General features: G+C 52.1%; 93 protein-coding genes, 2 pseudogenes, 1 CRISPR repeat array and 1 riboswitch (2 of these 97 only partly in view). Of the genes and pseudogenes, 78 read left to right on the top strand and 17 right to left on the bottom strand.

What is annotated here, in order from left to right; translation table 11 throughout:
* The 3 genes from B9T62_RS29755 to B9T62_RS29745 all read left to right on the top strand — a co-directional run.
* Window positions 1-698, top strand: the final stretch of a protein-coding gene (locus B9T62_RS29755) for an ABC transporter ATP-binding protein (protein WP_087918563.1). Its footprint begins 1,063 nt before the window's first position; 698 of the gene's 1,761 nt are visible here — the last part of the coding sequence; its start codon lies beyond the left edge, outside the window; it ends in the stop codon at window positions 696-698.
* Complete coding sequence (locus B9T62_RS29750) at window positions 695-2,590, top strand: ABC transporter ATP-binding protein (RefSeq protein WP_087918562.1); 1,896 nt, start codon at window positions 695-697, stop codon at window positions 2,588-2,590. The genes B9T62_RS29755 and B9T62_RS29750 overlap by 4 nt, the downstream gene beginning before the upstream one ends.
* Before the next feature lie 218 nt (window positions 2,591-2,808).
* A complete protein-coding gene (locus B9T62_RS29745; protein ID WP_087918561.1) occupies window positions 2,809-5,028 on the top strand; it encodes an MMPL family transporter in 2,220 nt (739 codons plus the stop codon).
* Window positions 5,029-5,914: 886 nt separating this feature from the next.
* On the opposite strand, the gene B9T62_RS29740 is transcribed toward B9T62_RS29745, so the two are convergent.
* Both B9T62_RS29740 and B9T62_RS29735 read right to left on the bottom strand, forming a co-directional pair.
* Window positions 5,915-6,634 (bottom strand): 3-ketoacyl-ACP reductase, encoded by a 720-nt coding sequence (locus tag B9T62_RS29740; RefSeq protein ID WP_087918560.1) that lies wholly within the window; start codon window positions 6,632-6,634, stop codon window positions 5,915-5,917.
* 37 nt (window positions 6,635-6,671) lie between these two features.
* Window positions 6,672-8,213, bottom strand: coding sequence for an FAD-dependent oxidoreductase (locus B9T62_RS29735; protein ID WP_087918559.1), 1,542 nt, complete (start codon window positions 8,211-8,213; stop codon window positions 6,672-6,674).
* Between the two features lie 156 nt (window positions 8,214-8,369).
* Here B9T62_RS29735 and B9T62_RS29730 point away from each other — a divergent pair, with 156 nt between their 5' ends.
* The 15 genes from B9T62_RS29730 to B9T62_RS29650 all read left to right on the top strand — a co-directional run bounded on the left by B9T62_RS29730 (window position 8,370) and on the right by B9T62_RS29650 (window position 25,268).
* Window positions 8,370-8,639 carry a Ger(x)C family spore germination C-terminal domain-containing protein gene (locus B9T62_RS29730; protein ID WP_157794059.1) on the top strand — a complete coding sequence of 90 codons (270 nt, stop codon included), beginning with the start codon at window positions 8,370-8,372 and terminating at the stop codon, window positions 8,637-8,639.
* A 160-nt stretch (window positions 8,640-8,799) separates the two neighbouring features.
* Entirely contained in the window at window positions 8,800-9,195 is a 396-nt protein-coding gene (locus B9T62_RS29725) for a Fur family transcriptional regulator (protein ID WP_087920477.1), read from the top strand.
* 246 nt (window positions 9,196-9,441) lie between these two features.
* Window positions 9,442-9,576: a hypothetical protein gene (locus B9T62_RS41365; protein ID WP_281257652.1), complete on the top strand. Its 135-nt coding sequence runs from the start codon at window positions 9,442-9,444 to the stop codon at window positions 9,574-9,576.
* A gap of 94 nt (window positions 9,577-9,670) precedes the next feature.
* Window positions 9,671-10,492, top strand: coding sequence for a uroporphyrinogen-III synthase (locus tag B9T62_RS29720; RefSeq protein WP_087918557.1), 822 nt, complete (start codon window positions 9,671-9,673; stop codon window positions 10,490-10,492).
* Window positions 10,493-10,915: 423 nt separating this feature from the next.
* Entirely contained in the window at window positions 10,916-11,548 is a 633-nt protein-coding gene (locus tag B9T62_RS29710) for a ThuA domain-containing protein (RefSeq protein ID WP_087918555.1), read from the top strand.
* A gap of 118 nt (window positions 11,549-11,666) precedes the next feature.
* Window positions 11,667-12,014, top strand: coding sequence for a phasin family protein (locus B9T62_RS29705; RefSeq protein WP_087918554.1), 348 nt, complete (start codon window positions 11,667-11,669; stop codon window positions 12,012-12,014).
* Complete coding sequence (locus tag B9T62_RS29700) at window positions 12,015-13,685, top strand: ABC1 kinase family protein (protein WP_087918553.1); 1,671 nt, start codon at window positions 12,015-12,017, stop codon at window positions 13,683-13,685. It abuts the gene before it with no gap.
* Between the two features lie 439 nt (window positions 13,686-14,124).
* On the top strand, window positions 14,125-15,894 hold the full coding sequence (locus B9T62_RS29695; protein WP_245864127.1) for a DEAD/DEAH box helicase: 1,770 nt from the start codon (window positions 14,125-14,127) through the stop codon (window positions 15,892-15,894).
* 120 nt (window positions 15,895-16,014) lie between these two features.
* Complete coding sequence (locus B9T62_RS29690; RefSeq protein WP_087918551.1) at window positions 16,015-16,887, top strand: M15 family metallopeptidase; 873 nt, start codon at window positions 16,015-16,017, stop codon at window positions 16,885-16,887.
* 278 nt (window positions 16,888-17,165) lie between these two features.
* Complete coding sequence (locus B9T62_RS29685; protein ID WP_087918550.1) at window positions 17,166-18,188, top strand: LLM class flavin-dependent oxidoreductase; 1,023 nt, start codon at window positions 17,166-17,168, stop codon at window positions 18,186-18,188.
* A 100-nt stretch (window positions 18,189-18,288) separates the two neighbouring features.
* Window positions 18,289-18,765, top strand: a complete 477-nt coding sequence (locus tag B9T62_RS29680; RefSeq protein WP_087918549.1) for a glutathione peroxidase — start codon at window positions 18,289-18,291, stop codon at window positions 18,763-18,765.
* Between the two features lie 189 nt (window positions 18,766-18,954).
* Window positions 18,955-20,589, top strand: coding sequence for a formate--tetrahydrofolate ligase (locus B9T62_RS29675; RefSeq protein ID WP_087918548.1), 1,635 nt, complete (start codon window positions 18,955-18,957; stop codon window positions 20,587-20,589).
* Between the two features lie 1,216 nt (window positions 20,590-21,805).
* Complete coding sequence (locus B9T62_RS29665) at window positions 21,806-23,170, top strand: FAD-dependent oxidoreductase (RefSeq protein ID WP_087918546.1); 1,365 nt, start codon at window positions 21,806-21,808, stop codon at window positions 23,168-23,170.
* Between the two features lie 322 nt (window positions 23,171-23,492).
* Window positions 23,493-23,990, top strand: coding sequence for an RNA polymerase sigma factor (locus B9T62_RS29660; RefSeq protein ID WP_087918545.1), 498 nt, complete (start codon window positions 23,493-23,495; stop codon window positions 23,988-23,990).
* A gap of 450 nt (window positions 23,991-24,440) precedes the next feature.
* Entirely contained in the window at window positions 24,441-25,268 is an 828-nt protein-coding gene (locus tag B9T62_RS29650) for a formate/nitrite transporter family protein (RefSeq protein ID WP_087918544.1), read from the top strand.
* A 1,342-nt stretch (window positions 25,269-26,610) separates the two neighbouring features.
* Window positions 26,611-27,370: a CRISPR direct-repeat array (repeat unit 32 nt; unit sequence GTCACTCCCCGTGCGGGAGTGTGGATTGAAAT).
* Between the two features lie 77 nt (window positions 27,371-27,447).
* On the opposite strand, the pseudogene B9T62_RS29645 reads toward B9T62_RS29650, so the two are convergent.
* Window positions 27,448-27,925 (bottom strand): annotated as a pseudogene (locus B9T62_RS29645) (IS66 family transposase); the annotation flags it as partial.
* Complete coding sequence (locus B9T62_RS29640; protein ID WP_087918543.1) at window positions 27,924-28,289, bottom strand: VOC family protein; 366 nt, start codon at window positions 28,287-28,289, stop codon at window positions 27,924-27,926. The gene B9T62_RS29640 and the pseudogene B9T62_RS29645, both read right to left, overlap by 2 nt.
* Window positions 28,290-28,518: 229 nt before the next feature.
* Between B9T62_RS29640 and B9T62_RS29635 the strand changes: the two are divergent.
* The 4 genes and pseudogenes from B9T62_RS29635 to B9T62_RS29620 form a co-directional block, all read left to right on the top strand.
* A pseudogene (locus B9T62_RS29635) lies at window positions 28,519-28,662 on the top strand (tyrosine-type recombinase/integrase); the annotation flags it as partial.
* Between the two features lie 766 nt (window positions 28,663-29,428).
* Window positions 29,429-30,652 carry an MFS transporter gene (locus B9T62_RS29630; RefSeq protein ID WP_087918542.1) on the top strand — a complete coding sequence of 408 codons (1,224 nt, stop codon included), beginning with the start codon at window positions 29,429-29,431 and terminating at the stop codon, window positions 30,650-30,652.
* Between the two features lie 29 nt (window positions 30,653-30,681).
* Complete coding sequence (locus tag B9T62_RS29625) at window positions 30,682-31,212, top strand: GNAT family N-acetyltransferase (protein ID WP_087918541.1); 531 nt, start codon at window positions 30,682-30,684, stop codon at window positions 31,210-31,212.
* Window positions 31,193-31,831 carry an MOSC domain-containing protein gene (locus tag B9T62_RS29620; RefSeq protein WP_087918540.1) on the top strand — a complete coding sequence of 213 codons (639 nt, stop codon included), beginning with the start codon at window positions 31,193-31,195 and terminating at the stop codon, window positions 31,829-31,831. Before B9T62_RS29625 ends, B9T62_RS29620 begins: the two co-directional genes overlap by 20 nt.
* A gap of 48 nt (window positions 31,832-31,879) precedes the next feature.
* On the opposite strand, the gene B9T62_RS29615 is transcribed toward B9T62_RS29620, so the two are convergent.
* Complete coding sequence (locus B9T62_RS29615; RefSeq protein ID WP_087918539.1) at window positions 31,880-32,428, bottom strand: GNAT family N-acetyltransferase; 549 nt, start codon at window positions 32,426-32,428, stop codon at window positions 31,880-31,882.
* 36 nt (window positions 32,429-32,464) lie between these two features.
* The gene (locus B9T62_RS29610) at window positions 32,465-32,713 is read right to left on the bottom strand and encodes a DUF2164 domain-containing protein (RefSeq protein ID WP_087918538.1); all 249 of its coding nucleotides are present in this window, start codon (window positions 32,711-32,713) and stop codon (window positions 32,465-32,467) included.
* Window positions 32,714-32,938: 225 nt separating this feature from the next.
* Between B9T62_RS29610 and B9T62_RS29605 the strand changes: the two genes are divergently transcribed.
* Window positions 32,939-34,636 (top strand): glutamine--tRNA ligase/YqeY domain fusion protein, encoded by a 1,698-nt coding sequence (locus tag B9T62_RS29605; RefSeq protein WP_087920476.1) that lies wholly within the window; start codon window positions 32,939-32,941, stop codon window positions 34,634-34,636.
* A gap of 117 nt (window positions 34,637-34,753) precedes the next feature.
* Here the strand turns inward: B9T62_RS29605 and B9T62_RS29600 are convergent, their stop codons facing one another.
* The gene (locus B9T62_RS29600; protein WP_425436611.1) at window positions 34,754-35,986 is read right to left on the bottom strand and encodes an MFS transporter; all 1,233 of its coding nucleotides are present in this window, start codon (window positions 35,984-35,986) and stop codon (window positions 34,754-34,756) included.
* A gap of 267 nt (window positions 35,987-36,253) precedes the next feature.
* Between B9T62_RS29600 and B9T62_RS29595 the strand changes: the two genes are divergently transcribed.
* From B9T62_RS29595 to B9T62_RS29585, 3 genes are read left to right on the top strand one after another with little or no spacing between them, the layout of a single operon-like run.
* On the top strand, window positions 36,254-38,131 hold the full coding sequence (locus B9T62_RS29595; RefSeq protein WP_087918536.1) for an ABC transporter ATP-binding protein: 1,878 nt from the start codon (window positions 36,254-36,256) through the stop codon (window positions 38,129-38,131).
* Window positions 38,061-38,738 (top strand): response regulator transcription factor, encoded by a 678-nt coding sequence (locus B9T62_RS29590; RefSeq protein ID WP_087918535.1) that lies wholly within the window; start codon window positions 38,061-38,063, stop codon window positions 38,736-38,738. The genes B9T62_RS29595 and B9T62_RS29590 overlap by 71 nt, the downstream gene beginning before the upstream one ends.
* Window positions 38,735-39,787, top strand: coding sequence for a sensor histidine kinase (locus B9T62_RS29585; RefSeq protein WP_087918534.1), 1,053 nt, complete (start codon window positions 38,735-38,737; stop codon window positions 39,785-39,787). Before B9T62_RS29590 ends, B9T62_RS29585 begins: the two co-directional genes overlap by 4 nt.
* Here B9T62_RS29585 and B9T62_RS29580 read toward each other — a convergent pair.
* Both B9T62_RS29580 and B9T62_RS29575 read right to left on the bottom strand, forming a co-directional pair.
* Complete coding sequence (locus tag B9T62_RS29580) at window positions 39,774-40,397, bottom strand: TetR/AcrR family transcriptional regulator (protein ID WP_087918533.1); 624 nt, start codon at window positions 40,395-40,397, stop codon at window positions 39,774-39,776. The two genes, B9T62_RS29585 and B9T62_RS29580, sit on opposite strands and share 14 nt — an antisense overlap.
* Window positions 40,398-40,454: 57 nt before the next feature.
* Window positions 40,455-41,894 carry an aminotransferase-like domain-containing protein gene (locus B9T62_RS29575; protein ID WP_087918532.1) on the bottom strand — a complete coding sequence of 480 codons (1,440 nt, stop codon included), beginning with the start codon at window positions 41,892-41,894 and terminating at the stop codon, window positions 40,455-40,457.
* 486 nt (window positions 41,895-42,380) lie between these two features.
* Between B9T62_RS29575 and B9T62_RS29570 the strand changes: the two genes are divergently transcribed.
* Entirely contained in the window at window positions 42,381-42,992 is a 612-nt protein-coding gene (locus B9T62_RS29570; RefSeq protein ID WP_087918531.1) for a LysE/ArgO family amino acid transporter, read from the top strand.
* 101 nt (window positions 42,993-43,093) lie between these two features.
* Here the strand turns inward: B9T62_RS29570 and moaA are convergent, their stop codons facing one another.
* Window positions 43,094-44,095 (bottom strand): GTP 3',8-cyclase MoaA, encoded by a 1,002-nt coding sequence (gene moaA / locus B9T62_RS29565; protein WP_087918530.1) that lies wholly within the window; start codon window positions 44,093-44,095, stop codon window positions 43,094-43,096.
* A gap of 286 nt (window positions 44,096-44,381) precedes the next feature.
* Between moaA and B9T62_RS29560 the strand changes: the two genes are divergently transcribed.
* Window positions 44,382-45,077, top strand: a complete 696-nt coding sequence (locus B9T62_RS29560; RefSeq protein WP_087918529.1) for a TorD/DmsD family molecular chaperone — start codon at window positions 44,382-44,384, stop codon at window positions 45,075-45,077.
* Window positions 45,078-45,242: 165 nt separating this feature from the next.
* Here the strand turns inward: B9T62_RS29560 and B9T62_RS29555 are convergent, their stop codons facing one another.
* The 3 genes from B9T62_RS29555 to B9T62_RS29545 all read right to left on the bottom strand — a co-directional run bounded on the left by B9T62_RS29555 (window position 45,243) and on the right by B9T62_RS29545 (window position 50,644).
* Window positions 45,243-46,292, bottom strand: a complete 1,050-nt coding sequence (locus B9T62_RS29555) for a DUF7309 domain-containing protein (protein WP_087918528.1) — start codon at window positions 46,290-46,292, stop codon at window positions 45,243-45,245.
* 132 nt (window positions 46,293-46,424) lie between these two features.
* Window positions 46,425-49,604 carry an efflux RND transporter permease subunit gene (locus B9T62_RS29550; protein ID WP_087918527.1) on the bottom strand — a complete coding sequence of 1,060 codons (3,180 nt, stop codon included), beginning with the start codon at window positions 49,602-49,604 and terminating at the stop codon, window positions 46,425-46,427.
* A gap of 125 nt (window positions 49,605-49,729) precedes the next feature.
* A complete protein-coding gene (locus B9T62_RS29545; protein WP_087918526.1) occupies window positions 49,730-50,644 on the bottom strand; it encodes a TetR/AcrR family transcriptional regulator in 915 nt (304 codons plus the stop codon).
* A gap of 225 nt (window positions 50,645-50,869) precedes the next feature.
* Between B9T62_RS29545 and cls the strand changes: the two genes are divergently transcribed.
* A complete protein-coding gene (cls, locus tag B9T62_RS29540; protein WP_087918525.1) occupies window positions 50,870-52,378 on the top strand; it encodes a cardiolipin synthase in 1,509 nt (502 codons plus the stop codon).
* A gap of 118 nt (window positions 52,379-52,496) precedes the next feature.
* On the opposite strand, the gene B9T62_RS29535 is transcribed toward cls, so the two are convergent.
* Both B9T62_RS29535 and B9T62_RS29530 read right to left on the bottom strand, forming a co-directional pair.
* Window positions 52,497-52,883 (bottom strand): hypothetical protein, encoded by a 387-nt coding sequence (locus tag B9T62_RS29535; protein WP_157794058.1) that lies wholly within the window; start codon window positions 52,881-52,883, stop codon window positions 52,497-52,499.
* Window positions 52,884-53,077: 194 nt separating this feature from the next.
* The gene (locus B9T62_RS29530) at window positions 53,078-54,607 is read right to left on the bottom strand and encodes a phospholipase D family protein (protein WP_087918523.1); all 1,530 of its coding nucleotides are present in this window, start codon (window positions 54,605-54,607) and stop codon (window positions 53,078-53,080) included.
* 377 nt (window positions 54,608-54,984) lie between these two features.
* On the opposite strand from B9T62_RS29530, the gene fni reads away from it, so the two are divergent.
* The 9 genes from fni to B9T62_RS29480 all read left to right on the top strand — a co-directional run bounded on the left by fni (window position 54,985) and on the right by B9T62_RS29480 (window position 67,237).
* Window positions 54,985-56,094, top strand: coding sequence for a type 2 isopentenyl-diphosphate Delta-isomerase (gene fni / locus B9T62_RS29520; protein ID WP_087918521.1), 1,110 nt, complete (start codon window positions 54,985-54,987; stop codon window positions 56,092-56,094).
* A gap of 42 nt (window positions 56,095-56,136) precedes the next feature.
* On the top strand, window positions 56,137-56,610 hold the full coding sequence (locus tag B9T62_RS29515; RefSeq protein WP_245864125.1) for a GNAT family N-acetyltransferase: 474 nt from the start codon (window positions 56,137-56,139) through the stop codon (window positions 56,608-56,610).
* 1,173 nt (window positions 56,611-57,783) lie between these two features.
* The gene (ychF, locus tag B9T62_RS29510; protein WP_087918520.1) at window positions 57,784-58,884 is read left to right on the top strand and encodes a redox-regulated ATPase YchF; all 1,101 of its coding nucleotides are present in this window, start codon (window positions 57,784-57,786) and stop codon (window positions 58,882-58,884) included.
* A 266-nt stretch (window positions 58,885-59,150) separates the two neighbouring features.
* Window positions 59,151-60,218, top strand: a complete 1,068-nt coding sequence (gene prfA, locus B9T62_RS29505; protein WP_087918519.1) for a peptide chain release factor 1 — start codon at window positions 59,151-59,153, stop codon at window positions 60,216-60,218.
* A gap of 25 nt (window positions 60,219-60,243) precedes the next feature.
* Window positions 60,244-61,281 carry a N5-glutamine methyltransferase family protein gene (locus B9T62_RS29500; protein WP_169834532.1) on the top strand — a complete coding sequence of 346 codons (1,038 nt, stop codon included), beginning with the start codon at window positions 60,244-60,246 and terminating at the stop codon, window positions 61,279-61,281.
* A gap of 113 nt (window positions 61,282-61,394) precedes the next feature.
* On the top strand, window positions 61,395-62,582 hold the full coding sequence (locus tag B9T62_RS29495; protein WP_087918517.1) for an FtsW/RodA/SpoVE family cell cycle protein: 1,188 nt from the start codon (window positions 61,395-61,397) through the stop codon (window positions 62,580-62,582).
* A 344-nt stretch (window positions 62,583-62,926) separates the two neighbouring features.
* Complete coding sequence (locus B9T62_RS29490; RefSeq protein WP_087918516.1) at window positions 62,927-64,114, top strand: FtsW/RodA/SpoVE family cell cycle protein; 1,188 nt, start codon at window positions 62,927-62,929, stop codon at window positions 64,112-64,114.
* Window positions 64,115-64,237: 123 nt separating this feature from the next.
* Window positions 64,238-65,026: a stage II sporulation protein R gene (gene spoIIR, locus B9T62_RS29485; RefSeq protein ID WP_245864122.1), complete on the top strand. Its 789-nt coding sequence runs from the start codon at window positions 64,238-64,240 to the stop codon at window positions 65,024-65,026.
* A 942-nt stretch (window positions 65,027-65,968) separates the two neighbouring features.
* Window positions 65,969-67,237, top strand: coding sequence for an L-threonylcarbamoyladenylate synthase (locus B9T62_RS29480; protein WP_087918514.1), 1,269 nt, complete (start codon window positions 65,969-65,971; stop codon window positions 67,235-67,237).
* On the opposite strand, the gene B9T62_RS29475 is transcribed toward B9T62_RS29480, so the two are convergent.
* The gene (locus B9T62_RS29475; protein WP_087918513.1) at window positions 67,234-67,419 is read right to left on the bottom strand and encodes a hypothetical protein; all 186 of its coding nucleotides are present in this window, start codon (window positions 67,417-67,419) and stop codon (window positions 67,234-67,236) included. The genes B9T62_RS29480 and B9T62_RS29475 overlap by 4 nt on opposite strands.
* A 51-nt stretch (window positions 67,420-67,470) precedes the next feature.
* Between B9T62_RS29475 and B9T62_RS29470 the strand changes: the two genes are divergently transcribed.
* From B9T62_RS29470 to B9T62_RS29280, 39 genes are all read left to right on the top strand, one after another.
* Window positions 67,471-68,040, top strand: coding sequence for a manganese efflux pump MntP (locus tag B9T62_RS29470; protein WP_087918512.1), 570 nt, complete (start codon window positions 67,471-67,473; stop codon window positions 68,038-68,040).
* A gap of 48 nt (window positions 68,041-68,088) precedes the next feature.
* Window positions 68,089-68,676: a low molecular weight protein arginine phosphatase gene (locus tag B9T62_RS29465; protein WP_087918511.1), complete on the top strand. Its 588-nt coding sequence runs from the start codon at window positions 68,089-68,091 to the stop codon at window positions 68,674-68,676.
* A 47-nt stretch (window positions 68,677-68,723) separates the two neighbouring features.
* Window positions 68,724-68,806, top strand: a riboswitch (ZMP/ZTP riboswitch).
* Window positions 68,807-68,881: 75 nt separating this feature from the next.
* Window positions 68,882-69,475, top strand: a complete 594-nt coding sequence (locus tag B9T62_RS29460) for a TIGR01440 family protein (RefSeq protein ID WP_087918510.1) — start codon at window positions 68,882-68,884, stop codon at window positions 69,473-69,475.
* A 56-nt stretch (window positions 69,476-69,531) separates the two neighbouring features.
* On the top strand, window positions 69,532-70,779 hold the full coding sequence (locus B9T62_RS29455; protein ID WP_087918509.1) for a serine hydroxymethyltransferase: 1,248 nt from the start codon (window positions 69,532-69,534) through the stop codon (window positions 70,777-70,779).
* Between the two features lie 392 nt (window positions 70,780-71,171).
* Window positions 71,172-71,801, top strand: coding sequence for a uracil phosphoribosyltransferase (gene upp / locus B9T62_RS29450; RefSeq protein ID WP_087918508.1), 630 nt, complete (start codon window positions 71,172-71,174; stop codon window positions 71,799-71,801).
* Window positions 71,802-71,861: 60 nt separating this feature from the next.
* Window positions 71,862-73,031: a non-hydrolyzing UDP-N-acetylglucosamine 2-epimerase gene (wecB, locus tag B9T62_RS29445; RefSeq protein ID WP_087918507.1), complete on the top strand. Its 1,170-nt coding sequence runs from the start codon at window positions 71,862-71,864 to the stop codon at window positions 73,029-73,031.
* A 169-nt stretch (window positions 73,032-73,200) separates the two neighbouring features.
* The gene (locus tag B9T62_RS29440; RefSeq protein ID WP_087918506.1) at window positions 73,201-73,434 is read left to right on the top strand and encodes an ATPase F0F1; all 234 of its coding nucleotides are present in this window, start codon (window positions 73,201-73,203) and stop codon (window positions 73,432-73,434) included.
* Window positions 73,427-73,804 (top strand): ATP synthase subunit I, encoded by a 378-nt coding sequence (locus B9T62_RS29435; protein ID WP_087918505.1) that lies wholly within the window; start codon window positions 73,427-73,429, stop codon window positions 73,802-73,804. Before B9T62_RS29440 ends, B9T62_RS29435 begins: the two co-directional genes overlap by 8 nt.
* 30 nt (window positions 73,805-73,834) lie before the next feature.
* Window positions 73,835-74,602 carry a F0F1 ATP synthase subunit A gene (atpB, locus tag B9T62_RS29430; RefSeq protein ID WP_087918504.1) on the top strand — a complete coding sequence of 256 codons (768 nt, stop codon included), beginning with the start codon at window positions 73,835-73,837 and terminating at the stop codon, window positions 74,600-74,602.
* 105 nt (window positions 74,603-74,707) lie between these two features.
* A complete protein-coding gene (gene atpE / locus B9T62_RS29425; RefSeq protein ID WP_087918503.1) occupies window positions 74,708-74,920 on the top strand; it encodes a F0F1 ATP synthase subunit C in 213 nt (70 codons plus the stop codon).
* 94 nt (window positions 74,921-75,014) lie between these two features.
* On the top strand, window positions 75,015-75,503 hold the full coding sequence (gene atpF, locus B9T62_RS29420) for a F0F1 ATP synthase subunit B (RefSeq protein WP_087918502.1): 489 nt from the start codon (window positions 75,015-75,017) through the stop codon (window positions 75,501-75,503).
* Window positions 75,500-76,051, top strand: a complete 552-nt coding sequence (locus tag B9T62_RS29415; protein WP_087918501.1) for a F0F1 ATP synthase subunit delta — start codon at window positions 75,500-75,502, stop codon at window positions 76,049-76,051. Before atpF ends, B9T62_RS29415 begins: the two co-directional genes overlap by 4 nt.
* An 11-nt stretch (window positions 76,052-76,062) precedes the next feature.
* Entirely contained in the window at window positions 76,063-77,574 is a 1,512-nt protein-coding gene (gene atpA / locus B9T62_RS29410) for a F0F1 ATP synthase subunit alpha (RefSeq protein WP_087918500.1), read from the top strand.
* A gap of 150 nt (window positions 77,575-77,724) precedes the next feature.
* Entirely contained in the window at window positions 77,725-78,594 is an 870-nt protein-coding gene (gene atpG, locus B9T62_RS29405) for an ATP synthase F1 subunit gamma (RefSeq protein ID WP_087918499.1), read from the top strand.
* Window positions 78,595-78,718: 124 nt separating this feature from the next.
* A complete protein-coding gene (gene atpD / locus B9T62_RS29400) occupies window positions 78,719-80,119 on the top strand; it encodes a F0F1 ATP synthase subunit beta (RefSeq protein ID WP_087918498.1) in 1,401 nt (466 codons plus the stop codon).
* A gap of 65 nt (window positions 80,120-80,184) precedes the next feature.
* Complete coding sequence (locus tag B9T62_RS29395) at window positions 80,185-80,601, top strand: F0F1 ATP synthase subunit epsilon (RefSeq protein WP_087920474.1); 417 nt, start codon at window positions 80,185-80,187, stop codon at window positions 80,599-80,601.
* Between the two features lie 233 nt (window positions 80,602-80,834).
* Complete coding sequence (locus B9T62_RS29390) at window positions 80,835-81,092, top strand: DUF1146 family protein (protein WP_087918497.1); 258 nt, start codon at window positions 80,835-80,837, stop codon at window positions 81,090-81,092.
* Between the two features lie 198 nt (window positions 81,093-81,290).
* A complete protein-coding gene (murA, locus tag B9T62_RS29385) occupies window positions 81,291-82,667 on the top strand; it encodes a UDP-N-acetylglucosamine 1-carboxyvinyltransferase (protein ID WP_087918496.1) in 1,377 nt (458 codons plus the stop codon).
* A gap of 638 nt (window positions 82,668-83,305) precedes the next feature.
* The gene (gene spoIID / locus B9T62_RS29380) at window positions 83,306-84,460 is read left to right on the top strand and encodes a stage II sporulation protein D (RefSeq protein ID WP_087918495.1); all 1,155 of its coding nucleotides are present in this window, start codon (window positions 83,306-83,308) and stop codon (window positions 84,458-84,460) included.
* Window positions 84,461-84,520: 60 nt separating this feature from the next.
* On the top strand, window positions 84,521-85,261 hold the full coding sequence (locus B9T62_RS29375) for a M23 family metallopeptidase (protein WP_087918494.1): 741 nt from the start codon (window positions 84,521-84,523) through the stop codon (window positions 85,259-85,261).
* A 293-nt stretch (window positions 85,262-85,554) separates the two neighbouring features.
* Window positions 85,555-85,842 carry a sporulation transcriptional regulator SpoIIID gene (gene spoIIID / locus B9T62_RS29370; protein ID WP_087918493.1) on the top strand — a complete coding sequence of 96 codons (288 nt, stop codon included), beginning with the start codon at window positions 85,555-85,557 and terminating at the stop codon, window positions 85,840-85,842.
* Between the two features lie 126 nt (window positions 85,843-85,968).
* Window positions 85,969-86,967 (top strand): rod shape-determining protein, encoded by a 999-nt coding sequence (mreB, locus tag B9T62_RS29365; RefSeq protein WP_087918492.1) that lies wholly within the window; start codon window positions 85,969-85,971, stop codon window positions 86,965-86,967.
* A 53-nt stretch (window positions 86,968-87,020) separates the two neighbouring features.
* On the top strand, window positions 87,021-87,896 hold the full coding sequence (locus B9T62_RS29360; protein ID WP_087918491.1) for a flagellar hook-basal body protein: 876 nt from the start codon (window positions 87,021-87,023) through the stop codon (window positions 87,894-87,896).
* 52 nt (window positions 87,897-87,948) lie between these two features.
* Window positions 87,949-88,761 (top strand): flagellar hook-basal body protein, encoded by an 813-nt coding sequence (locus tag B9T62_RS29355; RefSeq protein WP_087918490.1) that lies wholly within the window; start codon window positions 87,949-87,951, stop codon window positions 88,759-88,761.
* A gap of 8 nt (window positions 88,762-88,769) precedes the next feature.
* Entirely contained in the window at window positions 88,770-88,997 is a 228-nt protein-coding gene (locus B9T62_RS29350) for a DNA-directed RNA polymerase subunit beta (protein WP_087918489.1), read from the top strand.
* A gap of 288 nt (window positions 88,998-89,285) precedes the next feature.
* On the top strand, window positions 89,286-89,708 hold the full coding sequence (gene fabZ, locus B9T62_RS29345) for a 3-hydroxyacyl-ACP dehydratase FabZ (protein WP_087918488.1): 423 nt from the start codon (window positions 89,286-89,288) through the stop codon (window positions 89,706-89,708).
* A gap of 42 nt (window positions 89,709-89,750) precedes the next feature.
* The gene (locus B9T62_RS29340) at window positions 89,751-91,469 is read left to right on the top strand and encodes a phospho-sugar mutase (RefSeq protein ID WP_087918487.1); all 1,719 of its coding nucleotides are present in this window, start codon (window positions 89,751-89,753) and stop codon (window positions 91,467-91,469) included.
* A 54-nt stretch (window positions 91,470-91,523) separates the two neighbouring features.
* Window positions 91,524-93,578: a DUF5693 family protein gene (locus B9T62_RS29335; RefSeq protein WP_087918486.1), complete on the top strand. Its 2,055-nt coding sequence runs from the start codon at window positions 91,524-91,526 to the stop codon at window positions 93,576-93,578.
* Complete coding sequence (gene csaB, locus B9T62_RS29330) at window positions 93,554-94,705, top strand: polysaccharide pyruvyl transferase CsaB (protein WP_087918485.1); 1,152 nt, start codon at window positions 93,554-93,556, stop codon at window positions 94,703-94,705. The genes B9T62_RS29335 and csaB overlap by 25 nt, the downstream gene beginning before the upstream one ends.
* A gap of 5 nt (window positions 94,706-94,710) precedes the next feature.
* Window positions 94,711-95,469 carry a WecB/TagA/CpsF family glycosyltransferase gene (locus tag B9T62_RS29325; protein ID WP_245864115.1) on the top strand — a complete coding sequence of 253 codons (759 nt, stop codon included), beginning with the start codon at window positions 94,711-94,713 and terminating at the stop codon, window positions 95,467-95,469.
* Window positions 95,470-95,581: 112 nt separating this feature from the next.
* On the top strand, window positions 95,582-96,706 hold the full coding sequence (locus tag B9T62_RS29320; protein ID WP_087918484.1) for a glycosyltransferase family 4 protein: 1,125 nt from the start codon (window positions 95,582-95,584) through the stop codon (window positions 96,704-96,706).
* A 166-nt stretch (window positions 96,707-96,872) separates the two neighbouring features.
* The gene (locus B9T62_RS29315) at window positions 96,873-100,724 is read left to right on the top strand and encodes an S-layer homology domain-containing protein (protein ID WP_087918483.1); all 3,852 of its coding nucleotides are present in this window, start codon (window positions 96,873-96,875) and stop codon (window positions 100,722-100,724) included.
* A 166-nt stretch (window positions 100,725-100,890) separates the two neighbouring features.
* On the top strand, window positions 100,891-101,232 hold the full coding sequence (locus tag B9T62_RS29310; protein ID WP_087918482.1) for a hypothetical protein: 342 nt from the start codon (window positions 100,891-100,893) through the stop codon (window positions 101,230-101,232).
* Window positions 101,233-101,735: 503 nt separating this feature from the next.
* Complete coding sequence (locus B9T62_RS29305; protein ID WP_087918481.1) at window positions 101,736-104,597, top strand: Ig-like domain-containing domain; 2,862 nt, start codon at window positions 101,736-101,738, stop codon at window positions 104,595-104,597.
* A gap of 86 nt (window positions 104,598-104,683) precedes the next feature.
* Window positions 104,684-105,232 (top strand): hypothetical protein, encoded by a 549-nt coding sequence (locus tag B9T62_RS29300; protein WP_087918480.1) that lies wholly within the window; start codon window positions 104,684-104,686, stop codon window positions 105,230-105,232.
* Window positions 105,233-105,394: 162 nt separating this feature from the next.
* Window positions 105,395-105,658: an alpha/beta-type small acid-soluble spore protein gene (locus B9T62_RS29295; protein WP_087918479.1), complete on the top strand. Its 264-nt coding sequence runs from the start codon at window positions 105,395-105,397 to the stop codon at window positions 105,656-105,658.
* 270 nt (window positions 105,659-105,928) lie between these two features.
* Window positions 105,929-107,131 carry a methionine adenosyltransferase gene (metK, locus tag B9T62_RS29290; protein ID WP_087918478.1) on the top strand — a complete coding sequence of 401 codons (1,203 nt, stop codon included), beginning with the start codon at window positions 105,929-105,931 and terminating at the stop codon, window positions 107,129-107,131.
* 251 nt (window positions 107,132-107,382) lie between these two features.
* Entirely contained in the window at window positions 107,383-111,435 is a 4,053-nt protein-coding gene (locus B9T62_RS29285; protein WP_087918477.1) for an Ig-like domain-containing protein, read from the top strand.
* 60 nt (window positions 111,436-111,495) lie between these two features.
* On the top strand, window positions 111,496-111,975 hold the full coding sequence (locus B9T62_RS29280; RefSeq protein WP_087918476.1) for a hypothetical protein: 480 nt from the start codon (window positions 111,496-111,498) through the stop codon (window positions 111,973-111,975).
* A gap of 114 nt (window positions 111,976-112,089) precedes the next feature.
* Here the strand turns inward: B9T62_RS29280 and B9T62_RS29275 are convergent, their stop codons facing one another.
* The gene (locus tag B9T62_RS29275; RefSeq protein WP_087918475.1) at window positions 112,090-112,308 is read right to left on the bottom strand and encodes a hypothetical protein; all 219 of its coding nucleotides are present in this window, start codon (window positions 112,306-112,308) and stop codon (window positions 112,090-112,092) included.
* Window positions 112,309-112,625: 317 nt separating this feature from the next.
* Here B9T62_RS29275 and B9T62_RS29270 point away from each other — a divergent pair, with 317 nt between their 5' ends.
* A protein-coding gene (locus B9T62_RS29270) for a stalk domain-containing protein (RefSeq protein WP_087918474.1) crosses the window boundary here: on the top strand, window positions 112,626-115,343 show its 5' portion. Its footprint extends 12 nt past the window's final position; 2,718 of the gene's 2,730 nt are visible here — the first part of the coding sequence; its start codon is at window positions 112,626-112,628; its stop codon lies off the right edge, out of view.

The following is a 115,343-nucleotide window of genomic DNA, read 5'->3' as shown; positions in this document are numbered from 1 at the left end:
CCGAGCAGCCTGCGCTCTCCGGGATCAGCTTCAGTGCCCGGCCAGGTGAGATTACGGCGATCATCGGTGGTACCGGTTCAGGCAAGTCTACGCTGCTCAGCCTGATTCCAAGATTCTACGATGTCATTGAAGGTGCAGTGCGCGTGGATGGTGTGGATGTGCGTGAGATGACCCAGGAGCAGCTGCGCGCCAAGATTGGCTATATTCCGCAAAAAGCGGTGCTGTTCACCGGCACAATAAGCGAGAACATCCGCTACGGCAAAGAGGATGCTACAGATGAAGAAGTCATCCATGCCGCTACAGTTGCCCAGGCCTACGATTTCATTTCCGCCATGAAGGAGGGCTTCAACTCCGAAATTGCCCAAGGCGGGAACAACGTCTCAGGCGGACAGAAGCAGCGGTTGTCGATCGCCCGTGCGCTGGTCCGCAAGCCTGAGGTGTATCTATTTGACGATAGCTTCTCGGCGCTGGATTTCAAGACAGATGCCAACCTGCGTGCCGCACTCAAAGGGGAAACGACGGAATCTACAGTTCTGATTGTTGCCCAGCGTGTCAGTACCGTTATGGATGCCGACCGGATCATTGTCATGGATGAAGGTGTAATTGCCGGTATGGGCACACACCGCGAGCTGCTGGAGAACAATGAAGTGTACCGCGAGATCGTATCCTCGCAGCTGTCAGAGGAGGAAATAGCATGAGTGAACAGAACAAAGCAAGCAAATCCGCACCGCGGGGACACAAAGGCCCAGGCCCGGGCGGACCTCCGGGAATGATCATGCCTGCGGAGAAAGCCAAGGATTTCAAAGGTACGCTGCGGCGTCTGATCCATTATTTGCGCCCGCGGCAGTTTCAGCTGATTATTGTCTTTATTATGGCTATCGCCAGTACCGTGTTCAGTATATTCAGTCCCAGAATTATGGGTAAAGCGACTAACGAGCTATTCGTGGGGGCCTACGGGAAGTTGACCGGCGTTCCTGGAGCGGCGATTAATTTCGGAGCAATTAATGATATTCTGATCCAACTGGCCGCGCTCTACCTGTTAGCCTCATTGTTCAGCTATATTCAGGCCTACGTAATGTCTGGGGTAGCCCAGAAGGTTGTATATGATATGCGTGAGCAGATCAACAGCAAGCTGGAGCGTCTGCCGCTGAAATATTTCGATTCCCGCACTCATGGGGAAATCCTCAGCCGTGCCACCAATGATGTGGATAATATCAGCACCACCCTGCAGCAGAGCTTGACCCAGATGATTACCTCCATCGTGACCATCATTGGGGTCATTGTGATGATGCTCACCATCAGCCCATGGCTGACGCTGATTACCATCCTGACCCTGCCGCTGAGCTTCGTGGTCATTCTGGGCATTTCCAAGCGTTCACAGAAGTATTTCATCGGCCAGCAGAAATCACTTGGCGAGCTGAACGGACATGTGGAGGAGATGTATACCGGTCATCGGGTCATCAAGGCTTTTGGCCGCGAGAAGAACTCGCTGGAGCATTTCGACGGCATCAACCACACCCTGTACGATACCGGCTGGAGAGCACAGTTCCTCTCCGGGATGATTATGCCGCTGATGATGTTTATCGGGAACCTTGGATATGTGCTGATCTGTGTGGTCGGAGGTATTTTTGTAACCCGCAATATGATTAATGTCGGGGATATCCAGGCCTTTATCCAGTATACCCGCCAATTTACGATGCCGATTACGCAGGCGGCCAATATCGCCAACATCATCCAGTCCACTATTGCCTCCGCAGAACGTGTCTTTGAACTGCTGGATGAAGAAGAGGAAGTCAAGGAAGTTTCGACGTCCCTAGTGAAGCAGGATGAGGAAACGGTTGGAGGCGCTGTAGAATTCCGCCATGTGAAATTTGGCTATAAAGCAGACGAGATTCTGATTCAGGATATGAATATTGAGGTCAGTCCCGGCCAGACCATCGCTATTGTCGGACCTACCGGAGCCGGCAAAACTACGCTCATCAACCTGCTGATGCGCTTCTATGAGCTGGACGACGGAGAGATTATCATTGATGGTGTAGGCATCACCGATATGAAACGCAGTGAGCTGCGCAGCAGATTCGGCATGGTGCTGCAGGATACCTGGCTCTTCAACGGCACGATCCGCGACAACATTGCCTATGGGCGTGAAGGAGCCACGGAAGCCGACGTGGTGCGGGCCGCTAAGGCTGCACATGCTGACCATTTCATCCGTACGTTGCCGCTGGGCTACAATACTATTCTAAATGAAGAAGCCTCCAATATTTCACAAGGGCAGAAGCAGTTGCTTACGATCGCCCGGGCCATCCTGGCCGATCCTTCGATCCTGATTCTGGATGAAGCTACAAGCAGTGTCGATACACGTACAGAGGTTTTGATCCAGAAAGCAATGAATAACCTGATGGATAACCGGACCAGCTTTGTTATCGCCCATCGCTTGTCCACCATTCGGGATGCCGATCTGATCCTGGTGATGAACCAGGGGACGGTCATTGAGCAAGGCAACCATGAGGAGCTGCTGGCAGCAGGCGGATTCTATGCTGACCTGTACAACAGCCAATTCTCGGGGGATGACCTGCCGGATGCAGGATAAAAGTACATTAATACTGACATAACACCCAAACGCCCCGCCTTCACAGACGCGCTGATCAGCCTGCTGTGGATGGCGGGGCGTTTTGAGGTTTCAGGCATGGAAAAGAGGTGAGAAATAAATATGATTTGATAAAAATTTGATGGGTATATATGATAAGGGTAAAAAATGACCCGTGGCTCATTTTGTGGCTGCCGGGTACATAAGAGAGGGTGAAGGGAATGTCAGGCTACGGAAAATGGGTGGCGGGAAGTAAGACTAAATGGATTACTCTTCTCGTATGGATCATTGTAGTAGGCGCGCTTACCGTGTTATGGCCTGCAGTTAACTCGCAGGTTGTCAACAATGCGCCCAATCTGCCGGAGGATTCACAATCGGTGCGGGCGGCAGCCCTGGCCGAGAAGGAGTTCCCCGGCGGCAGCGGAGTTCCGGCATTGCTGGTCTGGCACAGGGAAGGCGGACTTTCCAGCGAAGATTTAGTACATATAACGGCTACCTACAGCAAGCTGGAGCAGGAGCCGCTGCCGCACCAGAACTTCGTTCCGCCGCTGGGCCAGCTGCCGCCGCAGGCGCTGCAGGCTTCCTTATCTGAGGATCAGAGCACATTGGTCACTCCAGTATTGTTCGACAAGACAGCTGACAGTGAGCAGCTTGGCGAAGCGGTAACGGAGCTGAAGGAACGGATTGCTGCCGAGACGGGTGCTGATCCTTCAGCAGCCAAGACAGAGAGCGATGAGCTGAGTCTTAGGGTCACCGGACCCGTAGGAATCACCATCGATGCTACCGGATTATTCGAGAACGCTGACGTCTCTCTGTTGATTGCAACGGTGATTCTGGTGCTGGTGTTCCTGCTGGTGATCTACCGCTCACCGATTCTTGCGCTTATTCCGCTGGTTGCCGTCGGGTTCGCTTATGGCGCAACCAGTCCTGTGCTGGGCTTCATGGCACAGAAGGGCTGGATTACCGTAGATTCACAGGCCATCTCTATTATGACCGTGCTGCTGTTCGGCGCAGGAACCGATTATTGTCTGTTCCTGATCTCGCGCTTCCGCCAGCTCCTGAAGGTCGAGCGGAGCAAGAGCCGTGCGCTCCTGCGCTCCATCACCGAAGCTTCCGGGGCGATTGCGATGAGCGGCTTCACGGTAGTGCTCGCACTGTTCGCGCTGCTGCTGGCGAAATACGGGGCGTATCACCGCTTTGCTGTTCCGTTCAGCGTCTCCATCTTCATTATGGGGATAGCCAGCCTGACGCTGGTGCCCGCGCTGCTGGCCATCTTCGGAAGAACCTCGTTCTTCCCGTTTATTCCCCGCACGCCTGAAATGGAGGCGGAACGTGCCGCAGCCGCCGGGAAACCGGCTCCACAGCCGAAGGTATCCCGCAAGAAGGGAATCGGTGGACTGGTGGTTTCCCGCCCTTGGGCGGTCGTGGGCGTAACGATCATCGGACTGGGCATTCTGGCTTCGTTCTCCAGCGGGATCAAGTTCACCTACGATATTCTGTCTTCGTTTCCGAAGACTATGGAATCGCGGGAAGGCTTTGATCTGATCGGCAACCAGTTCTCGCCGGGAGAGCTAGCACCGGCCAAGCTGATCGTTGATACGCAGGGTGTAGCCAATCCCACCGATCTCCAAGTTGTGCTGGAGAGCATCTCATATGTGGACACGGTCTCTGATCCGCAGCCGGGTGCCGTAAGTCCCAACATAACTGGCTATGATCTTGAATTCAAGACGAACCCGTATTCACTCGAAGCGATGGACTACATTCCTGCATTGCTGGCAACGGCAGAGCAGGCGCTGGATGATGCGGGGATTGACAATCCTCAGGATAAGGTGTGGGTCAGTGGGCAAACCGCCACGCAGCATGACACTCAGGTGATTGGCGACCGTGATACAGACCTGATCATCCCTGTTGTAATCGGATTAATAACATTGCTGCTGCTGTTGTACCTGCGTTCGGTCGTTGCGACGATTTATCTGGTGGCTACGGTCATCCTGTCCTTCTTCTCGGCGCTGGGTCTGGGCTGGCTGATCATTCATTATCTGCTAGGCGCAGACGCGATCCAAGGAGCCATTCCGCTGTATTCGTTCGTGTTCCTGGTGGCACTGGGCGAGGATTATAACATCTTTATGATCTCGAACATTTGGAAAAAGCGTAAGGTCATGCCGCTGAAGCAGGCGATTGCCGAAGGGGTCAATGAGACCAGCTCGGTAATCACCTCCGCTGGCCTTATCCTGGCCGGCACCTTCGCGGTGCTTGCCAGTCTGCCGATTCAAGTGCTGGTGCAGTTCGGCATCATCACAGCCCTCGGCGTGCTGCTGGACACCTTTATTGTCCGCCCGCTGCTTGTTCCAGCCCTTACGATGCTGTTTGGCCGCCGGGCCTTCTGGCCGGGCACACATGTGGAGGTAGAGAAGCCACTGCCGGCAGGCGGCAGGGAATAGGGCTGCCCTTATTATGGGAGCCTCCCGCACCAGTTAAACAGCATCTGGCGAGATCTACTAGTTCTTATTGTGGTTACTACTTAGAGCCAGTAAGGAATTATAGGGAAATTCTACCACTAGTTGATCTCAGTAAGGCGATTCGATAAGGGGATGGGGAATTTTTACCACTAAATTAAGTCCGATCCGCATAGAAAAGCCCTCAACGGAGCATTTAGTGGTCACTTTCCCTATAACCCATGGGAATCGAACAATTCCGCAAATTAACGGTAGTTTTTCCCTATAGCCACCTACGCGTTACTCCTTGGAACACCTTTCCTGAAGGTTGATGCAGAGTATAACATTTGCTCTATACATAGGAAAAGTAACATTCAATGAGGGTTACTGCTTAGGTCTCAATGAGGGTTTAGAATGTTACTCCGGAACGTTCAACGCAATTAGATGCGAAACTGCAACTAATTTCAGCTGGAACCTCTGTCAGGAGGCGATTAAGTGCAATAATGCAACTAATTTCGGGTAAATCAAGTCTTGAACGCTCAAACACCGGAATTAGGTGCTTTTTTGCAACTATTTGCTCCAACATGGTAAAAATCAGCTAATTAGATGCACTTTTGCAACTAATTTGATGGCTCTTAGGAAACCACTCCAGCTGTTTATGGAAAAAATGAAAAAATACTGTCCTGCCGCGTGAATCAATTTAGAAAAATTACCTTCCATGTAAGCCGGTTAGCTGATGTACCGATGTTGGGAACGATATGGATGAATATGTAACCATGATGCGAGAAGCAGGGGGCTAGCTGCCCCCTGCTTCTCTGTTACCATATAAAGCAATAACCTCCACACCAGAACTGCCATTCGCGCATGAAGCGGGATGTCTGGTGTGCCTTGCTTATTGTGGGTTAGTCGTCCAGATCCCGGCCGTCTTGAGGAAGACACGGTCAGGCAGCTTCAATGCTGCCAGCGCCAGCTCGGCAATATCCTCCGGCTGCATCATCCGGTCTTCATCGCCGATCGGCAGCCCGGCGCTCGAAGCGAGCGCGGTGTTGACGGTGCTTGGCGTCAAAGCGACAACACGGATGTTGTGCTTGCGCACCTCCTGCGCCAGCGCTTCGGTCATGCCCATCAGGGCAAACTTGGAAGCGCAGTAGGCAGAGCCGGTAGCGAAGCCGCGTTCGCCCGCCGTGGAGGAGATGTTGATGATATTGCCGCTGCTGCGCTCAATCATTGCCGGCAGGGCTGCCCGGGTTACATAATAGGTGCCGAACAGGTTAACCTGCATATGCTGCTCCCAGTCCGCAGGGTCCATTTCCAGGAAGGTCCCGAACCGGGCGATCCCGGCATTGTTGATCAGGGCATCGAAGCTACCCAGACTCTCTTGCAGCGAGACTACCGCCCGTTCCGCCTCCTCGCGCACGGAGATGTCGGCCACCGCAATGCTCACCTTCACATCGTAGACTTCAGTTAAGGCTGATTTCAGGGCCTCCAGATCAGCTGACGTTCTGGAGATCAGACCCAGGTTCGCTCTTTCTTTGGCCAAAGCCAGGGCCAGAGCCTTGCCGATCCCTTTGCCTGCACCGGTAATCACTACGCTTTTTCCTCTTATTTCCATAACCTGTAATCATCTCCCTTGGACTATTTCTACCCTATTATAACAGCTTCGTCAGCGGGACCGTAGCCGGTCCCTCCAGCACCTCGCCGCTGTAGGAGTAACGGGAGCCGTGGCAAGGGCAGTCCCAGGAACGTTCGGCGTCATTCCATTCACATTCGCAGCCCATATGGGTGCAGGTTCGGTCCACCAGATGAAGAGCGCCCTCGGGATCTCTGTATGCGCCGACCCGTTTGCCGTCATGTTTCACGACAGCCCCTTCATCCGGCTGCAATTCTTGCTTCTTCTTATCTGCCGGCTCCAGTTTGCCGGAGACCAGCTCCTTGGCGACATTAAGATTCTGCACGATGAAATTCTTGATTCCCGGATTGGCCTTTAAGCGGGAAGGATCGTACAGCTCGGAGCAAGAATGCTCCTTGCCCTGAATCTGATCGCAGATCATCTGCGCGGCCAGCGTACCGTTCGTCATGCCCCATTTTCTAAATCCGGTCGCGATGTAAATTTCCTCCTCGCCGGAAATCTTGCCGATATAGGGCACTCTGTCCAGAGTAATCAGATCCTGGGTAGACCAGCGGTAAGGTATGGACTTGATGCCAAGCAGCTCGCCCGCGAACTTCTCCAGATTCTCATAATGCCCGAAGGTGCAGATGCCCTGGCCCGTCTTGTGGTTGTCGCCGCCGACAATAATCAGCTCCCGGCCTTCCCATTCAACCGCCCGCAGGGAGCGTGTAGTTTGGCCTGCGCTGAGATACATCCCGCCCTCGAATGGGGTCTCCGGCTCAATTGCCAGGCAATAGGAACGCTCTGCGTGCAGCCTTGAGAAATATAGCGCTCCACCGTCATAGAAAGGAAAATGCGAGGCCGATACCGCATGGCGGCAATGGATCTTCAGCTCATCCTGCTCTGTGAACAGCGTCAACAGATCCTTCTGCTGGACCTTCTCCCCAATCATCGTATGCTCGTAGACAACCCCGCCCTTGTCCAAAAAGGCCTGCAGCAGGCCCTTCAGATACTGCAGCGGATGAAAGCGCGCCTGGTCTGCGACCTTGATCGCCCCGCCTGCCATCAAGGGAATGGATATATTGTCCTGCCACTCCCCCGCCAGTCCCAGCTGCTGATAAGCTTCGTATTCCTTCTCGAGCTGCTTCAGGGTTTTGTCATCGCCGGCATCGGCATAGAGATAAGCCGGCTCGCGTTTGATCCCGCAGGACAGCTTAAGCTCTTCGGCGGTTCGGATCACCCATTCCATCGCTTCGTGATTGCTGCGGTGATACATCCTTGCCTGCTCCTCGCCGAAATGCTGCAGCAGGTCATGGTAGATGAGGCCGTGCTGCGTGGTGAGCTTGGCGCTGGTGAAGCCGGTGGTGCCTGCCAGCAGCTCCCCCGCCTCCAGCAGCACCACCTGATAACCGGCGTTCACCAGCAGGTAAGCTGCGGTAATGCCGGTAATTCCCCCGCCCACAACGGCCACATCTGTTGTAATGTCCTCAGTCAGCGGACTGAAAGAGGGCAAATCGACTGTATCCCGCCACAGTGATTTCGGAAATTGCGGAAGGCTCGCTGTTGTTTGCTTGATATCCATTATGATCTCATCCTTTCATCCAGAACTCATCCTCTCATTTATTACCACTGTTGCGCCAAAAGAAACTAGCAGCGTGGGCAGAATGCATGAAATCGCAAGCGGTGTGCCAATATAAGGAATGGCAACATTGCAAATCGATAATTCTTGGCGAGGGGCTTGAGAGCTCAAGTGCTGCCTACGGTCTGTTCACACCGGAGAAGGGTCCCCCCGCGAATCCGCTATACGATTAAGATCAAGGGTATTCTGGAGGAGAATAGCACACAGGAGGTTGTGACGCATAAGCTGCTGAAAAAGATCTCGGCGGCAGGCGAAGCGGATTTGAGCAATAAAGTGAAGGCCATGCTCACCAGGATTCAGGCCAGTGGAATGGACCCTTTTGGCTGGGGGCTGCATTACGGGGCGCGGCACTTCAATAATGCCACATAAATGAAGGAGTGGGAGGGACTATACCCGGAGCTTGAATTCGAGGTGAAGGTGAAGGTGGATATTAAGCATTCAGGAATGATCAGGTAAATTAGGGGTTAAATTGACGCCTGCCCGCTAGAGATTTATACTTGATCTAAAAATAAGTGAAGGGATGATCACCATACGAAACCTGAATCTGACCTCCCAACGCCAAGCTGTATATGATATTATCCGCAATTCGCCAGACCACCCCACCGCTGCGGAAGTCATGATCCGGCTGGTGGAGCATGGACATAACCTGGCTTATGGCACAGTCTATAACTCTTTGCGCTATCTGTCCGATAAACAGCTGATCCGCGAGCTTAAGCTTGGGGAAGCTGCCAGCCGCTACGATGCCCGGATGGACGACCATCAGCATATTATCTGTGAAGTATGCGGAGCGGTAGATGAAGTGATGAGCCAGGTGCCGGAGGAGTGGGTTCGTACAGTCTCGGCGGAGACAGGATATTCGATCTCACATGCACATGTGGTATTCGGAGGCGTGTGTTCGGATTGCCGGAGCAAGAGCTTGAACTAGCTTCCCCGCAGCCGCAGCCCAAGTTGAATATATAAGAAAAGACCGCTTTCAAAAGAGCGGTCTTTTTGTATCATTTTTGTGGAGGAATGCTGAATGTCAGGAGAATATTGAAGAAAAAGAGTAAAAAGAGGGGTTCCCGGTCCGGATATATAATTATATAGTTAGGCTGCGGAATATATCATACTTAAGTCCCAGAGGAAAGCGAGTGAGACGATCTCGGCCGCTGCGCAGGAGCAGCTGGCATCCATGGAGGAGATCACCGCCGCCGCCGATCTTGGCCGGCTTTCCCGTGAGCTGCAGGGCCTCGCCGCCGCTTCCGTCTGCCTGCCGCAGGAGGCTGACAGCGGAAGCAGCAGATGCGGTCCTGTTCGCTTTTTATGAGGCAGTTTTCAATAATCGGCCTTTTCTTTTTCTTTGCTTTGCAATTATACTGATAAACAAATAACGCAGAGTTCCTTTATGAAGGAGAGATAATATGGCAGAGCAATTACAAGGCATGACCATCGCCCTCGCCGGCCCCCGCAAATCAGAGGAGATGGCTAAGCTGGTGCACAATATGGGCGGAACCGCCCTGCTCCGGCCTGCACAGGGAACAGTGTTTCTGGATGACGAGCTGCTGGAGGCCGGTCTCTCCTCATGGATCAGCCATCCGCCGTATCTGGCGATCCTCACCACGGGAATGGGCCTGACAGCTCTGATAGGCAAAGCCGAGAGTATGGGAACGACGGCGCAATTCCGCGCGGTGCTCTCCGGTTCCCTGATTGCCGCCAGAGGCTACAAGACAGTCAATGCCCTGAAGAAGCTGGACATTGAACCGGATGTCCGCGACGATGACGGCAGTACGACCGGACTGATCCGCGGAATGCAGCACCTGGAGCTGAACGGCAAGGAGGTCGTGCTTCAGCTGCATGGTGAATCTGCGCCTCAGCTCGTTCAGTGGCTGGAAGAGGCGGGCGCAGTAGTCCGCCAGCTGATGCCTTATCGGCACACATTGCCTGAACCTGGCTCGCTGGCAAGGCTGCTGGCTGAAATTATGGAAGGTACGCTGGACGCTGTAGCCTTCACAAGCGCACCGCAGTTCCGCTTCCTGTGGGAGTTCGCCGGGGAGCAGGGCAAGCAGGATGAGCTGCGCCGGGCCTTGAATGAGCAGGTGCTTGCCGTATCCGTAGGCCGCATTACCTCGGCGGCGCTGAAGGATGAAGGCGTACAGCGGATTGTAATGCCTGAGCATGAGCGGATGGGCAGCATGCTGGTGGAGCTTGGCCGTTATGTTGCTGCACAGCGGAACAGCCGATAACTAGATGGCAAGAGTATATGGTGTATGTTTAAGCCCCATAACTTCCCTATCTTGGTCTGGACGCTCCAGATTCAGTTCCATGATCGTCTCCTAGGAGCGGTCCACATGTGGTCGACCACCGTCATGCAACGCGACGCCGCGCGCGGTAAGGTCCGGTCCGCCGAATTAGTTGCGAAACTACATCTATTTAGCCGTTTTTTTCTGTTTTGGAGGAAATAAGTGCGAAAGCGCACCTAATTTAGGATTTTTAGCGTAATAAGCTTGCTTTACTCGAATTTAGTTGCGGATATGCACTTATTTTCCTGATGATGGGCGTTTCAGCTGAAATTAGTTGCATTTTCGCATCTATTTACTCCGAACGTCCTAGAGTAACATTCTAAATCGCACCAAACTTCAATCGCACCAAACTTCAAGGAGGACCTTATGGATAAGAGAAAATGTTTATTGCTTGGCGATTATACCCATCCCCGGTTTCACCCCCTGCAGGGAGTGGACAAGCAGATCAGCGAGATTCTGAATGAACTGCTGACTGTACAGTGCTCGGAGAACAAGAAGCTGATGCTCGGCGAGCATCTGGCAGGTTATGATCTCTGCATCGCCTATAACGAGCTGTGGAACGAGACCGTTTCGCCTCAGCAAACCGCGGGACTTCTCAGCTATGTCAGCGGCGGCGGCGGTCTGATTGTACTGCACACGGGCGTGTCGCTGGCGAAGCGCTACGAGCTGGCCCATCTGATCGGCGGCCGCTTCACCGGCCATCCGCCGTTTGCCCCGCTTAATTTCAGAGTGCTGGAGCATGACATCACGGAAGGCATAGCAGACTTCCAGCTGGATGAGGAGCCTTATCGCTTTGAGTTCGATCCGTTCACGGAGAAGACCATTCTGCTCCAGTATGAAGCGGAAGGGGAATGGCTGCCTGCGGCTTGGTGCCACAGCTACGGCCAGGGCCGGGTGGTCTATCTGATGCCTGGTCACCATGAGCCGTCCTTCCGCCATCCGGAAGTGCGGAAATTTATTCTGCAGGCTGCGACCTGGGCTGCCCGCATCCACAGATAAATTTCGGGAAATCCGGAACGCCTTGCTGGACTGTTTTGTGAATAATGGCCAGGATAGGGTATACTTTAACCATAACTTCCGTTTGTTCGCACAGCGGAATCTTTGGGAGGAAAGTACCATGAGTGATTTGTTCAAAAAAGCGATCTCTTTAGGAGTGGGCCTCACCATTGTCAGCAAGGAAAAAGTGGAGAAGGTAGTGGAAGAACTCGTGAAACGCGGGGAACTGGCTCCCTCGGAATCCAAAGCACTCGTTGACCGGCTGGTAGAACGCGGCGAAGAAGAGCGCGGAATACTTAAGACGGCAGTGCAGGAGCAGGTTCAGCGAGTTCTTAAAGAGTTGAAGGTGCCCCAGCACAGCGAAATCGCTGCACTTGAAGCGAAGGTTGCTGAACTCGAGGCCCGTGTGGCCGAGCTTGAGGGCATTTCCCATCTTGAGGGAACCTTGCCGGAAACGCGTACGGAATAAATGGCGGTCCGCATCAGGCATGCCGGACGTTACCGCTCCATTGCCATGGCGCTTATGCGCCATGGCTTCGGCTATATGGTGGAGGAGCTGGGACTCTATCATCTGCTCTCGCTGCCGCGCCGTCTGGTGACGCAGGAGGCTCATCTAAGTCTTACACTCGGGGAACGGGTCCGCCTTGTTCTGGAGGAGCTGGGGCCAACTTTTGTCAAGCTGGGCCAGCTGGCCAGTACACGCTCCGACCTGCTTCCCGATTCGATCATACAGGAGCTGGTGAAGCTGCAGGATCATGTGCCGCCGTTCTCTGCGGACGGCGCGCGGCAGATCGTCGAGCAGGAAATGGACCAGCATATCGACGAAATCTTTGAATCCTTTGACAATACCCCGCTGGCAGCGGCCTCAATCGGCCAGGTGCACCGGGCTGTGCTGCACGGCGGTCAAGTTGTAGCCGTCAAGATCCAGCGTCCGGGCGTGCTGCGGACGATGAGCCGTGATCTGGAGATTCTGCGTGATCTTAGCGTGCTTGCCGAGCGCCGGCTGGATTGGGCCAAGCAATACGGCTTGTCCCGCATGACAGAGGAGTTCACGAAATCGCTGCTCGCGGAGCTGGATTACAGCCAGGAGGGCCGCAATGCGGAGAAGATCTCCCTTCAGCTGACCAGCCAGGACAAGACATACATCCCTGATATCCACTGGGATTATACTTCCACAAGGGTGCTGACCATGGATTATGTGGAGGGAATTACGCTTAACCGCACCGAAGAACTCGTCAGCCGGGGTTTCGAGCTGAAGGCCGTTGCCCAGCAGCTTGTGGAGATGATGCTGAAACAGATCTTCATCCATGGTTTCTTCCATGCCGATCCCCATCCAGGGAATGTCATGGTGCTGGCAGACGGACGGCTGGCGCTGATTGACTTCGGTATGGTCGGCCGGCTGAGCGAGGAGATGAAGGATCATCTCTCTGCACTGATTATTGCGCTGATGCGGAAGAATACCGATTCTATGGTGCGGGCAATACTGAGGTTAGGCGTAATCGGCGAGGATGCTGACCGGAGCGCACTTCATGAGGACATGGACCGGCTTCGGGAGGAATATTACGATGTTCCCTTTAACAAGGTGAGCATCGGCAAAGCGCTGAACGACCTGTTCGGCATCGCCCGTAAGCACCAGCTGGTCATTCCGCCCGATCTGGCGATGCTGGGCAAAACCATGCTGACGCTGGAGGGGGTCGTGGGAAACATGGACCCCGCGTTCAGCATTGTGCAGATGGCGGAGCCTTTTGGCCGCCAACTGGTGAAGCAGCGCTTTAGCAGCGGCAGGCTGCAGCGCAAGCTCTGGGGAGGCGTGGCCGATCTGGCGGAGAGTCTGGTCGAGCTGCCCGCCCAGGCCAGGCAGCTGTCGGCGCTGATCGGCAAGGGCAAGCTGAAGGTGGAGGTCGGGCTGCCAGAGCTGCAGGGACTCGAACGCAAGCTGGTCCGGGTAGGGAACCGCCTGTCCTTCAGCATTGTACTGCTGGCCTTCAGCATTATCATGGTCGGCCTGATTGTCGGTTCCGCCCTGCGGGGCACACCGTCGCTGCTGTGGGACTTCCCGGCAGTGGAAATCGGCGGAGTGGTGGCGCTGCTGCTGTTCCTATGGCTGCTGTTCTCCATTATTAAGTCAGGCCGCTTCTAGATGTCCTGTAATTGGGGAATCCTATGCCTGTGCGGCTGGGTTGCCTGAATAATAAATGTTGTGTATTTACACACAAAAGGGATTGTATCTAGTACAATGTAAAAGATTACTTTCTAAACTGTGCGGCAGGTCGGCGCGCGCAGGGAGATACTTAACCCAGACATTGCCTTCATTGCTCTGTAGAGCTATATGGTTATAAATAAAGAGATGGTCAAGATTCAATGGGACGGAAGGACTCCGGTGGGGTTCTTCCGCTTTTGTTTGTTGCAGGTGAAGCCTGATCCGATACTTAGAAAGAATCACTAAGCTGTACAAGATGAACTTAAGAATGAAAGGGCTCCGAATAGAACATTCTTAAGTTCACGTTCTATAACCAAATTTGAAGAATATAAGTGAGGTGGAGAATTTGCCGGGTTTTAAAGAATTAGGAATATCAGAATTGTTGAGCACGTTGCTTCAAGGGCAGGGCATAGTGAAGCCTACCCCTGTACAGCAGGAAGCGATTCCGCCATTGGTGCAAGGGCTTGATGTTATCGCCAGAGCCAAGACAGGAACCGGGAAGACGCTGGCGTTCCTGCTGCCGATTATGGACAAGATTTATACCGAGAAGGCTTATCCGCAGGCGCTGATTCTGGCTCCTACACGTGAGCTGGCCCTGCAGATTACAGAGGAGGCCCGCAAGCTGGCGCGTCATACAGACGTTAAGATTCTCGCAGTATACGGCGGCCAGGATGTGGACAAGCAGCTGCGCAAGCTGGAAGGCGGCAGACATCTGATTATCGGAACACCGGGCCGGCTGCTGGATCATATGCGCCGCGGCACCCTGGATCTGGACGGCGTGAAGATGCTGGTGCTGGATGAGGCTGACCAGATGCTGCATATGGGTTTCCTGGAGGATGTGGAGACGATCATTACGGCCGTTCCTTACCGCCGCCAGACGATGCTGTTCTCGGCAACGATGCCTGATCCGGTGAAACGGCTGGCTGCGAACTACATGAAAGAGCCGCTGGACATCATCATCAAGAGCGGTTCGCCGATTCCGCTGGACAATATCCAGCAGCAGGTAATTGAATGCTCTGACCGCAATAAGGAAGAAGCGCTTAAAGGTCTGATCGAACGCGACCGGCCTTACCTTGCGATTGTGTTCTGCCGCACCAAACGGCGGGTATCCAAGCTGAATGAAGCGCTGCGTGAAGCGGGTTACGATTGCGATGAGCTGCATGGCGACTTGTCCCAGGGCAAACGCGAAGCCGTCATGAAAAGATTCCGCGATGCCAAACTGCAGCTGCTCGTAGCTACGGACGTAGCCGCACGTGGTCTGGATGTGGAAGGTATCACCCACATCTTCAACTATGATCTGCCGCTGGATGCGGACAGCTACATCCACCGGATCGGCCGTACCGGCCGTGCCGGAGGCAAGGGCCTGGCGATCACCTTCGTGTCCCCGCGCGAGCAGGGCAACCTGGATCTGATCGAGCATGGCATCTCGCAGCGGCTGGACCGCCGCCGTTATGAGAAAGATGAATTCGGGGTTGGCGAATTCAGCGGCATCCTCGTTGGCGGCGGCCGTCATGGAGGCCGCCAGAACGCAGCGCCCGAGTCGGCGCGTGCCGGACGCGGGCCGAAGACCGCCAGCCGCGGCGCAGGCCGCAGCGGCGGAGCACCGCGCGAAGGTGGCGGCGCTCGCCAGGGCGGCCGCGGACGCGGCAAGGACGCAGGCGGCTGGGCCGCGCCTGCGGAAGGACGCCGCAGCCGTGGTGACGCGGCCAGCGGCGGCAAGCGCAGCGACTACAGCGCCGCGCCGCCGAAGGGCGGCACGGGCGCAGCCAAGGCTGCCGGCGTGCCGAGAGTCGGCGGCGGCTACGGCGCTTTCGCCTCCAGAGGCGAAAGCCCAGCCGCTCCGGCGGCAGTCTCCGGCGCGGGCGCGCAGCGCGGCGTAGGCAAGGGCCGTCCGAGCACTGGCTACAGCGAGAATGTAGCCAGAGGCGCAGACGGCGGAGCCTACACCGGCGGCAAGCCGCGGGGCGGGCCAGGCAGCGGCTATGGCAGCGCCAAAGGCAAGGGCAAGAGCGGCGGTAAAGCCGGCTTCGGCGGCAAGGGCGGACGCGGCACCGGCGGTGGCACTGGAAGCAGTGGCGGGTCTTCGCGCGGCGGCCGGAGCGGTGGCTCCGGTGGCTTCAAGAGCGGCGGACGCGGCACATCCAGATAAAGGTGCTGGATACCTGTAAATAGAACCTGTTACCATAGGATGTTGGCGTTAGGCCAATAACCTATGGTAACATTTGTTTTTAGGCCCTCCCTGTAGAGGAGGTGGAGAGGAGACGTACAGATGTCTAGAGGAACGAAAATATTGCTCTTGTTAGTTCTTGTACTTGCGGCCGGTTGGGCGATAGGGAGATATACGTCGCCTGCACCTGCCGCCACGGACAATAGCGGAACGGATATATCGGGTAACGGCGGCCTTCAGGGCAAGCCTCCCGGTACAGGCGGAGGAGAAGTGGCGGGAGAAGATCCCGGCGCTGCTGCGACACCCAGACCGGGGCTTAAGCCGGAGGATATTTATATAGAGACCGATGAGCCGGGTAGCGGTGAGGAAGGTGTGGTGATGGTTGCCGCGCAGCCTGACAATATTGCGGTATTGGTCAACAAGCAAATTAAGCTGCCGGAGGACTACGAGCCTACGGATCTGGTCTATCCCGATGTGCGTTTTATCTTCAAGGAAAAAATCGAGAAACGGATGATGCGCAGCGAAGCGGCCGCCGCCCTGAAGGAAATGTTTGCAGGTGCGGAAGCGGACGGCATCTATCTGGCCGGAGTGTCTGCTTACCGCTCGGAGAACACCCAGAGAGGCCTCTTCAACCTTTATGTGGAGCGAGACGGCGAGGAGAAGGCCCGCACCTATAGCGCGGTTCCCGGCTATAGTGAGCATCAGACCGGCCTGTCGATCGACATCTCCGGCAGTGACGGCAAATGTGCCGCCGAGAGCTGTTTCGGAGGCACGCCGGAAGCGGAGTGGCTGGCCGCGCATGCAGCGGAATACGGCTACATTATCCGTTATCTGGAAGGCAAACAAGCGATTACAGGGTATATGTACGAGCCTTGGCATGTGCGTTATGTCGGCAAGGACATTGCCGAACGGGTTGAAGCTTCCGGACTGACGCTGGAAGAATATTATGACGTAATTCCGGTGTCTGCTCAATAAATGGACGTTGGGCTGTACTTATCAGCCCGCAGGCCCACAACTGTATAGCTGCAGCGCAGGCTCCTTCTCCGATTAACCGGGGGAGGAGCCTGCTGTGTTTACGTGATATACTGGAAAAAAAGATAAAATGTTACTACTTAGGCCTCTTGTCCTTTCGCATAAAGCTTATCCAATCGCCTTACTGAGATCCAATAGTGGTAGAATTTCCCCATAGTACCTTGCTGGACTTAAGCAGTAAAGATAAAATGTTCTATTCTTCTCAAAAGGAGAGTGGCGAAATGATCAGATTAAGTGTGCTTGACCAGTCTCCGGTATCGGAGGGCAGCTCGCCGGCCGAAGCGCTGGCGCAGACCTCTCTGCTTGCGCGGGAGGCTGAACAGCTCGGCTATCACCGCTTCTGGGTGTCGGAGCATCATGCGGCCAGCGGGCTGGCAGGCTCAAGTCCGGAGGTGCTGATGGCGCATCTGGGAGCGGTAACTACCAAGCTGCGGATCGGCTCGGGAGGGGTGCTGCTTCCGCATTACAGCGCCTATAAGGTAGCGGAGAATTTCCGGGTGTTGGAGGGGTTGTACCCCGGAAGGATTGATCTGGGGGCAGGGAGAGCGCCGGGCGGAGGAGGCCTGGCTACCCGGGCGCTGCAGGAGAACCACCAGGGCCGCGAGTTGGACCGCTACGAGCAGCAGCTTCAGGATCTGCAGGGCTACCTGCAGGACGAGACCGGCCCGGACCACCGGTTTGCCGGACTGCTGGCCTCTCCTGCCGTGGATACGGCTCCCGAGCTCTGGCTGCTTGGCTCCAGCAAGGACAGCGCGGCACTGGCTGCGAAGCAGGGAATGGGGTTTGTTTTTGCCCAATTCATCAATGGGGACGGAGGCGCTGAAGCTGTGAAGGCGTATGTGCAGAGCTTTCGTCCTTCCGTTGCAGACAGCAAGCCGCGGGCTATGGTGGCTGTTTTTGCCGTCTGTGCCGAAACGGCCGGGGAAGCGGACCGCTTAGCCTCCAGTATCGATCTGGCGCTTGTGCTGCTTGAGAAAGGACATGCTTCCACCCGTACGCCTTCGCCTGAGATTGCCCAAAGTTATAAATACGCTCCCTTTGACTTATTCCGCATTCAGGAGAACCGCAGACGGATGGTAGTCGGGACACCCGCAGAAGTCAAAAGCCAGCTTGAAGTCCTTGCCGAGAGCTACCAATGTGAAGAGATCATGGTTGCCAGCCTGATTCACAGCTTCCCCGACAAGCTGAAGTCCTTGCAGCTGATTGCCTCTGCCTGTGGCCTGCAGGGAGTGAGGCAGGGCTGAGCGTCCCAGAAGAGCCAGAACTGCAAAGTTTGCTTTCGGCTGCAGATAAGTTTAAATTTGAATGGAATCAAATCCCCTTAGCGAAAGGTTGGGAACAGAAATGTCGATCTACAGCTTTGCAGCCCTTACTCCTTCAGGCCAAGAAGTCTCTTTAAAGGACTATGAAGGCAAGGTGCTGCTAATTGCCAACACGGCCAGCAAATGCGGACTCACTCCACAGTATGGCGACCTCCAGAAGCTGAATGAGGAATATGGAGCACAGGGACTTGCTGTGCTGGGCTTTCCCTGCAACCAGTTCGCCGGCCAGGAGCCAGGCACCAGCGAGGAAGCGGAAGAGTTCTGCCAGATTAACTATGGAGTCACCTTCCCGGTATTCGCCAAAATGGATGTGAACGGACCCGAGGCCAGCCCGCTGTTCCAATACCTCAAAGGCCAACAGCCCGGCACCGGCGACACCAGCGATATCCAGTGGAACTTCACCAAGTTCCTGGTGGACCGCAGCGGCAATGTTGTGGCCCGGGTAGAGCCGAAGGAATCACCAGAAACGATGAAAGAGACCATTGAGTCTTTGCTGTAGTTTCAGACCGCCAAGCCGTTTGTGCTTACTGTGTCTGCCAGCACATGTGAACTTTTCTGAAAGATAATGCTTGACGCTCTCTCCAGACAGGGTATCCTTTGTATAGAATGCACCCAACATACATACGGCTGACTCGCATAGGGTGCGCGAAGATTCAGGATAATAACGGCAGGAGGGTTTCTTAAGAGCATGAGGTTAATTACAGAGGTAGCAGCAGAAGCAGGCATTGATGGACAGCATTTGGAATTGTACGGCAAATACAAAAGCAAGCTCTCTCCGTCGCTGTGGGAAGAGCTTAAGAACAAGCCAAACGGCAAGCTGGTGCTGGTCACTGCGGTAAATCCCACGCCTGCGGGCGAAGGAAAGACGCTGACCACCATCGGGCTGGCCCAAGCGATGAATGCGGCAGGAGTCAAGACGGTGGCTGCACTGCGCGAGCCTTCCCTCGGCCCCTGCCTAGGCATGAAGGGTGGAGCGACCGGGGGCGGCAAAGCGCAAATTGTGCCTGCGGATGAGATCAATCTGCATTTCACGGGCGACATCCATGCGGTTACGACCGCACATAATCTGTTGTCGGCAATGATCGACAATCATATATTTCATGGCAATGCGCTTGATCTGGATCCGCAGCGCATTATGTGGAAAAGAGTCATGGACATGAACGACCGCAGTCTGCGCAGCATTGTGACTGGACTCGGAGACGGGAACGGTGCTGTGCGCGAGAGCGGCTTCCAGATTACTACGGCCTCCGAGATTATGGCCGTGCTGTGCCTGTGCGACAACCTGGCTGATCTGCAGAAACGGCTTAGCCGTATGCTGGTCGGATACAACCGTCAGGGCGAACCGGTAACCGCCAAGGAGATTGGCGCGGTGGAAGCGATGACGGCGCTGCTAAAAGAAGCGGTGAAGCCGAACCTGGTGCAGACGCTGGAGGGAACGCCGGTTATTGTACACGGCGGACCGTTCGCCAATATTGCTCATGGCTGCAGCAGTGTTATCGGCACCCGTTATGCTCTGAAGCTGGCTGAAGTGGTAGTAACAGAAGCGGGCTTCGGCGCTGATCTGGGTGCGGAGAAGTTCATGGATATCAAATGCCGCCAGGCCGGGCTTGCTCCTGCGGCAGCGGTCTTGGTAGTAACGGCCAAGTCGCTGAAATACAACGGCGGAGTGCGCAAAGATGAGCTGTATGCAGCCAACCGCGCGGCCTTGCTCGCTGGGCTGTCCAACATGGAGCGTCATATTGAGAATCTGGGCAAATTTGGCGTGCCTGTGCTGGTGGCCATCAATCATTTTGAAGGTGATTCGGCAGCTGAGATCGATGAGATCCGCGAGGCCTGCCGCCGCCTCGGTGTCCCTGCCGCCGTATCCAAAGTATGGGCACAGGGCAGTGCCGGCGGACTGGAGCTGGCTGAGGCGCTGCAGAAGCTGCTGGAACAGGAAGACACAGGCGGCTTCGCCCCATTGTATGAGGACAACGCGGATATTCCGGCCAAGATTCATACCCTTGTGCGCGAGATTTATCGCGGTGCCGAGGTAGCCTTCTCCCAAGCTGCGAAACGCAGCCTGGCGGTGATTGAGCGGCTTGGGCTGAACGGGCTGCAGGTCTGTATGGCGAAGACGCCGTATTCCTTCTCGGACCAGCCCCGGCTGTTGGGCGCTCCCCAAGGCTTCACCCTAGGAGTACGGGACATCACGCTTTCCTTGGGTGCTGGATTTGCCGTAGTGATTACCGGCAATATTGTCACGATGCCGGGCCTTCCGGCCCGGCCGGCTGCGGAAGGGCTGCATCTGGATGAGGACGGCGAGCTGCAGGGCTTGCTGTAGTCCGACTCCTCCCTTATAGAACTACATGGACTGGCACTGCCGTTTATCTAACGGCAGTGCTATTTTTGTTGCCGCGAATGTTACTACTTAGGCCCCTTTCCCCATTAGCTGCTCGCCGGCCTCTATTCAACACCGCGGAACAAGGATGCCAAAGCTTAAGGATGAAGGGTCAGAATGCTCACCCAGAGAGAAATTCCTGTAAAAGTACAGGAATTTCCTCTCCGCTTTCACTTGTTCGCTGAATTCCTGCAAAAGTACAGGTTTTCCGGCGGTTGGGTCTGCGAACCAGCGCTGGGGCGTAAATGCCTGCACTTTTGCAGGCATTGGGTTCCGAAGACCGTTTTTGCACGAAAAACCTGTATGATTGCAGGCATTTTGTGCAAAATATAAGAATTTATATGTTCACGCCATAATTTATCCTTCTATTTCTCACAGAAACGGATGCGCCTCTTGCAGAGGACGGCGATGCCGTTTCTTCTTGGTAGGTGGCTGTATATGACCTGCTGAGCTTGAAGGCAGAAGAATATCACTGTTCTCACGTCCACATCGACCTTCTACATCCTCGTAGGGAGCGAAGCAGTAGCCCGCAAATTCGTTTAAGGGCAGGCTTAACAGCCTCTTCCAGAGCTTCCTGAACATAATAGTCGCAGGATGTGGAGAAGCTAAAGCTACCGGGAAAGCCCGATTGCGGATTTATATTTAAGGTCTTGCGCATTCCGAAGGAACAGCCTGCACTTGCCCTAAGGGTCTTGCGCATTCCGAAGGAACAGCCTGCACTTGACCTTAGCCCACGGCCGTGCATCCTGTCAGGGATCGCCGGCCAACCCCTGCGACGTCCAAGCGGTCCCGCAGGGATAAGCGTTCCTACCTCCCAGCCTCTTAAACACAGTACCGCCAGACTCATTCGCCAAACTTGCGGGAGTCCAGAGGGTGCAGCCCTCTGGGGCCCTCCCTTGGAAGGGAGGGTTTGGGAGGGATCGATTCTGGTTTGGGAGGGATCGATTCTGGTTTGGGAGGGATCGATTCTGGTGAGCAATCGAAGATGTGAACATTATGGGAAGATCGGCTAAAAGGCTTGTAATGTGATATAAATCACAATATAATCAGGTTATAAAGTGAAATAAATCACAACTGACCGCCGCAATGTAGTCCTTATCGTATGATCACCAGCAAGCCATTATATAAAGAGCTTCACCAATTGGAGGAGGAAGAAATTATGAAAGTTGTTGTCATTGGATGTACCCATGCCGGAACCGCCGCTATTGTGAATACCGCTCAGCTGTACCCGGATGCAGAGATCACAGTGTATGAGCGCAATGATAATATTTCCTTTCTGTCCTGTGGGATTGCCTTGTACGTAGGCGGAGTAGTCAAAGACCCGCAAGGATTGTTCTACTCCTCGCCGGAGCAACTGGCCGCTCTGGGCGTGAAGACCAATATGCGCCATGAAATTATTGCAGTGGATACGAAGTTGAAGACGGTGCGTGCCCGCAATCTGGAGAATGGACAGGAATTTGACGATACGTATGACAAGCTGATTATGACTACCGGCTCATGGCCGATTATTCCGAAGCTGGACGGTATAGAGCTGGACGGCATCCTGCTCTCCAAAAACTACAATCACTCCAACACCATTATTGAGCGCGCTCAGCAGGTGAAGAGAATCACTGTGGTCGGAGCCGGATATATCGGCGTTGAGTTAGTTGAAGCTTTTCAGATGAATGGCAAGCAGGTGACGCTGATCGACGGCGAAGAACGTATCCTGAGCAAATATCTCGATGAGGAATTTACGGCCCCTATCCAGCAATCGCTGGAGGATCACGGAATCAAGCTTGCATTGGGTGAGAAGGTCAGCTCTTTTGCTGGTGAGAATGGAAAAGTAACCAAGGTCATTACCAGCAAAGGCGAGCATGAGACGGATCTGGTGATTCTGTGCATCGGCTTCCGCCCGAACACCGAGCTGCTGAAAGGCCAAGTAGATATGCTGCCTAACGGCGCGATTATGGTCAATGATTACATGCAGACCAGCATTCCCGATGTGTTCGCGGCCGGTGACAGCTGTGCGATTCATTATAATCCGACCGGCAAACATGCCTACATCCCGCTGGCAACCAACGCCGTACGGATGGGTACGCTGGTCGCCCGCAATCTGGTGGCTGAGACCATTCCATATATGGGTACGCAGGGAACTTCCGGTATTAAGATTTATGAAGACAATATCGCTGGCACTGGTCTTACGGAGGATGCAGCCAAGGCTGAAGGGATGGATGTGGAATCCGTTATGATTCAGGATAACTACCGTCCGGAGTTTATGCCAACCTTTGAACAGGTTCAGCTTAAGGTGGTTTATGACCGTGCTACCCGCCGCGTGCTGGGTGCGCAGATTATGTCCAAGATGGATCTGACGCAATCGGTCAATACGGTTTCGGTCTGCATCCAGAATAAAATGACGGTCGACCAACTGGCCTTCATCGACTTCTTCTTCCAGCCGCATTACAACAAGCCATGGAACTTCCTGAATACAGCCGGACTTGCCGCACTGCCGAAGACAATAGAGCGCAAAGTGCCTGTAACAGTATAATCCAACACGCAAGCAGTCAAGCCCCAAGCCGGAGCCATCTTTGATGGACTCCCGGGTTGGTGTTCAAGGCAAATATTAGAGTAACCCCAATAAAACAGCGACAGCCATGGACGAGAAAGTAAAGTCCTGGACTGCCGCTGTTTTATTTCGAAATATAAGAATTTATAGGTTTCACGCCATCAATTATCCTTCTATTTCTCGCTGAAACGTCGTCGTCCTTTTAAAAGGACGACGACGTTTCCACTTGTTTCCCGTAAAAATGAACGATTATATGCCAGTATTAGTCTTATAGATGAGAACAGCAAAAAGGGGGTGCAGCAGCATGACTGACCGTGAAATATTCGAACGCTATAAAGAACAAGTATATTATTTTTGTTACTATTTGATGAAAAATCAGGCGGATGCAGAGGATACTTGCCAAGAGGTATTTGTCAAAGTTATCTTGGCTGATCGATCAAAAGTAAGGAACCTGAAATCGTGGATTCTGCGAATTGCTTCGAATGAGTGTAACAGTGTTCTTAAAAGGCGTAAAGCAGGACTGATGAAAGAAGTAAGCAATTATTTACTATCCAGGGCTCAGGATTCCAATCCTGTAGAAGAACGTTTAAATCGGCGGGAAACTAAAAAAGAACTGCAAGGATTATACAGTAAGCTCCCCGACAAAATCAGAATGGTAGTGGTCCTTCGTTTTATAAACGATTTGACTGTACCCGAGATCTCAAAAGTGATGAACATACCCGAAGGAACTGCAAACTTTAGATCAGCTGGTGGTTACTCCTTTGGATATCCAAATTCTAATAGACGAACAAGATTCGCTTAAAAAAGGAATTGTCCATTATAATACTGCACAGTTGGTTATAGGTGATCAAACAATCACTGGGGGTTGGAATTTGAAAGGAGATCCCGAAAGTTATCAGCATTTATTTCAATTTGAATCTCCGGAGTGGTATAAGAACTGAACCCTGAAATCTATAAATACAGCGATCCCAGCCGGAATGAAGAAGTTAAACTCTAATACATGAAGGTAGTCTTTAATCTTTTGACCCGCCCCTTTTAGTCAGTCCTAAGGGCGGGTTTTTTTCGAGTAGAATCATTGTAGGTATCCTGCCCGATTAGCTTAATGCCGGGATATCAGTAAATTTGACATGTCAGTGAAAACTTTCACTTAGGTTTTATGAGAGTGATATTTATCACGTAAATGTGCTATTTGACGCGCTACAATGGCATAAAGGAACAAATTTGAAGTAAATAGATGAAGGGGATAGGAACCATGGCTTATAACAAACCGCAACAGATTGCCGAAGTGACGGTGGAGAATGGGATTAAGAAGGCCCATAATCCGCTCAGCGCCGTACTGATTCTGGGCTTTCTGGGAGGAGCATTTATCGCGCTCGGATTTCTGCTGGATATCCGTGTTATTGCCGGAGCACCTGCAGAATGGGGGTCTATCTCCAACTTTATCGGGGCAGCCTTATTCCCGGTAGGTCTGATTCTGGTGCTGCTGGCCGGAGGCGAATTGCTGACAGGCAATATGATGGCGGTGCCGCTTGCTTTTATCGCGAAGAAGATTACATTTCTGGAGGTTATCAAGAATCTAGTGCTGATCACAATCAGCAATCTGGCAGGGGCTTTATTCGTAGCTTATTTCTTCGGGCATGTTGTGGGCCTGACCGCAGAGGGTGTATATCTGGAGAAGCTGGTCGACATGGCGGGGCACAAGATTGAAGCGGATTTCCTTCAGTCCTTTGTATCGGGTATCGGCTGTAACTGGCTGGTCGCGCTGGCTGTATGGCTGTCATACGGGGCAGATAACTTCAGCGGCAAAATTCTCGGTATCTGGTTTCCAACCATGGCTTTCGTAGCCATCGGCTTTCAGCACGTTGTAGCCAACATGTTCCTGATTCCGGCAGCAATTTTTGAGGGATATTTCACTTGGGGGCAATATTTCGAAAACTTCGTTCCGGTCTGGCTGGGCAATCTGACAGGCGGAGCCATATTCGTAGCCGCGGCTTATTGGGTAGCCTATCTGCGGAATGCTCCGGCTGCGATTCAATCGGTTGATACTATAAGCAACCAAGGTGTGAAGAAACACGCGTAAACGGTCATAGAGCAGCACCCTGCGACTCCAAGTTGTACCGATGGAGATACAGCAGGGTGCTGTTTTCTTCTTGAAATATAAGAAAGTATAAGTTTCACCTGATGCTTTATCCTTTTATTTCTCGCAGAAACGGACACCGCCTCTTGCAGAGGACGGCGAGGCCGTTTCTACTTGAAATATAAGAAAGTATAAGTTTCACCTGATGCTTTATCCTTCTATTTCTCGCAGAAACGGACACCGTCTCTTACAGAGGACGGTGAAGCCGTTTCTACTTGAAATATAAGAAAGTATGAGTTTCACCTGATGCTTTATCCTTCTATTTCTCGCAGAAACGGATGCCGCCTCTTGCAGAGGACGGCGAAGCCGTTTCTACTTGTTGAGTATTTATTTTATGATTTTTGGTTGACGCGCGAGATAGCGTCCTCCCGACTTAAAGGCAGTAAAAGTAACAAGTTGCACAAAGGTTTGCGCGAGTGGAGCAGCGGTGAGCTGAGCTGCGAATAGAGGCAATTCTGTACCTTAGTTTTGCGAAATCCACTCGTTATATGGAATTAGAGGCATTATTACTGCTTAGGACCCCGTAGGATAGGAGTATCAAAGACTAAGCGTCTGATTGCCACATCAGTCCAATCCACCGAATTAGTTGCGAATCTGCATCTAATTAGCCGTTTTTTTCCGTTTTAGAGCAAATAAGTGCGAAAACGCATACCAGAAGATGAGGAGGAAGTATACAAAGAACCTGAAGCAGAGCTTGAGATTTTTGGCTGCAATTGACCCTATACACCAACATCTGGTGAAAGTATGGACAAACATCTTATACCCGGAGATAGCTTTCCTATAGAAAGCTATCAGGCCATCGTCATCGCGCCTACAGTTCCCTAATTCCCCTCCATTTATCCTCTACCTCAACCTTTGCTAAATTATTTTTTTCCCAGAAAGTAGTCCTTAATAAATTTTCAACAAATCCAGAAATGAAGTAAGGGGAAATAAAAGATATATGGTAAAATAAAAATGACTTAGTAGATTATGAATCGAGTTGAATGTTGAAGTGCGAATGTATAGCTCACATGATTTCCCCGGGTCCTTCGCACCATGTTTTTAACATTATTTGTATGTATTAATTAAGTTTATAGCGTTTTTAGTTTTTGATTAGAGAATAAAGGCATATTTTTAATATGGAAATAGGGTTTAATCCCTTTTTTTAGTTGAAAATCGCTGTCACTCCCCGTGCGGGAGTGTGGCGGTATGGAACTGAGTTAAGCTAAAGAGTACGACAGGAGGAAAGTCACTCCCCGTGCGGGAGTGTGGCGGTATGGATGGACATGGAGACGGATTACCTTGGGTCACTCCCCGTGCGGGAGTGTGGATTGAAATTAATCGAGCGTGCCAGAATGAAGAAATATAGTGAGTCACTCCCCGTGCGGGAGTGTGGATTGAAATTCCACGTCCGGTACTATAAATCAATGGATTTCTCGTCACTCCCCGTGCGGGAGTGTGGATTGAAATAATACCTGGGCGCTAGAGCAGGCGACCCATGTAACGTCACTCCCCGTGCGGGAGTGTGGATTGAAATAGGATGCCAGGGCGGGCGTACCGTACAATACAATGTCACTCCCCGTGCGGGAGTGTGGATTGAAATCGGTATCTGTGTTTATTAACGGGACCCCAGCCAGCGTCACTCCCCGTGCGGGAGTGTGGATTGAAATAAAGTTATTACTGCGAATAACGAAAGTACAACTTTGTCACTCCCCGTGCGGGAGTGTGGATTGAAATTGCCAGTATCGAAATCGGCCGGCGCTTGGTTGAAGTCACTCCCCGTGCGGGAGTGTGGATTGAAATAAACGGATTACAAGGGCGAGATTAAGCTTGCTCGTCACTCCCCGTGCGGGAGTGTGGATTGAAATTGAAAGAATACAGAGGCTGATGGATGAGAGTAATGTCACTCCCCGTGCGGGAGTGTGGATTGAAATCTGATGGAAAAAAATGGGCAGGCCCTTCGGTAGTCACTCCCCATGCGGGAGTGTGGATTGAAATTTGGAAAGAGACTCAAGAGCTGGGAACTGTTCGACTGTCACTCCCCGTGCGGGATTGTGGATTTGAAATCCATGTTGGTCGCGTTCTATAGGTAAGCGTCAAACCAGGCCACCTGTTCAACAGATGAGGGTCGCGACAGACTGAATTAAGGTCTAGCTACCCGACAAATGAGCGGGAGTGCAGGTGACCATGGCATTAGCTTGTCCAAGGCTTCCGTATCGTTCGGATCGGGGAGTTGCGGAAGCTGTTCGAACAGAAATTTCAAGTACTGGAACGGATTCAGTCCGTTCTCTTTCGCCGTCTCTATCACGCTGTAAATCACGGCGCTGGCCTGGGCCACGGGACGTATTCGCAAACAGCCAGTTCTTTCGCCCAATGACAAACGGTTTAATCGAACGCTCGCTGCGGTTGTTGTTGATCTCCAGCCGTCCATCCTTTAAAAAGTCCGTCAACTTTTCGCACTGATTCAGGCTGTAGGTGATCGCCTCCCCCAGAGCGCTCTTGGGGAGGACGCCGGACTTTTGCTGATGCAGTCACACGGAAAAAGCCGCCCGAATGGGGCCGCTGCGCTCCATTCGGGCGGCCTTTCGTTCTTCCGGGTCCACGTCCTTCAGCGCTTCGTCAAATTTGCGCCCAGTGATCGAACGATTCAGCGATTTCATGCACGTTACCAAACGGATCAACGAAAGCAGCATATCGCCCTTGAGTAGGTTTATCATGCAAAAATTGAATACCCTTTTCCTTCATTTCCTTATAAGTTTGCTCAACAGATACGACCTCAAACACCAAAACTGTTCTAGCCTCGTTTGAATAATCTCCAATTTCTTTGGTCTTTTCACACTTGAAAGCTATAAGCTGACAGCCGTCAAGGGCGAATACAAGCTTATTTTCTTGCTCTAACAGTGTTTGCAAACCCAGCAATTCAGAATAAAACCATCTCGCCTTTGTCATGTCATTGACAAAAATCATTATATGTCCTAGTTTCATAAGGCTATGCTGCCCCTTCACTTTTTTGAGGATACCATTTTTTATGGTTCATGCAGAATCTTTGCTAATGATTATTTGAAGTATTCGCGAATTGATTAACATATCCTGCCTGTTAGCTTAATGCCGCATCGATAGTCTAATACTTTATTTTTTCAGTCTATAACTTGACTATTATTAACAGTGGATACTATGTTCAATTTATGAGCATATATCCACTGTTTTTATATATGTTTCAAAAGAACAAGTGCAGGAAGTGCTAAATGCAACGACAAACATCAGAGATCAGTTTCTCATCCAAGTGTTATTTGAAACAGGCTTGCGGATTGGAGAAGTACTCTCTCTATACTTGGAAGATTTTAAGTTTGATCACAGAGATGAGGGGGGAACCACCGTTCTGTAATCGCCGACTGGAGTGCGGTACGTTTCAGTGGCCCGTGCAGGTAGTGGTCCGCTTACCGTTTCTTCCCGTGAACTTCGCTGGCTCCTGGAGGGGCTGGAGCTCCGTCAACGTCATACTCATCCATGAGTACTCGCGAAAGCGGTCATTTAAGCGGGATTTTTTCGCTTTTGAAGCGTGAAACCGCAGGAATATGGGCACGTGTTGGCGAAACTTCTACCTATGGATAAACGAGCGAATCTCTCACCTACAGCTGAAGAATACACCGCAAAAATTTCGCAATAGAAAAACACCCTCATTATTTCATAATGAGGGTGTGTTCTATTGAAAATATAAGAATTTATAAGTTTTACGCTATAAATCAGTCTTAAGTTTCACCCCGGACATAACAAAATTCGCCGTGCATATCCGACTCGGGGGAACGAAATCGGGCTCACGGCGAATCATAAATAGGGAGTGTTTCATATGCTCTATTACCCGCACCACAACCTATCGAATCAATGATCCTAAACATGTTTTCTTTACGGCAGCTTGGGGCATATAAAATAGACAATTATGGGCTTCTCGGCTACCGTGGAAGTGCAGCTGCTTAGGTAAAGGAATAAGATGCTTATGGAGCAGCCTATGTGACATATGTGCGATAACGCGGCAAAGCTTTATAGCGTATGCTTGCCGGTTCCCTGTTTTCAGACAATACTGGATGAATTAAAGATACATAGATAACAGGGGATGTACACTACTGATGAAGCTGCTAGCTGCCTATCCAAAAGAAATCAAAGTGTTTCTGATTGCCAGTCTGATTAGTTCAACCGGCGGATCGCTGATGTGGCCGCTGGTTACAATGTTTGTATTCGACGAACTTGGCCGCAGCATGACCGATGCGGCACTTGTCATCCAGATTCTGTCGCTTGGCGGAATTGCTGGCCAATTGCTGGGCGGCTCCTTGTATCACAAGCTGGGGGTTAACCGCCTGATTGTCGGCGCTTTGGCCTTGAACGCGCTGGCTTTGTTTGCGTTGCCTTCAACCAGCAGCCATTGGCCGCTGTTTTTATGCAATATGGCTTTGGTCGGGCTGTTCAACTCGATGTCGCTACCGGCGATACAGGGCTTTATCGGCTTTCGCTTCAAAGCGCAGCGAGCAGAATTGTTTAATGTCATTTATGTGGCAAGCAATATCGGAGTAGCGCTGGGTACCGCATTAAGCGGTTTTTTGGCTGATATCTCCTATATGCTAAGCTTTGTGCTGAACGGAGTCACCTCGGCTGTATTTGCAGGCTTTTTCCTGTTCTATCTGCGGAAGGTCGGCACAGCGCCGGAGCTGGCTCCGGATCTGGATCTGGTGAGACAGAGAACGGAAGCAGCGGGCACGCCGTCCGGCTGGAAGTTACTCGGACATACACGCATCTATCTCTACATGTCGATTGCATCACTATTCCTGCTTGTCGGCAATTCTGTCTGGAATATAGGTGTGTCGCCATTTATTATTTCGGAGGGCTGGCCGAAGAAATTTTATGGTTTCCTCTGGACCTTGAACGGCATCTTGATCTTCGTGGCACAGCCGCTTGTCAGTATGCTCAAGCGCTGGTTCGCCCAGACTTCAACTGCACAGATGACACTCAGTGCGGTGTTCTATCTGGCAGGTTATGCCGTTATTCTGGGCATGCCAAGCTATCCGGGGCTGGTGCTGGGCATGGTGCTCATCACCCTTGGAGAAATGCTGATCTCTCCGGCGATTCCTTCGTTCATCTCGGATCATGCCGATCGGAGCGCCCCCTTCTACCTGGGGCTTAGCGGCGGGATCGGCGCGGCTGGCCGGGTGATTGGCCCTTTTTTCATGGGCAGCCTGTATGACCGTGGAGGCTTGGCACCCACGGCCTGGCTGGCCTGTGGCGTAGCCGTGCTGTCTGTGTTGTTCTTTATGCTTCATTCTTACATGAACCGCAACTCCCGCAGACTGGCACGGTGATTTCATAGAAGAAAGGTAAGGGGAAGCTTATGCAGCCTATTCATACTGGGACACTAACCATTCGCCTGTCGGAAATGAAGGATGCTCGCGAGCTGATTACGCTCGACAATATGATCTGGACGGAGGAAACGTCACCTGGTCCTCTCATGTGGCGCTCGCGTGAGGACTATCTGCTGCATGCTCCGCCCGGCTCCCAGCTTGTTGCCCTCCGGGAGGGACAGCTGTGCGGGTATGTTGGTTTCGGCTCTCCTACGGGAGCGGACAGCAACCGGCATGTCTGTGAGGTGAATATTGCAGTGCATCCGAATGATCAGCGGCTTGGCATCGGCCGCCAACTGATGGAAGCTATTAGGCGCCATGCGGGCGATCATGGTATCCGCAAGCTGCGGCTGCGAGTGCTGTCATCCAATCTGACGGCCATTGCCTTCTACAAGGCTTGTGGATTCGAGGAGGAGGGCCGTTTACGTGAGGAATTCTATCTGGGCGGCCGGTATGTCGATCAGATCTTTATGAGCTGTTGGCTGAAAGGGGAAATGAAGAATGGAAATCATCTCACTTAATGTAGGACGACCGGTTACGGTGGACTATAAGGGCAAACCGCTGGAGACAGGTATCTACAAACATGCTGTGGAAGGTCCGTGCAGGCTCGGCAGCGGGGGCTTTGAGGGAGATGGACAAGCGGATCTGGTCCATCATGGCGGACCCGATAAAGCGGTTTGTGTATATCCGTATGAGCATTATCTTTATTGGGAGCGGGTGCTTGGGAAGAAGCTGGAATTCTCTGCGTTCGGGGAGAATATGACGACAAGCGGGCTGATGGAGACTGAAGTCCATATCGGGGATGTATTCGAGATTGGAACCGCGCTGCTGCAGGTAAGCCAGCCGCGTTATCCTTGCTACAAGCTCTCGCAGAAGCACGGTCCTGCCGATCTGCCGGCCCGGGTGCTGGAGACCGGCTTCAGCGGCTTCTATCTGCGCGTCCTCCGTGAAGGAGCAGTCGCTGCGGGAGACCAGATAATTAGACGGGAGGAAGGCGCGGGCCGGATGACGGTGTCCCACGTGCTGCAGGTTATGAAGACAGGACGCACGGACAAGTCTGGTCTGGCTGAGCTGATCGCGCTGGACACCTTGTCCGCAAGCACCCGGGCCGACTTTCGCAAATGGCTGGAAACGCCATAAGAGTATCGAACGAAATAAGGTGTAGGCCGGGAAATGGCTGCAGGCGTATCAGCCTAGCAGCTTCCATTCACTGCGCAGCAGCCCGTACACTGCATGGTTGACGTACCCGTCCGGCAGCTTCTCGGCCTGCCGGATGACACCCTCCAGCACGAAGCCAAGCCGTTCCGGAATAGACCGGCTGGAGGTGTTGCCGGTGGCGCAGCGGATCTCGACGCGCTCCAGCGCAAGCTCAAGCAGCGCATAATCCACGAACACACGGCAGGCGCTGGTCATGTAGCCTTTTCCCTCATATCCTTCTCCCAGCCAGTAGCCAATGCCAACGCTGCGGTTATGCCAGTCAATGGCATGATAGCCAATCACCCCGGCCATAACGCCGTCGATCCACAGTCCAGCGGTGAACCCGCCATTGTCGCTGCTCTGGCTGGCTGCATTGCGGATGAAGCTGATAATATGCGACTGCTCCGTAACGCCGTCGACCCACGGCAGCCAGCGACGAAGACGGCTGCGTGAATGCTCCACTAAGGCGAACATCTCCCTGGCATGCTCTGTGCTCAGCGGCTTAAGCACCAGGTCCTCATCAATGACATAGTTAAACAAGCGGATGCCTCCTCTAGCGGTACTGAGCCGGATGTTCTACTTGCGCTGCTGCCATTCCAGCGAATACATATCCTCTTCCATGGACAACATGCGTTGCCCCACCAGGGTGCGGCAATCGCCGAGGGCCTGGTTATACACGGACGGTCCCAGCTTTTGAATGAAGAAGTCAAGCAGATTGCCTGCAGCCAGCTCCCCTAGCGTCTCTCCGTGTTCAACGTCGAAATAGTCGCGGATGTCCGCTATCAGGCTATCCCGCTGCTCCTTGGGCAGCTTAATCACTTTCATGGATGAAGTATCCCCTCTCGTCAATCATTACAGCAGCAAGGCTGTTTGTCTTCATGCTACCTCACGGCTGGCAGAGAAGTCAAAAGAACAAAGCGGATTTCAGCAGGCTGTCCGCCGCGGCCGAAGTCCAATTGGATTGATCAATCCCCCCGTTACGGGTATATTAATAAGTAATATGTTTATACAAGAGAAACTTAGAAATTACAGAAGGAAAGGTTGATTATTGTGGAGAACCCTAGCACGCCCTCCAATTTCATTAAGAACGTTATCACCGAAGACCTCCGTTCAGGCAAAGTCAAGGAAGTCGTTACACGCTTTCCTCCGGAGCCTAATGGTTATTTACATATCGGACATGCCAAGGCGATCTGGATTAACTTCGCATTGGCCGATGAATTCGGCGGCAGAACCCATCTGAGATTCGACGACACCAATCCGCTCAAAGAGGATACGGAATACGTCAATTCCATCCAGGAGGATGTGAAGTGGCTGGGGTATGAGTGGGAAGAGCTGCGGTTTGCTTCCGATTATTTCGACGAAATGTACAGCCGGGCCGAGCTGCTGATCACCAAGGGCAAAGCCTATGTGGATGATCTCAGTCCCGACCAGATCCGCGAGCTGCGCGGAACACTTACGGAGCCGGGGCAGAACAGCCCTTACCGTGAGCGCGGTATAGAGGAGAATCTGGACCTGTTCCGCCGGATGCGGGCGGGCGAGTTCAAGGATGGCGAGAAGGTGCTTCGTGCCAAAATCGACATGTCCTCTCCTAACATTAATCTGCGCGACCCTGTGATCTACCGGATTTCCCATACCCATCACCATAATACGGGTGACAAATGGTGTATCTATCCGATGTACACCTATGCGCATCCCCTGGAGGATGCCATCGAGGGCATCACTCACTCGCTCTGCTCGCTGGAGTTTGAAGATCAGCGCCCCTTCTATGACTGGGTAGTGGCGGAATGCGAGATGCCCGCAGTGCCGCATCAGTATGAATTCGGCCGCCTGAATCTGGCCCAGACGATGACCAGCAAGCGCAAGCTGAAACAGCTGGTGGATGAAGGGCATGTGGATGGCTGGGATGACCCGCGGATGCCAACCATCTCCGGACTGCGCCGCCGGGGTTATACACCGGAAGCGATTCGTGCTTTTGTCTATGAAGCGGGAATTTCCAAGAGCCAGGGTCTGGTAGACCTGCAGATGCTGGAGCATTTCATCCGTGAGGATCTGAAGCTGACCGTGCCGCGCACGATGGGCGTGCTGCGCCCGCTAAAGGTGGTTATCACCAACTATCCTGAAGGCCAGACCGAGCTGTTCGAGGTGGAGAACAATATTGAGAATGAAGCGATGGGTACACGCCAGGTGCTGTTCTCCCGTGAAATTTACATTGAACGCGATGACTTCATGGAAGTGCCGCCGAACAAGTATTTCCGTCTGTTTCCGGGCAATGAAGTCCGCCTGAAGAATGCCTACTTCATTAAATGCAATGAATTTATCAAGAATGAACAGGGTGAAGTGGTTGAACTGCACTGTACCTATGACCCTGAAACACGCAGCGGCAGCGGATTCACCGGCCGCAAGGTTAAGGGTACGCTGCATTGGGTGGAAGCCAGCCAGGCCGTTCCGGCCGAGTTCCGCCTGTACGAGCCGCTGATCTCGGCAGAAGAGCCGGATCAGGAGGCAGAGATTGAAGGGATGGACGCTGTTGATAAGCCGGCAGCCAGCTTCCTCGACCAGTTGAATCCGAATTCGATCAAAATTATTCAGGGGTTCGTCGAGCCGGCGCTGAAGGATAGTGTTTCCCAGGATAAATTCCAGTTCTTCCGTCATGGCTACTTCAATGTAGACAGCCGCTATACGGTGCCGGGACATCTGGTATTCAACCTGATTGTATCGCTCAAAAGCTCGTTTAAGCCTGCAAAATAAGGCCAAGCTAATTACTTAGCTTGGGTATCATCAGGCTCAATATGCACAAAAGCTGCTCCGCAAGTAGAGGAATCTACAGGCGGGGCAGCTTTTGTATGAAGGGGGCATCCGGTCTCTTTAGACCTCGATCTCGAATAGATCTTCACTCTCCTCAGAGAGTGGGCGATAGCCGCCGCGGATCACGAACAGCCACATGAAGCCGAAGCCAACCGCACCGACCAGCGCCAGGAATACACTGGACTGATACATGCTCTGTGCTCCGAGATTCTGATACAGCCAGCCTCCAAGGATACCGCCGAGAATACCTGACAGTCCGCTCCAGGTCAACGCATAAAGCGCTTGTCCGGAAGAGCGGTACGGACGGGGAATCAGCAGCATAGTCAGCTGGGTTCCGACGTAGAAGAAACCGCCGAAGGTAATGCAGTGCAGGACCTGGATGAGGGCCACCTGCAGCGGCGTAGTGGCAGCGGCCATCAGCCACCAGCGCAGGACGAACAGGGCGCTGACGACAGCCAGCCAGCCGAGCAGCATGGGAATCCGCCGCTTCAGCAGACGGTCGCAGAGCAGGAACACCGCCACCTCCAGAATCGAGGAGAGAAACACGGCGAAGCCGATCATGCTTTTGCTGCCGCCCAGCTCTGTAATATAAAGCGACATAAATGTAGTATTCATTGTATTGGGAATAGATACCATAATGCCGAAGAACAGAAAACACAGGAAAAAAGGATGAAGCAGAATCGTACGCAAGCCGTAGAACGGCATGGGCGCCATACCGATGTTGCTTCTCAGCCTTGGCAGCAAGAGTAGACAGACCATGGACGCGAACAGCAGAACTGCGAACAGGTAGGACAATACAGAGACATCCGTCCATTCCAGAATGGGTCCGGCAATAATCGCTGTAAATGCCCAGCCCAGTGAACCCCAGAGCCGAAAGGTGCGAAAACGTTGGTCCGTGCCTTCGATATAGCTGAGGATCATCGTATTGCTCTGTGCAAACAGCGGTCCTTGAAAGAAATAGAACAAGGCAAGGCAGATAAAGATCATCTCATATGTATTCGCCTGAAAAACCAGCTGTGTCAATATCAGCGTTCCCGTCAGCATGATCATGACGATCCGCCGTATATTCTGATACCGGTCACTCCAGATTCCCCAGAAAGGGTTGGCAACAATGGAAACCAGCGCGCCCATGGACATCACGGCACCAATCTCCAGCTTGTTCATGCCCACATCCTGAAGGTATAGTTGAAAGAAACTGGTGAAGAGCACCATCGTTCCATATACGAAAAAGTTGAAGCCTTTTAAAGAAGTGTAGGAAGCTTGCTTACCCGGATTCTCCCGCAAATTGGGCACTCCTTTCCCGCTTGGATGCCTTGCCTGCAAACTATCGGTCGAATATCGGCCTTTGCTATCACTGTAACACGTGTTGAAAAGGGATACAAACCAACTTTTGAGCAGATATTCAAATCTCTGGAAAAGGAGTGGACAAATAAAGATGGAGATCACCGGGAGTGATCTTCGTTTAACTTCAGTTTATAAACCGCAGGTATGGTTGGGAAGCGGCAGGAAAAAAGGCTGTGTGCCTGCTGCGTCAGATTGAAATAGCAAAGGAGAATAACCATGAACAACCCTACAACTTCAAGACCGCAAGGAGCGGGGACGAAACCTTTCCTGACTCTATTGAAAGAAACCAAACCATCCTACGGCCTGTTGGCCATTGCCATTGGACTTAGCATGATCTCGACACTGGTGGGCCTTGTTATTCCGCTGTTCACCAAGAATCTGGTCGACGGCTTCTCGCTGGCTTCGGTCAGCAAGCTGCAGATTGCCGGAATAGCCGGGGCCTTTATCGCGCAGACGATAGCTGCAGGGGTATCCATCTATCTGCTGAATTATGTGGGGCAGAAGGTTGTATCCGGCCTGCGGGACCGGCTGTGGCGCAAGTTTCTGGTGCTGCCGGTAAGCTACTACAACGATAACCGTACAGGCGAAAGTGTCAGCCGGATGACCAATGATACCGGCATTATCAAGACGCTGGTTTCCGAGCATCTGTCAACGCTGTTTACCGGCGCGGTTTCGATCATTGGTTCGGTTTCTGTACTACTCTACCTCAACTGGAAGATGACACTGGTGCTGTTCACCGTCATTCCGTTATCTGCGCTGATTCTGGTACCGCTAGGGCGGCAGATGTACAAGATATCGAAGGGAATGCAGGATGAGACAGCCTCCTTCACAGCGACGCTCAGCGGGGTGTTGTCCGAGATCCGGCTCGTTAAGGCCTCCGGGGCGGAGACCAGAGAGTATGAAGCAGGCCGGAAAGGCATCATGAACCTGCTGTCCTTCGGCATCCGTGAGGGCAAGATCAACGCCATGATCAGCCCGCTGGTCTCCTTCGTGTTCATGATGCTGCTGGTGGTCATTATCGGTTACGGGGGGATGCAGGTATCCGCAGGTGTGCTTACGGCGGGGGAACTGGTTGCTTTTATCCTCTATCTGATCCAGATTATTATGCCGCTGACCCAGCTGACGACGTTCTTCACGCAGATTCAGAAGGCCAAGGGAGCCTCGGAGCGGATTATCGAGACCCTTGCTGCTGAAGAGGAACAGTATGCGGGCAGCAGAGAGGCGAACGGGGCAGAAGGCCCAATTATTCTGGACAATGTCAGCTTTGGCTACAAGAGCGGTGAGCTGGTACTGAAGCAGCTCAGCTTTCGGATGCTACCGGGACAGGTGACAGCCATAGTCGGACCGAGCGGGGGCGGCAAAACGACGCTGTTCTCGCTGCTGGAGCGTTTCTATCAGCCTGTGGGCGGCCGGATTATGCTGGGAGAAACCCCTGTTTCTGAATTCTCGCTGCGTTCCTGGCGCAGCCTGATCGGTTATGTGTCCCAGGACAGCCCGCTGCTGGCCGGAACCATTAAGGAGAATCTCGGTTATGGGCTGGAGCGCGACATCAGCGAAGAGGAGATGCGGCAAGCCGCCGCGATGGCCTATGCCGATGGCTTCATCGATGAGCTGCCGGAAGGGTATAACACGGATGTAGGAGAACGCGGAGTCAAGCTGTCCGGCGGACAGCGGCAACGGATTGCCATTGCCCGTGCGCTGCTGCGCAATCCGAAGATATTGATGCTGGATGAGGCAACCTCCAGTCTGGACAGCCAATCGGAGGCGGTGGTGCAGAAGGCCCTGTCCAATCTAATGGCCGGGCGGACGACGATTGTGATTGCCCACCGTCTCGCTACAGTCGTGAATGCGGACCAGATTGTTTTTATGGAGAAAGGCCGGATTACCGGTTCGGGAAGACATGAGGAGCTGCTGGAGGACCATGCGCTGTACCGGGAATTTGCTACCCAGCAGCTGCAGATGAATATTCCCGGAATAGAAGCAGAGGGGCAGACCCGCGGCATAGAGGAGGTTACGGTTGCAAATGGCCAAGATACTGGTAGTGGACGACGACCCGCATATCCGCGAATTGGTGGAAGTATTCCTGAGAGCTGAGGGTTTCGAGGAGGTCTACGGGGCTTCTGATGGTGTAGAAGCGCTGCTCTTCTTGGAGAACAAGAGCGTGGATATGGTGATCCTGGATGTGATGATGCCGAATATGGACGGCTGGGAGCTATGCCGGCGTCTGCGCAAGACGTACGATTGTCCCATTCTGATGTTGACGGCCAAAGGTGAGACCTCGCAGATTGTGAAAGGGTTCGAGCTGGGCAGTGATGATTATCTGGTGAAGCCGTTTGAGCCGGCCGTGCTGATCGCCAGGGTAAAAGCGCTGCTGAAACGGTATCAGATTTCCGCTGCCCAGAGTGTGACCATCGGCCACCTGCGGATGAACCGCAGAACGTATGAAGCCACCTCGGAATACGGCGAGGCCGTGCTGCCGCTGAAGGAGTATGAGCTGCTGTTCAAGCTGGGCAGCTATCCGGGGCAGACGCTGACGCGTGACCGGCTGATTGAAGAAATCTGGGGCTATGACTATGAAGGCAATGAGCGGACGCTGGATGTGCATATCAACAGACTACGGGAACGGTTCCCCCGTGAGAAATACGGCTTCTCCATCCGCACCATCCGTGGACTTGGCTACCGTCTGGAGGGCGAGACATGAGTTTATTTAAGAAAATAGTCCGCCAGCTGCTGTTTCATCTCGCCTTCTTCAGCGCGGTTGCCGTCAGCTGGACGGCAGCGTATTATCTGATGAATCTGGTGGTCTACAGCAGATTCGGGCGTCCCCATTATGCCTATGTGGACCAACTGATCGTTACACTGATTGGGATCGTATTTCTGCTGTTGCTGGGGATGGCGTTATCCTCGCTAATCCGCGGCTGGGAGCGTGTCTTCTACCGGTCGGTCATTGAAGCCATCGGCAGGATCGCCAAGGGTGATTTCAATGTAGTGCTGGAGAGAAACAAGAACTACGGCGATTTCGGCGAAATTGTGGAGAGTATTAACGATATGGCCAGTGAGCTGGGACGGATGGAGACGATGCGCCAGGATTTCATCTCCAATGTTTCGCATGAAATCCAGTCGCCGCTGACTTCAATCCGCGGGTTTACCCGTGCGTTGCAAAGAGAGACGTTGGACGCGGAGAGCAGAAAACATTATCTGGAGATTATTGAAGCGGAGAGCACCCGCCTGTCAGGACTAAGTGATAATCTGCTCAAGCTGTCGGTGTTGGAGGCCGGCAGCTTTCCCTTTGAGCGGAAATCCTATCCGCTGGATAAGCAGCTGCGGGAGATCATTGTCGTTGCCGAGCCGCAGTGGCTGGAGAAACAGATTGAGGTGGAGGCGGAGCTGGATGAGGTCACTATTCATGCGTCCCAGGATCTGCTGAGCCAGATCTGGACCAATCTGCTGCATAACAGCATCAAATTCACGCCGCCGGGAGGGCGGATCCATATTAGTCTGAGGCAGACAGCGAGCCGGGTTGAAGTAGAGGTCAGGGACAGCGGTATCGGCATCGCCGCCGAGGATCTGTCCCACATCTTCGAACGGTTCTACAAGGCAGACAAGGCCCGCAGCGCCAGTGGCGGCGGCAGTGGGCTGGGGCTGTCCTTGGTCAGGAAGATTGCCGAGGTTCATCAAGGTACGGCCACGGCGGCAAGTGTTCCCGGCGAAGGCACCTCAATTGTAGTAAGCCTGCCTAATCTGCCTTGAAATGTGCTTGCGGAGAGACGAGTCCCCGCTCCAGCAGGCTCCACAGCTGCAGGAACTCCCCGCGGGTTGCCGGTGATTTCCACTCGTAGGCATGGCCCGGATGATGAAAGCGGGAGGTGGCGTGGATAATGCAGCGGGCCGTCACCTCGGAATCCTCGTCTACGGCAAGGACTCCGGCGGCACGGCCTTGTTCGACAAGACGGCCCAGCTGGCTGACTATACGCTGCAGGTGGGTTTCGATCAGTTCGGTAGCCTGACCCGTAACTGCAGCATACATGGAGAACAACTCCGGGTCCTGCGCTTCACTGCGTTGCTTCAGCTCAATCAGCTTCTCCACGTATGCGCGCAGATTCTGCAGGGGGCTGCCTGCGGCCTGCTCCACAAGCTCCGCAAGCGGAATAATGATCTGCTCCTCCAGCCAGCGCTCTGTGACAGCCTCTCTTAAGGCGGCTTTGCTGGGATAATGCCGATACAGCGTACCGTGGCTGACACCGAGCAGCTTGGCCACATCCGTAACCGATGTTTTGTCCGGGCCGAATCTGCGGAAGGTTTGGTCAGCCGCATTCAGAATATCTGTTTTGCTTAGAAAATTGTTTGTTCTGCTCTTCATTCCCTTCACCTCTTGCTCTCAAGCTTATCATAAGCGCAAACAGAGTGACAAATTTGTTTACTTGTCATTTGACCAATGGCGGATGATATTCGCCAGAGCGACAATGCCGGCCTTCAGCTCCGGCAATGAGGCATAGGCATAGGAGAGCCGCAGATGCCGGCCGTCACTGCGGTCGTAGAGATCCCCGGTATTCAGCAGCACCCCGGCCTGCAATGCGGCCTTGAACAGCCGGTGCGGCGGCAGCGGGGTATGCAGGGACAGCCAGACATAGAAGCCCCCTGCAGGTATATTCCAGGCAGCAAGTCCGGCGAAGTGAACCTGCAGCAGCTCCAGCAGAGCTGCCCTCCGGCTGCGCAGCTCGCCGCGCAGCTTGGTGAGATGGGCTTCGTGGTAGCCGCCCTCCAGCCAGCGGGCGGCTACCAGCTGCGAGAGCGTGCTGGAGCCGTAGTCGCTCTGCATCTTGATGTCAGCCAGCCGGTCGATGACCGGCGCAGGCCCGACTACCCAGCCCAGCCGCAGGCCGGGGCTAACCGATTTCGAGAGGGTGCCGAGGTGAAGCACCCGTCCTTCCTGGTCCAGCGCCTTGAGCGGAGGCAGAGGCGGCGAGTCCAGCCATAACTCCTGATAGGCCCCGTCCTCCAGAATAGGCAGATCCAATGCAGCCGTGGTCTCCATCACCTCCAGCCTGCGCTGAGCGCTCATCAGCACGCCGGTAGGATTATGGAAGCCGGGGATGCTGTAGAGCATAGCTGCCCGGGTCCGCGCGGCTTCTGCAGAGATGGCGGAGATGAGCATTCCCTCCTCATCCATGGGCAGTCCGCAGAACTTCACCCCGGCGGACTGGAAGGAATGAATGGAGTAGAGATAGGAAGGCTTCTCCAGCAGAATGGTGGACCCGCGCGGCAGCAGGCCGACAGCGATCAGCTGGAGTCCTTGAAGTGCCCCCGACGTAATCAGAATCGATGACGGGTCGGCTTGAATTCCGCTGGAGGCGAGCTGGCTGCTGAGCGCCTTGCGCAGCCGGAGGCTGCCAAGCGGCTCCTCGTAGGACAGCGGCAGCTGCGGCTGGCAGGACAGCTCGCCGAGGATCTGCATCATGGTCTGCTCCGGCAGCAGCCCCGGGGCCAGCTCGCCGGTGCCGAGGCGGATCAGCCCCGGCTCGAATTCCAGCCGGTTGATCGCCTGGACCGCAGGCAGATTGGGATAATGGCTGCCCTCTTCAAGATAGCTGTGCCAGCCGCCGGATTGCCCGGCTGCGGCAGGGCTGACCCTGGTTCCCCCGCCGCGTCTGCCTTCAATCAGTCCCAGCGCCGACAGCTGCCCCAGAGCGGTAACCACCGTGCTTCGGTTCACGCCAAACAGCCTGCACAGCTCCCGCTGTGGGGCTATTTGTGTTCCTGGCGGCCAATCACCGCTGGAGATCCGCTCCAGCATATAGGCCGAGATTTGACGATGCAGCGGAACAGGCGAATTAAGATTGGGTTTCCAACGGTGCATATGGACCCCTCCTTCATGCCTGAATTATACCATGGGGCCAACCAGTTTAAATCTTGGTTGGGTCCCAGTATGGAACTTGGATGGTTACGTCGCCGGATAGGCGCGGTATGATCGGTCAAGCGGCGGCTGACTGCCACGCTCACTGATGCAAGCCACTGGTTACTACGTTACATCCTAGTGAGGATTTAGAAGGTTACCCTGGAACGTTCAATGCAATTAGATGCGAAAGTGCAACTAAATTCAACCAAAACTCCTATCAGCGATCGAATAAATGCAAATATGCAACTAATCAAGAGTAAATCGGACTTATTTCGCTCAGAAGACCAAATTAGATGCCTTTTTGCATCTATTTCCTCCAAAACGCAAGAAATTCGCCAATTAGATGCACTTTCGCAACTAAATCAATGGGGCTGTGGAGGATGCCTTTCGGAGCCCCCTTTTTCCCTCCGGACGTCTGAATGAATAATCAGAAGAGAAGGTGCGATAATGACTGAAGCCATTCTACATGGAGTGATACTAGCGTTTGGCCTTATTTTGCCGCTGGGTGTGCAGAATATATTTGTTTTCAACCAGGGAGCTTTGCAGCCGAGGTTTGCCAGAGCACTTCCGGTCGTTCTCACCGCCGCATTATGTGATACCCTGCTGATCGCCGCCGCTGTGGGCGGAGTGTCGCTGGTTGTATTCTCTATCGGATGGGTGACTCCGGTGGTATATGGGGCTGGCATTGCGTTTCTGGGCTTTATGGGCTGGAAAATCTGGCGGGAGGCTCCGGCGTCGGGAGACAGCAGACTGTTGTCACTGAAGGAGCAGGTGGGGTACGCACTGTCGGTCTCCTTGCTGAACCCGCATGCCTTAATGGACACGGTTGGCGTTATTGGAACCAATGCCCTGCAGTACGCCGGGCTGGAGCGCTGGACCTTTGCCGCCACTACAGCAGCAGTGTCCTGGGTCTGGTTCTTAGCCTTGGCCGCAGCAGGCCGGCAGCTGGGCCGGGCCGCAGCATCCGGCAGTCTGCTCCGGCTGCTGAACAAAAGCTCTGCGCTGCTAATTTGGGGAGTAGCACTGTACATGTGTCTGCAGCTGTGGCAACTGCTCTGATCCGCTTCAGTCCGCTCTGCAACCCAAAGCGTGCCGAGCTTCACCCTGAACAGAGTGGAAAGCGTCAGCACTGGGTTGCAGCGGGAGGATGAGATACGCGGCTAGCCGCCGATTTGCGACATCCGCCGTGCGGTTGGCGTATGGCTCTGGGCTTTCTGCTCCAGTGCCAAGGCCATTTCATGATTATGCGGCTTGTTGCCGAGTGCCTGGCGGAACTGGCTGCGTATGGCCTCGGGATCGCCAATCAGCGGGCGTACAGGGTATTCGTCTGCCCAGTAGAGGCAGGCCTTGATGTGCCCGTCTGCTGTCAGCCGCAGCCGGTTGCAGTTGTCGCAGAAATGATCGCTGACCGGATGGATCAGCCCGAAAGTGCCCTTGGCACCGACAATCCGGCGGTTCTGGGAAGGACCATTGCCGGAGGGCATATCCGCCTCCTCGGTCTCCCAGCCCGCCTCGGCGCAGGCTTCAAGCACCGTCTCCAGCGGCAGATACGTTTGCCGCCAGGAATCGCTGGCGCTGCCGATTGGCATATATTCAATAAACCGCACATTCAGCGGACGGTTCAGGGTCAGCGAGATAAAGTCCTTAATCTCATCGTCGTTAATCCCTTTCATCAAGACTACGTTCAGCTTGATCGGAGACAGCCCGGCTGCCTGGGCGGCTTCAATGCCCTTCAGCACCCGGCTGACCTCACCTCCGCGGGTAATCATGGAGAAGCGGTCCTGGCGCAAGGAATCCAGGCTGATGTTCACCCGCGACAGCCCGGCTTCCTTCAGCAGTTCTGCCTTCGCAGGGAGCATCATACCATTGGTGGTGAGTGAGATATCCTCAATGCCCGGTATGGCGGACAGCATAGCTACCAGCTTCTCCAGATCCTTGCGCACCAGCGGTTCTCCCCCGGTCAGCCGGACCTTGCGCAGCCCTGCCGGGGCCAGCGACTCCACAACGGCGGCGATTTCCTCATAGCTCAGAATCTCGTCCTGCGGCTGGAATTCCATCCCTTCTGCAGGCATACAATAAATGCAGCGCAGGTTGCAGCGGTCGGTAACCGAAATTCGCATATAATCATGCAATCGTCCAAAAGGATCGGTAAGCGGCTCCATGGCGTAGCTCCTCTCTGTGTTGTTTAAATTTTAAAGACCGTTTGGACGCACGTCAATGTGTGGGCGGGTAAATCAGCTTGGATAAGGTTAGGCTTAAATTTGACAGAACTGCGACATTTGCCGGCAATGGTCATAGAATGCTCACCGAAAGCGCTTTAAATATTCGATATACTTTAAGTAAGGATGAATAATTTCATTTTTGCGAAAACAGCTAGGATACCGGACGAATATAGCCGCCTATGTTGCGCTTTATTCTCTGGCAAACTATTAGAGGGGGATTTGCAAAATGACCATACAAACCGTACCATCACTTGTTGTGCCGGAGGCTTTCAGCCTTTGGCTGGACAGCCGGGGATTAATATATCAGCTGCTGGTAGATTTCCTGGGCAGAGCGCCATCGCTCTCCCGGATCGCAGAGTGGAGCCGTAACCGCCAGATGGGTGTAGCCGCAGAGATGACTGAAGGCGGACGTGAATTGAAGCGGTATCTCTGCAGTCAGGAGCCTGCCAGCCTGCCGCAGATCTGTGAGAAGGAGCAGCAGGAGTACAAGCGTCTGATGAACAACAAAGCGGCTAGACCCTTTATTCCCCGCGAAGCCGCACAGCTGGGACGTGCAGAAGAATTCTGCAACGTTATTGCCGATGTATATGCATCTGCGGGTATCGTGTTTAAGAAATGCAGCGGAGAAGCTGATGATCATATTGCCATGGAGCTGGAATTCATGGCGGTCATGCATGAGCGGATGCTCTATAACAGCTTCTCGGTGCGCAGCGCCATGGAGCTGCTGGAGATCCAGGAAAGATTCCTGGAGGACCATCTGCTGAGATGGACACCGATATTCTGCGAACGGCTGAACGCGGCTACGGGCAGCCCGCTGTACCTCGGACTGAGCCACATGCTGGAGGAATTTCTGCCTCAGGATCTGCAAATGCTGCGGGCATGGAAATCCTCACTGGAGAGCAGTTCGGCTGCGATGGTCTAGGAACTCCTTACGCCCATAATGAAGAGAACCGGTCTGGATATCCAGGCCGGTTTCTTTGGTGCAAATATTAGAATTTATATGTTTCACGCTATACATTATCCTTCTATTTCTCGCTGAAACACCCTGTCCTTTAAAAGGACGGCGTAGCCGTTTCCACTTGAGCGTTCAGAAGAAGCTATCCTCAAGCGCCATTCTGGCGTGCAGCAAGGCCTCAGGCCTCGGATGAAGCTGAAGCGGGATACCCAGAATAGCTGCGCTGCTCTGCAGAGCAAGGAGTGCTTTGGGGGAGGCTACAGTCAGCTGTGCGGGCTTCTGCCCGCTTTTCTCCAACAGGGCGATCAGCGATGATACATATTCCTGGCGGCAATCGGCTATTTCTACAATGTCGGCAGCTAGAATCCGGCTGTTCTGTGGATCTACCCACAGGCAGAGCCGGGGATACACAGGTCGCTCGTGTTCGCCTACGGCAACTGGCAGGAAGGAGTAATCCGATTCCCAGACCTCAGTGGAAGAGGCAAGGCGTTTCTTGAGCTGATACAGCTGCAGCTCGTTGGGATAGATGTAAGGCTCCAGATAATCTCCCGGCAAGAACCAGGGCAGCCACTCCGTATGCCATTCCACCCCTTCTGTCGTCACCGTGGGCACACGATGGGGGCGATTCTTGCCGGGATTGGCCGGTGCTTTATCCTGTTCACTGAACAGCATGATATTATCGCGCAGTTCTCCGGCAACATAAACGGCCTGTTCTACAGCGGCCGTAAGGCAGCGGACCTGTTGGCCGTCTAGCGTCCAGGGCATCATTCCCGGTTCATAGCTCTGGAAACGGGGCCAGGCCTTGGCGCCGCGGAATGTATAGCCCAGCCCTTTAATCAGCACATAATCTGCCTTCTCCAGATCCAGCCTGTCCTGGAAATTCACAGTTATTCCCTTCATATTGAATGCAAGCTCTGCCAGATCACCCTCCACAGGCGATTCATAGATGGAGGACAGCTCCTGCAGATACAGGCCGGCTTTAGGTCCAAGGTACAGATTGAATCCGAACTCCTGCCCGCCGGCGCCAAGCACCACACCATAACCAGTTTCACCTGTCTCGGGATCGGTTATGGCCAGGTAGTCCTCATTGCCCATCCATTTCCAGGGGCTAAGCTGCTTGAATTGAATGACAGTATCGAACAAACGCCGCCATTCGGCAACGGTAGCCTTTGAGTTGTTCATTCTACGCATCCTCCTTTATTAGTAGCATTTTCTTGATTATGCAGCATGCCTGCGCCGAAAACAAACGGAAAGGCACTCCCCGGTAAGGGAAGTACCTTCGGTCAAACCGTAGTTGGCGTGGGTTTGCTTCAGCTATTCAATTACTTTTTTGCTGCGAAACTTCATCAGGAACTCATACACAACCGGTACGACAACCAATGTCAGCAGTGTGGAACTGACAAGGCCGCCGATTACGGTCACGCCAAGTCCCTTGGAAATAATGCCCGCACTGTTCTCCAATCCGGTAACCAGCGGCAGGAGCGCGCCGATCGTTGCCAGAGCTGTCATCAGAATTGGACGCAAGCGCGTGCCTCCAGCCTCCAGCAAGGCTTGGCGGGTAGTCAGGCCTTCCTTCTCCTTGTGAATGACGCGGTCAATCAATACAATGGCGTTCGTAACCACGATTCCGATCAGCATCAGCGCTCCCATCAACGCAGAGACGTTCAGTGTCTCTCCGGAGAGCAGAAGGGCCACAAGTGCCCCGATAACGGTGAACGGAAGCGAGAACAGTATCGCGAATGGGGCCAGACCGCCGCCGAAGGTCACCACCAGCACGAAGTATACGATGGCAACTGCGGCTGCCATGGCTATGCCGAGCTGTCCGAAGGTCTCATTGATCTGCTCGGTTACGCCGCCGAATGTAACCGTCACGCCATCCGGCAGATCGAGGTCTTCAATTTTGTTCTTGACGCTGTTGGAGGCGCTGTTGACATCCTCTGCGATAATTTCCGCAGTTACATCAACCTTCATCTTACCGTCCATGCGTGTGATAGAGTCAGGCGAGGTTCCGTTCTCAATGGAGGCAACCTCCCCAATTGGCACGGTCATGCCCAGCGGAGAAGTCAAGGTGGCAGCCTCCATCTCCTCTATGCTGGAATACGTAGCCTTGTCAGTCTCGATGTAGACATTGTAGTTCTTTCCGTCAAGTTCAATCTCTGTCAGCACCGGACGGACACCGGCAGGGCTGAGCTTCATGGCAATCTGTCCTGCAGTCAGGCCCAGCGCGCTGAGCTTCTCCTGATCGGCCACAATGGTATATTGATCATAGGATTCTGTGAGGCTGGTCTCTCCATCCTTGAAGCTTGTGCTGTCCGCCTGGACAATTCCGGCGATCTGATCAGCAACCGGCTTCAGCTGCTCCAGCGTGTCGCCGAAGATATTGACGGTCAGCGTGCTGCCGCCCAGACCGCCGCCGACCATGCCGGACATATCTCCCCATTCGCCATCAGGGACTTCCTTAGTCAGGCCTTCAATTAATTTCTCCTTCACCGTATCGAAATCAGCAGTGTCGCTGTCATAGGCGACATAGAAGAGTCCCGAGTTGGCTGAACCGAAGCCTAAGGGATTGCTGCCTCCGATGGAGTATTGCATTTTATCCACATTCTTCTGAGCCAGAATGTATTTCTCGGCCTTCAGTGCCTGTTGCTCCACATCCTCCAGCCGTTGACCGGCCTTCGGGGAATAGGTCAGAGTAACATTCTTCTCTTCCTGCGAAGGCAGGAAGCTGACACCGATGGGTTTGATCAAGAACAGGCTGCCGGCAAGCAGCAGTACAGCCACGCCAAATGTAATCAGTTTGTGGGAGAGGCACCAGTTCAGGATCTTCTGGTAACCGGAAGCCAGTCGGCCCGGCTCCTCACTGTGGGTCTTCTTGCTCTCTTTCAGGCCGTTCCTGAACAAGGAATGAGCCAGGGCGGGAACGAGAGTAATCGCAACTACAAGCGATGCCAGCAGAGCGAAGACCATCGTCAGTGCAAACGGCAGGAACAGCTCACCGACCATGCCGCTGACGAAGGCAAGTGGCAGGAATACGGCAATCGTTACGATGGTGGAGGACAAAATCGGCACGAACATCTCGCGGGTGGAGGCGCTGATCAGCTCGCGGCCGCGCAGCTTCTCACCCTTAAGCGACAACCGCCGGTAGATGTTCTCAATAACAACGATGGAGTCATCCACTACCCGCCCGATGGCAACCGTCATTGCTCCGAGCGTCATCATGTTCAGTGTGATGTCCATCTGACGCAGACAGAGCACGGCGATAAGCAGGGATAACGGAATCGAGATAATCGAGATAATGGTCGAGCGGATATTCCGCAGGAAGACCAGGATAATAATGACTGCAAAAAGCGCTCCGAAAGCAGCCTTGGACAACATCGTGCTTACGGAGTCTTCAATCGGCTTGCCCTGGTCGAGCAGTACGGTAAGATCAAGGTCTTTATATTGGGCCTTCAATTTCTCGGTTTCGTCCTTGACGCTGTTGACCACCCCAACGGTGTTGGCATCATTGGCCTTCACGATCTGAATCCCGATCGACTCCTTGCCGTTGGTGCGTGAGATCGATTCCGAGTTGCCTACGACCTCAATGCTGGCCAGTGCGGACAGCTTCACCGTCGGCAAGCCCATATTGCCTGCCGCAGGATTCTGTCCAGGATCGGCTTCATTGGCTCCGGCGGCCGGAGCCTGAGTTCCTGTGCCTGTGGCATCTGCCGCACCTGGATTGCCGCCGCCGGCACCTGCAGCCCCGCTTGGCATGATAGGAATGGTTACATTCTTAAGGTCTTCCACCGTGGTGATGTTTCCATCCACGACAACGGCCTTCTGCGATTGCTCCATTTCGAACAAGCCCAGCGGCACGCGGAGCGAAGAGCCTTGCACAATGCCTTTTACCGTGTCTTCAGTCAGTCCGTATTCCGCAAGCTTGGCCTGGTTGAACTTCAGGGAGACCTCCTTGACATATTGCCCGGCGATCTGTACGGAAGCTACACCTTCCAGATCCTCCAGGGCAGGACGGATATCATTCTCAGCAATCCGGGTCAATTCCTCCAGATCCTGGGATTTATCGTCGGACAGACTCAGTGAGAGGACGGGCAGGGAGCTGAGGCTGAAGCGCGAGATGGATGGCTTCTGCACATCATCCGGCAACACCACTTCATTCAGGGATTCGCGCACGGCTGCCGTCGCGTTATCGAGGTTCGTGCCATAATCGAATTCAATAAAGATGCTGGAGGCATTCTCCAGCGAGGTGGAGGTCAGCGTCTTCACGCCGTCCACATTGCGCAGCTTCTGCTCCAGCGGTTTACTGACGTCGTTAACCACGCCTTCCGGAGCCGCCCCCGGATAAATGGTAGTAATGCTCAGATAGGGGATACTGATGTTGGGCAGCGTCTCCTGCTTCATGGTCAGTCCGCTGTACAGCCCGGCAAATACAATAATGATCGTCAGAAGCCATACGGCGAATTTATTTCTGAGCGAGAAATTGATTAAGCTTTTCATAAGATACGTTTCTGCTCCTCTCGGACCTTATACGGTTACCCGCAAGACCTCTAGATATTAATGTGGTTATACTCACTATCCCATACGGTCCTCTCTCAATTTAAAGCAAAGATACAGCTGTGAGGCTAATGAAAGCTGCAAGAATGGTTCAGGTAAGGCAAGGCCAGTGCACTCAATTCCTCGACCTCGCCTGCCAGCTGCGGGGCAGCCTGCAGATTGGACAACATCCCTTGAATAATGGCTCTGCGGGGATGGGGGACAAGCAGCTCGCTCTCCAGGATTGTCAACGATTCCTGCAGATTGTTTTTCTCCTGAGCATCCATGGTGTCAGCTTGCCCCAGCGTGTTCTTCATCTCCTTGATCATCTGCAGCGGGTTGCGCCGGGTGTTACCTTCACGCTCCTCCATCCAGCCAGCAACGATTGCGGGCGAGATCAGCGGAGTCAGCTGGCCCCCCAGCAACCCGGCAACGATGATATCCATTAGATCCACGACATAGTCCGCCATCCGGGCGATTGACACAGGAGTATCCTGCTGGAAGATCACCCGGATATAGGAGCTGATCATGCCATGTGCGACCAGGCATAAATCTCCGGTGTATGGCAGGACTTCCGGGCCATACACCTGTTCAAGCTTATTCTGGAACCAGATCAGAACGTCGACATTGCTCTTGCGCAGCCATTCTGGCACATCGGCAATGCCCCTTCCGGCGATCTCCTGCACCTGCCGCTGCAGAAATTCCCGCAGCTCGTACACATGGGTAAGCAGAATCTCCACCTGGTTGCGCAGTTTCTCCTGCGGGGTCCTCCGTTCCTCCTGCTCCTCGCGGAGCAGGGGGTCCCGGATCATGCGGAAGCAATATATATAAAGGCTGCGTTCCAGCTCTTCCTTTGATTTGAATACCAGATACAGGCTGCCCTTGGACATTCCACAGGCGGAGGCGATTTCCTGCATGGAGGTGGACGAAGAACCCTTCAGCGCAAACAGCTGCATGGCGGTCTTGATTATCAATTCTTCTTTGTCTGCGGATTTGTCAGCCACTGCACAGCATACTCCCTTCTGACTTTCGGGTTCTGGAAATGACTCTTAAGTCAAGGAGATTATAGTACAGATACAGAAGCAATACAAATCTTAGTGCAGAGAAGTTACAATTTTGTCGCAATTGATATTTCACCGTCGATTCTAGTAGGAAGTAAGAGGTTCTTCATGTAATATATATTTGTGACATTTTCGTGAGAATTGCCAGGATGAGAAGGTAGGTTAGATATGAGAAGAGGACTGCAGGCTATAGTCATCATTGGGGCTTTGTTAGCATTTTATTACTTTGGGTTTGGTGTTTTCGGCAGTACCGGAGGAACCATTATCAGTATTTTCTCCACACTTACAGTAATTTCGATCGGACTGGCTATCTTCATGGAGAACCGGAATCCTTCGACGACGATGTCGTGGATTCTGCTGCTTGCTTTGATTCCTGTGTTGGGATTGGTTTTCTATTTCCTGTTTGGACAGAATGTGTTCAAGCGTCGTAAATATGATAAAAAAGCGCAGCGCGATCAGATGGCCTATGAAATGATCGAGAATGACGCGCTGCGCATGCACCAGGACTGGTCGATCTTCACTCCTTCACGTCAGAAGCTGCTGGGTCTGTCCCATCGTCTGGCGCGCACGCCGGTATCCTTCTCATCGGAATCACGGATTCTGACCAATGGCGAGGAAACCTTCGGCACGTTGCTGCTGGAGCTGCGCCAGGCCAAACATCATATTCATATGGAATATTATATTTTTCGGGCGGACCATATCGGTACACGTATTCAGCAGATTCTGATCGACAAGGCACGTGCGGGGGTGGCTGTGCGGTTTATGTATGACGCAGTCGGCAGCATGCAGCTATCCAGGGCGTTCCTGAAGGAGATGGTGGATGCGGGCATTCAGGTGGCGGCTTACGGCAACTCGACCTCCTTTTTCTCCAGTCGGGTGAATTACCGCAATCACCGCAAGATTGTGGTAATCGACGGCGACGTTGGGTTTATGGGTGGACTGAATGTAGGTGACGAATATTTAAGCCGCAGCAAGACCTACGGCTTCTGGCGGGATACGCATATGCTAATCCGCGGAGAGGCCGTGCGCACCATGCAGATCATCTTCCTGCAGGACTGGATGCACACCACTGGCGAGAAGATTCTCGAGCAGGACTATCTCTCGCCCCAGCTGCGCTTTATGGCCGGGGATGGAGCTGTGCAGATTATCGCCAGCGGGCCGGATAATGAACGCCGGGCATTGAAGAATATTTTCTTCTCGATGATTACTTCTGCAGAGAAGTCGGTCTGGATTGCCAGCCCGTACTTCATTCCCGATGAGGACATCCTGACAGCGATCCGTGTAGCGGCGATGTCGGGGCTGGATGTGCGGCTGCTGTTCCCGGCCAAGCCGGACAAATGGCTGCCGTTCCTGGCTTCCCATTCCTATTTCCCTTCGATGCTGGAGGCCGGAGTGAAGATATATGAATACGAGAAAGGCTTCATCCACTCCAAGCTGCTGATTGTAGACGGGGAAATTGCCACAATCGGTACGGCCAACATGGACATGCGCAGCTTCCATCTGAACTTTGAGGTTAATGCGCTGCTGCTTCAGACAGAGAGTGTTGCCCGTGTCGTGGCCGATTTCGAGCGCGATCTGTTGTCCACCAGCCTGATCGTGCATGAGGAATTTATGAACAAGCGGCTGCTTGAGCGACTGCTTGAATCGGCAGCGAGACTGATGTCGCCGCTGCTCTAGGACATTTACCCTAGCACAAACCACCGGAGGCAGCTGTGCCTTCGGTGGTTTTTTTAGTGGTTTGCTCATCATATGCCGTGCCCCTTGCCCATTCCGCAGGAATAGCCCGCTTTTGATTTTAAGGGTCTTGCGCATTCCGCAGGAACAGCCCGCTTTTGACCTTAAGGTCTTGCGCATTCCGCAGGAACAGTCTGCTTTTGTCCTTAAGGTCTTGCGCATTCCGCAGGAACAGCCCGCTTTTGATCTTAAGGTCTTGCGCATTCCGCAGGAACAGCCCGCTTTTGATCTTAAGGTCTTGCGCATTCCGCAGGAACAGCCCGCTTTTGACCTTAAGGTCTTGCGCATTCCGCAGGAACAGCCCGCTTTTGACCTTAAGGTCTTGCGCATTCCGCAGGAACAGCCCGCTTTTGACCTTAAGGTCTTGCGCATTCCGCAGGAACAGCCCGCTTTTGATCTTAAGGTCTTGCGCATTCCGCAGGAACAGCCCGCTTTTGCCCTTAGCCACAGGCTTGCATCCCGCCAGGGATAGCGGGCCCGTCCAGACGGCGTCCAAGCGGTCCCGCAGGGATAAGCGCTCCTACACCCCAGCCTCCTAATCACAGTACCGCCAGGCTCATTCGCCAAACTTGCAGGTGTCCAGAGGGTGCAACCCTTTGGGGCCCTCCCTTGGAAGGGAGGGTTTGGGTGGGATCGATATCATTAAAAGGTAGTAAACCCCAACCAAGTCTGCAGGCGGAAGATCAAATATTTGAACTTGGTAATATCGCCCTGATAGTCCTCAAACGGCAGACTGTATTCTGCCCCTTCGTTATTCCACAGACGGGTGAAATAGTTTGTCATCTCCTGATGGAGCGGCTGACCCTGCTTCAGCGATACCCATAGATTGTTCTCCAGGTTGTAATCATCCAGATTGCGCAACGTGAAGTTGGTGGAGCCACCGAGAATGGTGGAGCTGCCGCCGGGCTTGGAGACAAACAGCAGCTTGGGATGAAATTGCTCCATGGTTGTATTGTACCAGCGGATGGAGATAGCCCCGTCAGAGCGTTGGTTCAGATTCATCGCCACCGGACGATTGGGGATGCCGATCTTGTCGCGACCAAAAGCGTTCTGGTTAGGGTCCAGCAGCAGCTTGACCTCGGCGCCGCGTGCCGAGGCGTCGACCAGTGCGTCAAGAATACGCTCATCGGCCAGATAGAACATGCCCATCCAGACTGTATCGCCTTGATCTGCGGAAGCGAGTGCCTCCAGCGCGTATTTATATATCTTGCCTTCGGTAAGATACCGTACCTCCAACGGTTCCGAAGGCACGGCTGCGCTCTCCGTAAACACTGGCTCCTTACTGAGCAGCGGCCCGGCTCCGGACAGATCGGCCGCCGCCTGCTCGGTCTTCAGGATGTCGCCGATGATCGGCCCGCTGACCTCCAGTGCGATATTGGAATGATAGGCGCTGGCATCATGTACATTGCCTGATGAGACCAAGGCCGAATTCTCACTGGCAATGACCTTGCGGTGGTTGGCTTTGACATTAAGCAGCTTCATATAAGAGCGGGCGGTAATATCCGGTCCGCCGCTGGCCATAAGATTGGGAATCCATCCATTACCTGATTGACCGAACCACTGGATGAATGTGCGCCATACGGCTGAATAGGCGGGGGTGGAATCCCGCAGCGCATCCACGTCGGTCAACACGACCTTGATGCCCGCTGTCTGCAGTTCCTCCAGCAGCGCATTCGGTGCAGAACCATAGTTGGTGTTAACCTCATCTGTGATAAAAGCAATATCCATATCCGGGTAGGCCGTCTTATGGGCAATCAGCTTGTCCGCAAGCTGGCGGCTGACCGCCGGGAACTGCTGGTCTGTGTGGGTATAGTCATTGAACAGAAACAGATCGATGACCAGAAATTGCCGTGATTCGTCGATGATCTGCAGAATCCTCGGCAGAATCTCGCTCTCCTGCGCTCCTGTCGGACTTCCGTCCGCATGGGTCACGTCGTGCCAGAAGGCTACGTCATTCACCTTATACACAGGACTCTCATAAGAAATGCCGGGCGGCAGCGCCTTATGTGTCTGATAGATCATTACGGCGATCAGCCAGAGCACCAGCAGCAGTGCGGCTGGTACAAGCCGACGGCGTAGCGCAGGGCGCTTTTGGTTCAATCTGTCGATTTCTTTAGGTGTAAGAAACTGCGGACCTGGGGAAGAACGGGGACGGCTGCTGCTTAGGTTCATGGGAGTTCCTCCTGAAAGTTGCGAAGCGGATGTGAATCACCAAATCTGGCACGCTCCGGCATGTATCAACCTATTAACGCCCATTTGCATGAACTGAAGCAGCAAGGGAATATCTGCTTGCTGTGTTCTTCTATTGTCCTGAAATCAGAAACTTCCTATTCTGGCGGGGGCACCCCGGTCGTCCTTATCGGACGTCTTGTCGGTGAACATATCGCGGCTCAGGCTGAGTCCCGCAGAGGCAGAGCTCTTATTATTGTCAAGTATGCGGCAGGGATGTGTTATAATGAAACGTATTGTGTACAAGAATGGTATGCAGACGGAGCCAACGACTCTGGCAGTTGCCTATAATAAAGGGTAAAGAACGGGGTGAAGAGATCATGAACCATACGCCGCAGGATGGCCCGGGCTCCGGCAGAGGTTCGCAGCCAGCCGAAGGTAAGGATCCCAGGTCTCTGTTGCCTTCGTCCAAGACTGGAGAACGCAAGATAGAGCATGTTCGTCTCTGCCTGAATGAAGAAGTCGGCGCGAATGGAGTCACCACCGGTTTCGAGCAGTACCGGTTTCGCCATAATGCGCTGCCAGAGCTGGATTTTGCCGATATTTCGCTGGATACGGTCTTTCTGGAGCGTCGGCTGCGGACCCCGCTGCTGATCAGCTCCATGACCGGCGGCAGTACGGCAACCGGCGCGATTAACAGCCGTCTGGCAGAAGCGGCGGAGCGCCGCGGCTGGGCGCTTGGCGTAGGCTCGGTAAGAGCTGCCGTTGAACGCGCCGAGCTGGCGGCAACCTTTCATGTGCGGGATGTAGCACCAGGTATTCCCGTAATCGCCAATGTGGGCGCGGTGCAGCTCTCCTATGGGTTCGGCGTGGATGAATGCCGCCGTGCGGTGGAGATTGCTGGAGCAGACTGGCTGGTGCTGCATCTGAACGGGCTGCAGGAGGTGTTCCAGCCGGAGGGCGACACAAACTTCGCCTCTTTGTTAGGCCGGATCGAGCAGGTCTGCCGAACGCTCGGCGTTCCGGTTGGCGTGAAGGAGGTCGGCTGGGGCATTGACGGGGAGACAGCGCTGCGTCTGTATAATGCTGGTGCCGCTTTTGTGGATGTGGCCGGTGCGGGCGGCACCTCCTGGAGTCAGGTAGAGAAGTTCCGCAGCACCGATCCGGTGCGCCGCGCGGCTGCGGAAGCTTTTGCCGACTGGGGCATCCCGACTGCCGAATGTATAACCGAAGTGCGGGCGGCTTCGCCTCAGGGTGCTTTGATTGGCAGCGGCGGGCTGAGGAACGGAGTGGACGCAGCCAAAGCCTTGGCGCTGGGCGCCGATCTGGCCGGCTTCGGGCGCAATCTGCTTGGTCCGGCGGTGGAATCAGAAGAGGCGCTCGATGCTGCGCTGGGACAAGTGGAGCTGGAGCTGAAGACGGCGATGTTTGGCATCGGCGCGGCCGATTTGACGGCACTGCGCGGTACCAAACGCCTGCAGCGGCGTTAAGAAGCTGCCAGGATGAATACGGAACGATAGGAAGGGTTAACCATGATGATTAAGCTGGTCCAGATGGACGAATCAACATTCCAGTTTTTCCTCGGTCAATCAACCCGCGATTATGCGGCGGACAAAGTGAAGTCCGGGGCCTGGGATGCAGTCAATGCACTGAAGCAATCGAAGGAAGAAATGACCAAGTTTCTGCCTAAGGGTCTGCATACCGAAGGCGCATATTTATATTCTATAGTAGAGATTGAGAGCGAGACGCAGGCCGGGTACATCTGGTTCAACGTAAACGAAGGCCGCAGCGGGCTGGAAGCCTTTATCTATGATTTCTATGTCTTCGAAGCGTTTCAGGGAAAAGGGTACGGCAAGCAAGCCATGCTGGCGCTCGACGAGGAAGCGCGGGGCATGGGCGTCAAGAAGATCGGCTTGCATGTCTTCGGCCAGAACGACCGGGCCTTGGGATTGTATAAGAAAATGGGTTATGCGGTAACGGACATCACAATGTCCAAAGAACTGTAGAATTACCACACATAGTCTGCAGTATCGACCTCGGGAGAGGTCTTTTTGCCGTTTAAATTCTTTTTACGTTACTACTTAGGTTCCAGCGAGGATTTAGAAAGTTACCCTGCAACCTTCGGAATAATTAGATGCGAAAGTGGTTACTGCTTAGGACTCCGTATGTAAGAACAACAGAGACTCAGCTCCATAATTAGGGAGGCGAATAATTAGTTGCGAAAACGCATCTATTTAGCCGTTTTTTTTCGTTTTGGAGGAAATAAGTGCGAATACGCATCTATTTTGGACGTTTGAGCGTTTCAGGAGTGATTTGCTCGAAATTAGTTGCAGATTTGCACTTATTCGCCTGCTAATCGATGTTTCAGCTGAAATTAGTTGCAGTTTCGCATCTATTTGCTCCGAAGGTTCCAGGGCAACACTCTAAATCCTGGCTGGAACGTAAGTAGTAACCGAAAGTGCAACTAAATTCAGATGAAACTCCTATCAGGAGGTCAATAAGTGCGAATCTGCAACTAATCTCGAGTAATTCAGGCCTCTTACGCTCAAACGCCCAAATTAGATGCATTTTCGGTTACTACTTAGGACCCTGCGAGACTCCAAGCCCTTGAACTAGGTAACCTGCATTCTAGCGGACCGTATAGCCCCTAAGTCGTCAAAACAGGCTCTAAAGCGAGTGTTTTCTGTGGTATAGAGGCTCCTGGGTCCGTTAATCCTGCAAAACGGCCTATTTACAGCAAATAGAGGCTCCTGAGTCCGCAACCGTCTGAAATCGAAGCGAGGGTTACGAGCGAAGAGGGCTAGGGGACCTAAGTAGTAACCATTTTCGCAACTAAATCGGGTAGAAGCTTCAGTGTGAGCGATGTCTTTGTTGTGACAGATGAAAAAGAATATTATGTAAGCACAAGCCCATTAGCCGAACCGTTGCAAAGAGTCATTAAACATCCGGTGTTGCTGGACCCTATGTTCTAATATATAATGGTTTAGATCGTGTGGTTGCGGTAATGATCAATTAGCCAAGTAGAAACGGCTTCGCCGCCCTCTACAAAAGCGTATGCTTCCGAAGCAGCGATACTACGTATCGCTTTCAGGTATCTGTTTCGGCGAGAAATAGAAGGATAAGTTATAGCGTGAAACATTTAAATTTTTTATATTTTGAAAATAGGAGTTGTCATATAAATGGCTTTAAAAGCGGGAATTGTTGGACTTCCGAACGTAGGGAAATCCACTTTGTTTAATGCGATTACGCAGGCGGGAGCCGAATCGGCGAACTATCCGTTCTGCACCATCGACCCCAACGTGGGTGTTGTTGAAGTACCGGATGAGCGTCTGGATAAACTGACCGAGCTGGTTGTACCCAAGAAGACAGTGCCGACCGCTTTTGAATTCGTTGACATTGCCGGTCTGGTGCGCGGTGCGAGCAAAGGTGAAGGACTAGGCAACAAGTTTCTGGCCCATATCCGCGAAGTAGATGCGATCGTACATGTGGTGCGCTGCTTTGAGGATGAGAACGTTACCCATGTCGACGGCAAGGTGAACCCGCTGAGCGATATTCAGACCATCAACCTGGAGCTGATCCTGGCTGATCTGGAGAGCATTGACAAGCGGATCGACCGTTCCCGCAAAAACATCAAGGGCGGCGACAAGAAATATGCCCAGGAGGTTGAGCTGCTGGAGCGTCTGAAGGTCTCCCTGTATGACGACAAACCTGCACGCAGCGTGGAGTTGTCCGAAGACGAGCGCCTGATTCTGCGCGACCTTCATCTGCTCACGCTGAAGCCGGTGCTCTATGCCGCGAATGTCAGCGAAGAGGAAGTAGCGACGGCCGACAGCAATCCTTATGTGCAGCAGGTACGTGATTTCGCCGCCTCGGAGAATGCAGAGGTTGTAGCGATCAGTGCGAAGGTGGAAGCGGAGATTGCCGAGCTGGAAGGCGAAGACAAAGCGATGTTCCTGGAAGAGCTGGGACTCGAAGAATCCGGCCTGAACCGTCTGATCAAAGCAGCTTACAGACTGCTGGGTCTGTACACGTATTTCACCGCAGGTGTGCAGGAAGTCCGTGCCTGGACGATTCAACGTGGTACCAAGGCTCCGGGAGCAGCGGGCGTGATCCACAGTGACTTCGAGCGTGGTTTCATCCGTGCCGAAGTGGTGGCCTATGACGATCTGGTGGCTGCCGGTTCGATGAACGGGGCGAAGGAACGCGGGCAGCTGCGTCTGGAAGGCAAGGAATATGTGGTCCAGGACGGCGACGTTATGCATTTCCGTTTCAACGTATAAGTCACCGGTTTACCGGTAGAATAAGCAATCTAGGGGACTGTTCCGGGGGTAATCTGCTTCCTATGGGGCATGTCCCTTTTTTTTAATATAAGAATGAGAGGGCGTCGAAGCCGTTTCTACTTGCTATAAAATAAATCCTGGCTTGCCTGCTCACAGCTCTGCCGAGGTGTAGCCAATCAAGCGTATTGGTGATATAATATAAAGTCGTATATCTATAATTGTTATGCAAACTAAAAATGAAATTGACACAGGAGAGGTGAATTCCCTTGTTGGACCGATTGCAATCCCTGGCGGGCCGCTATGAGAAACTCAGTGAACTGCTTTGTGACCCGGATGTTGCAAGCGACAGTAAGAAACTGAGGGACTATTCCAAAGAACAATCAGACCTGCAGCCCGCTTATGAGGCTTATACTGAATATAAGAATGTGATGGAAGAGCTCGACGCTGCGAAGCTGATGCAGAGCGAGAAGCTGGATGAAGACATGAAAGAAATGGTCAAGATGGAGATCGACGAGCTCTCCGCGCGCCAGGTGGAGCTGGAAGATAAGATCCATCTCCTTTTGCTGCCGAAGGACCCGAACGATGACAAGAATGTGATCGTGGAAATCCGCGGTGCAGCCGGTGGAGACGAAGCGGCGTTGTTCGCCTCCGATCTGTACCGGATGTACACTCGTTATGCCGATACCCAGGGCTGGCGTGTGGAGCTGATGGATGCCAACACCAATGACCTGGGCGGATTCAAGGAAGTGATCTTCCTGATTAACGGCCGTGGGGCTTACAGCAAGATGAAATATGAGAGCGGTGCACACCGCGTGCAGCGCATTCCGACAACGGAATCAGGCGGACGGATTCATACCTCGACCTCCACCGTGGCGGTTATGCCTGAAGCGGAGGATTTCGAGATCGAAATTCATGATAAGGATATCCGCGTCGATACCTTCTGCTCCAGCGGAGCAGGCGGGCAGTCGGTTAACACCACCAAATCGGCCGTACGTGTAACGCATGTGCCTACCGGCATCGTGGCGACCTGCCAGGACGGCAAATCGCAGAACTCCAACAAGGAGAAGGCACTGCAGGTGCTGCGTGCTCGTATCTCCGACCTTAAGCGCCAGGAAGAAGAGGCCAAATATTCCGGCGAACGCAAGAGCAAGGTGGGAACGGGAGACCGCAGCGAACGTATTCGCACATATAACTTCCCGCAGAGCCGGGTTACCGATCATCGTATCGGTCTTACGCTGCACCGGCTGGAGCAGGTCATGAACGGCGATATTACCGAGATCATCTCCGCGCTTTCGATTGCCGAGCAGGCGGACTTGATGGAAAAAGGGGAATAATGCTTTGAATAATGATGCTTTTGTCATGTCGGAGGTGCGAAGCATCCGGGAAGCCTTTGCGGAGGCTTCTTCTTTTTTGGGCGGCTGCGGCGTAGCGGAGCCGCAGCGCAGTGCGCAACTGCTGCTGGAGCAGGTGCTGGGTCTGAGCGGCGCCGCCTATTATATGGCGCTCGCTGATCCGTTCCCGCAAGCGGCCAAGGGTGCTTGGGAGACGATGGTCGCGCGGCGGGCCACAGGGGAGCCGGTGCAGTACATCACGGGGGAGCAGGAATTCTACGGGCGTCCCTTTGAGGTGACGCCGGATGTGCTCATTCCCCGGCCGGAGACGGAGCTGCTCGTCGAGGCGATTCTCCGCTACAGCGCGGAGCTGTGGCCGGACGGGCTGGCGCCGGGCGGAGCGGCGGCTGGCGCTGCGGGTGAAACGCAGCGGGGTGAAGGCACTGCGGCTGGAGCGCAGTGGGGCGAAGCTGCTGCAGGTGAAACGCAGCGGGGTGAAGGTGCTGCGGGTGAAACGCAGCTGCCGGGAAGCGGCGCGGGCCATGCGCGCGCCGCACGTCCGCTGACCGCCGTCGATATCGGCGCCGGCAGCGGAGCGATCTCGGTCACGCTGGCGGCCGAAGCGCCGGCGTGGCGGGTCTGCGCCGGCGACATCTCGCCGGCGGCCCTGGCCGTAGCCGGGCGCAACGCGCTGCGCCACGGCACGGCCGTGGACATCCGGCTCGGCGACCTGCTCGAGCCGTTCGCCGGGCTGGAGACGGATATCCTCGTCTCCAACCCGCCTTACATTCCCGGCGGCGATATCGCCGGGCTGCAGCGCGAGGTGCGCGACCATGAGCCGCGCACGGCGCTGGACGGCGGAGCGGACGGGCTGGACCCGTACCGCCGCATGATGGAGCAGCTGCCGCTGCTCCCGGCACCCCCGCGCCTGGTCGGCTTTGAGCTCGGCCAGGGCCAGGCCGAGCAGGTGGCTGCGCTGCTGCAGGCAGCCGGACACTGGAACGAGATCGTTACCATTAGCGATCTCGCCGGTATTCCGCGCCATGTGCTGGGTCTGGCGCGCTAGCTTTGCAAAGAGAAATTTGTATTTATGCTGCCCCTTCCTTTACAATAGAAACGCAGCGGGGCTTTTTGCGTATTTGCGCAATATAAACCCGTAATCAAGCAAGGAGGCAAGGCATGCTTCAGAAAATTAAAAAAATTGACGGCGCCATTATCGTTATTCTTGTGCTGCTGATGGCTGTCAGCATTTTTGCCATATATAGTGTCACCCATGGACGGGATACGCTGAACGGGCATCATATCCGCATGCTGAAATATTACGGGATTGGGTTCGTGGCTTTTATAGGCTTGACCTTCATGGATTACAGGCTGCTGGTCAAGAACGCGCTCTATATCTATCTTTTCGGCATAGGCATGCTGGTGCTGGTCAGCTTCCTCGGAGAAACGAAGAATAACGCCCAGGGCTGGCTGTCTCTCCCTGGTGGCCTCAGCCTGCAGCCTGCAGAGCTGTTCAAGCTGGTATTGATTCTTTTCCTCTCCGCCGTCCTGGTCCGCAAGAAGAAGAACAAACTGCAGTTCTGGCGTGATGTGGTGCCGTTGTGTCTGATGACGCTGCTGCCCTTCCTGATCGTGATCTCGCAGAATGACCTCGGGAACGCGCTCTCTTACATTATTATTCTGCTGGGACTGCTGTGGATCGGAAATATCAAGTATACGCATGCTTTAATAGGGCTTGTGGTAATTACTAGCACAGCGGTTGCCGGAATTATGAGCTATATCCATTTTCATGACCAGATCAAAACCTTTCTGACCGATATCAACCGCTCACACTGGATCGAACGATTCGATCCCTGGCTGGTTCCGGATAAAGCAACCGCCAAAGCGGTCTATCATACCAAAAATGCCAAGCTGGCCATCGCCTCCGGCGGAATGGGCGGGGAAGGATATATGCAGGGGACTTCTGTACAGACCGACCGTGTGCCTTACACCTACTCCGACTCGATCTTTGTGCAGATTGCGGAGGAGTTTGGATTTGTGGGTTCTGCCGCTGTGCTGCTGCTGTACTTCATCCTGATCCACCGGATGGTATTGATTGCACTGGAGAGCAGGGACCGGGCGGGACCTTTCCTGATTATCGGGATTGTGGCGATGCTGCTGTATCAGATTTTTGAGAACATCGGCGCCTTTATCGGACTGATGCCGCTTACGGGAATTACGCTGCCGTTTATCAGTTTTGGCGGCACCTCACTGCTGATCAATATGGCCAGCATTGGCCTGGTGATGAGCGTGCGCCTGCATGGCCGGGAAGTTGAAGATGATCTGCCGAAGCATGGTCAGCAGCAGGTGACCGCCAAGCAGAGGTAGCCCTGCATCTGTCGAGTCTGTCAGAAACTATACGAACCGCCATTCCTGTCAGCTATGAGAGGGTGGCGGTTTTTTTGAAATATAAGAATGTATATGTTTCACGTCATCCATTATCCTTCTATTTCTCGCAGAAACGGATGCCTGAAAGCGATACGTAGTATCGCTGCTTCGGAAGCATACGCTTTTCAGAGGATGGCAAGCCGTTTCTTCTTGTGAAGCACTAAGAGGGATATTATGGGGTGAATCTATAAAAATTGTATTTCTTCAGCGGCTTGCCTTACAATAGAATAGGCTGTCCTCTTAAGGGGGATATGCTGATCCCCCGCAGAGCAAGGAGTTGTACCATGCTGCAGAAGCTGAAGAAAATTGATATCACGATCGTGATCGTGCTGGCTATGCTGATGTGTATCAGTATTTTTTCGATTTATAGTGTGACGCAAGGCAGGGAAGGGCTGAACGGCTACCACACGAAGATGGTGCAGTTCTATATTCTTGGGTTTATTGTGTTTTTTCTGCTGTCCTTTGTGGATTACCGGTTATTTATCAAATACGCGCTGTACATCTATATCGCCGGAGTGGGGTTGCTTGTATACGTCAGCTTTTTCGGCAAGGTGATCAACGGGGCGCAGGGCTGGCTGTACATCGGGAATAACAGCGTGCAGCCTGCAGAGCTGTTCAAGCTGGCACTGATCCTGTTTCTGTCTTCCTTTCTGGTCCGCAAAAAAGGAGTTACGCTCGCCTTCTGGAAGGACGTTGTGCCCATGGGCCTGTTCACACTGCTGCCGTTTCTAATCGTCATCTCGCAGAAGGATATCGGCAACGCGCTGAGTTATATCGTTATTCTGTTTGGCCTCCTGTGGATTGGCAACCTTAAGCTTTCGCATACCTTGATCGGACTGGGCATCGTTGGCGGTATCGCTGTGGCTGGCATCTTTAGTTATATCCATTATCATGACCAGGCGGTTCATTTCATTAAGGATACCATTGGCTTTGGTCATTTAATCTCGCGGTTTGATCCGTGGCTTGTGCCTGAGCTGGCCTCCAATGATCATAAATTCCAGACCGAAAATGCCAAGATTGCCATCGCGTCCGGCGGACTAAGCGGGGAAGGGTATATGCAGGGGAACTCGGTACAGAACAATATCGTGCCTTATACATATTCGGATTCGATTTTTATCCAGATTGCCGAGGAGTTTGGATTTGTGGGCTCCGCCCTGCTGCTGCTGCTGTTTTTTATCCTGATTCACAGACTGATTCTGATCGCGCTGGAATGCCGCAATCCGGGTGGCCCGTTTATCATTGTCGGCATGGTAGCCATGCTGCTATACCAAATCTTTGAGAATATCGGCGCCTTTATCGGACTGATGCCGCTGACCGGAATTACGCTGCCTTTCATCAGTCATGGCGGCACCTCGCTGCTGCTGAATATGGCCTGTATGGGCATTGCGATGAGCGTACTGCTCTATGGCCGTGAAGAGGAGGATACGCTGGCGCTGCCGGCCGATTATGCGATCCAGTCCAAGACACTCTGAGCCTCCGGCTGCTGATCTGAATCTCAGAAGTAGAAGAAGTTTTATAGATTGCTAGGTTTGCAGACTCTCTTCCCTGGACATACTGGATACCAGGAGCACAGGAGAAGAGAGGGGCGGATTTAGATGAATAACAGAAACATGGGGCTGGAAGATTCCCTGCGTGTAACCTTTAAGTATACTGCCATTTTAGTTTGTTTTTTTATGATCATTGTAATGGCCTGGGAAGGGCAGCGAAGTGATGCTGCCGTAGCATCCTCCTCTATTCCACGGGAGTCGATCCGGCTGCGTATTCTGGCGAATTCGGATGGTGCGCAGGACCAGCTGGTCAAACGGCAGATCCGCGACAGCATTGTGGAGCAGATGAACCAGTGGGTAGGCGGTCTTGAGGACCCGCAGAGTCTGGAACAAGCGCGGTCGCTGATCCGCAGTCATCTGCCGGAGCTGAACCAGCTGGTGGCCAGTGAACTGGCGGCGCGCGGGATTGATTATGATTACACAGTAGAGCTGGGCGTTGTGCCGTTCCCTACCAAAATGTATGGTGGAACAGTGTATCCGGCGGGTGAATACGAGGCGGTCCGCGTTACGCTTGGCGAAGGCAAAGGCCAGAACTGGTGGTGCGTGCTGTTCCCGCCGCTCTGCTTCATCGATGCGGGGTCAGGCGATGCGGCGGCAGCGCCTGCTGCGGACAAGAAGGTTGAACAGTCCAATTCCAAAGAGTCCAAGGGCACTGGGACAGCGAAGAAGCTGTCAGCTTCCGCAGTCGATGGAGCCAAGGTGAAAGCGGCCAACGGGCAGGCTGTAGATACTGTTTCTGATGCAGGTACCGGCGAGGGTAAGGAACCGGAAGTGCGTTTCTTCGTCTGGGAGCTGCTGCAGAACATCTGGAACTGGATCTGCGGGCTGTGGTCTTAAACGCTTGTGAAGCTAAGCTAGGGAAGTGCAATGCAGTCTACAATTTGGAGTGCGGATATGTTACTCTTTTATCAGCAGCTTGTACTTGGCCGCGGCCCCTTTTGAGGGGCCGTTTTTAAACGTTGCGGGAGTTTCCTAAGTTCGAATTATTAATTTAGTTGCGAAACTGGTTACTACTTAGGTCCAACGAAGAATTATAGGGAAAATGTACCGCTAGTTGGTCTCAGAATGGGGATTCGATGGGGTTATAGGGAGTTTCTACCGTTAATTACGTGCTATCCGCTTCATAATGCCCTCGAAAGACAATTTAGTGGTAACTTTTCCCCATAGCCACCTACGTGTTTGGATTTAGAACGCTCAAATCTATATGGAAAAACCCGGGTCCTAAGTAGTAACCGAATATGCATCTAAATTAGACTATTCTTCCTTTATTTGGAATAAATAGATGCGAAAAGGCATCTAATTTGCGCGTTTGAGTGTTACAGGCCCGGTTTACTCGAGGTTAGTTACAGATTTGCACTTATTCGCCTCCAGATAGGAATTTCAGCTGAATTTAGTTGCAGTTTCGGTTTCGGTTACTACTTAGGACCCCGCGAGACTCCAAGCCCTTGAACTAGGTAACCTGCATTCTAGCGGACCGTATAGCCCCTATTTCCTCCTATCTGCGATCTTTTGACGTCTTACGGACCGTATAGCCCCTAAGTCGTCAAAACAGGCTCAAAAGCGAGGGTTTTCTGTGATATAGAGGCTCCTGGGTCCGTTAATCCTGCAAAACGGCCTATGTACAGCAAATAGAGGCTCCTGAGTCCGCAACCGTCTGAAATCGAAGCAAGGGTTACGAGCGAAGAGGGCTAGGGAACCTAAGTAGTAACCAGTTTCGCATCTAATTCCTCCGGACGATGATCCGGCACATCAATATATTGCAGAAAGACTGTGACTAAGATGGAAAATAGACCGAATTCCCTATTCGCTGTCCAGCGAAAAAGTGGGAACAGCAAAGATACGTTACTCTGGAAATTACACTCTTCAGCGGTGCAGGGGGAGGAGCTGTCCGCTCGGCAGCGGGCAGAAGATACTGCTGCCATAGCGGAAGCTGCGGCACTGCTGCGTGCAGGCGGAACTGTAGCCTTCCCTACGGAGACAGTGTATGGGCTTGGCGCGGATGCGCGGAATACGGCTGCGGTGGAAATGGTGTTTGCCGCCAAGGGGCGTCCCTCGGACAATCCGCTGATTGTGCATGTGGCCGGGGTGGCCGCGCTGGATGATCTGGTCAGTGAAGTGCATGAAACGGCGGCGGCGTTAATGGCTGCGTATTGGCCCGGCCCGCTTACTCTGGTGCTTCCTGCCCGGCCCGGCGTGCTGTCGCCGCGCGTAACCGCTGGGCTGGACACCGTAGGCGTCCGCATGCCTGATCATCCGGTGGCGCTGGCGCTGCTGAAGGCGGCAGGCTGTCCGGTAGCCGCGCCGAGCGCGAACCGCTCTGGCCGGCCCAGCCCGACACTGGCGTCCCATGTCCAGGACGATCTGGCCGGATACATCGGCGGCGTTCTGGATGGCGGTGCCGCCGGGGTGGGGCTGGAATCGACCGTGGTGCAGGTTCAGCCTGACGGCACGGTCGCTGTGCTGCGCCCCGGCGGCATCACTGCGGAGCAGCTTGCCGCTGTTGCAGGGGTTGCTGCCGTAGACCTGTCGCCGGCAGCTGCACTTGAATTCGCTTCGCCAAGCTCCGCCGGCGAAGCACTGCCCGGCCCTGCCGCCGGCGGAGCCATCGCGGCTGAGGCCGGTTCCCCCGGCGCTGCGCGCGCCGCCGGGGACGGCAGCCCGGCGCCGCGCGCGCCGGGCATGAAGTACACGCACTATGCCCCGCGCGGCTGGCTGGGCGTAGTGCGCGGCGCTTCCGCGCAGCGCGTCGCGGAAGCTGCCGCGGAGCGGCTGCAGGCGGCGCAGCAGCGCGGCGAGAGTACAGGCCTGCTCCTCTTTGAGGAGCATAGGGGCCTGTACCCTGCCGGCACAGCCGCCTGTGTCGTGTCTCTCGGCTCGCTTGGCGCGCCGGAGGAGGCGGCCCGCTCCCTGTATGCCGCGCTGAGGCGCTTTGACGATGCGGGAGCGACCTACATTCTGGCCGAGGCCTGCCCGGTTACCGGCCTCGGCGCCGCCATCATGAACCGGCTGATGAAGGCAGCCGGCGGTTCTGTGATCGACGCCGATTAGTCAGGCGGCGCAACTCTCCCGGTCTTGCAGCGCAGTTCTCCCGGTCTTGCGGCGCAGCTCTCCCGGTCTTGCAGCGGCAACTCTCCCGGCCCTGCAGCGGCAACTCTCCCGGTCTTGCGGCTGCACTTCTCCCGGCCCTGCTGCGCAGCTCCAATCTCTCCCTGCTTGTCATGATTGTCCACTTGTCCGCATATCGTTGTGATACATGATATTTGGACTTGGGGGGCTTGAGGATGGGCATAGGAGAGGTATATACCGGTTGGGGGCAGACCGTTACGGTAGCCATTATGGCGGTAGCGTTGGGAATGGATGCCTTCTCTCTTGGTGTAGGAATCGGCATGAAGGGGATTCGTCTGCTGCATGTGCTGCAAATGAGTCTGCTGATTGCTTTTTTTCATGTGCTGATGCCTCTCATGGGGCTGCTTACCGGAAATTATGTTGGCCATTTGCTGGGGCAGGTGACTACTTATGTCGGGGGTGGTCTTCTGGTGCTGCTTGGAGGACATATGTTATATAATTCCTTTTGGCCTGGAGTAAGCAGACGGGCGTTTGATCACCACACGCTCTGGGGGATGCTGCTGATCTCGCTGAGTGTCAGCGTGGATTCCTTCTCGGTCGGCGTATCCCTGGGGATGTTTGTGAACAGTGTGCTGCTGACTATTCTGGCCTTTGGTGTCTGCGGGGGATTGATGGCGATTACAGGCCTCCTGCTGGGGCGCAAGGTCAGCCGCGGGCTTGGAGAATACGGTGAGGCCTTGGGCGGGGCGATCCTGCTGGGGTTTGGCTTGCTGTTCATCTTCTGATACAATAACGGCAAACGATTTTTATTTTGATTCATGGGGGTGCAAAGCATGCTGCATATTTTATTCGTCTGCACCGGAAATACGTGCCGCAGTCCTATGGCCGAAGGGCTTCTGCGGAAACTTGCGAAGGAGCGCGGAATCGAGCTGGAAGTGCGGTCTGCCGGAGTATCTGCCATTTCCGGAAATACAATATCCAGGCACGCCGCAGCCATCCTGCGGGATGAAGGGGTACATGAAGACTTTCAATCCTCACAGCTGTCCGCTCCGGATGTGAGTTGGGCACATCTGGTGCTTACCTTGACCGGTGGCCATAAGAGACATCTGCTGCAATATTTCCCTGACGCCGTTTCCAAAACCTATACGTTAAAGGAATATGTTCAGGATGAAGCGGCGGTTCAGCAGGATATTCAGGAACTGGACAGCCTGTATGCAGGTGCGGAGCTGAGTCTGGCGTTGGGCAAAGAGCCCGAGGCGGCAGATCTCCAGCGGATCATCGAGATCCGCCAGCGAATCCCAAGCTTCGATATTTCCGACCCTTTCGGCGGCTCGCGGGATGATTATGAGCTGGCTGCAGCAGAGATCCGTACAGCGCTGTTTGGGCTTCTGGATAAGCTGGAAAGCTTGAAACGTTTGTAAAGATGGTTGATTTTCAGCGGCTCATGCTTTAAGATAAGAACAAATAACGGTTCCGGTGTAACTGGCGACAACTGTGGATGAAACCACGATGGAGCACTGGAATAAACGGCCGGTCGCCTGGGCACAAGAGCAAATCCGCAGCTACCTGCGGACTGCTCTTTTTTGTTTAAATCAGCCGTGTTTGCGGCTTGAGGGAGGTAAGGCGATGGATGATAACTTGCAAGAGGAACAACTGTCTCTGACGGCTGCAACTGCAGCAGTGCTGCGGGAGTTGGCTGTTACCGGCAAGCTGGGGCCAGGCAAAATTCTGGTTGTAGGTGTCAGCACCAGCGAAGTGGCCGGTGTGAGGATTGGCACAGGCGGGGCGCTGGAGGTTGCGCAGCAGCTGCTTGCCGGTGTACAGGAGGTTGCTGCCGAATATCACTTTAACGCGGTGTATCAGTGCTGCGAACATCTGAACCGTGCGCTTGTTATGGAACGGTCCTTACTTGAGGCTCTGGGCCTTGGTGAAGTATCCGCTGTGCCTGTTCCGGGGGCCGGAGGCTCGATGGCTGCCGCTGCCTACCGCTCGATGGCAGACCCGGTGCTGGCCGCTTCGGTACAAGCCCATGCCGGTCTGGATATCGGGGAGACGCTGATTGGTATGCATCTGCGTACAGTCGCTGTCCCTTTCCGCCCGACTCTGCGATATATTGGCGCTGCCCGGGTGAGCGCGGCCTGGTGCCGTCCGCCGCTGATCGGCGGCGAACGTGCGGTATACCGCGCTGCAGAGACGAGCGGCGCGCAGCTGTGTGACTAGCAGGATTGACTGGTTTACCACATAAAGAAACATATACTAGGGAGGAAACAAAAGACATGGAGCAATTGCGTAAGAGTGACCCGGCAGTATTGGAAGCAATGGGATTGGAACTGAAACGCCAGCGTGCGAATATCGAATTGATTGCTTCGGAGAACATTGTCAGCGAAGCGGTAATTGAGGCTATGGGCTCTGTACTGACGAACAAATATGCAGAAGGTTATCCAGGCAAACGTTACTACGGGGGCTGCGAGGATGTTGATATCGTCGAGAACCTGGCCCGTGACCGTGCGAAGCAGCTGTTTGGTGCAGATCATGTAAATGTGCAGCCGCACTCCGGCGCGCAGGCCAACATGGCGGTTTATCTGGCTGCCTTGAACCCGGGAGATACCGTGCTGGGCATGAATCTGGCGCACGGCGGCCATCTCACTCATGGCAGTCCTGTCAATGCCTCCGGCCTACTCTACAACTTTGTGGCCTATGGTGTGCAGGAAGACACCTTCCTGATTGACTATGATGAAGTGCGCAAGCTGGCCTTCAAACACCGTCCTAAGCTGATTGTGGCCGGAGCAAGTGCGTACCCGCGCACCATCGATTTTGCCGCGCTGGGTGCGATTGCGAATGATGTCGGTGCTTTGTTTATGGTCGATATGGCTCATATTGCCGGTCTGGTTGCTGCAGGCCTGCACCCAAGTCCGGTGCCGCATGCTCATTTCGTAACCACCACTACCCACAAAACCCTGCGCGGTCCACGCGGAGGCATGATTATGTGCAGACAGCCATGGGCTGCCGCCATCGACAAAGCCGTATTCCCCGGCTCTCAAGGCGGACCGTTGATGCACGTGATTGCTTCCAAGGCGGTATCCTTCGGTGAAGCGCTGCAGCCTTCCTTCAAGACCTACGCGGAGAATGTGATCAAGAATGCCAAGGTGCTGGCTGAGACGCTGATTGCAGAGGGCATTAACATTGTATCGGGCGGAACGGATAATCACCTGATGCTGCTGGATACCCGGAATTTGAACATCACCGGCAAGGATGCGGAGAAGGTGCTGGATTCTATCGGAATTACGGTCAACAAGAATGCCATTCCATTCGATCCGACCAGTCCTTTTGTTACCAGCGGCATCCGTATCGGAACTCCGGCGGTTACCTCGCGCGGGATGGATGAGCAGGCGATGGAAGAAATCGGCCGTATTATTGCCAATGTGCTTAAGAACCCTAAAGACGAAGCCAATCTTACAGAGGCTGGCCGCCAGGTAGCTGCACTCACAGGCCGTTTCCCGCTTTATCCTGAACTGAACTACTAAATTCGGGCTTCGCTTGATCGGTTTAATCTTCCGCTCTGTCCATATGTGGCCAGGGCGGATTTTTATATAAAGGCTAAATTAATGCTACATAATGTTCACAAATTTAGCAGCTGATCTAATGAAATTCGAATGAAATAATCATGAAAGTTCATGGATTTTTCATAAAATGTAGTGAAAAAAGTGTGAATAGTATCAAAAGCCGCAATGTGCACAAACTAATCCCTGTTTTAGGTCTAACGCTCCATTCGTCTAATTGGAGAACGGATTTGTGTAATAGGTGAAATGAGTCGCCCGGGATGATATAATAGACAGGATTTAGCCACTGAGCAGAGACAAAAGCGCTTTTACGCGGCTATAACCAAGACTGACAATTACCGGAGGGACAAGTTAAAATGGGAAAATTGGTGATTTGTGATCATCCTTTGATTCAGCACAAACTAACATTTATTCGCGATGTGCGGACCAACACGAAGGAATTCAGGGAGCATGTTGACGAAGTTGCTACTTTGATGGCTTATGAGATCACAAGAGATATTCCGCTGGAAACGATTACGGTACAGACACCTGTTGCCGAAACCGAAAGCAAAGTGATTTCTGGCAGAATGCTGGGTCTGATTCCGATTCTTCGCGCCGGATTGGGCATGCTTGAAGGTGTACTTAAGCTTCTGCCTGCCGCCAAGGTGGGACATGTGGGTCTGTTCCGTGACCCGGACACGCTGCAGCCTGTGGAATATTATATTAAGCTTCCTACCGATGTGCAGGAGCGTGAGCTGATTGTAATTGACCCGATGCTGGCAACCGGAGGCTCGGCCATTGCGGCGATTACTTCGCTGAAGAACCGTGGCTGCACCCAGATCAAGATGATGAACCTGATTGCTGCGCCTGAAGGTGTTGCTGCCGTACAGGCTGCTCACCCTGATGTGGATATCTATGTGGCTGCGCTGGACGATCATCTGAACGAGCATGGATACATTGTGCCTGGACTGGGTGACGCGGGCGACCGTTTGTACGGAACCAAATAATAACAGCTATATAATGGAAGCAAGAGGTATTTGGAACTATTTTCAGAGAGGGTAGGGGTTATGTCCAAAATTAAGGTAATGACGATCTTCGGAGTGCGCCCTGAGGCGATTAAGATGGCTCCCCTGGTTCTTGAGCTGAATAAGCATCCAGAACATATTGAATCCGTTGTGTGCGTAACAGCCCAGCACCGCGAGCTGCTGGATCAAGTGCTGGAAGTGTTCAAAATTACCCCGGACTACGATCTGGATGTGATGAAGGACCGCCAGACACTGAATGAAATTACGATTCGTGTGCTTGCAGGTCTGGAACCAGTGCTTCAAGAAGCGAAACCGGATATTGTGCTCGTCCATGGCGACACCTTGACCACATTCCTGGCCAGCTATGCTTCCTTCCTGCAGCAGATTCAGGTTGGGCATGTAGAAGCAGGTCTTCGGACCTGGAATAAATTATCCCCGTATCCAGAGGAGATGAACCGCCAGCTGACTGGTGTATTGGCTGATATTCATTTTGCTCCAACCGATTTGTCGGCAGGAAATCTGAGGCACGAGAACAAAAAAGAATCAAGTATTTATATCACAGGCAATACCGTAACCGATGTGTTTCAATATACCGTAAAGCCGGACTATCGGCATCCCGTTTTGGATTTTGCTTCAGGAAAAAGACTTATTTTGATGACGGCGCACCGCAGGGAATCACAAGGCGAACCGCACCGTCATATTTTCCGTGCTGTCAAAAGAATCGCTGATGAATTTGAAGATGTAGCCATAGTTTATCCTGTGCATCCGAGTCCGGCAGTAAAGGAACCGGCACATGAGATACTCGGCGGACACCCGAGAATCAAGTTGATTGAACCGCTGGATGTCGTGGACCTGCACAATTTTTATCCGCATACCCACCTGATTCTGACCGATTCCGGCGGCCTGCAGGAGGAAGCTCCCACTTTTGGGGTTCCTGTGCTTGTGCTGCGTGATACGACCGAGCGCCCGGAAGGAATAGAGGCCGGAACGCTGGAACTGGTAGGGACGGACGAGGAGAAGGTGTATCAACGGACACATGCTCTGCTGACAGATCAGGAACTCTATCAGTCCATGAGCCGGGCCGCCAACCCGTACGGAGATGGCAAAGCCTCTGAGAGGATTGTCAATGCGATTCTGCACCATTTTGGAGTGAATGAACAACGTCCGGAAGGGTTTCACACAATGTTCACACAAAATATTTTAAATGATTGAAACTGATATTCTGAATGGTTTGAAATCAACATACAGTGAAACTGTACGGTTTATATGGTTTTGCAAGGTTATGCTGTGATTATTTTCATCCTTTCAGAGGTTTTTGGGCAAAGTTCAATGAATTGACAAAGAGTCCGGAAATTCAGTAAAATTAGTTGGGATTGTAGCCATGAAGGATCAAAAAAACAAGGATAGCCTGGGAAGTACGGCGCTGGTCATTGGAGGTGCCGGAACCTTGCTTGCCGCTTACATAATTATGGGTTTTTTTGCGGCAAGATGGATGATGAACCGGCTGGACGGACCTACGTACTGGCTTGCCATCGGAACGATCAGCGGACTGGTTCTCGGCATAGTCAACGTGGCTTTTCTAATCAAAAAATTTTTGGGGGAGCAGAATGGATAATATGACTCCCATGATCACTGCTGTTACCAGATGGACCCTCGTTATTATAGCAGGGTTGATCATGGGCTGGGCACTCCATCATGAGACCCGAGCAGTTACTCTGGGTATGTCCTTGGGTATGGTGGCAGGATTGGCAAATTTCCGTTTTCTGGCCTTTAAGGTGCGGAAAGTAACAGAGGTAATAGCTAGCAACGAAGGAAGGGCCTTCAGCCTCGGTTTTGCCACAAGGATTAGTTTTGCGATTTTGGTTACCATGTTTTCAGTCAAGATCGAGCATTTTTCGCTGGCGGCAACCCTTACAGGCCTGTTCCTTCCACAGCTTCTCGCCATTCCTGCGGGAATATATCTGAGCATTAAGAACAAACTCTAGTCAGATTAACGTGAAAGGGGGGAGAAATTTATGCATGACATGCCGAAGATTATGCTCGGCGGAATACCGATTGATTTATCGGCGGTAATAATGCTCTTAATCAGTTGTACTGTGGTATTTGTTCTAGTTATGCTGCTGGTTCGCAATCTTTCGGTAGAGAATCCTTCCAAGCTGCAGAACTTTATGGAATGGGTTGTGGAATTTGTGCAGGGTCTTATTACCAGCACAATGACTCTTAAGCAAGGCAAGCCTTATCTGTCGCTTGGTATCACACTGATCCTGTTTATCTTTGTATCCAACCTTCTTGGGTTACCGTTCGCGGTGATTACAAAGGCGCATCATGAGGTAACCATATTTGGCCACGTAATTGAAGCAACGAGAAATATGATGCCGGGCGATCATGTTGAACTGTTATGGTACAAATCGCCAACAGCCGATATTAACGTTACAGCCGGACTGGCCATTGTCGTATTTATCCTGATGAACTATCTCGGGATCAAGAATAATACCAAACATTACTTCAAGCACTATATCGAGCCGTTTCCGATCTTTCTGCCGCTGAACATTATTGAGAACCTGTCGAAGCCGATAGCACTGGCCATTCGTTTGTTCGCCAATATTTTTGCGGGAGAAGTGCTGATTACCGTAATTCTGAAGCTAGGCGTGGCAAGTATACCGTTCCTGATGATCTGGCAGGGCTTTAGTATCTTTGTCGGAGCACTTCAAGCCTTTATTTTCACCATTCTGACGATGGTTTATATCGCGCAGATGACGATTCATGAAGAAGAAGCACATTAATGAACTTTCGTGAAGAGGGGTGGAGTACACCGGTAATCTTTTTGCGGGAGATATTGTATATCATTAAACATTAAATGAACCGAAATTAAAGGAGGATATTTACAAATGGAGTTTTTAGCAGCAGCAATCGCGGTAGGAATGGGCGCACTTGGCGCAGGTCTTGGTAATGGTATGATCGTTAGTAGAACGGTGGAATCCATCGCTCGACAACCGGAAGCCAAAAATGCTTTGCAGACCACAATGTTTATCGGTGTAGGTATCGTAGAGGTTGTTCCTTTGGCTGCAACAGTAATCGCCTTCCTGATCTTGTTTACTTAATAATAACTTGCGGTTTGGCGGGGACGGCCGATGCCATCCGCGCCTTACTTTTGTATACGTCCGCACGCCGCGGTAACGGAAGGGAGTGACCTCAGTGGAGATTATTTGGACAAACATGCTTTTTACAATTGTAGCCTTCGTGATTCTATATTTCCTGCTCAGCAAATTTGCATTCAGCAAATTGTTTGCCGTAATGGAGAAGCGCCGTGAGCTGGTCATGCAGCAGATGGATGAAGCTGCCAAGACCAGAGAGCAGGCGGTCGCTTACGTGGAAGAGCAGAAGCAGGCGCTGAACGATGCGCGCCAAGAAGCTCAGAAGATTATTCAACAGTCCCAGATCACCAGCAACCAGCAGATGGAGCGGACTCTGGAACAGGCTAGCCTGGAAGCCAAACGCGTGAAAGAGGAAGCCGTACGGGATATCAAGAACGAGAAGAACAAAGCCGTGGAAGAGCTGCGCAGCGAAATTGGCACAGCCTCTGTGCGTATTGCGTCCAAGCTGCTGAAGAAAGAAATCAGTGTGAGCGGTGAGCAGGAGCAGCTGGTGAACCAATACCTTAAAGAGGTAGGAGGCCGCTCATGAGCCGCGATACGGTAGTTGCCAAGCGTTACGCCAAAGCATTGTACAGTGCGGCAGTGGAGAAGGGCATTACCCTTGAAGTGGAAGAGCAGCTGAAGATGGTGGTCGAGGTGATTCATTCCGACCCTGAGGTGAAACGGTTCATTCTTGCGCCGCGCATTTCGGAATCCGACAAGCTGAACGTGCTCCGCACGGCGCTTCAGGATAAGCTGTCGCCGATCCTGATGAACATTGTGGAATTGCTGGTAGAGCGGGGCAGAACCGATATTTTTCCTGAGCTGCTGGATACGTATATCAAAATTGAAGGAGACGCTCTCGGCTTTGGCGATGCGAAAGTGTATTCCGTTTATCCTTTGAATGAAGAAGAGAAAGCTGCAGTAGCCGCAGAGTTCAGCCAGCTCGTGAACCGCAAGATTCGAGTGACGAATGAAGTGGACCCAAGCCTGCTGGGAGGATTGAAGGTGTACATCGGTGATACGCTGTACGACGGCAGTCTGGCAAGCAAGCTTGAACGTCTCGAGAAATCCTTTAATGATAAGCATAGAAGATAGGGGTGAGGGTATTGGGCATCAGACCTGAAGAGATCAGCACTTTGATCAAAAGTCAAATTGAGCAATATAAAACCGATATCGAAGTTGCCGAAGTCGGCACCGTCATTCAAGTCGGCGACGGTATCGCCCGTGTCTACGGTCTGGAAAACGCAATGGCAGGCGAATTGCTGGAGTTCTCCAACGGAGTAGTGGGTATGGCCCTCAATCTGGAGGAAAGCAATGTCGGTGTCGTTATTCTGGGTGAATACACGGCGATCCGCGAAGGCGATCAAGTTAAACGTACCGGGCAAATCATGCAGGTGCCGGTCGGCGAAGCACTCCTTGGACGCGTAGTGAATCCGCTCGGCATGCCGCTGGATGGCAAAGGCCCGATTGAAACTACGGAATTCCGTCCGGTTGAGAACAACGCACCGGGTGTTATAGACCGTAAATCGGTTCATGAGCCGATGCAGACCGGACTTAAAGCGATTGACGCCATGGTGCCAATCGGCCGCGGCCAACGCGAATTGATCATCGGTGACCGCCAGACGGGTAAAACCGCGATCGCAATCGATGCGATCATCAACCAAAAAGGCAATGGCATGAAATGTATCTATGTTGCCATTGGCCAGAAGCAATCCACTGTAGCACAGGTTGTGGAAACCTTGCGCCGCCACGGCGCGCTGGAGTACACGATCATTGTAACGGCATCGGCTTCCGAGCCATCGCCGCTGCTATACATTGCCCCATATGCAGGTTGTGCGATGGGCGAACACTTTATGTACAAGGGCGAGCATGTCCTGATTATCTATGATGACCTTTCGAAGCAAGCCTCCGCTTACCGCGAATTGTCCCTGCTGCTTCGCCGCCCACCGGGCCGGGAAGCCTTCCCTGGTGACGTCTTCTACCTGCACTCCCGTTTGCTGGAGCGTGCAGCCAAGCTGAGTGATGCGCTTGGTGGTGGATCATTAACCGCTCTGCCGTTTATCGAAACACAGGCCTCCGACGTATCGGCTTACATTCCTACGAACGTAATCTCGATTACAGACGGCCAGATTTTCCTTGAATCCGACCTGTTCTACTCCGGCCAACGTCCGGCGATCAACGTCGGTATCTCCGTATCCCGTGTAGGGGGATCCGCACAGATCAAGGCCATGAAGAAGGTTGCCGGCTCACTCCGTCTGGATTTGGCCCAATACCGCGAGCTTCAGGCGTTCTCCCAGTTCGGTTCCGACCTCGACAAGTCCACGCAAGCGCGTCTGAACCGTGGTGCCCGCACGATGGAAGTGCTGAAGCAAGGCGTCAACCAGCCATTGGCTGTTGAGCATCAGGTTATCAGCTTGTACACCGCCGTAAGAGGATATCTTGATGATATTCCGGTTAAGGATGTTAGACGTTTCGAGAAGGAGTTCCTAGCGTATATCGACAGCAGTGCTGCCGGTATCGTGCAGTCGATCACAGAGACCAAGGATTTGACCGCCGATAACGAAACTGCCCTGAAAGCCGCTATCGACACATTCAAAAGAGGCTTTGCAACCAGCTAACATAGATTTGTTTAATAGCTTACGAAGATAGCTTTGATTTGGGTCAAAGCTCAGTTGATGCTTACGAAGATAGCTTTGACCCCGGTCAAAGCTCAGTTGATGCTTACGAAGATAGCTTTGACTTCGTCAAAGCTCTAAGGTGGTGAAATCATGGCAAGAAGCATGCGTGATATTAAACGTCAAATTAAGAGCGTTCAGAACACCAGACAGATCACCAAAGCGATGGAGATGGTCGCCGCCTCCAAGCTGAGAAAAGCGCAGGAGAAAGCGATCGCCGCGCGTCCTTACTCGGAGAAGCTGAAAGAGGTCGTATCGAGCATTGCTGCCGGTACGGAAGGCATTCAGCATCCGATGCTGGTTAGCCGTCCTGTCAAAAGAACGGGTTATCTGATCGTCACCTCGGATAGAGGGCTTGCGGGAGGATACAACGCCAATATTCTGCGTAAGGTAACGATGCTGATCGCGGAGCGTCACCGCTCCCAAGACGAGTATTCCTTATTCGTTATCGGCCGTAAAGGCCGTGACTTCCTGCGCCGCCGTGAATATCCGATTGTGGAGGAAGTTACCGAGCTGTCCGATACGCCGAAATTCTCCGACATCAAGTCGATTGCCTATTCGGCGGTCAAGCAGTTTGAAACGGGCGTATTCGATGAACTGTATATCTGCTATAACCAGTTCGTCAATGCGATTACCCAGGTGCCAACCGTAGAACGCCTGCTGCCTATGGACGCAGTAGGAAGCTCCGAGCATCATGGTGCCAGTGCAGCCTATGAATACGAACCATCCCCAGAAGGGGTACTGGAAGTTCTGCTTCCCAAATACGCCGAGACTTTAATCTACAGCGCGATCCTGGACGGCAAAGCCAGTGAGCTGGGAGCTAAAATGACAGCGATGGGCAGTGCAACCAAAAATGCTTCCAAAATGATCGGGGAACTTAGACTTACGTACAACCGTGCCCGCCAGGCGGCCATTACGCAGGAAATTACCGAGATCGTGGCCGGAGCAAACGCGCAGTCTTAAACTAAGCCAGGTATGGGCTAAACGCCTGACTTGCCTTATTCTCTATGGGAAACGGGTGCCGATCCTAAGCGGACGGCACTGGCGTTTCTTCTTAATGTAACAGCTCTCAAGGAGGGAAACAAAGATGAACAAAGGACGCGTTGTAAGCATTATGGGTCCGGTTGTCGATATTGAATTTGAACGCGGCCAGCTGCCCGAGATATTCAACGCTATCAAAATTGAAACCAGCTTGGATAACGGCCGCAAGATTGATCTGACTCTTGAGGTTTCAAATCACCTGGGGGACAACCTGGTACGTTGTATTGCCATGTCCTCCACGGATGGACTTGTTCGCGGTCTGGATGCTCTTGACCAGGGCGGACCGATCTCGGTTCCGGTTGGCGAAGCAACACTTGGACGGGTATTTAATGTACTTGGCAATCCAATTGATAACGGTGCAGAAATCGTCGCTGTGCAGAGAAATCCGATCCACCGTTTGGCTCCGACATTTGATGAATTGTCCACCCAAGCAGAGATTCTCGAAACCGGCATTAAGGTTATCGATTTGCTGGCTCCTTATGCCAAAGGCGGTAAGGTAGGTCTGTTCGGCGGTGCCGGTGTAGGCAAAACCGTAACGATCCAGGAACTGATCAACAACATCGCGCAAGAGCACGGCGGGATTTCCGTATTCGCAGGTGTGGGTGAGCGTACCCGTGAAGGTAACGACCTTTATCATGAAATGACGGAATCTGGCGTTATTAAGAAAACGGCGATGGTCTTCGGACAAATGAACGAGCCGCCCGGCGCGCGTCTGCGCGTAGCATTGACCGGTCTGACCATGGCGGAATATTTCCGTGATGTGGAAGGCCGCGATACGCTGCTCTTTATCGATAATATATTCCGCTTTACCCAAGCGGGTTCCGAAGTATCGGCCCTGCTAGGCCGGATGCCTTCCGCCGTAGGTTACCAGCCTACACTGGCTACAGAAATGGGTCAGCTGCAGGAGCGGATTACTTCCACCAAAAAAGGTTCAGTTACTTCCATTCAGGCGATTTACGTTCCTGCGGATGACTATACTGACCCTGCACCGGCAACTGCATTTGCCCACTTGGATGCGACGACCAACCTTGAGCGTAAGATTTCCGAGAAGGGTATCTTCCCGGCTGTGGATCCGCTGGCTTCCAGCTCGCGTCTCCTGGCTCCGGAAATTGTGGGTGAGGAGCATTACAATGTGGCGCAGGGCGTTAAGCAGCTGCTGCAGCGTTATACCGAGCTTCAGGACATCATTGCTATCCTGGGTATGGATGAGCTAAGTGAAGAAGATAAGGTGATTGTAGCCCGTGCGCGTAAGGTTGAACGCTTCCTGTCCCAGCCATTCCACGTGGCTGAGCAGTTTACCGGCTTCAAGGGCAAATACGTGCCGATCAAGGAAACCGTACGCAGCTTCAAGGAAATTCTGGATGGCAAACATGATGATCTTCCGGAAGTGGCGTTCCTGTTCGTAGGCACGATTGAAGAAGCGGTTGAAAAAGCGAAAACTTTGTAACCCTGTGCTTTAGCTAATGCTTTCGATGCGAGGGCTGCATCGTGAAGCTTTGAGGAGGAATGGAAGTGAACACCTTTTTATTGGAAATTGTCACGCCTGAGCGTCTCGTGTACTCCAAACAGGTCAGCAGTTTGACCGTACGCGGTGTCGACGGTGAGCTAGGCATTTTGCCGGGACACATTCCGCTTGTAACTCCACTTCAGGTTGCTCCGTTGTCCGTAAAAGCGGACGGTGCTACGATCTCCATCGCTGTTCACGGCGGTTTCGTTGAGGTGCACAAAGATAAGGTAACCGTGCTGGCAGAAAGTGCCGAGCTGCCGAAGGATATCGACATCGAACGCGCCGAAGCTTCCAAGGAACGGGCCCAGCGCCGTCTTCAGTTACGCAGCAATCAGGATGAGATTGATCACCGCCGTGCGGAGCTTGCTCTGCAGCGTGCGGTTACACGGATCAAAGTGTCCACTGGTAAAGGACAACAGTAGTGTCATCGCGGTCAAGCCCCAGGGCTTGGCCTTTTTTTTGGAATATAAGTAACTATAGGTAGGTTTCACCTAATTCTGTATCCTTCTAGCTCTAAAAAAAGTGAACATCTAGTGATTTAAACCTATTGCAGATTAATATTGTTCAAATTTTCTGAAAATGACTGGATTCTTTTGGCGTACGCAAGTATGATATAAGAGTCGATTTCCGAGTACTGTACACACAGGAGGTTAACATGGATAAAGTGTTCACACATGGGATGTCCAGTGTGGTCGGCATCAGTGGCATGGTATCAATGATCATCTCTTTATTAAGCGTTGCAATATCTTGGTGGGCTTTGCAGAACCTTAAGCTTGATTTGGTCATAAGATATCCCAAGAGTCCACAAGGGCGTCTGTTGCATTTGCTGCTGGCGATTGTCCTCGGCCACTTCGTGGCTGGTTTTCTGCTGGATTACCTTAACTGGAGCGGGATGATCAACAGTATGTTTTAATCTCTGGGACTTTGGTTATATCTGTCATAGGCCAAGGTCACTCTAAAGGTGTCGAATAATAAGGTTTTATTATGTCAACACTTATGTTTAACGGACTTGTCCTGAATTGTATTGACGGAATTTGTATTTTTTTAGAAAATTATAGCTGTCCTTGAACATTCAAATTCGAGAAATAATGGACGCGGAGGGAAACCGAAAATGAGCAAATTTATCGTCCGCGGTGGCAACAGATTGACCGGGAGCGTGAAAGTAAGCGGCGCAAAAAATTCCGTACTACCGATCATAGCCGCCTCTCTACTGGCTGAAGAAGGAGTTAGCGTCATTGTGGACGCACCTCCGCTTGATGATGTAATGACGATTAGCAAGATGCTGGAGTCTCTGGGAGCAGGGATTACATACCAGAATGATATTATCGAGGTCGATGCCACAAACATAACCTCCAGCGAAGCACCTTATGAATGGGTGCGGAAGATGCGCGCCTCTTTTTTAGTCATGGGTCCACTGTTGTCCCGTTTAGGTCACACCCGTATTTCCTTGCCAGGCGGCTGTGCCATTGGCACCAGACCGATTGATCAGCACTTGAAGGGATTTGAGGCACTGGGAGCAGAGATCAGTCTCGGCCAGGGCTACATTGAAGCGAAAAGCAACGGCCGTCTACGTGGCGCCAGAGTCTATCTGGATGTGGCGAGCGTAGGTGCGACCGAAAATATAATGATGGCGGCAACCCTTGCCGAGGGCACTACAGTTATCGAGAATGCAGCAAAGGAACCCGAAATTGTCGATCTCGCCAATTACCTGAACGGAATGGGCGCTATCGTCCGCGGCGCAGGCACCGGCGAGATTCGGATTGAAGGCGTGGAACGTCTGCACGGCGTGAAGCATCATGTGATTGCCGACCGCATTGAAGCCGGAACCTATATGGTAGCCGCAGCTATTACAGGCGGAGATGTCTATGTGGAGGGTGCGATTGCCGATCATCTTGGTCCTGTCATTGCCAAGATGGAAGAGATGGGAGTTACGATTATCCCGGATGAGAACGGCATTCGTGTCATCAGCGACAAGCCGCTGAAGGCTGTGGATATCAAAACCTTGCCTTACCCTGGCTTCCCGACAGATATGCAGTCACAGATGATGGCGTTGCTGCTTCGTTCGGAAGGCACCAGCGTAGTTACCGAAACGGTGTTTGAGAACCGCTTCATGCATGTGGATGAATTCCACAACATGAATGCAGAGATCAAGATTGAAGGCCGCTCTTCGATCGTAACCGGCAATGCGAAGCTGGTTGGCGCCAAAGTATGCGCTACTGACTTGCGTGCAGGAGCTGCTCTTATTCTGGCAGGCCTTGTGGCCGAAGGCACTACAGAAGTTACCGGAACGCATCATATTGATCGCGGTTATGTGCATTTGGCGGAGAAGCTGTCAGGACTTGGTGCAGACATCTGGCGGATTTCGCAGGAAGAAACAGTTGTATCACCGGCGAAGGAAGAAGCCGTCAAGGCTGAGCCTGTCTCCAGTGAGTCGTACAGGAATGAAGAAGTGAAACCTCGTTTCCAGGTTCAACCTACCTGGGTATAAGATCCTAAAGAAATTGCCGGACTGCTTCATGCAGCCCGGTTTTTTTTGTAAATATAAGTTACTACTTAGAACCCCCTTGTGTTCCTTGTGTTACTCGTCCGAGCCTGTCATACCACACCGCGCGACAAGGAGGCTAAGCATAACAAAGGAAGGCTGTCGCCGGTAATCAGCGATTAACTTTCAGACTATTAACGGACCCAGGAGCCCCTATTCAAGCCGAACCCACTAGTTAAGGCCTGTTTTTCCGATATAGAGGCTATGCGGTCCGTTACATTCCAAACCAGCGCAGAAATGAGGAAATAGGAGCTATACGGTCTGTTAGGACGTGTGTTACCTGAAGTGCGGGTGAGGGAGGGTTTGGATTACGGTAGTGCGATCCTAACCTTCGCAAGTAAACCTTCTATATCCTCGCAGGGTCCTAAGTAGTAACAAATATAAGAACTTATATGTTCCACACCATAAATTGCCCTTCTATTTATCGCTGCAATGGATACCGCCTCTTCCAGAGGACGGCGAAGCCGTTTTTACTTGTTATATGGCACTGCGGGCTGTCCCTTTCTCTCAATTCTGTGTTCTAGCAGATGATCTGAAATCATATTATTAAGAATCATCAGTGACTGACGGGAGGAGACATAGAGATGAAAGAGTTCCGCTATCGTAAGCGTAACAAGAACGCGCGCATGCTGTCGCGCGCGGCTTACGCCAGGCTGCGGCGGCTGGCACCCGCCGCCTGGCTCGCAGCGCCCCTCTTGGCGGCGCTGCTGCTGCCCCTGGCCGTTGTCCCGCAGCGCGAGGGACAACACCCGGCGCCCGCGCCAGAGGCTGTGCCTGCGGCCACAGCCCCTCCGGCGGCGCCGGGTCCGGCTCCGGCTGAGGCGCCGCCGCAGCCGGACGTGTCCGTCTATTTGTCGCGCAGCGGACAAATAGAGACCCTGCCGCTGGAGGACTACGTCAGCGGCGTGCTGGCGGCCGAGATGCCGGCGGACTTTGAGCTCGAAGCGCTCAAAGCCCAGGCCGTAGCGGCCCGCACGTTCATTGTGCGCCGCCTGCAGGCCGGTGACCACAGCGGGGTCCCCGTTCCCGAGGCCGATGTGACCGATACGGTAAGCCATCAGGCTTACGTATCGGCGGACACGCTGGAACGGGAGTGGGCCGGCGGCGGGCGCAGCGCCGCACGGGCCAAGCTGCGCCGCGCGGTCCTGGAGACGCGCGGTGTGGTGATGACCTACAAGGGCCAGCCGATCACGGCGTCCTTTTTCGCCTCCAGCGGGGGCTATACCGAGAATTCGGAAGAATACTGGAGCGCCGCTGTACCCTATCTGCGCAGCGTAACCAGCCCGTGGGAGAAGGAGATCACACCAAATTATGCGGTGACCTATACATTTACCAATGATGAGCTGGCAAGCAGACTGGGTCTTGGCGGCCAGGCCGTTTCAGCTTCTAGGGATACAGCAGGTCCGATACGGGCCAAGCCCGTCTCGTCCTCTTCCAAGCTTCAGATCAAGGTAATCTCTCATACAACGGGTCACCGCGTTAAGGAGATCTCGATTGGCGGCCAGCGGTTTACCGGACGGGAGGTGCGCGAGAAGCTTGGCCTGCGTTCCAGTCAGTTCACCTGGAAGCAGGAGGGCAGCCGTAATCTCATTACTTCCTATGGAAACGGGCATGGGGTAGGCATGAGCCAGTGGGGGGCAAACGGGATGGCCCGTGAAGGAAGTACCGCCACTCAGATTCTCAAACACTATTACAGCGGGATCTCCTTCACCCAAGTCTCAACTCTTCTGAAAAAATAAGTTGCAAGATACGTATAAAAGCGAAGCGCCCGGTAACACTGGTTACTGAGGTGATAAACTATGAATGAACAAGACAAAAACAAACCAAACCATGATGAATCTCTCAAAAACAAGCAGGGAGATTCAGGCGCGAAGCCTTCTTCATGGAACAGAATTTTCTCCAAACGGTGGGTATTCCCGGCAGTGTACACGGCGGCAGCGGCAATTATACTAACCTTGGTGTGGGTCTACCAGGATGCCGGAACCAAGCCGCTTAACACAGACACTGCAGCCGTCGCACCACAGAACGGAACCGCCAATGAAGCAGCCGGCGCGCAGACCGGGCCGGATGCTCTGGAAGTGGTAGCTTCAGCGGAAAGCCTGGTCTGGCCGGTAGCCAATCCAGCGGAAGTGGAAGTCGTCAAGCCGTACTATGATGAGAACGGAACGGAAGACAATCATGTTGCAGCGATGGTGCAATACAACGACAAATTTATTCCCAATGTCGGCATTGATATTGCCCGTGAAGACAACAAGCCCTTTGATGTAAAAGCAGCGCTCAGCGGTGAGGTCACACGGGTGGAGCAGGACGCGACCATCTTCGGTACCGTCGTGGAGATTACCCATCAGGGCAATCTGAAGACTGTGTATCAGAGCCTTGGCGAGGTTAAGGTCAAGCAAGGTGATGTGGTGAAGCAGGGGGACACGCTTGCCGCCGCAGGCCGCAGTGAAATTGAGAAGAATCTTGGCAACCATGTACATTTTGAAGTGTATGAGGATGGCGAAGTGGTCAATCCAACGGATTTACTGCCGCAGCGCTAAGCAGATCATAAAGAGAGCAGGGGGCAAAAGCCTCCTGCTTTTTTTGCGCAATATAAGAATTTATAGGTTTCACGCCATAATTTATCCTTCTATTTCTCGCAGAAACGGATACCGCTTCTTCCAGAGAGCGGCGAAGCCGTTTCTACTTGGAATGGAGGGACTTCAAGCCCCTTTTTAAGGTTGTCCTTTAAATAAAATGAGCCTCCCCCAGCTTGTCATGTCCTGAAAGCGCGAATATATAGGCCCGCCCCTCATATAATGTACCAAACTATCCTCAGTTGGGAGGCGGGAGCGTGCACGATTACATCAAGGAACGTACGATCAAGATCGGACGCTGCATCGTGGAAACCAGGCATACGGTCCGGACTATAGCCAAGGAATTTGGCGTATCAAAAAGCACGGTGCATAAGGATTTAACAGAACGTTTGCCGGAGATTAACCCTGATCTGGCCGATCAGGTGAAGCACATTCTCGAATATCACAAGTCAATTCGTCATCTTCGGGGGGGAGAAGCCACAAAAATTAAATATAAAAAAACAACGGGAAAAAAGCGTGAAGTTTCAGTAGCGGCAAAGCCATAACATTTTCGGAAATTGACGGTCTTTTCAGCTTTAATACATTGTATAATTCCCCTAAAGTATGGTATTTTTAAATTTGGCATGAACTGCGGACATTATTTAAAATAACACTTTGGGGGCTCTTTCATTATGCTTAGCAAGGATATCGGAATCGATCTCGGCACGGCCAATGTGCTCATTCACGTTAAAGGAAGGGGAGTCGTTCTGGATGAACCTTCCGTGGTCACACTTGAAAGTGATACGAAGCGAGTCCTTGCGGTGGGAGAGCAGGCACGCCGGATGGTGGGGCGTACACCCGGCAATATCATAACGATCCGTCCTTTGCGGGACGGCGTCATTGCAGATTTTGAGATTACGGAAACGATGCTGAAATATTTTCTCGATCGTGTTGGCGGCCGCACCTGGTACTCAAGGCCCCGTATTCTGATATGCGCTCCTACGAATATCACTTCTGTAGAACAGAAGTCTATCCGGGAAGCGGCAGAACGCAGCGGGGCCAAGGAAGTGTTTATGGAGGAAGAGCCTAAGGCCGCAGCGATCGGTGCAGGTATGGATATATATCAGCCGAGCGGGAATATGGTCGTCGATATTGGCGGCGGAACGACGGATGTGGCCGTGCTTTCTATGGGCGACGTCGTTACCGCCTCTTCCATTAAAGTCGCGGGGAACAAGTTCGACGAGGCCATTTTACGATACATTAAACAGAAATATAAATTATTGATCGGTGAGCGTACGGCAGAGGATATCAAGGTTATGATCGGTACGGTTCGTCCTAGCGGCATGCAGGCAGAGATGGATATTCGTGGTCGTGGAATGGTAAGCGGACTTCCCCAGACGCTTACAATTACAGCGGGCGAAGTGAAAGAAGCCTTATGGGAACCGGTGTCCTCCATTGTGGCTGCAGCCAAATCGGTGCTGGAGCGTACGCCGCCGGAGCTGTCTGCGGATATTATTGACCGTGGTGTTGTACTCACTGGTGGAGGTGCGCTGCTTAACGGGCTGGACGAGCTGCTCTCAGAGGAGCTTCATGTGCCCGTGTGGATCGCGGAGGACCCGATGCATTGTGTGGTTAAAGGAACCGGCATCATGCTGGATCATTTAGACAAGGTTGTTAAGAAAAAATTCTGATCCGCCGATATGATATATAGGATAGTAGAATTTGTGGGAAGGGGATTGCCCTTATGATTAGAGGTTTATATACGGCGGCTGCCGGAATGGTAACACAGCAGCGCAGGCATGACACAGCTACGCAGAACATCGCCAATCTGAATACAACCGGGTACAAGCAGGTCGACAGTGTCAGCCATGCTTTTCCCGATGTGCTGATTTCTGCTATAAGCCACGGGACAAGCGAGAAGATTGGCCGTCTGAATACAGGCGTGTTTGCCGAGCAGTCGATCTCGCAATATGTACAGGGTGACCTGCTCGAGAGCGGCAAACCGGCTGATTTTGCAATTTCAAGTGACCTGCAGGTGGCGGATCCCGCAACAGGTGAGAACATTCAATTCGACGGATCAGGCAAATATATTAATCCTGACGGTGAGGTCATCTACCGGCCGCAGGCGTTCTTTACGGTTCAGGATAATGAAGGCAATAATTTATATACACGCAACGGAAGCTTTACGGTAAATACGGCAGGCGACGTTCTCAGCGCTGGAGGCTTCAGAGTGCTCGATGCCACAGGCAATCCTATGGTGCTCACAGGCTCTCTGGATAACCTTAAGGTGGATGGGCAGGGTAATCTGATTGACCCGGCTACAGGTCTTGCTGCCGGCCCTAAGCTGGGGATCAGTATTGTTACGCGGCCGCAGCAGCTGGTTCGAGACGGAAACGGTGTGTTCCATGCCGAGGAGCCGGAGGTAGCAGAGGTGCGATATGCCGAAGCAGCTGACAATATGCAGGTGCGCCAAGGCTATCTCGAGAATTCCAATGTGGATGCCGCACAGGTAACTGTGGATATGAATGCGGCCTACCGCGCTTACGAGGCTAACCAGAAGGTGATTCAGTTCTATGACAGCACCCTGCAGAAGGCCGTCACCGAAATCGGCAGAGTATAGGCTTAAATCGTGAACCGCACTTTACTCATCAAGCATTCAGGAGGTATGATTCTTGAACAACTCGACCATTGCAGCAGTCGTCTCCATGTCCAGCCTCCAGCAGCGGCTTGATATTATCGCTGACAACGTTGCGAATATTGATACTAACGGCTACAAGAGCAAGGAAGGCTCCTTCGAAGATGTGCTGACACGTGTGCAGCAGCAGTCCAAGGATTATGACCAGCCGGGCCGCAGTATGCCTCTGGGCTTCAACATTGGCTTCGGTGTACTTGTTCCTTCCATTACTAGCAATTGGGAAGAAGGACCGTTGCAGGAAACCGGCAAGCCAACCGATCTGGCGCTGCGGGGCAATGGATTGTTTGGGGTGCAGGTGGGGGATACTATGGCGTATACACGCCAGGGCAATTTCAACTTTATCCCTGACTCTGCGGATCCGAAGCGGATGGTGCTTGTAGACGGTCAAAGCAATCCTGTACTTAACACTCAGGGCCGGCCCATGACAGTGCCTATCGGCGTTAGTGCCGCTATCGACGAGTCAGGGCAGGTGCTGACGAAGGTCAACGATAGCGACAAGCCGCAGGTTGCAGGACGAATCATGATCGTGGAGCCGAGCAGTCAGAACGCACTGCAGGCAGCAGACGGCAACTATTATATACTGGCAGACGGAGTTACAGACCAGCAGGCGTTTACAACCAAAGCATCCACGGAAGTGGGCGTCAGCTCCGGCTATCTGGAGAAGTCCAATGTGGATTTGGCCGAGCAGACAACCGAGATGATGAAGATTCAGCGCACGTACCAGCTGATGTCCCGGGCGTTGTCCTCCAGCGACCAGATGCTTGGTCTGGCCAATAACTTGCGCGGGTAGGTGAAGGAATGAGTACTCAGGAGAAGTCTAAGCCTGATGACACGCAGAAGCAGGAGCGAAAGCGTGGGATTTCGAAGTGGAGCATAACCCAGTGGTTCCTGATCCCCTTGCTGCTTGTGGCGGCGCTGGGAGGCGGCCTGGTCGCCGGTTATGTCATCGTAGGCAAAAGAGAATTTAGTGATGTTCTGCAGTGGAGCACATGGAAACATGTTTACGATCTGGTGTTTGCTCCCTGAATAGCTTGTTTTATAAACTCCCTTGTTGTGCAGGGGAGTTTTCTTTTTTATACTGAAAAATGTATAATGATGGGGGGCTTAGGGCAGCAAAAAGGGCCCTCCCCGCCATGCTGCCGCGTGCGGTGGAGAAAGCCCCTTATCTCAACCTCCACTTCTGCAGTGGTGAAGGATAATTATAGTTTTTGCCGAACCTGCCTAAATTTATGCAGGCGGTAAAGAATAAAACCAATCCATACCTTGGCAGCCGGTCATTAAGCACCGGTTCGATCCGAAAGGAGTTACATCATCATGCTGGATATTAAACAAATTCAAGAAATCATACCCCATCGGCCCCCATTTCTGCTGGTTGACAGAATTACCGAGATCGAAATGGGCAAACGGGCTGTGGGCATCAAAAATGTAACGATTAACGAACCCTTTTTCACCGGACATTTCCCCGGTTATCCCGTTATGCCTGGCGTGTTGATCACAGAGGCGCTGGCTCAGGTGGGCGCGGTTGCCATTCTTGGACTAGAGGCCAACAAGGGCAAGATCGGATTCCTGGCTGGACTGGATGGCTTCCGTTTCCGGGGGCAGGTCGTTCCCGGAGATACGCTCACGCTCGAAGTAGAGATCACCCGTCTCAAGGGCAGCATCGGCAAGGGTCAGGCTTCGGCCAAGGTGGATGGCAAGGTGGTTGCTTCCGGAGAAATTATGTTTGCACTTAGCTAGCGCACTGTTTCTATAACATATTTGGAGAAGGGGAGATTTGTTATGACTGAATTAAGCCCAAAAGCCGCTGAGACCTTAACAAGATGGCTGGAGAACCCTGCTGTGGATACTGAAACCAAAGCTGAGCTGAACGCTCTGAAGGATCAGCCGAAGGAACTGGAGGAACGTTTCTATAGAGATCTGGAATTTGGCACAGGCGGACTGCGCGGAATTATTGGAGCAGGCAGCAACCGGATGAACAAATATACAGTAGGCAGAGCGACGCAAGGCTTCGCTAACTTCATTCTGGAGCAGCCTGTATCAGAAGGCAGACCTTCCGTGGTCATCGCCCATGATTCGCGGCGTTTCTCTCCTGAATTCACGCTCGAGGCTGCACTGGTGCTGGCCGCCAACGGGATTGAGACCTATCTGTTCCGTTCGCTGCGTTCCACTCCGCAGCTGTCCTTCAGCGTACGTCATCTTAAGGCCACTGGGGGCATTGTGATTACCGCCAGCCATAACCCGCCTGAATACAACGGCTACAAGGTATATAACTCGGATGGGGGCCAGCTTGTGCCGCATGAAGCGGAGGAGGTCATTTCCTACATATTAGAGGTGGACCCGTTTGACGGTGTGAAACGTCTGTCGCAGGAAGAAGCAGAGAGCCAGGGCTTGCTGCACTGGTTGGACGACGCAGCTGATGAAGCATTTACAGATACTGTGGCTGCAGTCAGCTTGGCTAGTGAAGAGATTGCTGCCAGTCTCGGCCGTGATTTCAGAATCGTCTACACTCCACTGCATGGCACCGGGAATCTTCCGGTTCGCCAGGTGCTTTCCAAGATCGGGTTCACAGCGGTTCATGTTGTGCCTGAGCAAGAGCAGCCGGATTCTGAATTCTCCACAGTGAAATCGCCCAACCCAGAGGAGCGTGAGGCCTTCACGCTGGCTATGAAGCTTGGTGAGGAGCTGAATGCCGACCTGCTGATCGGCACAGATCCTGATGCTGACCGGATGGGTGCTGTGGTTCGTGATAACGAAGGCAAATTCGTTGTACTCTCCGGCAATCAATCCGGCGCGCTGATGATCCATTATTATTTGAGCCGCCTGCAGGAACAAGGCAAGCTGCCAAGCAACGGCGCGGTTGTGAAGACGATCGTAACCAGCGAAATGGGTGCCGCAGTAGCATCGCATTATGGTGCGACGGTGTTCAATACGCTCACTGGCTTCAAATATATTGGCGAGAAAATGACCCAATTCGAACAATCCGGAGACTATACGTACCTGTTCGGCTATGAGGAGAGCTACGGCTATCTGGCCGGCAATTATGCCCGTGACAAAGATGCTGTGCTGGCCGCCATGCTGATTGCCGAAGCAGGCGCTTATTATAAAGCACAAGGCAAAACCCTATATGATGTGCTACAGGGCTTGTACGAGCAGTTTGGATATTTCCTGGAGAGCCTGGAATCCCGCACGCTAAAGGGCAAGGACGGAGTTGCTCAAATTCAGGGAATCATGAACGAATGGCGCAGCAATCCGCCGCAGAAAATTGCCGGTTTGGCAGTAAGCGAGATCCAGGACTATGCGCTTGGACTAAATGGCTTGCCCAAAGAAAATGTGTTGAAGTATTTGCTGGCTGACGGCTCCTGGTTCTGCCTGCGTCCTTCGGGCACAGAGCCCAAAATCAAGGTGTATTTTGCCGTAGTAGGTGAGTCCCTGCAGAATGCCAAGGACAAGGTCGCCGCGCTTTCGAAGCAGGTTATGGCCCGTGTTGACGGGGAATAATAGAAGAAATTGAAGCGGGAACGGCTTTTGAAGTGAAAGAGGAGGTACTATTAAGTGCAGCAGAAATGGCAGCGTTGGAATATTTCATCGCGCAAATGGCTCTGGATGATCGTGGTGGTCGGCATTATTGCCGCCCTCCCGGTCGTCTATGATCGCTTACAGACGGAGAAAACATCCAAAACGGTTGAATTCGTATTTGATTACCGCGATCTGGTGGATGTAGCCAGTTACCGTGCGAATCCGCAGGATTATCTATCCCAGCAGTTGGATCGTTTGAAGGAAGCCGGCGTAGGGAGCATGGCGATTTATGAGAATAACCTTGAGGATTTCCGCAAGGCGCGCCGCCTAATGTTCTGGGGTGCGTCTGACATCGCCAATCAGACCAATACGGTCATTCCCGAGAATGAGAATTATACGTATGTGGTTTTTACCAGTGAGGCTAATTACGAGGCTATAGCCCCGGTTATTCAAGAAAGCTTCAGCAATCTTGGAATTGAGACAGAATCGTGGAGCTTCCGGGGACAGCAGGGAATTATCATTCGCACCCCTCTGGAGGATGCCACCTTGAAGCCGATGCAGCCTGATCCGATTACAATGAAGATGCTGCATGATAAGGGTTTTAGCATCGTTCCGCGTCTGGTGGATTCCCTGCCATACAATCAGGAAGCGATGACCAAACTGCTCGCAAGCTACGAGGAGCTGGGCGTCAAACGGATTCTTTTTGAAGGGGAGTCTGTCAAAGGCTTTAATGATAATGAGGAACTGAAGAGTCTGGATGACTTCACAGAGCTGCTCAAGGAGCATGGCATCGGCATTGCTGCGATTGAGAATATCAAAAAACAGCAAAAAGGGTTCAATAAGCTGGCATACGGGCTGGATTATAACGTTACCCGGTTGTATTCGCTTAGCGAAAGTGATTCCGGGCTTGATCCCAAGAAGATCTCCGACCGCTTTGCCCTGGCTACCAAGGACCGCAATATCCGGATGCTATACCTGAATACCATTCCGCTGAGGGATACCTCCAAAGCCCAGATTACAGATACGCTGGATAACCTCATTACAAGCCTGAGCGAGCCTGGGGGAGCTGTCGAGCAGATCCGTGACAATGGTTTTACGCTCGGACAAGCCACTGCTTTTGAGGTTACGGATTCCGCTTATCAGCGTTATTTCAAATTAGTAGCTGTTATTGGTGCGGTTGCAATGGTCGCCCTGATGATTTCCTATTTTATTCCTTGGCTGACGCTGCTTGCCTTTGGCCTCGGATTGCTTGGAAGTGCGGGATTAATGGTGCTGAAGCCGGAGCTGTTTGAGCAGGCCTTGGCACTTGCCGTGTCGATCAGTGCGCCAACGGTCGCGGTAATTCTGGCCATTCGCAAAATTAATGAGATGGGACCACCCCTGCGTGCCAATGCGCTAACTTATGCGGTTATGAGTCCGCAGCGGCGGCTGGCGCACAGCCTGGTGCTGTATGTGAAGACTGCACTCATCTCCTTAAGTGCTGTACCGTTTATGATTGCATTGCTCAACAATGTTACCTATAGCCTGGTCCTGAACCAGTTCCGGGGTGTAAGTCTGCTCCATCTGGCACCGATCGCACTTATCGCCTTGTATGTGCTTCTATACCGTGGGGATATTGCTTTCAAGAGAGCAGGTTTGCTGGAGAAGGTTACAATGCTGTTGCGCAGACCCATTATCCTGGCCTGGGTCGTTGCAGCCGGGATTGTATTGGTCGTCGGCAAATATTATCTGGAGCGTACCGGAAACAGCGGCACCGCAGGTCCGCTGGAAATGTTCCTGCGAACCTTCCTGGAGAATACGGTAGGCGTACGGCCACGCAACAAAGAATTTATGCTGGGACATCCGATGTTTATCCTTGGCGCTTTTCTTGCCTATAGATACCGCAGTGCCGCCTTTATCTTCATTATCGCAGTTATTGCCCAGCTCTCGATGGTCGATACCTTTGCCCATATCCATTCACCGGTGATCATTTCGCTGATCCGTGGGCTGCTTGGCCTGGGACTTGGTCTAGTTATCGGTATTATAGCGGTTATCGTATGGCAGATTGCTGAAAGGTGTTGGAAACGATGGGTGCCGCTTCTACACAAATAGTAATCTCAGGGTATTACGGCTTCCGTAACAGCGGGGATGAGGCTGTGCTGCAATCGATCCTGATCGCTCTGCAGAAGCATGCTGAAGCTGGCGGAATCCATATAGAGCCGGTAGTTCTCTCGATTGATCCTGAATGGACTAGCACCACTTACGGTGTGAGGTCTGTTCACCGGATGAGGCTTGGCGAGGTTCGCCGGGCGATCTCCGAGAGCTCAGGGGTGATCAGCGGAGGCGGCAGTCTGCTGCAGGATGTAACAGGCACCAAAAGCATTCCGTATTATCTTGGGGTTCTTAAGCTTGCGCAGTGGATGGGCAAGCCAACTTTTATTTATGCCCAAGGCATCGGCCCCGTTAACCGCAAGTGGTTCCACCCTATGATCAAAGGGGTCTTTCGCAAGTGCAGCTATGTTTCTGTGCGCGATGAGCAATCACGTCAGTTGCTTGGTTCCATGGGGCTGCAGACAGGTAGTATTGATGTTGTGCCTGATCCTGTAATGGGTCTGACGTTGCCTGATGAACAGCAGTTCAGCGAAGCAGCGGGGCTTCCTCACCGTCCGGTTAATGAACACACACTTCCGCTGGTCGGAATATCAGTCCGGTTCTGGGAGCAGGACCGGCGGGAGCTTGATGCTCTTACTGAAGGACTGTTGCTGGCTTCTGCGGAGCAGCCGTTCCATCTGCGGTTCCTGCCTTTCCATCATTCTTCAGATAATCAAGCTTCGCGTTATATAATGGACAAGCTGACTGTTGGCATTACGCAGCATGGCGGTTCGGTCAGTCTGTGCGAGGACGCGCTGCATCCTCAACAGATGCTGCGTGAGGTAGGACAATGTGATCTGCTGATCGGTATGCGGCTGCATAGTCTGATCTATGCAGCCGGCAGACGGGTGCCGATGGTCGGTGTTTCTTATGATCCGAAGATCGATCATTTCCTGAACAGGATAGACGCCGCACCAATCGGACGAACTGCTGATCTGACGGGTGAGGCGGTTGCTGGGGAAGTGCTGCAGCTGTTGGCCTCGCAAACAGCCTGGAGAGCTGCACGGGAGCCGTTGATTGCTGCGCTCATTCAGGAAGCAGAGGCGCCAGCTAAACGAATTGTAGATTATTTCCACCATGAAGGGTGATTCAAGTGAAAGCAGAAAGTGTAATCCCCAATGTACCTATCTTTGGTGTTCGGGTATCCAAAATCGATATGGCTGCAACCGTAGCCTATCTTACGGATGCGGTAGAGAATCGTATGCCTCATCAAGTCATTACTGCAAATCCCATCATGATTATGGCGGCGCTGGATAATCCATCCTACATGGACATTATGAAATCGGCGGAGTTGGTTGTTCCCGACGGAACAGGAGTTGTATGGGCAGCTGAATATTGCAAAGAGCCTGTCACGGAGCGGGTTGCTGGATTTGACCTGTTACATGAATTGCTGCGGGTGGGAGAAAGCTATCATTGGAAAGTATATCTCCTGGGATCTACACCCGAGGTGATTCAGGAGACCTCCGCCAGATTACAAATGCAATATCCGGGGATCGTGATCGCCGGATATCGTGACGGATTTTTTGGACCGGATTCAGACGAGGAGGTTATCGACGGAATTAAGGAAACCGCTCCTGACCTCCTATTCGTCGCCCGGGGTGCAGACAGCCAGGAGCCTTGGATAGCCAAATACAAGTCCAGATTAAATATTCCCGTTATGATGGGAGTCGGGGGAAGCTTTGATGTGATTTCCGGCAAGACCCGCAGAGCACCCAAAGCCTTTCAAAAAGTACGGATGGAGTGGTTATACCGTCTTCTGAAGGAACCAACACGTTACAAAAGAATGCTTGCGTTGCCGAAATTCGTATTAAAAGTGGTGCGCGAGAAAGATAAAGTAACAAAAGTTGAGTGAAATGCGGTTTTTTACTGAAAAAATCAAATGAATAGCCCAAAAACGGAATTGGAGTTTGGTTTTGCAACAGCGTATAATTCAATGCGGTAGAGAAATGGAGGTCGCGAATCAAATGTTAATGATATACATCGCCGGATTCATCGTCTGCATGGGGCTAGCGTTAGGGCTGACGCCTTTTGTGAAGAAATTCGCTATAAAAATAGGCGCAACAGATGTTCCGAATGCCCGTAAAGTGCATACGAGAATTATGCCCCGCCTTGGCGGACTTGGTATTTTTCTGGCGTTTGTGTTAGGCCTGCTTGCCGTATTGCCAATTATTCCTTATGATTTCACTCCCCGGGAGGCTAACTTTATCAAAGCGCTGCTCTGTGGCGGCGGATTGATAGTACTCATTGGTGCGCTGGATGACCGGTTCGAATTGTCGGCCAAGGTGAAGCTGCTGGGTCAGCTAGCTGCAGCATGCATCGTAGTGTTCGGTTTTGGCATTACTGTGGACTTCGTAAATATTCCATTTAATAATACGTATTCTTCACTGGAAACATGGATATCTGTACCTCTGACGATCTTCTGGATTGTTGGGGTTACCAATGCCGTGAATTTGATTGACGGGCTGGACGGGCTTGCCGCCGGGGTGTCGGGCATAGCCATTGCCACCATTGCCGTGATGGCTTTGCTGATGGGCAATACAATGGTTGCGTTGCTCTGTCTGCTGCTGCTTGGAAGCATAGTCGGTTTTCTGTTCTTCAATTTTCATCCCGCTAAGATTTTTATGGGAGATACGGGTTCGTTGTTTCTTGGATTCTGTCTGGCCCTGCTTGCCTTGCTTGGCTTTAAGCAGATTGCGGTCGTTTCCTTTATCACTCCACTCCTGATTATCGGGGTTCCGCTTTCAGATACTTTCTTCGCGATTGTGCGGCGCAAGCTGCAGAAGAAACCAATTTTCGCTCCGGACAAAGGCCATCTGCACCACTGCCTCCGCGAGCTTGGCTTTAGCCATCGCCAGACGGTGCTGATCATTTATGGCATAGCTGCATTTTTCGGTGTGCTGGCCGTAATTCAATCTTCAGCTGCACTTTACGAAGCCAACTGGGTTACGTTTGTAGTGATTTGCGTCATGCTCTTCTTCCTGCAGATCGGTGCAGAAATTACCGGCGTGATCAGCAAAACCAAACGGCCGCTGATTGATTTCTTTATCCGCTTGCGTGTGAAGGCTAATCCGCAGCGCGGCTCCAAGTAATCCCTATTCAATCGCTATTATTTCGCTAATCATTTCCTGATTTTACAGAACTCATCCTGCTTAGGATGAGTTTTTTGCTGTATTTGCTAAAAATTTCTCTGACATTGGCCGATAAAGAACAAAACAGGGCCTTAAGAGAACTGACAATCAAAGGAGAGATATACACATGCAACGCATTAAGAGACCGTTCGTTTGGCTGCTGCTGGCGGCCATGATCGTTTCGATGTTTCCAGGCCGATATATGCCCACCGCGGCAGCAGCAAGCACCACATACTTCAGTCCGGATGATCTCAGTTTGCGGAATACCGTTTCACTGGACCCGAATATCACAGATAGTATTACCAGGGATCATGTTTATAAGACCAGCAGTCAGACTTTAAACATTACAGGTACGTATGCGCAGGTAACGGCCTCGACGATGAAGGTTACAGTGGAACAGCTAACCCAGAAAGGCACAAAGTGGGAGACTGACCCTACACGCTTAACCACAGGTTCGGTGCAGACCGATGTTAACAGCCCGGACAACCGCTTCACGACCAGTGGAGTAGTTCTGTACAACGGATTCAATAAAGTAACATTCTCTGGGATGCAGGGTAATCTGCAGCGTTCCGAATCCTTTTATGTATTGTTTGACAGAGTTCCTTATGTAACTTCGCTTCAGATACTTGGCGGCCCGGCTGCCCTGGATCTCAATGAAGGCACACAGGTTGTAGTTCCCGTATCCTCGGTTACGTTGCAGGGTAAGGTAGCCAATGCAACAAGAGTAACCGTATCCGTTAATGGGGGAACAGGCATGCAGACCTCACTGCTGGAAGACGGTACTTTTTTCACTCCTGCTCTGACCTTAAATCCAGGGCTAAGCACGTTGAAAATTATTATTCAGAACGCTTCCGATTCTATAACTATTGACCGTGAGGTATATTTCTTTGACAAGGACCAGCCATTTGCTGCCCTGAGCCTGATGCATGGCGGGGTTGCGTACAATCTGCTGGACAAAACGCCTACCTTGACAGCGGCCGCAGCGAAAGCTGGCTTTAAGGGAGAAATTCTGGTTCCCTACAATAAAGACACATTTGCCTCCAAAGGTGTTCTTACCATAAATAAAGGCAGTTCAACGCCTGTCCCTATCGCAACACTTAATGTAGATGCAGAAGTAATTATTCCTGGACCGGATGGCATTACTCCTGCCTACCGGCTGGTGAAATTCAACACCTCAGATGATTTGGTGATCGCGGCCGGGAGCAATGACTTTAATCTGTCTGTCGATTACGGTAGCTACAGTATGGGTCTGATGTATTCCTATAATTATCTGAAGGACGAAACCGTAATTACTGATATTTTGTACCTTAAGGGTTATCCTGGTAGCGGATCGATTAAGGATATTTCTAAACTGCCTCTGAGTGGTCAGAATATGGAAGCTGACAACTTCTATATTCTGGTTAAGACCAATACAGATCCTGGAACCAAGACATTGACGGCTAATTATCTTCCGTTAAGTAACAATCCGTTGAAGTTAACTCAGGTAACAGGTGTAGGAGATCTAGGTACTCATGAATATATCTACCATATCACTGGCTTTTCCAATGGGCAGCAGAAGGTTCAGTTTAAGTATTCCGGCTCCCAGTCGTTTCTTAATGCTGACGTTTCTTATGTATCCAAGAACTATATCTATGTAGCCAACTTGCAGGATGGACAGACCTTTGAGTTCAATTCCAACGAGAATAATAAAATTAGTGTAACCGGAGAATATATCGGATTTGAGGGCTTGGAGAATGCTCAGGTGCAGATTAACGGTATAGACAGCAATGTGCTACCACCGGACACAAACGGTCAACGGAATTGGTTCGAATTAACTAGTCCAAAATTTAACTTTGATCTTCGGATCACCCAGACGGGTCCACTTGTCTATGGAGAGAATAAGATTGTGTTCACCGGGATTTCCAAAGACAATGGGGGCAATCAAAGAGTAGTCAAAAAGGAAATTCGCATTTATGTTATCGATACAAACATTTCTAATCTCACTCAGTTTCACCCTACATTAGGCGCTTCCCGGCCTCTGTTCACTGATAATTCGCTCTCCAATGAGACCGAACGGAACAAAATTCTGGCATTGCCTGTTGAATTTGTGTATAAGGATGATAAATATACTACAAACCAGGCACAATACGATCTGGTGCTGCGCGGCGGTGGCGCAACCATTCTGAATCTCTACCGCGGCTCTGATCTGGTCTTCAGCTCGGTTGGAGAAACGGATATGCTTCAGGACGGTTTCAAACGAATTGGACCTAAGCCTTATGGAACCAATGGACAGATATTTGATTATGTGGGCAATACCAAGGACTTTCTGTTGCGTATCCGCGATTTCAAATTTGATGCTCCCGGCAGCCAGGTCTATACGCTGGAATTGATCAACAAAACAGGGGCGCGGACCACACAACGTCTGGAGATTGTACGCGAGGTATCTCCTTACCTGGTCCTCTCTCCGGTAGCGACGGTGGGTGACCAGATTGTAGTCAACAAGAACTTTGTCCGCTTCGATATCGAAGCAGAAGGTGCTACGAAGGTTATGATCGACAAGTTTGAAGCGGTAAAACGTACAGACCTGCCGAACCGCTTCACGTATGACTATGTTGGCCTGAAGGCCGACAAGGCAACTGCAATCAAGATTCAGATTATCCGCGACAAGGAAACCTTGAATGATACCGTTTCAGTGTATTATGCAAGTGCTGTACAGATTGATACGCAGTTTATGGCTCTGAAGCCGGCAGCCAAGTATAGCGTATTTAACAAGGGGCTGGAGTTGAGCTTCCCCAAAGGAACGCTTATGAAGGGCTATACCACTTCAGGCGCGGCCAAATATTATCCGGATACCAAGCTGCTGTTTGGGATCGCCGATCCAGCCGATGGGGTAGTAGAGCGCAAGAATGACTATGGCAACATCATTAATGTCAGCCCGGCCGATTCCAGAACACCTGAGGGCAAAGTACCGCTGGTGATTCCGCAGGATCTGGCGCTTAGATTCACTTCTACAGCCTCAACAAATAATTTCACAAGAGTGTCCGATATTTATTGGCTGAATGGAGGTCTTGGTGAGGTAGGGACCAAGGGAACGGCTTCCTATACTCCGTCCACCAACGGGATTGCACCGTATTCCATTGAAGGATATTTCACTCAGTACAATCAGGCACGCAAAATAGTTCCTTCGCAGCGCGGCGAATTAACGCTGACCTTCAATAAAAGTGTTGTAGATGAAGTAGGCTCGACTGTTACCGTATTCCGTTACAGCGATTCCGGGAAATGGGAGAACGTCGGGGGTGAAGTAGATACGAAAAAACACACCGTAACTGTTCCCTTTGATGAGTTTGGTTATTATACCGTAATGAAGATGCGCCGTGGGTTTACGGATATCACCAACCATCCATGGGCCAGAAATGTGCTTAATGGTCTTTATTCCAAAGGAATTATGACCAATCTGCGTGCCGATGCTTTTGGTGCCGATGATACAACTACCCGTGGTGAATTCGCCACGCTGCTGGTCAAAGGCCTCAGTATTCCGCTCAGCTATGATGCGAACAAACAAACGTTCTTCGATATCGTGCCGGAAGCTGTATCTACCACATGGGATTTCAAGCATATTGAAACAGCCGCCAGAGCCGGGATCGTAACAGGGTTAAGCGACGGATTCTTCGGACCGGATCAGCCGCTGACCCGTGAACAGGCAGCCGTGATGATTGCCCGGGCACTCAAGCTGAAGATGTCCACTAATGATGCCAAGCTGGTAAACAGTCTGGCTAAATCCTTTACAGACAGTGGGAAAATGGATTTCTACTCCAGACCAGCCATTGAAGCTGTATCCAAAGGTAAGATCATGGAAGGCAGCGCTTCGACGATTACAGGCCAGAAGAAACCGGTGTACAGCTTTAACCCTAAGGGCAAGCTGACCCGCGCAGAGGCCGGCAAGATTGCCGTAGAGCTGCTGAAGAAGAATACAAGCATATTCCCCAAGACCTTTAACTAAACGCTGAAACGAGCAAACAGCCCATCTGCAGTGGTTACTGCCGAGTGGGCTGTTTGCTCGTATACGTAACAGCTTAATCTTACCAGTGACATTAACTTTGTAATCTGGCCGATTTTACGATACAATAATTGAGAAAATAATTTGTTCTGAAAGGTGAAAGCCATCGATGAAACCGATTTTATCTAAAGCGCAACTGGATTACATGAAAGCAAAGAATATGTTTGAGAATAGAGCTAAGGTCTTGGAGAAGGAAATCGAGAACAAACGGGCAATGCTGGAGATCACGCAAGAGGTGATGGAAGAGCTGGTGCAGGCCACAGGATTCCATGATGCATACAATGAGCTGGTTATTGCCGAGAACGCATTGATCAGTTGGTCACATACTACAATTAAACATGAGAAAACCTATCGTGAGAACCGTGAAGCGATTGACGCTATGTATAACAATGTCAACTCCAGCCCAGAGAAACGCCAGGAGTTAATTTTATTATCGATGAAGATCCGCTAGTTCCGGTAGAATGAAATGCCAGGCGCCGAATTCGGCGCTTTTTTTAGTTGTTGGCTACATAGTTTGAATAACGTCAAATCGGTTTATTAACTTAACAAATATTGTTTAATGACGACGGGGAAGTGATTATGCTATACTGTTCCCCGTAGCTAACCATTATTAACAATAGTTAGTAGAACATACATATGTATCTTCTATTGGAAACTGGGGCGGAAATCGGCCTTGAGAAATTATTTTTAAGGAAACCGCAACTTTCTCAGAACTTCTGCGTTTAAGGTGTAGAGTCATTCGCACAAGGGCCGCTAAAGCGGCTACAGCAGTAGAGCTGATTCGAAATGGAAAAATTAGCTTTACGTGACTAGAGGCACATTGTATAATACTTAGGTAGAATTAGGAATCTATTATTATCATGCCTTGAATTTGTTTACAAGTTTCTGTGATACCCGTCACAGACATTATTTATACTTAATTTGCTCAACTCGGGAAAGGGGGTGCATCGGCTAATGAGTGACATGAGCTACCCAACTAAAGAAAAATCTCAGTTCATGAACGTCCAAGGAGGAGAAAAAAAGGTTATGAAGAAAATTTTATCCGTAGCTTTATCTACAGCAATGGCATTCTCGATGTTTGCCTCTGTAGCATTTGGTGCAACAGCAACTGAACAACAGGCGTATGACGCTTTGAAAGCAAAGGGTGTCGTTGAAGGCTACCCAGGCGGCGCAGCTAATCTTGAAAAAGATTTGACTCGTGCTGAATTCGCTAAGATCATCACTAAAACTTTTGCTCTTACTGAAATCACTAACAAATTGTCTTACAATGACAAAAACTACAATGCAAAAATGTGGGCTAGACCTTACATTGAAGCAGTAACTGCAGCAAACCTGATGCAAGGTAAAAATACTGCTAAAGGCCTCTTCGATTTCAATGGTAAAGTAACTATTGAAGAAGTAGCTAAAGTATTGGTTATCGCGCAGAAATTGGATGTACCAACTACTACTGACAACAATGCATCTACTTGGGCTAAAGGTTATGCACAAGCGATCATTGATGCAGGATTGGCTACGAAAGATACCAACTTCAAAGCTAACGCAAGCCGCGGTTTGGTATTCTCCACAATCTACGGTCTTGACCAAAAGACTCAAGCTCCAGCTATCACTTCCGCTGAAGCAGTAAGCCCAACTAGCGTAGTAGTTAAGTTTGCTGACAAGGGTGAATTGACAGTTACGCTGACAACTGCACTGGTTCAAGGCGTAGAAACACCGGTTACTTTCAAATACAAAGATCATGACTATACTACCAAGGTAACTTTGCAGGCTCCTAAGGTTGTTTCCGTAACAGCTCCAAACAGCAAGCAAGTAGTTATCAAATTCAACCGTCCGGTTGACGCTGAATCCTTTACTCAGACTAGTGATAAAGGTGTAACTACTCTGGTATATGGTGCTGCAAGCATCGGTAACCTGAGCGGCGCTCCAGTGGTTAACGTTGATACTGCATCTGTTGTTTTGACATCCGAGGGTACTGAAGCTTGGTTGACATTTGCTGACAACCAATACCTCAAAGGTCAGTACACTTTCATCCTGAATGACAAAGTGAAAACAACTTCAGGTGAAACAATTTCCGCGTACACTCAATTGTTGCCAGTTAACGATGTAACAGCTCCAACAATTGCATCGGTTACATCAACTGCCAAGGCTACAACTAACAAGGTTCATGTTAAATTAAGTGAGCCAGTTAAAGGTACTGGTACAGTTATTGCTTATGTAAACGGCCAGCCTGCGACTGTAGCATTGCGTGATAACGGTGCAGCTCTTGATGAGTTGACTCTGACCACTGCAAACAACCTGGAAAGCGGCAAAACTTATGATGTGTCCCTGACTAACATCGTTGACTTTGCTGGTAACTACATTGCTCCTAACCCTACTAAGACTACTGTAACTGTAGTATCTGACGTAGCAGCTCCAACCGTTTCCAAAGTTACTGTTACAGGTGAGAATTCTGTTGAAGTAGTATTCAATAAGAAAATGGATATCGCAACTCTGCACGGAAACATCACATTGTTGAACGCCAATGGCGAAACAAGAGGTGCGTTCCAGGTTAAACAGGGTAAAGATGCTACAACCTTCAACCTGACTAACTTTGCAATCAACTTCCCTTCCAGTTCCACATTTGCTGGTACCATCGTATTCGGTGCAACCATTAAGGATTACCTGGGCAACACTGTTGCTGCAAGCACAACTCAACCGGTAACCTTTACTAAGGATGTTACAGCTCCAACTGTTGTAAGTGCTGTTTACGCCAAAGAAGGATTGCTGGTGAAATTCTCCGAGAAAGTATCTCTTGTAAATTCCGCAGGAGTAATCAAAATCATCAATGATTCCACAGGATACCCTACTACTCTGACTGCTAACGTAGTTGGAACTGACGGTAAACAATGGAGATTGACAGGAGCAACATTGGGCACTGGCAACTACACATTGCGTCTGCCTGCAGGTATTGCAGTTGATCAGTCGCAAGCCAAAAATGGTCTGGTTGCTGTAGCTTACCCTGTATCGATCACAGCCGACACTGTGGTAGATTCTAATAAACCAGTAATCACGGCTGCACCTGTAGTAGTAACAAGCGAAGTCTACAAAACAGATCAAGTTGTTCAATTCACTGTTCAGGATTCAAGTGGTTTGAATATCGCTTCTGTTCGTGAATATGCTAACTACACTTGGGACGGTAAAGCCCTGCCAGTTGGTTCATATGTAAGCACTGACTACAATGGATCAGGTTCACCAACTACCCCAGTAGTGGTTAGTGTCAACATCCCATCGTCTGGTATTAACACTAATGATTCCAAAGAATTCGTTATCAATGGTATTACCGATACTTCCGGTAACGTAATTGTTCCAACTCCATACCAGGTCGCATTGAGAGATGGCGTTAGACCTACTCTTAACACTGCAGCTGTAGCTTCCGGAGACGGCACTAAGCTGGTTATCGGATTTAGTGAAGATGTAATCAACATCCGTCCTGATGGTTCTGACTTCTTGTTCACAATCAACGGAAACATTGAAGTAGCTAGCCCGAATGTTGTTATTAACACAACACCTGGTGTTGGTAGCGATAAAGGTAAATTCTATGTAACCTTCAAGACCCAAAAAGGTGTATTCAATGGCGCAGATGTATTGTACATGGATAACAACAAAGACGGCGCTATCCAACACAATGAAGTAGTGTACACTACTGATGCTGCAGGAGACCTTAAACTGAGTGCGAACTATATTGGTTCTATCACAGTTAAGGTTAGAGATACTGCTCAAATCACTGACAAATCGGGAAACAAAGTTGTAGTAGATACAATCGTTAGTGCTACTAAGTAATCTCGATTGTCCGAAGTCCAGAATAGCCTCTTCGGAGGCTATTCTTTTTTTATAAGCAGCGATATTCCCCCGAAGGAGGAAATGCAATGAAGCCGGTATGGAAAGTGACGATGGCAGCTGGATTAATGGCTGGCGGGATCTGGGCAGGTTCAGTACTGAATACTACTGCTGAGGGTGCAGGTGTGGGTACCCAGCCCGGAACAGCAGATGATCCGGTTGTTACCAAAAGTTATGTCGACCAGCAGATTCAAAAGGTACTGCAAGGCGGAACAGTAATCACTCCTGTGGCTACTGCGGCGCCAACAACCGCACCTGCTGCTACAGCAACTCCGGCGCCAACAACGGTTCCAACAACAGCGAGCAATGAAACAGTCATTGTAGATGTGAAATCAGGACAGACCTTAACTGCCAACGCAGGTGCTGAGTTTATTGTGCGTGCAGGCAAGGCTCTGATCTATTCTAAAGATACCAATGGAGTAGCAGATCTTACGGATGGTGTCGATCTGGCCAATGGTGCAGCGGCCCCAACCAATCATCTCCTATCTTTCCCTCGTGATGGCCGAGGAGTCACTGTACAGGATGGACAAACCTTAGGGCTTGTTGTGATGGTAACGGGCGGATATACATTGAAATAAGCCAGGAATTCTACTACTCTTATATATAGAATATGCCCTTCTTCAAGGGTATACATACATCAGATTCATTCCCTTGTTTAACAATCATTGGCGGGGTTGAAGTGCAGCATATCAACATAATATACTCCTGTATTCTTACAAATTTGCAGGAGGTGCAGCAATATGGCACGTAATAATCGTAAGGTGGTACCGGAAAGCCGGGAAATGCTGAAGAAAATGCAATATGAAATTGCAGCGGAATTTGGTCTGTACGGGTCTCATTATGGTGGCGGAGCAGATACTGAATTTGGTTCAGAGCTGGGAGCGCTCGGAGGTTCTGGCGGACGGAGTTCTTATCTTGGACATCTCTCCTCGAGAGATAATGGCTCTGTAGGCGGCGAAATTACAAAGAGGCTTGTGAAGCAGGCCGAACAGACTCTTTTTTAAAATAGAAGAAAGTATAAGTTTCACCTTATCCTTTATCCTTCTATTTCTCGCAGTAACGGATGCGCTATCGAAGTGTGATGAATGGTACTGACTTGAATTGACACCATCATCCAAATAAGATAATATGGCCTTTGAGGAAAGACTTAAACCTTTTCCATATGGAAAAGGTTTCTTCTGATATGTTCTGCCATTTATACTCTATTTATCCTGTTATTTATTAAGGAGCCCCCTTAAGCAGTATCAGACTAACCATATGGGAGGTTGTTATCTTTGTCTATTAAAGGACGGCATTTATTTACTTCCGAGTCGGTAACGGAAGGGCATCCGGATAAGATCTGTGATCAAATCTCGGATGCTGTATTGGACGCATTTCTGCTGAATGATCCCAATGCACGGGTAGCCTGTGAAGTAGCTGTAGCTACAGGACTGGTGCTTGTCATCGGTGAGATCAGCACCAAGTCGGAATACGTAGATATTCCTGCTATTGTGCGTAGCACCATTAAGGAGATTGGTTATACCAATGCTCAATATGGTTTTGATTTCAACACCTGTGCAGTGCTGACTTCGCTTAACGAGCAGTCGGCAGATATCGCACAGGGCGTTAATGCGGCTCTGGAGCATCGTGATCCGGCCAAGGTGGCTGAAGAAACGGCCAATATTGGTGCAGGTGATCAGGGGCTGATGTTTGGATTCGCTACCAATGAGACTCCTGAACTGATGCCACTGCCCATTGCCTTGTCCCATCGTATTGCTCGCCGCCTGGCTGAAGTCCGCAAGGATGGCACGCTTGGCTACCTGCGCCCCGATGGCAAAACTCAGGTGACCGTAGAATATCAGGATGGCAAACCTGTGCGCATTGATGCTATTGTTGTATCTACACAACATGCTGAAGAAGTTACCTTGCAGCAGATTCAAGCGGATATCAAAGAGCATGTACTGGTTCCCGTGGTGCCGGCTGAGCTGCTGGACGAGGAAACCAAATATTTCATAAATCCAACAGGTCGTTTCGTAATTGGTGGACCACAAGGGGATGCCGGCCTTACAGGCCGCAAAATCATTGTTGATACCTATGGTGGTTATGCACGTCATGGCGGGGGAGCTTTCTCTGGTAAGGATCCGACTAAAGTGGACCGCTCCGCAGCGTATGCAGCCCGTTATGTAGCCAAGAACCTGGTGGCGGCTGGACTCGCGGACAAATGTGAGATTCAATTGGCTTATGCCATTGGTGTAGCCAACCCTGTCTCCATTAGCGTGGATACATATGGAACAGGTGTGATCGCTGAAGATAAGCTGGCTGAACTGATCGCGGCTAATTTCGATCTTCGCCCGGCAGGAATTATTTCTATGTTAGATCTACGCAAACCGATTTATAAGCAAACGGCAGCTTACGGGCATTTTGGACGTACAGATCTGGATCTTCCTTGGGAACGAGTGGACAAGGCAGAGCTGCTGAGATCGCAGGCAGGCTTGTAATTAACGAATAAAGCTGAATGAGGCATAAATATATATAGCCTGCATAGTGGTGTACTTCGATAGAAGTGGCTGCTGTGCAGGCTTTTTTTGCATATATAGGGAGGAATATCTGTTGCACAGTATAAATCGTCTTTCTATTTCTGTATTTACATAACGAAAAACAGGACTACTAAACTTTGGAAGCCTTTTAGCCGACATAAAAGAATATGCAGAAATGAAGACAGTATGGCTTGAGAGGAGTTTATCACGGCATGAAAAGAAAAATTTCAATGTGGACCGCACTGCTGCTGGCAGGAGAGCTTATACTCGGAGCAGGGCAATATACGGGTGGAATAGGCAGCTCTGCGGTTTATGCAGCTGCTGAATTTAACATGAGAACTTCCCCTTCGCAAGGCGCGGCCTATGTCAGCACCGCGTCATCCATTAAACTAAGCTTTGATCAGGTAGTCAATCCGCAAAATGGTGAAATTACAATTACTGCACAGGATGGCAGCACTCCGGCGATCAAGGTTCCTGTCGGAAGCTACGGATTGGTGGGCAGCTCCAAGGATTATGAGATTAAATGGGGGACGAGTCCGCAGTTTGCTGCAAATACCAATTATACTGTGGAAATTCCACGAGGCTTGTTCAAGGATAATGCGGGTGCCGAATCCGCACGGACAACGATATCTTTTACCACTGCACCCGAGAATGACACCGCCATTTCAGCAGGTGAATTCTCACCTGGCAACAATACGCGGGTAGACACAGGAGCATTGACACAGCTAAGCTTCAAACTCAATAAACCGCTGCAAAAAGGTGGCGGTACAATTCGGCTGCTCTCTTCAGCAGATAATGCGACCATTCAGGAATTCCATATCCAGGATGGGGAGCCCTATGTTGAAGTTCAGAGCGATGCAGCGTCTACGGCTGTAAAGCTGACATTGAACAAGAAGTTGGCTGTCGGCGGCAATTATTATATTCTGATGGATGCTTATGCTTTTAAGGATGCCAACAAAAAGACGTTCGCCGGTATTTCCAGCGGAAATGTGTGGAGCTTCTCTACCAAAGGCAGTGAGGTGAATGTATCGGTATCCCCTGTGGCAGATGCAACAAGCGTGCCTGTATGGGGAGCAGTTCAGCTTCATTTCGATCGTCCGATGATGCCGGCCCAAGGCAACATCTCGATCTCACCAGGCACACCGGAGGATGGTCGAACGAGATGGATTAACGTGAACTCGACAGCGGTGACAGGCGGCGGGGACCGGAATATTACCATAGCCTCGGCTTCTACCACCAACCCGCTATTGGGCAGCACCCGGTATACCGTGGTTGTACCGCAAGGGGCTTTTTACGATCAGGATGGCAATGTGTTTCCGGCTTCGGGACCTTACACCTGGAGTTTCACTACAGCACCCTTAGCTGGGCCTGTGGCCGCTGCGCTGAACCCTGCCGACCGCAGCGAGTCTGTGGATATTAACAAGTCTTTTTCGATCAAATTCGATCGTGACGTGGTCTTCAATTCAGAATTGCCCAATGCGATCACGCTGCATAAAATCGACGGGACGGTTGTTCCTTCCACTCCAGTTAGGGGAGGGAATGCTCAGGAATATGTTGTGAAACCGGCAGCGCCGCTTGAGAACAATACTGCTTATTACGTGGATATTGCCAAGGGGGCTTTCTCGGATGCTTATGACCCGAATTCTGTGTTTGAAGGCATTAACGGGATAAACGCCTGGAGCATCCGCACGATCTCCCTGGACCAATCGGCACCTCAGCTGACCGCTTCGATTCTGGAGAACAATCGTACAATCAAATTGAAATATAATGAAGAATTAAATGCGTCTGTTGCGCTGATTCCTTCAAGCTTCCCGGTTACCGTCAATGATGAGAAACGTACCGTGGAGAATGTGTACATTCAGGGCGACAGCGTCTATGTGGTGCTGGGTACCGGTGTAGCGGTAGGTCAAGTAGTCAAAGTCAGCTATAACGGCGGATTGCGGACGGTACGTGACCTTAGCGGCAATGAAGCAGGGACGTTCTCCTATCGGCAGGTGAGTAATAGCATTGAATCTGCGCTGCCTACCCCCAAAGACGGGACGCTTACCGGCAAGACCTTGGTGCTGAACTTTAACGATGGACTTAGGGCGGCTTCGCCCAATGCCTACAGTCAGTTCAATGTGACCGCAGACGGTTATGGGCTGGGCGTTAGTTCCATCAGCTCTAATGGCAGCTCAGTCTATCTGACGCTGGGCAATGAAGCCTCCAGCGGTCAGACCGTACGGGTCGCCTATTACGCGAGTTCTTATCCGCTGCAGAACCTGCAGGGACAGAATATTGCTAACTTTAGTGATTTTAATATTCGTAACACAACGGATACGACACCTCCGGTGCTTCAGACGATATCCGGTTCCGGCAATAAAGTGGTGCTGACTTATAATGAAGGGATATCCGCCAGCGGTCTTCCGCTGAACAGCCAATACTCTGTGCTGGTGGGAACGACGCCCAACTATGTAACTAATATCGCGGTAAGCGGAACACAGGTAACGTTAACCCTTCAGAGTACGCTTGCTGCGAATCAGACAAGCACCTTGTCCTATGTGGCGGGTATTGCCGGATTAAGTGATCTGAACGGCAACCGGGCGCCTTATATCAATCTTCAGCCCATCAGTGTATCGGCTGTTACATCAGGAGGTGGCACTACGGCAGTTCCGGATATCCAATCTGCGGTAGTCTCCGGAGATGAGCTTACGGTTACGTTTAGCAAAAATATGTCATCCTCATCCACACTGTACGCTGGCCAGTTCGGGGTCCGCGCAGACGGGAGCAGCGTTGGCGTGCAGAGCTATTACGTGTCTGGCAGCATCCTGAGACTGGTGCTGTCTACTGTAGTCAAGACGGGGCAGACTGTCGATTTATCCTACATGTCGGCACCAGGGAGCATCAAGGACGGTAACGGTAATGCGCTATCATCGTTCAGTACGCTGGTGGTACAGAATCTTACCGGTCAATCTACGGGAGCCGGATCGGGGACACGGCCTTCCTATCTAGGAACTCTGGCTGCCATTGAATTTGGGGAAGAAATCTCTTTGCTCAAAATCGATTCGGCAACCACAGCAAGCGAGCGTTCCATCTATAATCAGGCGGCAATCCGATATAATCTGACAGCAGATCGGCTTAGTGCAAGCTATGATTATTTGTACAAGGTGGGAGCAGCCTCCCTTGCTTTTGAGGTTCCTTCTACTGAAACATCAGCCTATGTATCTGTGCCGTTTAAGCCGCTCCTGGAGGCGGCAAACCGCAATAAGCAGGCCAAGTTCTCTATCCGGTATGGGGACCACATTTATACGGTAGCTCTAGCTGATATTGATATGAATAATCTGGCTGCAAGCTTGATTGCGGACAGCAACAATATCTCTCTGGTCTTCCGGCTGGAGAAGGTTCCGGCAGGGACCTTTGCACCGTTTGAACAGAAGCTGCAGACTCAGGGACTGCGCAGCATTACCGAGTTGGTAGATTTCCGTCTGACGGCAGTGACCGGCGATAACTTCGCCAATGCCAAAGGACTTAACACTGCAGGGGAATACAGAGTGCGCACAGCATCTACTCTGAATGCCGCCCAGACCTCCGCTGCCAGACTGGATCTTGCCTATTACGACGCTGCTTATTTGCCTACCAAGGTGAGTACTGCAGGGAATTATACGATTATTCGCGCCCGTACCTTTGGCAATCAGGTCGTGGGCAGCTTCTTGTCCACACGTACCTTTACAGATATGAGCAATCATTGGAGCAAGGATATTGTGGCGGAGCTAGCCGCCAAAACAATTATCGACAGCAGTTATGGCAGCAGCTTCAAGCCTGAGCAGAAAATTACCCGTGCTGAATTCGCAGTAATGCTCAGCCGGGGGTTAGGCCTGCTCGGCGATCGTGATACGGCTCAGCGATTCCGGGATATACAGCCATCTACCCAGACCGGCGATTACATTGGTGCCGCGGCGAAGGCCGGCATCATAACAGGAAATACAGACGGCACTTTCCGCCCGGATGACAACATTACCCGTGAGCAGATGGCCATTATGATGATCCGGGCCATGGAATATGCCAAACACCCGGTTACCTTAAACGGGACGCCAGCTTCCGCCCTGATTGCTTTTAAGGATAAGTCCAAGATTCAGAACCAAAGTGCAGAATTTGTAGCCAAAGCTGTCCAGTCCGGAATTATTCTGGGCATGACAACAACTGAGTTCCAGCCACAAGGCAACGCCACCCGCGCACAGGCAGCGGTGATGCTGCAGCGGATGCTGAAGCAGACCGAATATTTGTAAGAAATCTTCCAACAGCAAGGTAGAGATGATATACTCTTGTACAAGAGGAGGTGAAGCGGCGTGGAACAGCTATTGAAGCAGATTTTGTCAGAGGTTCAGGGCGTTAAGCAAGACGTAGCAGGGTTGAAGCAAGACGTAGCGGGGTTGAAAGAAGGCCAGCTGCGTCTTGAACAGGATGTGACTGGTTTGAAGCAGGATGTACTGGGCTTGAAAGAAGGCCAGCTGCGTCTTGAACAGGATGTGACTGGTTTGAAGCAGGATGTACTGGGCTTGAAAGAAGGCCAGTTGCGTCTTGAACAGGATATCACTGGTTTGAAGCAGGATGTTATAGCTATTAAAGCGGAGCAGTTGGAAGCCTCTAAGAAGATTGATGGAATCTATCAGTCAGTCGTGCGAATTGAAGGAAGGCAACCTCAGGATATTTTTGCGCTTCTGACGACTATCAATCAATCCTTGCAGCAGAAGAACTCGGAGGTTCTTGTGCTCAATGAGGAGATGCTTGGTGTCAAGGGTACGCTCCACCGTCTTACAAGACAATAATGGTTTCTCTTTAAAATATAAGAATTTATATGTTCCACGTTATAATTTATCCTTCTATTTCTCGCAGAAACGGATGCCGCCTCTTGCAGAGGACGGCGAAGCCGTTTCTACTTGTCATTTCACGTCCGGCAGTGATGCCGGGCGTTTTTTTATTTTTGCTTTTAGATTTGGAGGATGTTGCATCCCAATTTGATAGTCTCTAAGGTTTTGCGCATTCCGCAGGAACAGCTCGCCTTTGATCTTACGCCTTCGCGTATTCTGCAGGAACAGCCTGCCTTTGATCTTAAGGTCTTGCGCATTCCGCAGGAACAGCCCGCCTTTGACCTTAGCCACAGGCGTGCATCCCGTCAGGGATAGCAGGACCGCTCAGGCGGCGTCCAAGCGGTCCCGCAGGGGATAAGCGCTCCTACCTCTCCAGCCACCTAGTCACAGTACCGCCAGGCTCATTCGCCAAGCTTGCAGGTGTCCAGAGGGTGCAACCCTTTGGGGCCCTCCCTTGGAAGGGAGGGTTTGGGTGGGATCGAAACACGATTATCGCAACTTTTTGCCCTGAATTCAGTCTATTAAAAGAGTAGCAGGAAAATAGGAACCAGTTTCCAAACTTTGAAAATGGAAATTAATAGATAATAAGATGGGAGAGTTACGCCGAAATGAATAAGGTTGTTACGGGGGAAAAGCTTAAAGGAAATGGACGGACATTCAAATCAGTGACGGCAAAAAAATGGGTGGCCGCTTCTTTGGCAGGCGTCTTATGGATTATGCCTGTGCTGGGCGCGGAAGGCAGCCATTGGTTCGGACCAACGAAGGCACCGGTAGCTTCGGCTGCAGAGGCATTCAAAACTACCAAGCTGGGCGAAGAAGTGATTACTTCTGGCGCAATTATGATGAAATATAAATATACAGCAACTCGTTCAGGTAAAAATATCAACGGACTGGCCGACGTCATCCGTGTGGATCTTAACAATCCTTATGTGAATGTCGATGTGATGACAGGCAAAGGCGGCAATCTTACCACGCGCCAGAGTACAGGGGGCATGGCTAAGGAAACAGGGGCCGTAGCCGCTGTCAATGGGGATTACTTCAACACGGGCGGCGAAGGGGCACCTATAGGCGGGCAGGTTTCCGGGGGCGTGCTGGTATCTACACCTTCACAGCTGGACGGGATGTATGCTTTTGCCGTAACCAAGGACCGCACACCTATGATCGACGAATTCAGCTTCGAGGGTACGGTAACCGCTGAGGACGGCTCGCAGTTCCAGCTGGCCGGAATCAATAAAGGCGCTTACAATCCGGAAGGCACCAGCTCGACCTACAGCCACTCCAACCAGATGTATATCTATACCGATGCCTGGACCGCTCTGGAACGGCCGAGGAACAGCTCGACTACGCCTACAGAGGTACTTGTGGAGAATGGTGTTATTACGCAGATTTCAGCGAATGCAGCATTGCCGCTGGCAGTGCCCAAAGGGGCTTTTATCCTCCGATCGCATGGACTAGCGGCCAAGTTCGTTACAGAACATTTGGCGATAGGGCAGAAACTTACCAGCTCGTATGCGCTGAAGTCGAAAACGACCAATCAATCGCTTGATCCGGCTAATCTGCAGATGATGATCGGCGGACATACCATTCTTGTGAACAACGGTAAGGCGGCCAAGTTCTCCCGCTCGATCAGCAGCATTGGCGGCTATCGTGCCCGTACAGCCTTGGGCTACTCACAAGACGGCAGGTATGTGTACGTCATTGCTGTAGAGAAAAACGCCAACAGTGGCGGAGTATCCATGACTGAGCTGCAGTCCTTCATGACAGATATCGGGGTGTGGAAAGGGCTGAATCTCGATGGAGGCGGTTCTACTACCATGGTGGACCGTCCGCTGGCTGAAACCTCCGCTACGCTAAGCTTTAATACGGAATATGGGACAGAACAGCGCAGTATTGTTAACGGGTTGGGTGTATATACCTCGGCTCCGCAAGGTGAAGTCAAAGGCATCAAGATCAGCGGCAGTGATGTGCTGCTAATCGGCCAGAAAGCCAGTTATTCTCTTAAAGGCTATGATACCTATTATAATCCTATCGATGTAGCAGCAGGCAATCCGGCATGGACCTCCAGCGGCGGAAGTGTAACTGTAAATGCGGGTGAAGCTACTGCGGTTAAGCCAGGTACAGCTAAACTGACGGCTAAGAGCGGCTCTGCGAGCGCATCAACCCAGGTTACGGTTCTAGGCGGAGACGATCTGGCCAGTCTGAGTCCGACTGTGGCCACAGCGCCGTTGGTGGCGGGAGCTTCTGTGTCCGTTCCGGTTACGGCATCGACCAAAAGCGGGGCCAAGATCACCGTTCCTTCTTCAGCACTGAAATGGGAGTTCGTCGGCTTTCAGGGAGCAGTACAGGATGGCAAGCTTACCGTTAATTCCGTAGATGCAGGTGCTACAACCGGCTATGCGATCGCCCGTTACGACGGTTTCAGCACGGCGGTTGTATTATCGACAGCAGCGGCAACGTCTTGGGAGAACTTTGAGAATGTAACGTATCCGATCGCGTTTACGAGCAATGTAGCGACAGTACAAGGAACTGCAGCAGTCACGGCAGGAACTGCGGAACGCACCGGCTCCAAGGTGCTGTCACTGACCTATGATATGACGGCAGGCAGTGGTAAAATGTATGCTTATGCCCAGTTGAACGGCAATACCGGCAAAAGTGTTCCGGCTGCTGCAACCTCCATGTCCCTGGATGTAATGGGTGATGGGAGTCTGAACTGGCTGCGGGCCGAGTTTGTCGACAACAGCGGGGCGACCGCCTATGTCGATCTGGCCAAGATTATGGACTGGAACGGCTGGAAGACTCTGAACCTTGACCTTTCAGGTTCCGGTATTAAGTTCCCGGCCTCCCTTAAGCGAGTATATGTAGTAAATGTAGAGGAAGGCCAAGATGAGCGGGCCAAGACTGGCGAGGTTGCTTTTGACAATATCAGCTTCACCATGCCTTCGCTCTCCAGCGATGCAGGATTGCCGAAAGGCTCGGCTTCAATGAGCATCGGTTCCAAATCGCTCCTGCTCAACGGAACCAAGCAGGCGATTGATGTGGCTCCGATTGAGAAGGATGGCACCACTTATGTGCCAATCAAGGTGGTTATGGATGCGTTTGGCGGAACTGCGATGTGGGATCAGACGGCGAAGAAAATTATGGTGCTGCGCGGTGCCAAAGCCATGGATCTGACCGTAAACAAGAAGGATTATACTCTAAACGGCAAACGCCAGAGCGCAGAAGTGTCTCCAATCATTCTGCAGTCCAGGACTTTAGTACCATTAAGACTTGTTTCTGAGCAGCTGGGCTTACAAGTGAAATGGGAACAGAAAACTAAGACCGTAACT

Source organism: Paenibacillus donghaensis (genome assembly GCF_002192415.1).
GTDB classification, from domain to species: Bacteria; Bacillota; Bacilli; order Paenibacillales; family Paenibacillaceae; genus Paenibacillus_AQ; species Paenibacillus_AQ donghaensis.
Note: the sequence above shows the minus strand (reverse complement) of the source record. Positions and strands in the feature narration are given on the sequence as shown.

Coding starts and splice junctions, on each gene's coding strand:
- B9T62_RS29630 (WP_087918542.1), top strand. CDS start 29,429: ATGAAGCTGCTAGCTGCCTATCCAAAAGAAATCAAAGTGTTTCTGATT.
- B9T62_RS29680 (WP_087918549.1), top strand. CDS start 18,289: ATGTCGATCTACAGCTTTGCAGCCCTTACTCCTTCAGGCCAAGAAGTC.
- mreB (WP_087918492.1), top strand. CDS start 85,969: ATGCTTAGCAAGGATATCGGAATCGATCTCGGCACGGCCAATGTGCTC.
- wecB (WP_087918507.1), top strand. CDS start 71,862: ATGTCCAAAATTAAGGTAATGACGATCTTCGGAGTGCGCCCTGAGGCG.
- B9T62_RS29490 (WP_087918516.1), top strand. CDS start 62,927: ATGCTGCAGAAGCTGAAGAAAATTGATATCACGATCGTGATCGTGCTG.
- B9T62_RS29650 (WP_087918544.1), top strand. CDS start 24,441: ATGGCTTATAACAAACCGCAACAGATTGCCGAAGTGACGGTGGAGAAT.
- B9T62_RS29470 (WP_087918512.1), top strand. CDS start 67,471: ATGGGCATAGGAGAGGTATATACCGGTTGGGGGCAGACCGTTACGGTA.
- atpE (WP_087918503.1), top strand. CDS start 74,708: ATGGAGTTTTTAGCAGCAGCAATCGCGGTAGGAATGGGCGCACTTGGC.
- csaB (WP_087918485.1), top strand. CDS start 93,554: ATGGGTGCCGCTTCTACACAAATAGTAATCTCAGGGTATTACGGCTTC.
- B9T62_RS29530 (WP_087918523.1), bottom strand. CDS start 54,607: ATGAACCTAAGCAGCAGCCGTCCCCGTTCTTCCCCAGGTCCGCAGTTT.
- B9T62_RS29665 (WP_087918546.1), top strand. CDS start 21,806: ATGAAAGTTGTTGTCATTGGATGTACCCATGCCGGAACCGCCGCTATT.
- B9T62_RS29625 (WP_087918541.1), top strand. CDS start 30,682: ATGCAGCCTATTCATACTGGGACACTAACCATTCGCCTGTCGGAAATG.
- atpG (WP_087918499.1), top strand. CDS start 77,725: ATGGCAAGAAGCATGCGTGATATTAAACGTCAAATTAAGAGCGTTCAG.
- B9T62_RS29700 (WP_087918553.1), top strand. CDS start 12,015: ATGGCGGTCCGCATCAGGCATGCCGGACGTTACCGCTCCATTGCCATG.
- B9T62_RS29590 (WP_087918535.1), top strand. CDS start 38,061: ATGGCCAAGATACTGGTAGTGGACGACGACCCGCATATCCGCGAATTG.
- B9T62_RS29300 (WP_087918480.1), top strand. CDS start 104,684: ATGAAGCCGGTATGGAAAGTGACGATGGCAGCTGGATTAATGGCTGGC.
- B9T62_RS29705 (WP_087918554.1), top strand. CDS start 11,667: ATGAGTGATTTGTTCAAAAAAGCGATCTCTTTAGGAGTGGGCCTCACC.
- B9T62_RS29555 (WP_087918528.1), bottom strand. CDS start 46,292: ATGAACAACTCAAAGGCTACCGTTGCCGAATGGCGGCGTTTGTTCGAT.
- upp (WP_087918508.1), top strand. CDS start 71,172: ATGGGAAAATTGGTGATTTGTGATCATCCTTTGATTCAGCACAAACTA.
- B9T62_RS29495 (WP_087918517.1), top strand. CDS start 61,395: ATGCTTCAGAAAATTAAAAAAATTGACGGCGCCATTATCGTTATTCTT.
- B9T62_RS29350 (WP_087918489.1), top strand. CDS start 88,770: ATGAGTACTCAGGAGAAGTCTAAGCCTGATGACACGCAGAAGCAGGAG.
- B9T62_RS29340 (WP_087918487.1), top strand. CDS start 89,751: ATGACTGAATTAAGCCCAAAAGCCGCTGAGACCTTAACAAGATGGCTG.
- cls (WP_087918525.1), top strand. CDS start 50,870: ATGAGAAGAGGACTGCAGGCTATAGTCATCATTGGGGCTTTGTTAGCA.
- B9T62_RS29305 (WP_087918481.1), top strand. CDS start 101,736: ATGAGTGACATGAGCTACCCAACTAAAGAAAAATCTCAGTTCATGAAC.
- B9T62_RS29295 (WP_087918479.1), top strand. CDS start 105,395: ATGGCACGTAATAATCGTAAGGTGGTACCGGAAAGCCGGGAAATGCTG.
- atpD (WP_087918498.1), top strand. CDS start 78,719: ATGAACAAAGGACGCGTTGTAAGCATTATGGGTCCGGTTGTCGATATT.
- B9T62_RS29440 (WP_087918506.1), top strand. CDS start 73,201: ATGAAGGATCAAAAAAACAAGGATAGCCTGGGAAGTACGGCGCTGGTC.
- B9T62_RS41365 (WP_281257652.1), top strand. CDS start 9,442: ATGGAGGAGATCACCGCCGCCGCCGATCTTGGCCGGCTTTCCCGTGAG.
- B9T62_RS29685 (WP_087918550.1), top strand. CDS start 17,166: ATGATCAGATTAAGTGTGCTTGACCAGTCTCCGGTATCGGAGGGCAGC.
- ychF (WP_087918520.1), top strand. CDS start 57,784: ATGGCTTTAAAAGCGGGAATTGTTGGACTTCCGAACGTAGGGAAATCC.
- B9T62_RS29320 (WP_087918484.1), top strand. CDS start 95,582: ATGTTAATGATATACATCGCCGGATTCATCGTCTGCATGGGGCTAGCG.
- B9T62_RS29575 (WP_087918532.1), bottom strand. CDS start 41,894: ATGCACCGTTGGAAACCCAATCTTAATTCGCCTGTTCCGCTGCATCGT.
- atpB (WP_087918504.1), top strand. CDS start 73,835: ATGCATGACATGCCGAAGATTATGCTCGGCGGAATACCGATTGATTTA.
- B9T62_RS29740 (WP_087918560.1), bottom strand. CDS start 6,634: ATGGAAATAAGAGGAAAAAGCGTAGTGATTACCGGTGCAGGCAAAGGG.
- B9T62_RS29460 (WP_087918510.1), top strand. CDS start 68,882: ATGGATGATAACTTGCAAGAGGAACAACTGTCTCTGACGGCTGCAACT.
- B9T62_RS29500 (WP_169834532.1), top strand. CDS start 60,244: ATGTCGGAGGTGCGAAGCATCCGGGAAGCCTTTGCGGAGGCTTCTTCT.
- murA (WP_087918496.1), top strand. CDS start 81,291: ATGAGCAAATTTATCGTCCGCGGTGGCAACAGATTGACCGGGAGCGTG.
- B9T62_RS29310 (WP_087918482.1), top strand. CDS start 100,891: ATGAAACCGATTTTATCTAAAGCGCAACTGGATTACATGAAAGCAAAG.
- fabZ (WP_087918488.1), top strand. CDS start 89,286: ATGCTGGATATTAAACAAATTCAAGAAATCATACCCCATCGGCCCCCA.
- B9T62_RS29610 (WP_087918538.1), bottom strand. CDS start 32,713: ATGAAAGTGATTAAGCTGCCCAAGGAGCAGCGGGATAGCCTGATAGCG.
- B9T62_RS29480 (WP_087918514.1), top strand. CDS start 65,969: ATGGAAAATAGACCGAATTCCCTATTCGCTGTCCAGCGAAAAAGTGGG.
- B9T62_RS29435 (WP_087918505.1), top strand. CDS start 73,427: ATGGATAATATGACTCCCATGATCACTGCTGTTACCAGATGGACCCTC.
- B9T62_RS29595 (WP_087918536.1), top strand. CDS start 36,254: ATGAACAACCCTACAACTTCAAGACCGCAAGGAGCGGGGACGAAACCT.
- B9T62_RS29660 (WP_087918545.1), top strand. CDS start 23,493: ATGACTGACCGTGAAATATTCGAACGCTATAAAGAACAAGTATATTAT.
- moaA (WP_087918530.1), bottom strand. CDS start 44,095: ATGGAGCCGCTTACCGATCCTTTTGGACGATTGCATGATTATATGCGA.
- spoIIR (WP_245864122.1), top strand. CDS start 64,238: ATGAATAACAGAAACATGGGGCTGGAAGATTCCCTGCGTGTAACCTTT.
- B9T62_RS29455 (WP_087918509.1), top strand. CDS start 69,532: ATGGAGCAATTGCGTAAGAGTGACCCGGCAGTATTGGAAGCAATGGGA.
- spoIID (WP_087918495.1), top strand. CDS start 83,306: ATGAAAGAGTTCCGCTATCGTAAGCGTAACAAGAACGCGCGCATGCTG.
- B9T62_RS29620 (WP_087918540.1), top strand. CDS start 31,193: ATGGAAATCATCTCACTTAATGTAGGACGACCGGTTACGGTGGACTAT.
- B9T62_RS29465 (WP_087918511.1), top strand. CDS start 68,089: ATGCTGCATATTTTATTCGTCTGCACCGGAAATACGTGCCGCAGTCCT.
- B9T62_RS29750 (WP_087918562.1), top strand. CDS start 695: ATGAGTGAACAGAACAAAGCAAGCAAATCCGCACCGCGGGGACACAAA.
- B9T62_RS29640 (WP_087918543.1), bottom strand. CDS start 28,289: ATGAAACTAGGACATATAATGATTTTTGTCAATGACATGACAAAGGCG.
- B9T62_RS29375 (WP_087918494.1), top strand. CDS start 84,521: ATGAATGAACAAGACAAAAACAAACCAAACCATGATGAATCTCTCAAA.
- B9T62_RS29415 (WP_087918501.1), top strand. CDS start 75,500: ATGAGCCGCGATACGGTAGTTGCCAAGCGTTACGCCAAAGCATTGTAC.
- B9T62_RS29580 (WP_087918533.1), bottom strand. CDS start 40,397: ATGAAGAGCAGAACAAACAATTTTCTAAGCAAAACAGATATTCTGAAT.
- B9T62_RS29745 (WP_087918561.1), top strand. CDS start 2,809: ATGTCAGGCTACGGAAAATGGGTGGCGGGAAGTAAGACTAAATGGATT.
- B9T62_RS29710 (WP_087918555.1), top strand. CDS start 10,916: ATGGATAAGAGAAAATGTTTATTGCTTGGCGATTATACCCATCCCCGG.
- B9T62_RS29690 (WP_087918551.1), top strand. CDS start 16,015: ATGTCTAGAGGAACGAAAATATTGCTCTTGTTAGTTCTTGTACTTGCG.
- B9T62_RS29675 (WP_087918548.1), top strand. CDS start 18,955: ATGAGGTTAATTACAGAGGTAGCAGCAGAAGCAGGCATTGATGGACAG.
- B9T62_RS29570 (WP_087918531.1), top strand. CDS start 42,381: ATGACTGAAGCCATTCTACATGGAGTGATACTAGCGTTTGGCCTTATT.
- fni (WP_087918521.1), top strand. CDS start 54,985: ATGAACCATACGCCGCAGGATGGCCCGGGCTCCGGCAGAGGTTCGCAG.
- B9T62_RS29585 (WP_087918534.1), top strand. CDS start 38,735: ATGAGTTTATTTAAGAAAATAGTCCGCCAGCTGCTGTTTCATCTCGCC.
- B9T62_RS29550 (WP_087918527.1), bottom strand. CDS start 49,604: ATGAAAAGCTTAATCAATTTCTCGCTCAGAAATAAATTCGCCGTATGG.
- B9T62_RS29515 (WP_245864125.1), top strand. CDS start 56,137: ATGATGATTAAGCTGGTCCAGATGGACGAATCAACATTCCAGTTTTTC.
- B9T62_RS29560 (WP_087918529.1), top strand. CDS start 44,382: ATGACCATACAAACCGTACCATCACTTGTTGTGCCGGAGGCTTTCAGC.
- B9T62_RS29720 (WP_087918557.1), top strand. CDS start 9,671: ATGGCAGAGCAATTACAAGGCATGACCATCGCCCTCGCCGGCCCCCGC.
- B9T62_RS29390 (WP_087918497.1), top strand. CDS start 80,835: ATGGATAAAGTGTTCACACATGGGATGTCCAGTGTGGTCGGCATCAGT.
- B9T62_RS29360 (WP_087918491.1), top strand. CDS start 87,021: ATGATTAGAGGTTTATATACGGCGGCTGCCGGAATGGTAACACAGCAG.
- B9T62_RS29735 (WP_087918559.1), bottom strand. CDS start 8,213: ATGGATATCAAGCAAACAACAGCGAGCCTTCCGCAATTTCCGAAATCA.
- B9T62_RS29285 (WP_087918477.1), top strand. CDS start 107,383: ATGAAAAGAAAAATTTCAATGTGGACCGCACTGCTGCTGGCAGGAGAG.
- B9T62_RS29315 (WP_087918483.1), top strand. CDS start 96,873: ATGCAACGCATTAAGAGACCGTTCGTTTGGCTGCTGCTGGCGGCCATG.